General features: G+C 62.3%; 103 protein-coding genes, 7 tRNA genes and 3 pseudogenes (1 of these 113 running past the window's edge). 74 read left to right on the plus strand and 39 right to left on the minus strand.

The features are described from left to right. The first annotated feature begins 299 nt into the window (after positions 1–299). A tRNA-Asn gene (locus tag DF196_RS00725) sits at positions 300–375 on the plus strand. A gap of 38 nt (positions 376–413) precedes the next feature. On the opposite strand, the gene DF196_RS00730 is transcribed toward DF196_RS00725, so the two are convergent. Then, on the minus strand, positions 414–1,292 hold the full coding sequence (locus DF196_RS00730) for a hypothetical protein (RefSeq protein ID WP_146194641.1): 879 nt from the start codon (positions 1,290–1,292) through the stop codon (positions 414–416). Between the two features lie 152 nt (positions 1,293–1,444). Here DF196_RS00730 and DF196_RS00735 point away from each other — a divergent pair, with 152 nt between their 5' ends. After that, positions 1,445–2,140, plus strand: a complete 696-nt coding sequence (locus tag DF196_RS00735) for a M23 family metallopeptidase (protein WP_241519524.1) — start codon at positions 1,445–1,447, stop codon at positions 2,138–2,140. Positions 2,141–2,235: 95 nt separating this feature from the next. On the opposite strand, the gene DF196_RS00740 is transcribed toward DF196_RS00735, so the two are convergent. Both DF196_RS00740 and DF196_RS00745 read right to left on the minus strand, forming a co-directional pair. Then, positions 2,236–3,903, minus strand: coding sequence for a substrate-binding domain-containing protein (locus DF196_RS00740; RefSeq protein ID WP_109056034.1), 1,668 nt, complete (start codon positions 3,901–3,903; stop codon positions 2,236–2,238). Between the two features lie 261 nt (positions 3,904–4,164). Further along, the gene (locus tag DF196_RS00745) at positions 4,165–5,385 is read right to left on the minus strand and encodes an NADP-dependent isocitrate dehydrogenase (protein ID WP_109056035.1); all 1,221 of its coding nucleotides are present in this window, start codon (positions 5,383–5,385) and stop codon (positions 4,165–4,167) included. Positions 5,386–5,513: 128 nt separating this feature from the next. On the opposite strand from DF196_RS00745, the gene DF196_RS00750 reads away from it, so the two are divergent. The 10 genes from DF196_RS00750 (at position 5,514) to rlmN (ending at position 15,952) form a co-directional block, all read left to right on the plus strand. After that, positions 5,514–6,638, plus strand: a complete 1,125-nt coding sequence (locus tag DF196_RS00750) for a GuaB3 family IMP dehydrogenase-related protein (RefSeq protein WP_109056036.1) — start codon at positions 5,514–5,516, stop codon at positions 6,636–6,638. Between the two features lie 163 nt (positions 6,639–6,801). Continuing rightward, positions 6,802–7,293: a hypothetical protein gene (locus DF196_RS00755; RefSeq protein WP_241519525.1), complete on the plus strand. Its 492-nt coding sequence runs from the start codon at positions 6,802–6,804 to the stop codon at positions 7,291–7,293. 113 nt (positions 7,294–7,406) lie between these two features. Then, positions 7,407–9,494 carry an AMP-dependent synthetase/ligase gene (locus DF196_RS00760; RefSeq protein ID WP_109056037.1) on the plus strand — a complete coding sequence of 696 codons (2,088 nt, stop codon included), beginning with the start codon at positions 7,407–7,409 and terminating at the stop codon, positions 9,492–9,494. Between the two features lie 5 nt (positions 9,495–9,499). After that, positions 9,500–9,979 (plus strand): peptide deformylase, encoded by a 480-nt coding sequence (gene def / locus DF196_RS00765; protein ID WP_109056038.1) that lies wholly within the window; start codon positions 9,500–9,502, stop codon positions 9,977–9,979. A 380-nt stretch (positions 9,980–10,359) separates the two neighbouring features. Beyond that, on the plus strand, positions 10,360–11,187 hold the full coding sequence (gene rpsB, locus DF196_RS00770; RefSeq protein WP_109056039.1) for a 30S ribosomal protein S2: 828 nt from the start codon (positions 10,360–10,362) through the stop codon (positions 11,185–11,187). Between the two features lie 77 nt (positions 11,188–11,264). Next, positions 11,265–12,116, plus strand: a complete 852-nt coding sequence (gene tsf, locus DF196_RS00775) for a translation elongation factor Ts (protein WP_109056040.1) — start codon at positions 11,265–11,267, stop codon at positions 12,114–12,116. A 226-nt stretch (positions 12,117–12,342) separates the two neighbouring features. Then, positions 12,343–13,083, plus strand: a complete 741-nt coding sequence (pyrH, locus tag DF196_RS00780) for a UMP kinase (protein WP_109056041.1) — start codon at positions 12,343–12,345, stop codon at positions 13,081–13,083. A gap of 74 nt (positions 13,084–13,157) precedes the next feature. Further along, positions 13,158–13,709, plus strand: coding sequence for a ribosome recycling factor (frr, locus tag DF196_RS00785; protein WP_109056042.1), 552 nt, complete (start codon positions 13,158–13,160; stop codon positions 13,707–13,709). Positions 13,710–13,733: 24 nt separating this feature from the next. Beyond that, positions 13,734–14,720 (plus strand): phosphatidate cytidylyltransferase, encoded by a 987-nt coding sequence (locus DF196_RS00790; RefSeq protein ID WP_109056043.1) that lies wholly within the window; start codon positions 13,734–13,736, stop codon positions 14,718–14,720. A 62-nt stretch (positions 14,721–14,782) separates the two neighbouring features. Then, the gene (gene rlmN, locus DF196_RS00795; protein WP_109056044.1) at positions 14,783–15,952 is read left to right on the plus strand and encodes a dual-specificity RNA methyltransferase RlmN; all 1,170 of its coding nucleotides are present in this window, start codon (positions 14,783–14,785) and stop codon (positions 15,950–15,952) included. 279 nt (positions 15,953–16,231) lie between these two features. Here rlmN and DF196_RS00800 read toward each other — a convergent pair whose 3' ends face one another. Further along, a complete protein-coding gene (locus DF196_RS00800; RefSeq protein WP_109056045.1) occupies positions 16,232–16,780 on the minus strand; it encodes a type 1 glutamine amidotransferase domain-containing protein in 549 nt (182 codons plus the stop codon). Between the two features lie 195 nt (positions 16,781–16,975). Here DF196_RS00800 and hisF point away from each other — a divergent pair, with 195 nt between their 5' ends. From hisF to DF196_RS00830, 6 genes are all read left to right on the plus strand, one after another. Continuing rightward, positions 16,976–17,746, plus strand: coding sequence for an imidazole glycerol phosphate synthase subunit HisF (gene hisF, locus DF196_RS00805; protein ID WP_109056046.1), 771 nt, complete (start codon positions 16,976–16,978; stop codon positions 17,744–17,746). Positions 17,747–17,778: 32 nt separating this feature from the next. Beyond that, complete coding sequence (gene hisI, locus DF196_RS00810) at positions 17,779–18,189, plus strand: phosphoribosyl-AMP cyclohydrolase (protein ID WP_109056047.1); 411 nt, start codon at positions 17,779–17,781, stop codon at positions 18,187–18,189. A gap of 41 nt (positions 18,190–18,230) precedes the next feature. Next, positions 18,231–19,787 (plus strand): anthranilate synthase component I, encoded by a 1,557-nt coding sequence (locus tag DF196_RS00815; protein ID WP_109056048.1) that lies wholly within the window; start codon positions 18,231–18,233, stop codon positions 19,785–19,787. A 376-nt stretch (positions 19,788–20,163) separates the two neighbouring features. Then, positions 20,164–21,021 (plus strand): DUF1287 domain-containing protein, encoded by an 858-nt coding sequence (locus tag DF196_RS00820; protein ID WP_170114953.1) that lies wholly within the window; start codon positions 20,164–20,166, stop codon positions 21,019–21,021. A 198-nt stretch (positions 21,022–21,219) separates the two neighbouring features. After that, positions 21,220–22,578 (plus strand): amino acid permease, encoded by a 1,359-nt coding sequence (locus DF196_RS00825; protein ID WP_109056178.1) that lies wholly within the window; start codon positions 21,220–21,222, stop codon positions 22,576–22,578. A 109-nt stretch (positions 22,579–22,687) separates the two neighbouring features. Then, complete coding sequence (locus tag DF196_RS00830; RefSeq protein ID WP_206603760.1) at positions 22,688–23,914, plus strand: MFS transporter; 1,227 nt, start codon at positions 22,688–22,690, stop codon at positions 23,912–23,914. Positions 23,915–24,056: 142 nt separating this feature from the next. On the opposite strand, the gene DF196_RS00835 is transcribed toward DF196_RS00830, so the two are convergent. The 3 genes from DF196_RS00835 to DF196_RS00845 all read right to left on the minus strand — a co-directional run bounded on the left by DF196_RS00835 (position 24,057) and on the right by DF196_RS00845 (position 26,011). Continuing rightward, the gene (locus DF196_RS00835; protein ID WP_109056050.1) at positions 24,057–24,422 is read right to left on the minus strand and encodes a phage holin family protein; all 366 of its coding nucleotides are present in this window, start codon (positions 24,420–24,422) and stop codon (positions 24,057–24,059) included. A 74-nt stretch (positions 24,423–24,496) separates the two neighbouring features. Then, positions 24,497–24,946, minus strand: a complete 450-nt coding sequence (mscL, locus tag DF196_RS00840) for a large conductance mechanosensitive channel protein MscL (protein ID WP_109056051.1) — start codon at positions 24,944–24,946, stop codon at positions 24,497–24,499. 120 nt (positions 24,947–25,066) lie between these two features. Next, on the minus strand, positions 25,067–26,011 hold the full coding sequence (locus DF196_RS00845) for a virulence RhuM family protein/type II toxin-antitoxin system death-on-curing family toxin (protein ID WP_109056052.1): 945 nt from the start codon (positions 26,009–26,011) through the stop codon (positions 25,067–25,069). A 311-nt stretch (positions 26,012–26,322) separates the two neighbouring features. On the opposite strand from DF196_RS00845, the gene uvrA reads away from it, so the two are divergent. The 13 genes from uvrA (at position 26,323) to DF196_RS00910 (ending at position 43,498) form a co-directional block, all read left to right on the plus strand. Continuing rightward, the gene (uvrA, locus tag DF196_RS00850) at positions 26,323–29,256 is read left to right on the plus strand and encodes an excinuclease ABC subunit UvrA (protein WP_170114956.1); all 2,934 of its coding nucleotides are present in this window, start codon (positions 26,323–26,325) and stop codon (positions 29,254–29,256) included. Positions 29,257–29,406: 150 nt separating this feature from the next. Beyond that, complete coding sequence (gene uvrC, locus DF196_RS00855) at positions 29,407–31,803, plus strand: excinuclease ABC subunit UvrC (protein ID WP_109056053.1); 2,397 nt, start codon at positions 29,407–29,409, stop codon at positions 31,801–31,803. 208 nt (positions 31,804–32,011) lie between these two features. Next, positions 32,012–32,986 carry a shikimate dehydrogenase family protein gene (locus tag DF196_RS00860; RefSeq protein WP_109056054.1) on the plus strand — a complete coding sequence of 325 codons (975 nt, stop codon included), beginning with the start codon at positions 32,012–32,014 and terminating at the stop codon, positions 32,984–32,986. Next, complete coding sequence (gene rapZ, locus DF196_RS00865; protein WP_109056055.1) at positions 32,986–33,981, plus strand: RNase adapter RapZ; 996 nt, start codon at positions 32,986–32,988, stop codon at positions 33,979–33,981. Before DF196_RS00860 ends, rapZ begins: the two co-directional genes overlap by 1 nt. A 189-nt stretch (positions 33,982–34,170) precedes the next feature. Further along, entirely contained in the window at positions 34,171–35,121 is a 951-nt protein-coding gene (gene whiA / locus DF196_RS00870) for a DNA-binding protein WhiA (RefSeq protein WP_109056056.1), read from the plus strand. Between the two features lie 155 nt (positions 35,122–35,276). Beyond that, positions 35,277–36,482 carry a phosphoglycerate kinase gene (locus tag DF196_RS00875; RefSeq protein ID WP_109056057.1) on the plus strand — a complete coding sequence of 402 codons (1,206 nt, stop codon included), beginning with the start codon at positions 35,277–35,279 and terminating at the stop codon, positions 36,480–36,482. 84 nt (positions 36,483–36,566) lie between these two features. Beyond that, positions 36,567–37,370, plus strand: coding sequence for a triose-phosphate isomerase (tpiA, locus tag DF196_RS00880; protein WP_109056058.1), 804 nt, complete (start codon positions 36,567–36,569; stop codon positions 37,368–37,370). 74 nt (positions 37,371–37,444) lie between these two features. Continuing rightward, complete coding sequence (gene secG / locus DF196_RS00885; protein ID WP_109056059.1) at positions 37,445–37,693, plus strand: preprotein translocase subunit SecG; 249 nt, start codon at positions 37,445–37,447, stop codon at positions 37,691–37,693. Positions 37,694–37,835: 142 nt separating this feature from the next. Further along, on the plus strand, positions 37,836–38,786 hold the full coding sequence (locus tag DF196_RS00890; protein WP_109056060.1) for an L-lactate dehydrogenase: 951 nt from the start codon (positions 37,836–37,838) through the stop codon (positions 38,784–38,786). Beyond that, entirely contained in the window at positions 38,783–39,649 is an 867-nt protein-coding gene (locus DF196_RS00895) for an HAD family hydrolase (RefSeq protein ID WP_109056061.1), read from the plus strand. The genes DF196_RS00890 and DF196_RS00895 overlap by 4 nt, the downstream gene beginning before the upstream one ends. 5 nt (positions 39,650–39,654) lie before the next feature. Then, positions 39,655–40,719, plus strand: a complete 1,065-nt coding sequence (locus tag DF196_RS00900; protein ID WP_206603761.1) for an ADP-ribosylglycohydrolase family protein — start codon at positions 39,655–39,657, stop codon at positions 40,717–40,719. Further along, entirely contained in the window at positions 40,716–41,795 is a 1,080-nt protein-coding gene (locus DF196_RS00905) for a PfkB family carbohydrate kinase (protein ID WP_241519526.1), read from the plus strand. The genes DF196_RS00900 and DF196_RS00905 overlap by 4 nt, the downstream gene beginning before the upstream one ends. A gap of 98 nt (positions 41,796–41,893) precedes the next feature. Then, positions 41,894–43,498: an aminotransferase class I/II-fold pyridoxal phosphate-dependent enzyme gene (locus DF196_RS00910; RefSeq protein WP_170114957.1), complete on the plus strand. Its 1,605-nt coding sequence runs from the start codon at positions 41,894–41,896 to the stop codon at positions 43,496–43,498. A 38-nt stretch (positions 43,499–43,536) separates the two neighbouring features. Here the strand turns inward: DF196_RS00910 and DF196_RS00915 are convergent, their stop codons facing one another. Next, a complete protein-coding gene (locus DF196_RS00915; protein WP_109056062.1) occupies positions 43,537–44,649 on the minus strand; it encodes a 5-methyltetrahydropteroyltriglutamate--homocysteine S-methyltransferase in 1,113 nt (370 codons plus the stop codon). Between the two features lie 480 nt (positions 44,650–45,129). On the opposite strand from DF196_RS00915, the gene DF196_RS00920 reads away from it, so the two are divergent. Continuing rightward, positions 45,130–45,891, plus strand: coding sequence for a carboxymuconolactone decarboxylase family protein (locus DF196_RS00920; RefSeq protein WP_109056063.1), 762 nt, complete (start codon positions 45,130–45,132; stop codon positions 45,889–45,891). Positions 45,892–46,041: 150 nt separating this feature from the next. Here the strand turns inward: DF196_RS00920 and brnQ are convergent, their stop codons facing one another. After that, the gene (brnQ, locus tag DF196_RS00925; RefSeq protein WP_109056183.1) at positions 46,042–47,388 is read right to left on the minus strand and encodes a branched-chain amino acid transport system II carrier protein; all 1,347 of its coding nucleotides are present in this window, start codon (positions 47,386–47,388) and stop codon (positions 46,042–46,044) included. A 253-nt stretch (positions 47,389–47,641) separates the two neighbouring features. On the opposite strand from brnQ, the gene DF196_RS00930 reads away from it, so the two are divergent. After that, on the plus strand, positions 47,642–48,805 hold the full coding sequence (locus tag DF196_RS00930; protein WP_158276221.1) for a pyridoxal phosphate-dependent aminotransferase: 1,164 nt from the start codon (positions 47,642–47,644) through the stop codon (positions 48,803–48,805). 119 nt (positions 48,806–48,924) lie between these two features. On the opposite strand, the gene tal is transcribed toward DF196_RS00930, so the two are convergent. Both tal and tkt read right to left on the minus strand, forming a co-directional pair. Continuing rightward, positions 48,925–50,028 (minus strand): transaldolase, encoded by a 1,104-nt coding sequence (gene tal, locus DF196_RS00935; protein ID WP_109056065.1) that lies wholly within the window; start codon positions 50,026–50,028, stop codon positions 48,925–48,927. An 83-nt stretch (positions 50,029–50,111) separates the two neighbouring features. Further along, on the minus strand, positions 50,112–52,214 hold the full coding sequence (gene tkt, locus DF196_RS00940; RefSeq protein WP_109056066.1) for a transketolase: 2,103 nt from the start codon (positions 52,212–52,214) through the stop codon (positions 50,112–50,114). Positions 52,215–52,583: 369 nt separating this feature from the next. Here tkt and hrcA point away from each other — a divergent pair, with 369 nt between their 5' ends. Together hrcA and dnaJ are read left to right on the plus strand one after the other, a co-directional pair. Next, the gene (gene hrcA, locus DF196_RS00945) at positions 52,584–53,675 is read left to right on the plus strand and encodes a heat-inducible transcriptional repressor HrcA (RefSeq protein ID WP_109056067.1); all 1,092 of its coding nucleotides are present in this window, start codon (positions 52,584–52,586) and stop codon (positions 53,673–53,675) included. Positions 53,676–53,729: 54 nt separating this feature from the next. Further along, a complete protein-coding gene (gene dnaJ, locus DF196_RS00950; RefSeq protein WP_109056068.1) occupies positions 53,730–54,875 on the plus strand; it encodes a molecular chaperone DnaJ in 1,146 nt (381 codons plus the stop codon). Between the two features lie 116 nt (positions 54,876–54,991). Here the strand turns inward: dnaJ and DF196_RS00955 are convergent, their stop codons facing one another. Next, positions 54,992–55,783: a fructosamine kinase family protein gene (locus DF196_RS00955; protein WP_109056069.1), complete on the minus strand. Its 792-nt coding sequence runs from the start codon at positions 55,781–55,783 to the stop codon at positions 54,992–54,994. A 162-nt stretch (positions 55,784–55,945) separates the two neighbouring features. Here DF196_RS00955 and DF196_RS00960 point away from each other — a divergent pair, with 162 nt between their 5' ends. Beyond that, complete coding sequence (locus tag DF196_RS00960; protein WP_109056070.1) at positions 55,946–56,863, plus strand: undecaprenyl-diphosphate phosphatase; 918 nt, start codon at positions 55,946–55,948, stop codon at positions 56,861–56,863. A gap of 147 nt (positions 56,864–57,010) precedes the next feature. Here DF196_RS00960 and DF196_RS00965 read toward each other — a convergent pair whose 3' ends face one another. Beyond that, positions 57,011–57,844 carry a PAC2 family protein gene (locus DF196_RS00965; protein ID WP_109056071.1) on the minus strand — a complete coding sequence of 278 codons (834 nt, stop codon included), beginning with the start codon at positions 57,842–57,844 and terminating at the stop codon, positions 57,011–57,013. 191 nt (positions 57,845–58,035) lie between these two features. Here DF196_RS00965 and DF196_RS00970 point away from each other — a divergent pair. The 18 genes from DF196_RS00970 (at position 58,036) to DF196_RS01055 (ending at position 71,623) form a co-directional block, all read left to right on the plus strand. Further along, a tRNA-Gly gene (locus DF196_RS00970) sits at positions 58,036–58,108 on the plus strand. Between the two features lie 28 nt (positions 58,109–58,136). Next, positions 58,137–58,207 (plus strand) — tRNA-Cys (locus tag DF196_RS00975). Positions 58,208–58,248: 41 nt separating this feature from the next. Further along, a tRNA-Val gene (locus DF196_RS00980) sits at positions 58,249–58,320 on the plus strand. Positions 58,321–58,368: 48 nt separating this feature from the next. Continuing rightward, positions 58,369–58,441: transfer RNA gene (locus DF196_RS00985), tRNA-Val, on the plus strand. 31 nt (positions 58,442–58,472) lie between these two features. Then, a tRNA-Gly gene (locus DF196_RS00990) sits at positions 58,473–58,548 on the plus strand. A 147-nt stretch (positions 58,549–58,695) separates the two neighbouring features. Further along, positions 58,696–60,729 (plus strand): threonine--tRNA ligase, encoded by a 2,034-nt coding sequence (gene thrS / locus DF196_RS00995; protein WP_109056072.1) that lies wholly within the window; start codon positions 58,696–58,698, stop codon positions 60,727–60,729. 72 nt (positions 60,730–60,801) lie between these two features. Then, the gene (locus tag DF196_RS01000; RefSeq protein ID WP_109056073.1) at positions 60,802–61,389 is read left to right on the plus strand and encodes an HIT family protein; all 588 of its coding nucleotides are present in this window, start codon (positions 60,802–60,804) and stop codon (positions 61,387–61,389) included. 131 nt (positions 61,390–61,520) lie between these two features. Then, on the plus strand, positions 61,521–62,276 hold the full coding sequence (locus DF196_RS01005) for a YebC/PmpR family DNA-binding transcriptional regulator (protein ID WP_109056074.1): 756 nt from the start codon (positions 61,521–61,523) through the stop codon (positions 62,274–62,276). 6 nt (positions 62,277–62,282) lie between these two features. Next, complete coding sequence (gene ruvC, locus DF196_RS01010) at positions 62,283–62,867, plus strand: crossover junction endodeoxyribonuclease RuvC (protein ID WP_109056075.1); 585 nt, start codon at positions 62,283–62,285, stop codon at positions 62,865–62,867. 91 nt (positions 62,868–62,958) lie between these two features. Then, positions 62,959–63,588: a Holliday junction branch migration protein RuvA gene (gene ruvA, locus DF196_RS01015; RefSeq protein ID WP_109056076.1), complete on the plus strand. Its 630-nt coding sequence runs from the start codon at positions 62,959–62,961 to the stop codon at positions 63,586–63,588. Beyond that, positions 63,588–64,652, plus strand: a complete 1,065-nt coding sequence (gene ruvB / locus DF196_RS01020) for a Holliday junction branch migration DNA helicase RuvB (protein WP_109056077.1) — start codon at positions 63,588–63,590, stop codon at positions 64,650–64,652. The genes ruvA and ruvB overlap by 1 nt, the downstream gene beginning before the upstream one ends. Positions 64,653–64,741: 89 nt before the next feature. Beyond that, positions 64,742–65,158 (plus strand): preprotein translocase subunit YajC, encoded by a 417-nt coding sequence (locus tag DF196_RS01025; protein ID WP_109056078.1) that lies wholly within the window; start codon positions 64,742–64,744, stop codon positions 65,156–65,158. A gap of 85 nt (positions 65,159–65,243) precedes the next feature. Beyond that, positions 65,244–65,825, plus strand: a complete 582-nt coding sequence (locus DF196_RS01030; protein WP_109056079.1) for an adenine phosphoribosyltransferase — start codon at positions 65,244–65,246, stop codon at positions 65,823–65,825. 91 nt (positions 65,826–65,916) lie between these two features. Further along, positions 65,917–67,119 (plus strand): ADP-forming succinate--CoA ligase subunit beta, encoded by a 1,203-nt coding sequence (gene sucC, locus DF196_RS01035; RefSeq protein WP_109056080.1) that lies wholly within the window; start codon positions 65,917–65,919, stop codon positions 67,117–67,119. Next, positions 67,119–68,030, plus strand: coding sequence for a succinate--CoA ligase subunit alpha (gene sucD, locus DF196_RS01040; RefSeq protein WP_109056081.1), 912 nt, complete (start codon positions 67,119–67,121; stop codon positions 68,028–68,030). Before sucC ends, sucD begins: the two co-directional genes overlap by 1 nt. An 18-nt stretch (positions 68,031–68,048) precedes the next feature. Beyond that, positions 68,049–69,524 (plus strand): cell division protein PerM, encoded by a 1,476-nt coding sequence (locus DF196_RS01045; protein WP_109056082.1) that lies wholly within the window; start codon positions 68,049–68,051, stop codon positions 69,522–69,524. Then, the gene (gene purH, locus DF196_RS01050; protein WP_109056083.1) at positions 69,472–71,109 is read left to right on the plus strand and encodes a bifunctional phosphoribosylaminoimidazolecarboxamide formyltransferase/IMP cyclohydrolase; all 1,638 of its coding nucleotides are present in this window, start codon (positions 69,472–69,474) and stop codon (positions 71,107–71,109) included. The genes DF196_RS01045 and purH overlap by 53 nt, the downstream gene beginning before the upstream one ends. A 211-nt stretch (positions 71,110–71,320) precedes the next feature. After that, complete coding sequence (locus DF196_RS01055) at positions 71,321–71,623, plus strand: DUF3017 domain-containing protein (RefSeq protein ID WP_109056084.1); 303 nt, start codon at positions 71,321–71,323, stop codon at positions 71,621–71,623. Here DF196_RS01055 and DF196_RS01060 read toward each other — a convergent pair. Beyond that, entirely contained in the window at positions 71,522–72,478 is a 957-nt protein-coding gene (locus tag DF196_RS01060; protein WP_109056085.1) for an MIP/aquaporin family protein, read from the minus strand. The genes DF196_RS01055 and DF196_RS01060 overlap by 102 nt on opposite strands. Positions 72,479–72,690: 212 nt before the next feature. Between DF196_RS01060 and DF196_RS01065 the strand changes: the two genes are divergently transcribed. After that, positions 72,691–73,461: a pseudouridine synthase gene (locus tag DF196_RS01065; RefSeq protein WP_109056086.1), complete on the plus strand. Its 771-nt coding sequence runs from the start codon at positions 72,691–72,693 to the stop codon at positions 73,459–73,461. Next, entirely contained in the window at positions 73,458–75,593 is a 2,136-nt protein-coding gene (der, locus tag DF196_RS01070) for a bifunctional cytidylate kinase/GTPase Der (protein ID WP_109056087.1), read from the plus strand. The genes DF196_RS01065 and der overlap by 4 nt, the downstream gene beginning before the upstream one ends. A 348-nt stretch (positions 75,594–75,941) precedes the next feature. On the opposite strand, the gene DF196_RS01075 is transcribed toward der, so the two are convergent. Beyond that, on the minus strand, positions 75,942–76,409 hold the full coding sequence (locus tag DF196_RS01075) for an aminoacyl-tRNA deacylase (protein WP_158276222.1): 468 nt from the start codon (positions 76,407–76,409) through the stop codon (positions 75,942–75,944). A 317-nt stretch (positions 76,410–76,726) separates the two neighbouring features. On the opposite strand from DF196_RS01075, the gene DF196_RS01080 reads away from it, so the two are divergent. Further along, positions 76,727–77,476, plus strand: a complete 750-nt coding sequence (locus tag DF196_RS01080) for a class I SAM-dependent methyltransferase (protein ID WP_158276223.1) — start codon at positions 76,727–76,729, stop codon at positions 77,474–77,476. Between the two features lie 367 nt (positions 77,477–77,843). On the opposite strand, the gene DF196_RS01085 is transcribed toward DF196_RS01080, so the two are convergent. From DF196_RS01085 to DF196_RS01095, 4 genes are all read right to left on the minus strand, one after another. Further along, the gene (locus DF196_RS01085) at positions 77,844–78,581 is read right to left on the minus strand and encodes an ATP-binding cassette domain-containing protein (RefSeq protein WP_109056090.1); all 738 of its coding nucleotides are present in this window, start codon (positions 78,579–78,581) and stop codon (positions 77,844–77,846) included. Positions 78,582–78,617: 36 nt separating this feature from the next. Continuing rightward, complete coding sequence (locus DF196_RS01090) at positions 78,618–78,998, minus strand: MFS transporter (protein ID WP_109056091.1); 381 nt, start codon at positions 78,996–78,998, stop codon at positions 78,618–78,620. A 15-nt stretch (positions 78,999–79,013) separates the two neighbouring features. Then, a complete protein-coding gene (locus tag DF196_RS13360) occupies positions 79,014–79,187 on the minus strand; it encodes a hypothetical protein (RefSeq protein ID WP_158276224.1) in 174 nt (57 codons plus the stop codon). A gap of 67 nt (positions 79,188–79,254) precedes the next feature. Then, positions 79,255–79,800, minus strand: coding sequence for a TetR/AcrR family transcriptional regulator (locus tag DF196_RS01095; protein ID WP_109056092.1), 546 nt, complete (start codon positions 79,798–79,800; stop codon positions 79,255–79,257). Positions 79,801–79,985: 185 nt separating this feature from the next. Here DF196_RS01095 and DF196_RS01100 point away from each other — a divergent pair, with 185 nt between their 5' ends. The 4 genes from DF196_RS01100 (at position 79,986) to DF196_RS01115 (ending at position 84,566) form a co-directional block, all read left to right on the plus strand. Next, positions 79,986–81,398 carry a DHA2 family efflux MFS transporter permease subunit gene (locus tag DF196_RS01100; RefSeq protein WP_146194643.1) on the plus strand — a complete coding sequence of 471 codons (1,413 nt, stop codon included), beginning with the start codon at positions 79,986–79,988 and terminating at the stop codon, positions 81,396–81,398. 54 nt (positions 81,399–81,452) lie between these two features. Next, positions 81,453–82,469, plus strand: coding sequence for a lipocalin family protein (locus DF196_RS01105; protein WP_109056094.1), 1,017 nt, complete (start codon positions 81,453–81,455; stop codon positions 82,467–82,469). A 378-nt stretch (positions 82,470–82,847) separates the two neighbouring features. Then, positions 82,848–83,738, plus strand: coding sequence for a carotenoid biosynthesis protein (locus DF196_RS01110; protein ID WP_158276225.1), 891 nt, complete (start codon positions 82,848–82,850; stop codon positions 83,736–83,738). Between the two features lie 141 nt (positions 83,739–83,879). Then, entirely contained in the window at positions 83,880–84,566 is a 687-nt protein-coding gene (locus tag DF196_RS01115) for a helix-turn-helix domain-containing protein (RefSeq protein WP_109056096.1), read from the plus strand. Here DF196_RS01115 and DF196_RS01120 read toward each other — a convergent pair. Next, positions 84,511–85,596, minus strand: a complete 1,086-nt coding sequence (locus DF196_RS01120; RefSeq protein WP_109056097.1) for a GH25 family lysozyme — start codon at positions 85,594–85,596, stop codon at positions 84,511–84,513. The genes DF196_RS01115 and DF196_RS01120 overlap by 56 nt on opposite strands. A 108-nt stretch (positions 85,597–85,704) precedes the next feature. Here DF196_RS01120 and DF196_RS01125 point away from each other — a divergent pair, with 108 nt between their 5' ends. From DF196_RS01125 to DF196_RS01135, 4 genes are all read left to right on the plus strand, one after another. Then, positions 85,705–86,055 (plus strand): hypothetical protein, encoded by a 351-nt coding sequence (locus tag DF196_RS01125; RefSeq protein ID WP_170114955.1) that lies wholly within the window; start codon positions 85,705–85,707, stop codon positions 86,053–86,055. Beyond that, a complete protein-coding gene (locus DF196_RS14015) occupies positions 86,048–86,179 on the plus strand; it encodes a hypothetical protein (RefSeq protein WP_277745206.1) in 132 nt (43 codons plus the stop codon). The genes DF196_RS01125 and DF196_RS14015 overlap by 8 nt, the downstream gene beginning before the upstream one ends. Positions 86,180–86,593: 414 nt before the next feature. Next, positions 86,594–86,932 carry a hypothetical protein gene (locus DF196_RS13730; RefSeq protein ID WP_241519527.1) on the plus strand — a complete coding sequence of 113 codons (339 nt, stop codon included), beginning with the start codon at positions 86,594–86,596 and terminating at the stop codon, positions 86,930–86,932. 81 nt (positions 86,933–87,013) lie between these two features. Further along, positions 87,014–87,637 carry a helix-turn-helix domain-containing protein gene (locus DF196_RS01135; RefSeq protein WP_109056098.1) on the plus strand — a complete coding sequence of 208 codons (624 nt, stop codon included), beginning with the start codon at positions 87,014–87,016 and terminating at the stop codon, positions 87,635–87,637. 259 nt (positions 87,638–87,896) lie between these two features. Here DF196_RS01135 and DF196_RS01140 read toward each other — a convergent pair. Next, a tRNA-Pro gene (locus DF196_RS01140) sits at positions 87,897–87,973 on the minus strand. Between the two features lie 415 nt (positions 87,974–88,388). Between DF196_RS01140 and DF196_RS01145 the strand changes: the two genes are divergently transcribed. From DF196_RS01145 to DF196_RS01180, 8 genes are all read left to right on the plus strand, one after another. After that, positions 88,389–88,778: a DUF1304 domain-containing protein gene (locus DF196_RS01145; RefSeq protein WP_109056099.1), complete on the plus strand. Its 390-nt coding sequence runs from the start codon at positions 88,389–88,391 to the stop codon at positions 88,776–88,778. Positions 88,779–88,903: 125 nt separating this feature from the next. Further along, positions 88,904–89,413 (plus strand): GNAT family N-acetyltransferase, encoded by a 510-nt coding sequence (locus tag DF196_RS01150; RefSeq protein ID WP_158276226.1) that lies wholly within the window; start codon positions 88,904–88,906, stop codon positions 89,411–89,413. Between the two features lie 330 nt (positions 89,414–89,743). Continuing rightward, complete coding sequence (locus DF196_RS01155; RefSeq protein WP_109056185.1) at positions 89,744–91,138, plus strand: UTP--glucose-1-phosphate uridylyltransferase; 1,395 nt, start codon at positions 89,744–89,746, stop codon at positions 91,136–91,138. Between the two features lie 165 nt (positions 91,139–91,303). Further along, the gene (locus DF196_RS01160; protein WP_109056101.1) at positions 91,304–93,226 is read left to right on the plus strand and encodes a helix-turn-helix transcriptional regulator; all 1,923 of its coding nucleotides are present in this window, start codon (positions 91,304–91,306) and stop codon (positions 93,224–93,226) included. Between the two features lie 137 nt (positions 93,227–93,363). Next, positions 93,364–93,681: a hypothetical protein gene (locus DF196_RS01165; RefSeq protein ID WP_109056102.1), complete on the plus strand. Its 318-nt coding sequence runs from the start codon at positions 93,364–93,366 to the stop codon at positions 93,679–93,681. 21 nt (positions 93,682–93,702) lie between these two features. Beyond that, a complete protein-coding gene (locus tag DF196_RS01170) occupies positions 93,703–96,285 on the plus strand; it encodes a DEAD/DEAH box helicase (RefSeq protein ID WP_109056103.1) in 2,583 nt (860 codons plus the stop codon). A 117-nt stretch (positions 96,286–96,402) separates the two neighbouring features. Then, positions 96,403–96,750 carry an RNA polymerase-binding protein RbpA gene (locus tag DF196_RS01175; RefSeq protein WP_109056104.1) on the plus strand — a complete coding sequence of 116 codons (348 nt, stop codon included), beginning with the start codon at positions 96,403–96,405 and terminating at the stop codon, positions 96,748–96,750. A 187-nt stretch (positions 96,751–96,937) separates the two neighbouring features. Continuing rightward, a complete protein-coding gene (locus DF196_RS01180) occupies positions 96,938–97,657 on the plus strand; it encodes an HAD hydrolase-like protein (RefSeq protein WP_109056105.1) in 720 nt (239 codons plus the stop codon). Positions 97,658–98,216: 559 nt separating this feature from the next. Here the strand turns inward: DF196_RS01180 and DF196_RS01185 are convergent. From DF196_RS01185 to DF196_RS01250, 14 genes are all read right to left on the minus strand, one after another. Beyond that, positions 98,217–98,624, minus strand: coding sequence for a hypothetical protein (locus DF196_RS01185; protein WP_109056106.1), 408 nt, complete (start codon positions 98,622–98,624; stop codon positions 98,217–98,219). A gap of 112 nt (positions 98,625–98,736) precedes the next feature. Continuing rightward, positions 98,737–99,375 carry a MerR family transcriptional regulator gene (locus DF196_RS01190; protein WP_109056107.1) on the minus strand — a complete coding sequence of 213 codons (639 nt, stop codon included), beginning with the start codon at positions 99,373–99,375 and terminating at the stop codon, positions 98,737–98,739. 137 nt (positions 99,376–99,512) lie between these two features. Then, a complete protein-coding gene (locus DF196_RS01195; RefSeq protein WP_109056108.1) occupies positions 99,513–99,956 on the minus strand; it encodes an FHA domain-containing protein in 444 nt (147 codons plus the stop codon). Between the two features lie 18 nt (positions 99,957–99,974). Next, positions 99,975–100,793 (minus strand): DUF881 domain-containing protein, encoded by an 819-nt coding sequence (locus DF196_RS01200; protein ID WP_109056109.1) that lies wholly within the window; start codon positions 100,791–100,793, stop codon positions 99,975–99,977. Between the two features lie 18 nt (positions 100,794–100,811). After that, positions 100,812–101,144 carry a small basic family protein gene (locus DF196_RS01205; RefSeq protein ID WP_109056110.1) on the minus strand — a complete coding sequence of 111 codons (333 nt, stop codon included), beginning with the start codon at positions 101,142–101,144 and terminating at the stop codon, positions 100,812–100,814. Continuing rightward, positions 101,144–102,121: a DUF881 domain-containing protein gene (locus tag DF196_RS01210; protein ID WP_109056111.1), complete on the minus strand. Its 978-nt coding sequence runs from the start codon at positions 102,119–102,121 to the stop codon at positions 101,144–101,146. The genes DF196_RS01205 and DF196_RS01210 overlap by 1 nt, the downstream gene beginning before the upstream one ends. Beyond that, positions 102,111–102,728 carry a CDP-alcohol phosphatidyltransferase family protein gene (locus DF196_RS01215; protein WP_109056112.1) on the minus strand — a complete coding sequence of 206 codons (618 nt, stop codon included), beginning with the start codon at positions 102,726–102,728 and terminating at the stop codon, positions 102,111–102,113. The genes DF196_RS01210 and DF196_RS01215 overlap by 11 nt, the downstream gene beginning before the upstream one ends. Before the next feature lie 13 nt (positions 102,729–102,741). Next, positions 102,742–103,593: an ATP phosphoribosyltransferase gene (gene hisG / locus DF196_RS01220; protein WP_109056113.1), complete on the minus strand. Its 852-nt coding sequence runs from the start codon at positions 103,591–103,593 to the stop codon at positions 102,742–102,744. Between the two features lie 121 nt (positions 103,594–103,714). Next, the gene (locus DF196_RS01225; RefSeq protein ID WP_100495722.1) at positions 103,715–103,978 is read right to left on the minus strand and encodes a phosphoribosyl-ATP diphosphatase; all 264 of its coding nucleotides are present in this window, start codon (positions 103,976–103,978) and stop codon (positions 103,715–103,717) included. Positions 103,979–104,079: 101 nt separating this feature from the next. After that, entirely contained in the window at positions 104,080–104,745 is a 666-nt protein-coding gene (gene rpe, locus DF196_RS01230) for a ribulose-phosphate 3-epimerase (protein ID WP_109056114.1), read from the minus strand. A gap of 64 nt (positions 104,746–104,809) precedes the next feature. After that, a complete protein-coding gene (lgt, locus tag DF196_RS01235; RefSeq protein ID WP_109056115.1) occupies positions 104,810–105,742 on the minus strand; it encodes a prolipoprotein diacylglyceryl transferase in 933 nt (310 codons plus the stop codon). A 97-nt stretch (positions 105,743–105,839) separates the two neighbouring features. After that, positions 105,840–106,709 (minus strand): tryptophan synthase subunit alpha, encoded by an 870-nt coding sequence (gene trpA, locus DF196_RS01240; protein WP_109056116.1) that lies wholly within the window; start codon positions 106,707–106,709, stop codon positions 105,840–105,842. Between the two features lie 105 nt (positions 106,710–106,814). Beyond that, positions 106,815–108,902, minus strand: a complete 2,088-nt coding sequence (locus DF196_RS01245) for a bifunctional indole-3-glycerol phosphate synthase/tryptophan synthase subunit beta (protein WP_109056117.1) — start codon at positions 108,900–108,902, stop codon at positions 106,815–106,817. A 70-nt stretch (positions 108,903–108,972) separates the two neighbouring features. After that, entirely contained in the window at positions 108,973–109,584 is a 612-nt protein-coding gene (locus tag DF196_RS01250; protein WP_109056118.1) for a hypothetical protein, read from the minus strand. 763 nt (positions 109,585–110,347) lie between these two features. Here DF196_RS01250 and DF196_RS01255 point away from each other — a divergent pair. Further along, complete coding sequence (locus DF196_RS01255; RefSeq protein ID WP_109056119.1) at positions 110,348–111,739, plus strand: MATE family efflux transporter; 1,392 nt, start codon at positions 110,348–110,350, stop codon at positions 111,737–111,739. Positions 111,740–111,849: 110 nt separating this feature from the next. Here DF196_RS01255 and DF196_RS13735 read toward each other — a convergent pair. The 4 genes and pseudogenes from DF196_RS13735 to DF196_RS13745 form a co-directional block, all read right to left on the minus strand. Continuing rightward, positions 111,850–111,987: pseudogene (locus tag DF196_RS13735) on the minus strand (deoxyribonuclease IV); the annotation flags it as partial. Between the two features lie 16 nt (positions 111,988–112,003). Beyond that, positions 112,004–113,968, minus strand: a pseudogene (locus DF196_RS13740) (DEAD/DEAH box helicase family protein). Between the two features lie 86 nt (positions 113,969–114,054). After that, on the minus strand, positions 114,055–115,047 hold the full coding sequence (locus DF196_RS14155) for a TOTE conflict system archaeo-eukaryotic primase domain-containing protein (protein ID WP_421728440.1): 993 nt from the start codon (positions 115,045–115,047) through the stop codon (positions 114,055–114,057). 120 nt (positions 115,048–115,167) lie between these two features. Beyond that, positions 115,168–115,343 (minus strand): annotated as a pseudogene (locus tag DF196_RS13745) (VOC family protein) (its annotated part continues 256 nt past the right edge of the window); the annotation flags it as partial.

Below are 115,343 nucleotides of genomic sequence, written 5' to 3' on the forward strand. Positions count from 1 at the left end.
GCAGCGTCAGAGGGGTATAAGAGACAGGGGGAGAAGAGGACTGGGTGGGGGGCGTGCTGTCCATTGTGGTCTCCAATCGACTACAGCGATTATCTTTACTTGCGCACAAGTAAAGTCTAACACTTTACTGTCAGTAAAGTCAATAGCGAAGGCGGAGTGTCTTCGCCGGGGAATGCATGCAAGCCGATTTCCGTATGATTCCGCGCGACATGCTATGCATGCGTGCGATTTGCATTTCTACGGGAGACATGTAGTATATATGACTCGTGCACAGGAGAAATCTTGGGTGCAATAATTATTCCTGCGTAGCTCAGTTGGCAGAGCATCCGACTGTTAATCGGACGGTCACTGGTTCAAGCCCAGTCGCAGGAGCCATATGAAGCCCCTTGAATATTCAAGGGGCTTCGTCGCGTCTAGGCATGTTCCTCTGGCTGGTATACAGGGCCGTTGGGATCCGACCGGGAGCGGCGCCTTCGCGAAGCCAGCCATTTGACCAGCACAAATGGGCCGGCAAACGCCGCGATATCCTCGAGCAGCAGCGCCAGCGTGACTGGGATGATCCAACGGGCGTCGACCACCGGAATGCTGATACCGGTCATGAGAACGATGATGAACACGCAGAGCCACGTGACGAACGCCATGGTGGGCTCATCCTCAATCGGTTTCCTGGCCATCACGATCGTAAACGCCACGAACAGCATCAGGAACATGATCAGGGCCATGAAGAAGAGATGCAGGAACACCGTTTCGCCGGCGTCATGCACATTCACCGTGATGTTGCTGTCGTAATCGCCCTCATACAAGGTCGCCGTATCGCCTTGCAGCGTGATGCCTCCGGCGACGGCCTTCCCTCCATCCGTGAACCACAGCGGGCCGTAGCGGGTTTCTCCGCCCAGATATGGGTATCCGGGATCTTCGAGCCAGGCGAATGTCCTGCCGCCGTTCACGTGCAAATCCGATACGCCGCAAGCCCGCTCCACAGCGCGTCGAGACACTCCATGATGCCATGAACCCATGGTCATGCCGACGGCTATCGCAATGAACGCCTGAATCGCCGCAATGGCCACATACCATGCCACCGATTGGGGATGCGCACGCCACATACCAGGCTTGCGGAAGAACATGAATGCCAGAATCAACGTGGCCATCACCCCGCCCGCGCCGACGCCAATCATGATCATCGGCTCGATGTTGCCCTGGCTGAACGGATTCACGCTGAGCGGCACTTCGCAGATCTTCACTGGCTTTCCCTCTCGCGTCATTGCGGTGATCCCGCCGATACCGGTCCTCATTATGCCATGCGATGAGGGTAGGAGGCCGGAGATGACCGTTGGACAACGTGCAAGAGCCGTTGATGTGGATAACTTTGCAAGCTCGAACCACATACCCCGTTCCGGCTGGACATGCACGCCGCGGTCCCTCAGGGTGGAATCGGCCGGCACCGATGCCGGCGTGGAGCGGCTCGATGTTGCTCCGGATTGCAATGGACTCATCGATGGGAGATGACATGAACAATTGGCTTGACTGGCGGCGCGACGAGATGATTCGGGCGGCGAAACGACGTGAATGGGAACGGCTGCAGGACGAATGCAAACGCCGGCGCATCGATGCCGCGATCGCGTGCATGTCCGTCATCGGATTGGTCCTAGCATTGGGAATCGGGATCGTCGCCGATGCGGATGCCGGCGAGATACCGGCGTATCCGTCCGGCGCCGCGGTCTCGCAATGCGAGGCCCTGTATGGCTGGCCGGTCGAAACGGTGATAATCGAACAGAAGTTCGAGCGTCCGTTGAATACTTGGTCACCGGGACATCGCGGCATCGACCTTGCGGCCGAAACAGGCACGGCCATACTCGCGCCGAAGGCCGGAACGGTGAGCTTCGCCGGCAAAGTCGCCGGCAAGGACGTAGTCAGCGTGCGGCACTCCAACGGCGTGGTCTCGACCTTCGAACCGGCAAGCACCGACTTCGCGGTCGGCACGAAGGTGACGCGCGGCCAGACCATCGGTACGGTCGAAGGGGAGTCGGACCATTGCAAGGACCAATGCCTGCATTGGGGGCTCAAACGTGGCGCCGCGGATTATCTGGATCCGGAGCATGTCAGCGGAAACAAAAGAATCGCATTGAAACCGCTGGAATAGTCGTATTGCTGGATGCCGGCACAACCGACCTCAATCGGTTCCGCTGACAGGGGAGCCGCGATGGCGGAGCAGAGGCGAGAGGGACCGTCCGCCTCTCACAGGCCGGCGTCGGCGAGGGTGATGTAGCCGGGATCGATGAGCGTGGCCTTGAGGTTGCTGGCGCTGACGGCCAGAAGCGGCTCGTTGATGGTCGGCACCTTCTTGACACCGCCCACCTGGGTGTTGCGCACGGAAACCATGGATTCCAGCTCCTGGCCCTTGTTGAGCCTCGTGCAGGCCTCGGCGATGTCCGAGGCGAAGGCCTTGCGGTTCTCCATGCCGGTCATCCACTGCTTGCCGTTGACCACGGACGGGATGTTCGAGACGTACGCTCCGTATCCGGTCACCAGCGGCCATTGTGCATCCTTGGCCTTGTCCGTGGCGGTGGAGTCCTTGCCGCTGCCGGAGCCGTCCGACGTGTTGGCGTCGTCGTTTTCGGGCGACTTGATGGGATCCGGCACGGCCTGGCGGCTCAGATCCTTCTTGCCGGTGATGTTGCCCACGATGCCGGAAATGGTGATCTGCGGGTTGATGTCCGCCGCCGAACCGGTGTATCCGAGGTCGTCCAGTTCGGTGACCACTTCGGAGGCCACGTAGTCGTTGAGCGCGAGGACGGCGTCGATGCGCGTGGGGGAGTCGGCCCCGTCATCCGTGGCCAGGCGCGTGGAAAGCGTCTTGGCGCTGGACCCTTCCTTGGAGGCGTCGTACGCCACGAGCTGCCAGTCGTTCTCGGTGGTTTTGGCGTCCAGCGTGCCCGAGGGTGATTTCACCACGCCCTTCTGGTAATACGCGCCGAGCACCTGCCAGATGCCGCGGAACGCCTCGCGGGCGAACGTGGAATCACCGGCCGTGCCCTTGGCGTCCGCCGGGGTGTACGGCAACAGCACCTCGATGTACTTGGGGTTGTCCTTGCTGGCCTTGGTGAGCTGCAGCTTGGCGACGATTTTCTCCGCCTGCAGCCGACCGATGGACTGCGCGTCCGAGAACTTCGCGAAGGCGTCCGGCTTATAGCCCTCGATGCTGTTGCCCAGCAGCACCACGTGCATGCCGGACTCCTTGGCCAGCTTCAGCGAGGAGACCAGACGGTCCACGGCCTCGGCCTGCGCGTTGTCCGCCGTAGTATCGGTGGCGGTGTCGGACGAATCGGCGGAAGCCTCGTCCTTCGATGACCCGGACGAATCGGATGATGAAGAGTCCGAGGACTCGTCGGCGTCGGCGGAGCCTTCGGCGGTCACCTCATCGCCGCTGGTGCTCAGCTCCTGGCTCACGTAATCGCCGTACTGCCGTGTGGAGGCGTCGGCCTCGACCACCGGAGCGACCAGCAGCGTCGTGTTCTCGGGGGTGATGGTGATGCCCGAATCGCTCGTCTCGCCCTTGCTGGACAGATGATCGACCACGTAGTCCTGGATCGCCCGGCTCTGTTTGTCCAACGAATCGGAAGTGGTGTGCGAGACGTCGCCCTTCCTGAATCCGGCGTCGACCAGTGCGTCGGTGATGTCCGGCGTGAGTTTGGCCCACTTGTTCAACGGGGTCTGCTGGCTGAGCGTGATGCCGTCGGACGGGGTGAACAGGGCCACCGCGCCAAGGGAGGTGCTGGTGATCGTGGTGTCGCCGTTGGTGTCGTTCCGGTCGGAGTCCGAGGCGCAGGATGTCAACGAAAGCGCCATCGCGCAGGCGGCGGCGAAGGCGGTGAGGACGGTGGCTGGACGGCGTGCGGACACCATAGGCGTACGGAACCTCCTTGGGATCCTGAAAACGGATGTCGGAAACGAACTGAATAACGATACTAGTCGCCGGTATATGAAAAGTCCCGGACACATGACGGGAAATCGTCACATATCCGGGAACGATCAGGGTGGGAACGTGGAATGAAATCAGCCGGAATCGCTGCGGACTACCCCTCAGCCCGCAGCGCGGTCAGCTCCCCTGACAAGGGGAGCCCAGGGAGAACCCGTGAGCGATCGTGGTGGGAACGGAGGTCGGGATCAGTCGGCCAGGGCCTTCTGCAGGTTCTCGTCCAGCGCGTTCATGAAGCCCTCGGTATCGAGCCACGGTTCGTCCGGACCGATCAGCATGGCGAGATCCTTGGTCATCTGGCCGCCTTCCACGGTGTCCACGATGACCTTCTCCAGCGTCTCGGCGAAGTGACGCACCTCGGGGGTGTTGTCCAGGTCGGCGCGGTGCTTCAGGCCGCCGGTCCACGCGAAGATGGAGGCGATCGGGTTGGTGGAGGTCTTCTCACCCTTGAGCCAACGGCGGTAGTGGCGGGTCACGGTGCCATGCGCCGCCTCGGCCTCGACGGTCTGGCCGTCCGGGGTCATGAGTACGGAAGTCATGAGGCCCAGCGAGCCGAAGCCCTGCGCCACGGAATCGGACTGCACGTCGCCGTCGTAGTTCTTGCAGGCCCAGATGTAGCCGCCATGCCACTTGAGGGAGCTGGCGACCATGTCGTCGATGAGGCGGTGCTCGTAGGTGAGGCCCTCGGCCTCGAACCTGTCCTTGTATTCGGTCTCGAAGACCTCGGCGAAGATGTCCTTGAACTGGCCGTCATAGGCCTTGAGAATGGTGTTCTTGGTGGACAGGTACACCGGGTAGTGGCGCATGAGGCCGTAGTTGAAGCAGGCGCGCGCGAAACCGCGGATCGAGTCGTTCACGTTGTACTGCACCTGGGCCACGCCGCCGTCCGGGCCGTAGTTGTAGACCACGTGCTGGATCGGCTCGGAGCCGTCGTCCGGGGTGAAGGTCACGGTCAGCTGGCCGGCACCCGGCACCTTGAAGTCCGTCGCCTTGTACTGGTCGCCGAAGGCGTGGCGGGCCACCACGATCGGCTTGGTCCAACCCGGCACCAGACGCGGCACGTTGCTCATCACGATGGGCTCGCGGAAGATGGTGCCGCCCAGGATGTTGCGGATCGTGCCGTTGGGGGACTTCCACATCTTCTTCAACCCGAATTCCTTGACTCGGGCCTCGTCGGGGGTGATGGTGGCGCACTTGACGCCCACGTGATGCTTCTGGATGGCATGGGCGGCGTCGATGGTCACCTGGTCGTCGGTCTCGTCGCGGTGCTGGATGCCCAGATCGTAGTAGTCAAGGTTCACGTCGAGATACGGCAGGATAAGACGGTCCTTGATGTCCTTCCAGATCACACGGGTCATCTCGTCGCCGTCGAGTTCGACAACGGTGCCTTCGACCTTGATTTTGGCCATGTTCCCTCCCTGTAGATGGTGTGAAGATGGTTCAATTCATATCTCATGTTTGTAACGCCGGACCGTGCGTGACGAGAATATGGACATGCCTTGCCTCCGAGTCCGTCCCCGGCAATAGTCTTGAAGCCATGTCTCAGGAAATTGAAATCGGTTTGGGTAAAAAGGGCCGTCTCGGCTATGCGCTTGACGATGTGGCCATCGTTCCGTCCCGTCGCACGCGCGATCCCGAGGACGTCTCCACGTCCTGGCAGATCGACGCCTACGAGTTCGACGTGCCGGTGCTCGGCGCCCCCATGGATTCGGTGACCAGCCCGGCCACCGCCATCGCCATGGGCAAGATGGGCGCGCTCGGCGTGCTCGACCTGGAGGGCCTGTGGACCCGTTACGAGGATCCGGCCCCGCTGCTGGAGGAGATCGCCGGCCTGCCCGCCGACGAGGCCACCAAGCGCATCCAGCAGATTTACGCCGAGCCGGTCAAGCCCGAGCTCATCACGCAGCGTCTGCATGAGATCCGCGCCGCCGGCGTCACCGTGGCCGGTGCGCTTTCGCCGCAGCGCACCCAGCAGTTCTACTCCACCGTGGTGGACGCGGGCGTGGACCTGTTCGTGATCCGCGGCACCGTGGTCTCCGCCGAGCACGTCTCGGCCGGCCACACCCCGCTCAACCTCAAGAAGTTCATCTACGACCTCGACGTGCCGGTCATTGTGGGCGGCGCCACCAACTACACCGCGGCCCTGCACCTCATGCGCACCGGCGCGGCCGGCGTGCTCGTGGGCTTCGGCGGCGGCGCGGTATCCGCCACCCGCCAGACCATCGGCGTGCAGGCCCCCATGGCCACCGCCATCGCGGACGTTGCCGAGGCCCGTCGCGACTACATGGACGAGTCCGGCGGCCGCTACGTGCAGGTCATCGCCGACGGCGGCATGGGCGACTCCGGCAGCTTCGTCAAGGCCTTGGCCCTTGGTGCCGACGCCGTGATGCTCGGTGCTCCGCTGGCCCGCGCCACTGAGGCTCCGGGCAAGGGCACCCACTGGGGTGCCGAGGCCCGTCACCAGACTCTGCCGCGTGGTTTCCGCACCACCGTGGGCACGGTCGGCTCCCTGGAGCAGATCCTGTTCGGACCGAGCCACCAGGCGGACGGCAAGACCAACTTCATCGGAGCGCTCAAGCGTGCCATGGCCTCCACCGGTTACGTGGACGTGAAGAACTTCCAGCGTTGCGGCATGGTGGTCAACCCCTATTCCGCACGCTAAAGGCTGCCGTATGTGAGCGCTAACCCTTGATTTCCAAGGAATGACGCCGATTCGAGGCGCGCTGGGTCGTTTGACTTGGCGCGCCTTTCGTGTTGTTGTTAGGGGGTATGGCCGGCGCATTGGGGGATGGGGCCATGCAACCTATCAGAAGGGGATAACCACCATGGATCATTATTTCTTCTTTACCCATGGGCGTAGGTACGATCCGTTGCCGGGCTTCAACGGTTTTATCGTCGTGGAGCTGTCCGACAGACCGGTCAGATATCACATCCAGCCCACATTCATCGGCGGCATGAACGCCGATGAATGCCACACCATGGCCCTGGCCGCATGCCGGATCGCCTGCACGTCGGCGGACGCCGTACGCGGCAAGCTCAGCGTGGACCGGCTGCACCGGGCCATGACCCAGCCCTGTCTCGAACGGTTGCGCACTATGCAGTACCTGCTGGACGCGCACATGCTCACCCATCCGTCGGACAAGGCCAAGTTCTGCTATCTGCCCACGGTCCCCACGCTGATCGACGGTGTAATCGTCAGCCAGGAGACGCTGGAGATGGCGGTGTTCATGACCATCGGCCAGGAAGATGTCAGGGTAACTCTTCGCTTCAGATTCATCGGGAGCCGATGGATGTGCCAGTACGCTGATCTCGGCTGACACGTCCCTTGCGGATGTCCGATAAGCGATGACGGCTCGGCCCAAAGCCGAAGTCCGTCCGATTCGGCCCGCCGTGCCCGACTCTCGGCGCGGCGGGTCTTATAGTGTAAAGCATGCGTGAACATGTTGAAGCACCCAGGTATGTGACCACCGACGAGGACACCGTCTTCTCGCTGCTGGTCAAGCGTGCCGCCCGCACCCCGGACGACACCATCGCCGAATGGCAGGACGACGAAACCCACCAATGGCACAGCGCCACCGCCTCCGAAATGCTCGCCCGTGTGCGCGAGATCGCCAAGGGCCTCATGGGCCTCGGCGTCAAAGCCGGCACGATGGTCCTCATCTACTCGCCCACCTGCTATGAGTGGGGTCTGGCGGACTTCGCCTGCGCGGCCATCGGCGCCGTGGTGGTGCCCGTCTACGAGACCGACTCGGCCAAGCAGACCGCCGCCATCGTGGAGGAGGTCAACCCCGTCATCGCCTTCGCCGGCGACTCCCAGCGCGCACAGACGCTGGAACAGATCCGCGCGAACCACCCGGGCATGAAGTACGTCTTCAACTTCAAGGCCGACGGGCTCGACGGCGTGGCCGACTTCGGCACCGGCGTGAGCGACGAGGCGCTCGACCAGGCCATCGCCCGCATCAAGGCGGACGACCTGCTCACCGTGGTGTACACCTCCGGTTCCACCGGCAAGCCCAAGGGCGCCATGCTCTCCAACCGCAACTACACGCACATCGTGCTCAACGGCTACGAGATCCTCAACGGCATGCTCTACCGGGACAACCGCCTACTGCTGTTCCTGCCGCTGGCCCATTGCTTCGCCCGCTACATCCAGTACGTGGCCATCGGCGGCTGCGGCGTGGTGGGATACATCCCCAACGCCAAGCACCTGCTGGCGGACATCCGCAGCTTCAAGCCTACCTACCTGCTGGGCGTGCCGCGTGTGTTCGAGAAGGTCTACAACGCCGCCTCCCAGAAGGCCGGCGCCGGCATCCAGGGCTACATCTTCGCCCAGTCCGTCAAGCACTTCGTCAAGTGGAGCAAGGACGAGCAGGGCGGCAAGGGACACTCGCCGATCGAACGCATGAAGCATTCGTTCTACATGGCCACGGTGGGCAAGTCCATCCGCTCCGCCCTCGGCCCGAACCTGAGGTGGCTGGCCTGCGGCGGCGCGCCCCTCAACGTGGACCTGGCCCACTTCTTCAACGGCATGGACGACATCACCTTCATCCAGGGCTACGGCATGACCGAAACCGCCGCCCCGATGCTCGTCAACTGGGAGGACGACAACGAGGTCGGTTCGGTCGGCAAGCCCGGCCCCGGCATGGGCGTGCGCCTCGGCGAGGACGACGAGATCGAACTCACCGGCCCGAACGTGTTCCTCGGCTACTACAAGCAGCCCGAACTGACCGCCCAGGCCATGACCGCCGACGGCTGGATCAAGACCGGCGACCTGGGCCGCATCGACGACAAGGGCTTCACGTTCATCACCGGCCGCAAGAAGGACATCATCATCACCGCGGGCGGCAAGAACATCAGCCCGGCGCCGATGGAGGACATCATCGACACCTGCCCCATCGTGGCGCACGCCGTGGTGGTGGGCGATGGCAAGCCCTTCGTCTCCGCACTCATCGAACTCGACCCGGAGATGCTGCGCTCTTGGCTCGAAGGCCAGGGACTGGACGCGAACATGACCCTGGGCGAGGCCAAGGAGAACGACGCGGTGCGCGCCTTCATCCAGCAGTACGTGGACCAGGCCAACGCGAACGTGTCCCGCGCCGAATCCGTGCGCAAGTTCGAGATCCTCGATGAGGAGTTCAGCCAGGCCAACGGCACGCTCACCCCGAGCATGAAGGTGGTGCGCCCCAAGGTACTGCAGCGCTACGCCGCAGTCATCGAGGACGAACTGTACGCCCCTAAGCCCTCCAACAAGCCGCTGCCGGCCACCGCCAAGATCATCGACAGCACCTCGGAAACCGTCAAGAAGGCCTCCGTGCAGGTCAAGCAGGCGTCGGAACAGATGAAGCAGGCCTCCGAACAGATGCGCACCAGCGTGTCGGATTCACTTGCTAGCGTATCGGAGAAAATCAAGAAGGCCAAGGCCGAAGCCGAGGACGACGAGGATGACGGCGAGAGCGCATCCGCAGCCGGCGAGGACGGCGAGACCGGCCAGAACCGTGACGAGAAGAACGAGGAGTAATACCAGTGGCCATCCGTGAGATCAGGGTCGTGCCCGATCCGGTGCTGCGCACCCCCTGCGACGAGATCAAGGAAATCACCCCGGCCGTGCGCCGTCTGGTCGACGACCTGCTGGAGACCGTGGACGATCCGGGCCGCGCCGGCCTGTCCGCCAACCAGATCGGCGTGAGCCTCAGGGCGTTCTCCTACAACATCGACGGCAAGATCGGCTACATCCTCAACCCGGTCATCGAGGAGACCTCCGGCGAACAGTACGGCGACGAGGGCTGCCTGTCCGTGCCCGGCCTGTGGTACAAGACCCGCCGCGCGGACTACGCCCGCGTGCGCGGCATCGACCTGGACGGCAAGGAAGTGGTGCTGGAGGGCCACGGCCTCATGGGCCGCATGCTCCAGCACGAATGCGACCATCTGGACGGCCACGTCTACCTTGACCGTCTCGAAAAGGAGGAGCGTCGCGCGGCGCTCCGCTATATGCGGAACCGTTAGGCGGACAGTCCGGTGGACTGTCCGTAGGCGACGCCTGAGTGAGGCGATAGCCGAACGAAGGTGATATTGGGTCCGCCGAAGGCGGTCCGCTATTGCAAATCGTGGCAGGTGAGTCACGAGATTCGGCGAAAGGCCAGTGCGTTGCGGGAAGCCGCAATAGTACCGGCCTTCTGTTATTCTGAAAACTTGTGTGCCACCCGGCAACGGACGCAGTCGCTGGCGTTCGGGGCCAACCCATTATTGTCAACCGGCACACGAAAAATTCGCGTCATGCTCGCGACGGCCTGTGTCGGTCGGTTGCAAGCCCGCATCATGCGGGGGAGCGGCTGCACGCAGGTGCGCATGGCCAGGCAAGAACCGACAAGAAAGGTAGTAATACCATGGCTCAGATCACTATGAGCGACATGCTGAAGGCCGGCCTGCACTTCGGCCACCAGACCCGCCGCTGGAACCCGAAGATGAAGCAGTTCATCCTCACCCAGCGCAATGGCATCCACATCATCAACCTGTTCAAGTCGCTCGACATGATCGACAAGGCGTACGACTTCATCAAGACCACTGTGGCCCACAACGGCACCGTGCTCTTCGTCGGCACCAAGAAGCAGGCCCAGGAAGCCGTCGCCAACCAGGCCACCCGCGTGAACATGCCGTACGTGTCCGAGCGTTGGCTCGGCGGTATGCTGACCAACTTCCAGACCGTTTCCAAGCGCGTGAACCGCCTCAAGGAGCTTGAGGAGATGGACTTCACCGACGTGCACGGCTCCGGCCTGACCAAGAAGGAACTCCTCCTGCTTGAGCGCGAGAAGGACAAGCTCAACAAGCAGCTGGGCGGTATCCGCAACATGAACCGTACCCCGTCCGCCATGTTCGTGGTCGACATCACCAAGGAGGCCCTGGCCGTCGAGGAAGCCCACAAGCTGGGCATCCCGGTCGTCGCCATCGTCGACACCAACGCCGATCCGGACATCGTTGACTACCCGATCCCGGCCAACGACGACGCCATCCGCGGCATCGAGCTGCTCACCAGCCTGATGGCCGACGCCGTCGCCGAGGGTCTGCTGGAGCGCTCCGGCGCCAACAAGGCCGCCGGCGAGTCCGCCGAGCAGCCGATGGCCGCTTGGGAGAAGGAACTCCTGACCAACGACGCTCCGGCTGAGGCCGCTCCGGCCGCCGCCGAGGGCGAAACCGAGGCTCCGAAGGCCGAGTGATGCTCTACGATGGGAAGTGCCTGAATACAGCGCTTCCCATCGTTTTTGGGTAAGCAATATTCTCAAGGAGAAAATCAATGGCAGCAATTACCGCCGCACTGATCAAGCAGGTTCGTGAAGACACTGGCGCCGGCATGCTCGACGTCAAGAAGGCCCTGACCGAGGCCGAGGGTGACGTCGCCCGCGCCAAGGAAATCATCCGCGCCAAGGGCATCGCCGCGGCCGGCAAGCGTGAAGGCCGCAAGGCCCAGGAAGGCACCATCGCCTCCAAGGTCGTCGAGGGCGCCAACGGCGAGACCGGTTACGCCGTCGAGCTGAACTCCGAGACCGACTTCGTGGCCAAGACCCCGAAGTTCGTGGAGTTCTCCGAGGAGATCCTCGGCTACGCCGTGGAAGCCGACGCCAACTCCGCCGAGGAGCTGCTGGAGGCCAAGGCCGGCGATTCCACCGTCAAGGTGGCCATCGAGGAAGCCGCCGCCCTGTTCGGCGAGCACGTCAAGGTCGGCCAGTACGCCAAGGTCTCCGGCGAGCATGTCGAGATCTACGCTCACAAGAAGTCCGCCGAGATGCCGCCGAGCATCGTGGCCATGATCGCCACCGACAAGGCCGGTGCCGCCGTGGCCCACGAGGCCGCCCTGCAGATCTCCGCCATGGGCGCCGAGTGGCTGACCCGCGAGGACGTCCCGGCCGAGGTCGTCGAGTCCGAGCGCCGCGTGGCCACCGAGAAGTCCCTGGCCGAGGGCAAGCCGGAGAAGATCGTCCCGAAGATCGTCGAGGGTCGTCTCAACGCTTTCTTCAAGGAAGTCGTGCTCCTCGAGCAGCCGTTCGTCAAGGATCCGTCCAAGACCGTGGGCGACCTGTTCAAGGAAGTCGGCGGCTCCGCCACCGCTTTCGTGCGCATCGAGGTCGGCAAGGGCGAGGAGGAGTGAGTCTGTAAGGACCCGCTCGCTTCCGCACCGGTCTGACCCAGTGCGACCAGCGTGATCGTCCAGCACGCAACGCTGTACGGACGAGGGGAAGCGCCATCCAACATAAGGTTGGGTGGCGCTTTTCGTATGGGCAGGGTGTCGCTGCATCGGTGTGTCGTCGTAAACCGATACGCTTGTCTACTGGATATTTTCAGGCACTTGTCGTTTTTGTAAGGAAAGGCACAACATGACTGAACAGGACAAGCCACGCAGGGTGCTGCTCAAGCTCTCCGGCGAGGCGTTCGGCGGAGGTAAGGTGGGCATCGACACCCAGGTGATTCGCCGCATCGCCGAGGAGATCGTCCCCGCCGTCAAGCAGGGCGTCCAGGTGGCCATCGTGGTGGGCGGCGGCAACTTCTTCCGCGGCGCCGAACTGCAGCAGGCCGGCATCGACCGATCCCGCGGCGATTACATGGGCATGCTCGGCACCGTCATGAACTGCCTTGCGCTGCAGGACTTCCTGGAGCAGGAGGGCCAGGCCACGCGCGTGCAGACCGCCATCACGATGGGCCAGGTCGCCGAACCGTACATTCCGCTCAAGGCCATCCGTCATCTCGAGAAGGGCCGCGTGGTCATCTTCGGCGCCGGCGCCGGCATGCCGTACTTCTCCACGGACACCGTCTCCATCCAGCGCTCCCTCGAGATCCACTGCGACGAAGTGCTCATGGGCAAGAACGGCGTGGACGGCGTATACACGGCCGACCCGCGCAAGGACCCGAACGCCAAGCGTTTCGAGACGCTGAGCTACAACCGCGCCCTCGTGGACAACCTGGCCGTCATGGACGCCTCCGCGCTGTCCATGGCCCGCGACAACAAGAAGCGCATCCGTGTCTTCGGCCTCGAAGGCCAGGGCAACGTCACCCGTGCGCTGCTGGGCGACGAGATCGGCACGCTGGTCTCCACCGCCGAATCCCGCGTGGCCGACTGAGCCGCCTCCGGCAATCGCCTACAATCAGATACCAAGCGTTCACAGACGAACACCACCAATCAAAAGGAGTGAATATGTCCCTCATCGATCAGGCCAAGGAACAGATGGCCAAGACCGTGGAAAACACCAAGGAGAACTTCGCGGGCATCCGCACCGGCCGCGCCAACCCGGCCCTGCTCAACGGCATCATGGTCGATTACTACGGCGCCCCGACCCCGATCAAGGCCGTGGCCTCCATCGGCGTCCCCGAGCCGCGCACCCTGGCCGTCACCCCGTTCGACGCCTCCCAGGCCGCCGCCGTGGAGAAGGCCATTCGCAACTCCGATCTCGGCATCAGCCCGAACCGTGACGGCAACGTCATCCGCCTGACCATGCCGGAGCTCACCGAGGACCGCCGCAAGGAGTACGTCAAGCTCGCCAAGGGCAAGGCCGAGGACGGCAAGGTGGCCGTGCGCAACATCCGCCGTAAGACCAAGGAGACCATCGACAAGTCCGTCAAGGACGGCGACATGGGCGAGGACGAGGGCGATCGTCTGCTCAAGGACCTCGACAAGGTCACCAAGTCCGTCACCGACGAAATCGACGCCCTGCTGGAGACCAAGCAGAAGGAGATCATGGAGGTCTGATTCCCGGACCCGGTACGGAGCATTATGGAACGCAACGAACAACTACACGCAGAGGCCGAGGAGACCCTCGACCAGATCAACAAGAAAACCGGTCGCAACATGCCACAGGCCATCGGCACGGCCGTGGTGCTCATCGCGATCATTCTCGGCTGCCTGCTGTTCAGCATCGACTTGTTCGTGCTGTTGGTCGTGGTGTTCATGATTCTGGCGCTGTGGGAGCTGAGGGTCGATTTCGCCACCGTGGGACTGCACATTCCGGTGCTCATGCTCTGGATCTGCTCGGCCCTCACGCTCTTCGCCACCTATTATTCCCCGTACCATCTCATCACGATGTCGCTGAGCATCATCGTCTCGATCATCCTCGTGGCGATCTCCGCCAGCGCCAAACTCAGCTTCGGCAACCGCCTCTCCCTGGCGGTCGCCGGCAAGCTTTCCAGCACGGACGCCAGCGCCCGTCTGGAATCGTCCTTCAACCATGAGGGCGGCGAACAGCACCATTCGCGACTAAGCCATGTGGCCGTCTCCGTGCTCACCGTGCTGTACATCCCGCTGCTGGCGAGCTGCATCATCATCCCGCTCACGTTCAACGACCACCCCGTGGCGCACGCCATCATGCTGGTGTTCATGCCCGCCCTGTCCGATACGGGCGGCCTGTTTGCCGGCGCATGGCTCGGCAAGCACAAGCTCAGCCCGCGCATCTCCCCGAAGAAATCCGTGGAGGGCCTCATCGGATCCATGCTGTTCGCCATGGCCGGCGCATTCGCCGTGTTCGCCTGCACGTACGATGCCGCCACCTGGTCCACCCGCTGGTGGGTGCCGATCGTGGCCGGCATCCTCATCGGTGCGGTGGGCACCTTCGGCGACCTGTGCGCCTCCATGCTCAAGAGGGACATCGGCATCAAGGACATGGGCCACCTGCTCAAGGGCCACGGCGGCGTGATGGATCGCGTCGATTCCATCCTCATGAGCGCGCCGTTCACTTGCGCGCTGCTGTGGGTCACCGGACTGTGACGCGGCGGACGGTCGCAGGACAGTCACTAATCAATGCAAGATTCGAGAACGAAGCGAACGTCATGACCAATCAGGAAACCGACACCCCGGAAACCGGCATCACCCCGGGCGGCACTGCGGGAGCCTTCCGCGATGTATTGTCCAAGGACCACGCCCGCCGAGGCAAGCCGCCGCTGCATTTCGTGGACATGACTCCCGAGGAGCGCATCGAGCGCGCCAGCGAACTTGGCCTGCCCAAGTTCCGCGTCAAGCAGCTGGCCAACCACTACTACGGCCACTTCGATGTGAACGCCGCCGCGTTCACCGACTTCCCGGCCGCCAAGCGCGATGACGCCGCGGCAGCGTTCTTCCCGCAGCTCATCACCGAGGTCACCCGTCAGGTGGCCGACCAGGGCACCACCATCAAGACGCTGTGGAAGCTGTTCGACGGTTCACTCATCGAATCCGTGCTCATGCGCTATCCGACGCGCACCACGCTGTGCATCTCCTCCCAGGTGGGCTGCGGTATGGGATGCCCGTTCTGCGCCACCGGCAAGCTCGGACTGACCCGCAACATGTCCGCAGGCGAGATCGTGGAACAGGTGCGCGTGGCCGCCAAAATGATGCGCGACGGCGAGGTGGCCGGCGGCCCCGGACGCCTGAGCAACATCGTGTTCATGGGTATGGGCGAGCCGATGGGCAATTACAAGTCCGTGCTGTCTGCCGTACGCCAGATCTCCGCCATGCCGCCCGAGGGATTCGGCATCTCCGCCCGCAACATCACCGTATCCACCGTGGGCGTGGTGCCCGGCATCAAGAAGCTCACGGCCGAAGGCATCCCGGTGCGACTGGCCGTTTCGCTGCACGCGCCAAGCGACGAGCTGCGCGATGAACTCGTGCCGATGAACAAGCGCTTCAACACCGAGCAGGTGTTGGACGCCGCGCACGACTACTGGCTGGCGTCCAAACGCCGCGTGAGCATCGAATACGCGCTCATGCGCGGCATCAACGACCAGGCCGAGCATGCGCGCCTCTTGGCCAAGCGCCTCAACCATTATGGCGACAATTGGGCGCACGTGAACCCGATTCCGCTCAACCCCATCGAGGGATCCAAGTGGACGGCCTCCAAGCCTGAGGACGAAGCGCGATTCCTGGAGATCCTGCACGCCGCCGGCATCACCGCGACATTGCGTGACACCCGCGGTCAGGACATCGACGGCGCCTGCGGACAGCTCGCCGCCAAGGAACGCTGAGCGCCGCTGCTGAAAAAGGAATCGGCCTTTGGCCGATGCTGTGTTTTCCGCAGCTTTCGCTGCCCGCTTCTCTCCCTCACCCGGCTTACGCCGGGAGCTCCCTCGTCAGAGGGAGCCAAGGACTATGACATATAGTCTAGCCTCCCTCTGACGAGGGAGGTGTCATCGGCGTAGCCGATGACGGAGGGAGAGAAGCACGCAGCGAAAGCTGCGGGATCAATAGCATCGGCCAAAGGCCGATTCCATACCCGGTGAGGCACAAGCTCACCGGAAAACCGTCTACTTCAGTGCATCCTTAATCGCGGACACGAAGTAGTCCAGATCGTCGGGCTTGCGGGAGGTGATGAGACGGAAGCCGTTGGCGTCGTCCACGTGCACCTGCTCATCCACGTAGTGGCCGCCCGCGTTCTCGATGTCGGCCGCGATGTAGCGGCAGGGGGCCGCCGTCTTGCCGGCGATCAGTCCGGCGTTCACCAGCAGCCAGGCGCCATGGCAGATGGCCGCGATCGGCTTGCCCTCGTGCGCGAACTCCTGAGCTAGGTCGATGGCGTCCTCGTTCACGCGGATGCGGTCCACGTTGCAGGTGCCGCCGGGCACCACGAGCAGGTCATAATCGGCGGCCTGCACATCCGACAGACGGGTATCCGGGGTCAGCGTCTCGCCCTCGTAACGGTCATGCTGCACGGTCTCGCACGGATCCAACGTGGTGGCGGCGAGCGTCACCTGCGCGCCGGCGGCCTTGAGATCACGCAGCGGGCGCGTCAGCTCGGTCTCCTCGATGCCCCAGTTGTTCACGATGATCAGTACCTTGCTGTTCTCCACAGCCATGACAGCCTCCTTTGGATTGGCGGATGATTCCACCGCATATTCTCCCACAGTCCGCGTCCGCGCGCGTCCGTTTCCCGACCATTCGCGGCCCGCGCAATCATGTCGGTTCTCATATTCCAGAAACGCCCGCGGCCATGTAACGGGAGATAGGTAGGCTGAGGAGCGTTACTGCAAAGCCGAACAGGGGAGTGAAGCATGTCGTTGGCGGTACGAGTCATCCCGTGCCTGGACGTTGACGCCGGTCGTGTGGTGAAGGGTGTGCATTTCGAGAACCTCAAGGACGCCGGCGACCCCGTGGAGCTGGCCGCCGAATACTACCGGCAGGGAGCCGACGAGATCACCTTCCTCGACGTGACCGCCTCCAGCTCCCACCGCGGCACCATGATCGATGTGGTTTCGCGCACCGCGGAGCAGGTCTTCATCCCGATGACCGTGGGCGGCGGCGTGCGCACGCCCGAGGACGTGGACTCCCTGCTGCGTTGTGGCGCGGACAAGGTCGGCGTCAACACCGCGGCGATCAACGACCCCTCGCTCATCAGCCGCGTGGCTGACCGCTTCGGCAACCAGGTGCTGGTGCTCTCCGTGGACGCACGTCGCGAGAAGGGCGAGCAGCACACGCAGTCCGGTTTCGAGGTCACCACCATGGGTGGCCGTAAATCCACCGGCATCGACGCCATCTGGTGGGTCAAGCGCGCCGAGGAACTGGGTGCGGGCGAAATCCTGCTCAACTCCATGGATGCCGACGGCACCCAGGAGGGCTTCGACCTTGAAATGATTCGCGCCGTGCGCAAGGAGGTCAAGATCCCGATCATCGCATCCGGCGGCGCCGGCAAGGTCGAGGACTTCCCGCCCGCCATCGAGGCCGGTGCGGACGCCGTGCTGGCCGCATCCGTGTTCCACTACGGCATCATGACCATCGCCGACGTCAAGGCAGAACTCAAGAAGCACGGCTACACCGTGCGCTGAAACGAAAAACCATACGGAAAAAGCAAGAGGACATGACGAACACAACCACCGAACCCATCGCATACGACAACTCCGAAACCCTGGATCCGCGCATCGCCGAACGGCTGAAGCGCGACGCCAAGGGCTTGGTCGCGGCCGTGATTCAGCAGTACGACACCCGTGAGGTGCTGATGGTCGGATACATGAACGATGAGGCCCTGCGCCGCACCCTGACCACCGGTCGCGTGACCTTCTGGTCCCGGTCCCGTCAGGAATACTGGCGCAAGGGCGACACGTCCGGCCATGTGCAGTACGTCAAGGGCGTCTCGCTCGACTGCGACGGCGACGCGCTTCTGGTGGAGGTCGACCAGGTGGGTGCCGCGTGCCATACCGGCAAGCGCAGCTGCTTCCTCGAAGGCGGTCCGCTGCCCGTGGTCGAAGGCCACCGTCCCGCCGACCAGTGAGCCGGTTTCCCATCCGAACAGCTTTTCCAAAGGAGGATCGTATGAGCGAATGCAGCGTCAAGCACCTGAAGTGGGGTGCCACCTGGCCCAGCCGCGAACAGTTCCACGAGCTGGCCGATGAGGGATACCGTGTGATTCCGATCGTGCGCCGGCTGCTTGCCGACTCGCTCACGCCGGTCGGCTTTTACGAGCGACTCGCCGGAGGCCGCAGCGGCACGTTCATTCTCGAATCGGCGGAATTCGGCGGCACATGGAGCCGCTACAGTTTCATTGGCGTCAACTCGATGGCGCAGCTGCGCTCCAACGGTGGTCAGGCCGACTGGCTCGGCAAGGTGCCGGCGGGCGTGCCCCGCACCGGTGACGTGATCGAAGTGGCCCATGCCACGTTGAAGGCGCTGAAGGCCCCGCATGTGGAAGGCCTGCCGAACCTGACCAGCGGTCTGGTCGGCACGGTGGGTTGGGATGCGATCCGCCATTGGGAGCCCACGCTGCGCGCCGAGGCACCGAACGAGACCGGCCAGCCGGAAACTGTGCTCGCCCTGGCCACGGACATCGCCGTGGTGGACCACGTGTCCGGATCCGTATGGCTCATCGCCAATGCGGTGAACGTGGACGACAAGCCCACGCGAGCGGACGCCGCCTACAACGAGGCCGTGGCCCGACTCGACCAGATGCAGCGCGACGCTGCCACCCCCACGCAGGGAGAGGCGCGCGTCAACGTGCTGGACGAGACGGTCGAACAGCCCGAACTGCGCTTCCGCACCGAGAAAAGCCATTACGAGCACGCGGTGGAGGAGGCCAAGCGCCATATCATCGACGGCGACGTGTTCCAGGTGGTCATCTCCCAGCGACTCGACATCGACTCGCCCGCCGACCCGTTCGACGTGTACCGTGTGCTGCGCACCCTGAACCCGAGCCCGTACATGTACTTCATGGCGCTCACCGACGCGCAGGGACGTGACTTCAACGTGATCGGCTCCAGTCCGGAGACCCTCATCAAGGTGGACAACGGTCACGCCATGACCTTCCCGATCGCCGGTTCCCGCCCTCGCGGCGCCACCCCGGAGGAAGACGAGAAGCTTGCCAAGGAGCTGCTGGCCGATCCGAAGGAACGCAGCGAACACATCATGCTCGTGGATTTGGCCCGCAACGACCTGAGCCGTGTGTGCGACCCGACCACGGTCGAGGTCGTCTCCCTCATGGACATCAAGCGGTTCAGCCACATCATGCATATCTGCTCCACCGTGACCGGTCGCGTGAACCCGTCCATGACCGCGTTTGATGTGTTCACCTCCGCGTTCCCGGCCGGTACGCTCTCCGGAGCCCCCAAGCCGCGCGCCATCGAGATCATCGACGAGCTGGAACCCGCCGACCGCGGCATCTATGGCGGCACCGTGGGCTACTTTGACTTCTCCGGCAATCTGGACATGGCCATCGCCATCCGCACCGCGTTCCTGCGCGACCATGAGGCAAGCGTCCAGGCCGGCGCCGGCATCGTGCTCGATTCCGTGCCCGCCACCGAATGGCAGGAGACCCGCAACAAGGCCGAGGCCAGCGTGGAGGCCGTGCAGATCGCCGCCCAGTTGCGCGAGCTGTAGGCAGTAAATTATCTGGCTGAGGACCGAGCCGTGAAGCGAACAGTCCGGTGGACTGGGGTATAGGTGAAGTGAGCGGCTGTGATGTGAAGGCTCCCCTCTCTGAGGGGAGCTGTCGAACGAAGTGAGACTGAGGGGAGTGGTCGGTTGGTGCTGATACTCCCCTCAGTCAGCTTCGCTGACAGCTCCCCTCAGAGAGGGGAGCCTTTTGTTCTCGACAACGTGATGTTCAATTTAGCTACTATTCATTTAAAACAACACGTTGTTCATGGTATGGATGGTCGAATTCATACAGAAAACCTGTATGCGACGATGCGCGGCGGGTTGAATATCATACAGTGAGGCTGATGGCCGTGACCGGCACGAACGGAGGCGAACCATGGCACAGTATGTAAGCGAATCGGATGGGGATATGCTCCGGCAGGATCATCGACGGACCAACCGGTGGGCCGGAACATGCATCGCCGTCCTGCTGGTCATGGTGCTGGCCGCCGGGGGAGCCCTGGCCATACGCCACATGACCGGTCTGCCATGGCGCTCGATGGGCGGCGCATTCAGCGAAGCCATCACCACATCAATCGCCTCCGTCACCGGAGGAAAACAGGCCAACGATACGTCGGTCATGCCCCGACAGGAGGCGCAACGGCAATACCCCAGACAAGCCAGTCCGGTCGATTTCAACGGCAACGGCACGGACGATTACGCGGACATCCTCGCCGGCGCACTGCAGGACGCCGCAGACAAACCCAAGTACGACAGCGGCTACTATCAGGGCGGCTACCCGCCGGACGACCGCGGTGCCTGCACCGACGTCATCTGGCGCGCCTTCCGCCAGGCCGGCTACGATCTCAAAGCCATGGTCGACGCCGACATCGCGGCCGACCCCGCATCCTACGCCGCCGTGGCGCCGAATCCCGACCCGAACATCGACTTCCGCCGCACCGGCGTGCTCGACGTGTTCCTCGCCAAATACGCGCAAAGCCTGACCACGGACACCAATGACAAAGCCCAATGGCAGGCCGGCGACATCGTGGTGTTCGCGCACACCAAGCACATCGGCGTCATCTCCGACAAACGCGATGCAAGCGGACTGACCTACGTCATCCACAACATGGGCCAGGAGCAGCGCGAAAACGACTATTTCTCCTTCAAAAAGCACATGACGGTCACCGGACACTACCGTTTCGACGCCTCCCGGGTACCGGCAGACGTACTGAAGGCCTGGCGCCAGTCCTGACCCGGTCGCGGCCGTCCGCCCGCCGATTCACCGTCTAGGCCGACGTCCGGCTATCATGGGGAGGTCCATCCGCGGAACCCACCCATGACCAAAGGAGTTTAAGGCATGTCGGACGACGGAAAAGCCACAGCCACCACCGGCGCATCGAATGCAGACGTCGCGACCGGGGCGGCCAACGGCACCGGCCTCGAACGGAAAATGGAATCCCGTCATCTGACCATGATCTCCCTCGGCGGCGTGATCGGCACCGGCCTGTTCGTCTCCTCGGGCTACACGATCCACCAGGCGGGCCCACTCGGCGCGATTCTGGCGTATGCGGTCGGCTCGCTGCTGGTCTATTGCGTGATGGTCTCGCTCGGCGAACTGTCCGTGGCCATGCCGTACGCGGGCAGCTTCCACCTGTATGCGAAACGATTCATCGGCCCCGGCAGCGCGTTCGTCATCGCCATCCTCTACTGGCTCAACTGGGCTGTGGCGTTGGCCAGCGAATTCACGGCCGCCGGCCTGCTTATGCAACGCTGGTTCCCGGATTCGCCCTCATGGGTGTGGTCGGCCGTGTTCATCGCCGTGGTGTTCGCGCTCAACATCCTGTCCGTCCGCCTGTACGGCGAGGCCGAATTCTGGTTCGCGTCCATCAAGGTGTTCGCCATCGTGGCGTTCATCATCATCGGCCTGCTCGCGATTTTCGGCGCGATTCCGATTTCCGGATACGATCATGCGCCACTGTTCGGCAACTTCGTATCGGACGGCTGGTTCCCCAACGGGTTCGCGCCCGTGTTCTCCACGCTGCTGACCGTCGTGTTCGCCTTCTCCGGCACCGAAGTGGTGGGTGTGGCCGCCGGCGAGACGAAGGATCCCGGCCGGGCCATCCCGAAGGCCGTGCATACCACGGTGTTCCGTCTGGCCATGTTCTTCATCGGGTCCATCGCGGTGATGGCGGCGTTGATTCCCTGGCATCAGGCGGGCGTGGAGACCAGCCCGTTCGTGCTCGTGTTCCAGTCGATTGGTATGCCGTTCGCCGGCGACGTGATGAACTTCGTGGTGTTGACGGCCGTGCTTTCCGCCGCGAACTCCGGCCTGTATGTGTGCTCGCGCATGGTCTGGTCGCTCGCCAAGGAGAGGCTCATCCCCGCCCGGTTCGCCAAGACGAACTTCCACGGCGTGCCCGTGTGGGCCGTGCTGTTCTCCATGGCCGGATCGCTGCTCGCGCTGCTCTCCTCGGTGATCGCCGCATCCACCGTATACCTGGTGCTGGTGGCCGTCTCCGGCCTGGCCACGCTCGTGGTGTGGTTCTCCGTGTGCGTGTGCCACATTTGCTTCCGCCGTGAATGGGCGAAGACGGGGCATAGCGTATCCGAGCTTGGATACCGGGCACCCGGTTTCCCGGTGCTGCCGTGGCTGGCCATCGTCATGTGCATCGGCGCGCTCGTGCTTGTGGTGCTCGACGAGACGCAGCGTTCCACGCTCTACTGCATGGTTCCCTTCGTCGCCTGCTGCTATGCCGGCTACTACGCATTGGAACGTCGCCGCAGGCGCAGGGAGACGGAAGAGGACTGAACCGGGCGCGCTTGTCCCGCCCGACATGCCCTGTTTCCCGTCTGTTCACCTTATCCACTACAGTCTTCCGCCGAACCGTAACGAGAAGAGCGGAGGGATAGCCATGTTCATGGCAGAGAAAGAGACTGTGGATAAGGCCAGCGGCATGAAGCACTATGCCGGTCTGGCGGTATTCTCCTCGGCGGTCGGGCACGCGCTCGACGGCCTCGACCTGATGATCCTGGGCTTCGCGATGTCCGGCATCATGGCCAGCTTCAACATCGACAAGACCACGGCGAGCACGCTGACCACCATCACGCTGGCCGGCGCCTTCCTGGGTGGCCTGGTATTCGGACGTCTGGCGGACAAGTACGGACGCATCCGCGTGCTGACCTATTCGGTGATCTTCTTCGGTGTGTTCACGCTGTTCTCGGCGTTCGCCCCGAACTTCTTCCTCATGGCGCTGTTCCGCTTCCTCGCCGGCGTGGGCATCGGAGCCGAATTCGGCATCGGCATGGCCATCGCCGCCGAGGCATCCAGCCCGGCCAACCGTGCCAAGGCGACCTCCGGCGTGGGACTCGGCTTCCAGGTGGGCGTGCTGCTCGCCTCGCTGCTGAGCGCCCCGATCCTCACCGCCTTCGGCTGGCGTGGCCTGTTCGCCATCGGCATCGTCCCGGCCATCGTGGCCATCCTCATCCGAGTGTTCGTGCCCGAACCCCCGCTGTACCTCAAGCACCGCCAGACCGCCAAGGAACACGGCTCGATCCGCCAGCTGTTCTCCACGCCCGAACGTGTGCGCTTCTCCATCGCCATCATCATCCTGTGCACCGTGCAGAACTGCGGCTACTTCGGCATCATGACCTGGCTGCCCAGCTACCTCAACACCGAACTCAACCTGTCCCTGACCTCCACCGGCATCTGGACCGCTGTCACCGTGCTTGGCATGATGCTCGGCATCTCCGTGTTCGGATTCCTCGCCGACCACCTCGGACGTCGTCCGGCATTCTGGATCTTCCAGATCGGCGCGGCCATCATGGTGGTGGTGTACAGCCAGCTCAAGGATCCGAACGCGCTGCTCATCGGCGGCTTCTTCATGGGCATGTTCGCCAACGGCATGATCGGCGGCTACGGCGCACTCATCTCCGAACTGTTCCCGACCGAGCTGCGTGCCACCGCACAGACCGCCCTGTACAACACCGGCCGCTTCATCGGCGGCGGCCTCGGTCCGGTCGTCATCGCGGCGATTGCCACCGGTCACGGCTTCGGCTTCGCCCTGGCCACCATCGCGTCCATCTACATCATCGCGTTCATCACGATGTTCTTCATCCCCGAGAAGAAGGGCGCGGCGCTCGAGTAACGGGCGATCCCCGGCATTATGAGCGCTGCGTAAGCAACCGATATGCCGTCTATATGACTGTGCGCATGCCTCGATGCGAATCGGGACATGCGCACAGTCATATTCGGTTGTATTCGGCGGTCCGGCAGCGGTTCGTGATTCGCTATTCGCCGATGATGCTTTCGACGATGCCGGAGACGATCGACATGATGACCGAGCCGAACACCGACCACCAGAAGCCGTCGATGACCACGCCCACGCCGAACAGGGAGAACGCCAGGTACGAGGCGAGCTCCATGAACAGCCAGTTGATGATCAGCGCGAACAGGCCAAGGCTCAGAATGGAGATCGGCAATGCGAGCAAATGCACGACCGGTTTGATCGAGGCGTTGATCAACGCCATGAACAAGGAGAATGCGGCCACGCCAAGAATCGGCGGCTCGCCCACCGCTTCCATGCCGGGCAATACGGCGACCATGACGGCCGCGGCGATCGTCAATACCAGCCAACGGGAAATGAATTGTCTCATACCTCCCGATTTTCCCAGCCCAAATGTCACCGGAATGTGATTACACGGATTACACGCAATCGGCGAAATGAACATTAATCATGCTGAAGCGGCAACTCAGATCGTTTGGCAAGCTGATCGCGGATTTCGGTGAGCAGGGTCACGGTTTGCTCTTCAGGCGTGATCTCTGGCGCCTGAGCTTTCTCTTCGGACTCCTGCTTGATCTTGGTCTTGATCAGTAGCGCCTCGGACATATCGCGGAACTTATTGATTGGCACCAGAATGAAGCAGTACACAGCCACAGCAATCACCAGGAAATTGAGTAATGCCCCTAGTACCGCGCCCAACGACACCGTAGCGCCGTTAAACGTGAATGATAACAGCCCGCTCATATCCGGTTTGCCGAACACCATGGCGATCAGCGGGTTGATGAGACTGTTCACAATCGCGTTCACCACCGACGTGACCGCGCTGCCCATCACCACGCCGACCGCCATATCGATCATGTTTCCCCGTGAAATAAACTTCTTGAATCCATCGATCATTATTGCTCCTTTGTCATGAATGTGGCGTTGCGATTCCTAGATGGATCGTGGGCTTCCGCAACCGATGAAAAATGCATGACGCAAGATCGTCGGATCGGAAGCCAACCCAGGTTTTGCTGATCAGTGGGCGAGGAAGTTCTCGACCAGCGCGATCATCGTATCTTTCTCCGCGGGTGAGGATAAAGCGATCATCAGCGTCATGGCGGCGAGCGCGTTGCCCTCCACCAGAAGCTTTGCGTCATCCTTCAGAACACCGTTCCGGTCCAGAAAATAGACGAACAAAGCCGCGGCGCATCGCTTGTTGCCGTCCGAAAAGGGATGGTCCTTGACGATTTGGTATAACAGATTCGCGGCTTTGGATTGCACTGAGCGGTACAATTCCTCCCCGGAAAATGTCTGGTATAGACCGTTGACAATACCCTGGAATGAGCCATTGCGTTCGCGTCCGAACAGGTCGGACTGCCTATAGAACGGCATTGACCTGACGAACGATGCGGCATCTTCATAAGTGAGCCGCCAACAGGATTCATCACCTTTCGGGGGAGTAACCTTGCCCATATCGTAGTCGCTGAGCAATGTAAGACTTGGCAGATACTGGTTCAGAATCTCGGCAGCCCCCGCGATTTCCGGTTCGTTGGCCCGCTGCAATACTTTGACTACGGTGTGAAGTGCATCAAGACGCTGCTGATTGATGGTGTAACCTTCAAGCAGATGTTGCTTGAGCACAGAGTTGGCCCAACGGCGGAAATATACGCCTTCTTTGGATCTCACGCGGTACCCGATGGAAAGGATCATGTCGAGGTTGTAATGGACGACTCGTCTTTCCACGGTTCGCTCGCCCTCATGCTGAACTAGTGCAAAATATGCACTAGTTGAAATTCCTTGGAGCTCCTCGGTTTGCGCGACTTTGATATGTTTACGGATGGTTGTCACATCACGGCCGAACAGCAGCGCCATCTGCTGCTGCGTCAGCCATACGGTGTCCTGATTGACTTTCACATTGAGATGGACGGTGTGGTCTGCGCTCTCATAGAGCTCAATCTGCCGATTCGTTTCCGAGGCCATGTTCTGTTCCTTTGCATAATGCGTATACATGCATTGCCATCGTTCGGCATATTCGCATGCGCTCCCGGAAGACACCCGATGACATGTATGAGTATAACACACAAATGGAACATATGTTCGAATTTTGTCGTGGAATCAGGTATCCTATGGAGGTACATGACATAGTGTGCGTTCGGGAGATAACTTCTGTCTCGGGTCCGCACAGGGGAGATGCCGACAAGACGGAAGGCGGGAAGACTGTGGCGACAACGCGGAATGACGCTGCGAGACGAACCAAAGGCAAAAGCGGTGAGGTCATCGTCGAAAAGGTGATGACCAGCGATTCGTTCCTGTCACGGGAGATCAGGAAGGCGCCGCTCGTGGAGCATGACGGCTCACTCGTGGCGGACATCTCCCATATCCCCAACGATCTCAAGATCACCATCCAGGGCGCTCGCGAACACAACCTCAAGAACGTGGACCTGGCGATTCCGCGCAACCGCATGGTGGTGTTCACCGGTTTGTCCGGCTCGGGCAAATCCTCGCTGGCATTCGACACCCTGTTCGCCGAAGGCCAGCGCAGGTACGTCGAATCGCTGTCCGCGTACGCCCGCCAGTTCCTCGGGCAGATGGACAAGCCCGACGTCGATTTCATCGAGGGTCTGAGCCCGGCCGTCTCCATCGACCAGAAGACCACGAACCGCAACCCGCGTTCGACGGTTGGCACCATCACCGAAATCTACGATTACCTGCGACTCCTGTTCGCCCGCACCGGCGTGCCGCACTGCCCCGAATGTGGCGAGCCGGTGGCCTCGCAGACCCCGCAGCAGATTGTGGATACACTGCTTGGCTACCCGGAGCGCACGCGGTTCCAGATCCTCGCCCCCGTGGTCAAGGGACGCAAGGGCGAGTTCGTGGACATGCTCGAACTTCTGCGCTCCGACGGCTACGCCCGTGCGCTCATTGACGGCGAAATGAGGCAGCTGTCCGACGATATCAAACTCACCAAGCAGAAGAAGCACACCATCGAGGTGGTGGTGGACCGTCTTGTGGTCAAGGACGGCATCCGGCAGCGTCTCACCGATTCGGTGGAGACCGCGCTCAAGCTCGCCAACGGTAGCATCGTCATCGACTTCGTGGACGAGGAGGAAGGCAGCCCGGCCCGCCGCCAGCCGTTCTCCGAACACCGCAGCTGTCCCAACGGGCATACGCTCGAACTGGACGAGATCGAGCCGCGCACCTTCTCCTTCAACGCGCCCTACGGCGCATGCCCGGCCTGCACCGGCCTGGGCTTCAAGCTGGAGATTGATCCTGACCTCATCATCTCCGACCCGGACAAGTCCATCGCGGAGGGCGTCATCGAGCCGTGGAGCGGCACCAAGATGACCTCCCAGTACTACGGCCACATCCTCGAAGGACTGGCCCGTGAGATGGGCTTCTCCATGAAGACCCCGTGGAAGGATCTGCCCGAGGATGTCAGGCACGACATCCTCTACGGTCACGACTTCAAGGTGGACGTCTCCTACCGCAACCGCTGGGGTCGTCTACGCGAATACTCCACCGGATTCGAAGGCGTGGTGCGCACGCTCATGCGCCGCCATGGCGAGACCGATTCGCAGTCCATGCGCGAATACTACGAGTCCTACATGCGCGAGGTGCCCTGCCAGGTCTGCCATGGCCGCAGGCTCAAGCCCGAAGTCCTGGCGGTCACCGTGGACGGCAAGTCCATCTTCGACGTGTGCGACATGCCCGTGGTCCGTGAACTGGAATGGGTCAACGGCCTGAAACTCGAAGGCGCCGCGCAGATGATCGCCGGCGAGGTCCTCAAGGAGATCAAGGCCCGCCTCGGCTTCCTCAACGACGTCGGCCTCGACTACCTGACGCTGTCGCGCGCCGCCGCCACGCTGTCCGGCGGCGAAGCACAGCGCATCCGACTCGCCACGCAGATCGGTTCCGGTCTGGTCGGTGTCATGTACGTGCTGGACGAGCCGTCCATCGGCCTGCACCAGCGCGACAACGAACGCCTCATCGAGACCCTGCATCATCTGCGTGACCTCGGCAACACGCTCATCGTGGTCGAGCACGACGAGGATACGATACGTCAGGCCGACTGGGTGGTGGACATCGGCCCCGGCGCCGGCGAACATGGCGGCGAGGTCATCTACTCCGGTCCCGCCAAGCATCTCATCGAGGCGAAACGCTCCATCACCGGCGACTACATCGCCCACCGGCGTGAGATCGCCATGCCCGCCCATCGGCGCAAGGTCCATAAGACCAAGGTGCTCAAGGTGGTCGGCGCGCGCGAGAACAACCTCAAGAACATCGACGTGAGCTTCCCGCTCGGCGTCTTCACCGTGGTCACCGGCGTTTCCGGATCCGGCAAATCCTCGTTGGTGAACACCATCCTCTACCCGGTGCTCGCGGACAAGCTCAACGGCGCACGCATCGTGCCCGGCAAGCACACGCGCGTGGAGGGCGTGGACCAGGTGCGTAAGGTGATCCATGTGGATCAGAACCCCATCGGCCGTACGCCGCGATCCAACCCCGCCACCTACACCGGCGTCTGGGACAAGATCCGCACGCTATTCGCTAAAACCCCCGAAGCACAGGTACGCGGCTATGGTCCGGGCCGCTTCAGCTTCAACGTCAAGGGCGGCCGCTGCGAGGCATGCCACGGCGACGGCACGCTGAAGATCGAGATGAACTTCCTGCCGGACGTGTACGTGGACTGCGAGGTGTGCCACGGCAAGCGGTACAACCGCGAGACGCTAGAGGTCACCTACAACGGCAAGACCGTGGCCGACATCCTCGATATGCCCATCGAGGAGGCCGCGGACTTCTTCAAGGCGTACACCGGCATCTCCCGCTATCTCAAGACCCTGGTGGATGTGGGACTTGGCTACATCCGGCTCGGCCAGCCAGCGCCGACGCTGTCGGGCGGCGAATCGCAGCGCGTCAAACTCGCCACCGAACTGCAGCGCCGGTCGGACGGCAAGACTGTGTACATCCTCGACGAGCCGACCACCGGCCTGCACTTCGAGGACGTGAACAAGCTGCTCAAGGTGCTGCAATCCTTGGTGGACAAGGGCAACACTGTGATCGTCATCGAGCACAACCTTGATGTGATCAAGGAGGCGGATTGGATCATCGACCTGGGACCGGAAGGCGGAGACGGCGGCGGTACCATCGTCACCCAGGGCACCCCGGAACAGGTCGCCGAATGCGAGGACTCCTGGACCGGAAAATTCCTGAAGCCGATGCTCTAGACGCTTCCCTTATTGAGCCCGGTGTCCGCGTGGGGTCGGCATATACGATGTCCGACACGCTCCGGGCCGCTCAGGCCGAGTCTTTACGGTCTGACATCGTATATGCCGACCCCACGCTCGTTCTGTGCATACGTTGCGGATGGTTGATAGATGACGAACGATATTGAACGGCATAGTCCGGATGAGTGGCGCAAGACCGCCGCGGCCCTGATGGATGAGGGCGGGGCTGGTGATGCCGCCGCCGGGGGAGCGGGAGCGCGGGTTAACGTGAACGGGGCGCCGTTGCTGGGCGACTCGCGCGATTTGTTCCGGCCGAAGACCTCCGACATTCCCGCCAAGCCGGGCGTCTACAAGTGGCGTGACGGCGAAGGGCGCGTCATCTACGTGGGCAAGGCCAAGAACCTACGCAACAGGCTCACCAATTACTTCCAGCCGCTGTACCTGTTGCACCCGCGCACGCAGACCATGGTGCTCACGGCACGCAGTCTGGAATGGACCGTCGTGGCCACCGAACTGGAATCCCTGACGTTGGAATACACGTGGATCAAGGAGTTCGACCCACGGTTCAACGTGCAGTTCCGCGACGACAAAACCTATCCGTACCTGGCGGTGAGCACGGGGGAGCGCGTTCCCCGCGTCTGGGTCACCCGTTCGCGCAAACGCCGCGACACCAGGTACTTCGGCCCCTACGCCAAGGTATGGGAGCTCCGTCACAGTCTCGACCGGCTGCTGCGTACCTTCCCAGTGCGCACCTGCACCACCAACGTGTTCCACAAGGCCCAGCTCACCGGCCGCCCGTGTCTGCTGGCGTCGATCGGCAAATGCTCCGCGCCATGCATCGGCCGTATCGAGGCGAGCGACCACCGCAGGCTTGCCGCACAGCTTGTGGGCGTGATGACCGGCCGGCTCGGCCGTCCGTACATCGCCCAACTGACCCGGGAGATGAAGGAGGCCAGCGCCGAACTCGAGTTCGAGAAAGCCGCGCGTCTGCGCGACCAGATCCAGATGCTCGAAACCGTGGTCCAGCAGAACGCCGTCGTCTTCGACCAGGACGTGGACGCGGACGTGTTCGGATTCGCCAGCGACGAGCTCGAAGCCTCCGTCCACGCCTTCTACGTGCGTGCCGGATCGATTCGCGGCGAACGCAATTGGAGCGTCGAGCGCGTCGAGGACATCGCGGACGGCGACCTCATGGCCGACCTCATCGTCCAGGTGTATTCGGACGCGGCCGGCACCGACGGCGTTGCAGAAGGCGAGGGCGCCGCCACCATTTCCACCAGACGCGAGGCCATCGGCTCCACGCAGAGCGTCACGGCGACCGATGCGTTGGCCCGCGCCAAAGCGACCCGCGAACGCAACACCCGACAGGAAGTGACGGGCCGCGCCGACCTGCTCGCCCCCATCGCACCCGTGCCACGCGAGATCATCGTGCCCATCGAACCGGCGCGCAGCCAGGAACTCGAGAACTGGCTGACCGGGCTGCGCGGGGGATCGATGACCATCCGCGTGGCCTCCCGGGGCGACAAGAAACAGCTCATGGACCGTGCGAACGAGAACGCGAACCAGGCGTTGGCCCGCGCCAAGATGAGCCGCATCTCGGACATGGGAGCCCGCACCCAGGCCATGAACGACGTGGCCGAGGCATTGGGCCTGTCCGAAGCCCCGCTGCGTATCGAATGCTACGACATCTCGAACACCGTGGGCGGGGCATTCCAGGTCGCCTCGATGGTGGTGTTCGAGGACGCCATCGCCAAGAAATCCGAATACCGCCGTTTCGCCATTCGCGGCAACGACGGCAAAGGCGCGGTGGACGATCTGTCGGCGCTCTACGAGACCCTGACCCGCCGGTTCCGTCACGGCAATATCGCCGGCGATTCGGGCGAGAGCATGGACGCCGAGGAACGGGCCGCGCGGGCCGCCGTGGGACGCGGGCACGAGGCGCAGGCCGGGGCCGACGGGCTCGATGGAACCACTGCGGATCGGGACACGGTGCAGACGCCGCCACGGGATGCGGCCGTGCCGTCGCAGACAGGGACCGCGAACCCGCCGGCGTCCACGGTCGACACGGGCATGCTCGTCCAGCAGAACACCGATCGACGCCACTTCGCCTACAAGCCGAATCTCGTGGTGGTCGACGGCGGACAGCCGCAGGTCATGGCCGCCGCCAAGGCGCTGCGCGACTGCGGCGTGGACGACGTGGCGGTCTGCGGTCTGGCCAAGCGACTCGAAGAGGTCTGGGTGCCGGACGACGACTATCCGATCATCCTCAAACGCCAATCCGAAGGCATGTACCTGCTGCAGCGCGTGCGTGACGAATCCCACCGGTTCGCCATCACCTACCATCGCCAGCAACGGCGCAAAGGCGCCCTGCGCAGCGCGCTGGACGACATCCCCGGCATCGGTGAAAGCTACCAGAAGCGGCTGCTCGCGCACTTCGGCTCCGTCAAGGCCATGCGCGAGGCCAGCGTGGAGGATTTCGAAGCGGTCAAGGGCATCGGCCACGCCAAGGCCGAAACGCTGTACAACGCATTGCACAAGGAATCCTGACGGTCGCATCACCGTTTTCTCACAGGTCTCCTGACAGACGGATGCCGCTGGCGGTATCTGGGAGATCCGGGAAAACGGGCGGCTCGGGAACGACTGGTCGTCGACCGCATACAGCATCCATCCAGACGATATTCGGCGATCGTCCATGAATGTAACGGCATCCATCCCGCAAGTCGGCTAGCATGGGGAGAGTCAACAAGGAGGGGATATGGTCAACCATCGCTGCGCGGTACTCGGCAAGCCCATCGCGCATTCGCTTTCGCCGGTACTCCACAACGCCGCCTACGAGTCGCTCGGACTGCACGATTGGTTCTACGACAAGCACGAGGTAGGGCAGGAAGACCTGGACGCCTTCCTCAAGGGTCTCGATCCCACTTGGGCCGGTCTGAGCCTGACCATGCCGCTGAAGAAGACCATCCAGCCGTACGGCACGCCCTCCAATCTGTGGGCCGAGGAACTCAAAGTAGCCAACACCGCCGTGTTCGACTGGAGCGATCCGGACCGCGACGACCCCGCGTGGCCCAACGGCAAGCCGTCCATCAAGCTGTACAACACCGACGTCATCGGCATCCAGCTCGCCTTCGACCACGCCAACCGCGAGCTCGGCATCCACCACACCGACCGCCGCGCCGGGGAAGCACTCGTCATCGGCAACGGCAACACCGCCACCTCGGCCACGGCCGCCCTGAGCATGATGCCCGAAATCGGCCGCATCACCGTGGCCGCCCGCCATCCCGGCAAGAACCCCGCACTGAAGACGGTGGCGGAGAAATTCATCAAATCCGACCGCCCTTACCGTGAGATCGATCTGGCGGACGAGGACGCGGTGCTCAAGGCCGCCGGCGAGGCCACCTATGTGATCAACACCATCCCCGGCCATGCGGCCGACGGTCTCGCCCGCCTGTTCGCAGACGCCGAGGGCACGACCTTCGACGGTCTGCTGCTGGACGTGGTCTACGATCCGCGACCCACCTCGCTCATGCAGGCATGGCGTTCCCGTTCCGGCCACGCCATCGGCGGCGAGGAAATGCTGCTGTACCAAGCCTTGGTGCAGGTGCTGCTCATGACCGGCATCTGGGACGACGACCCGCCCAGCGACGCCGACCAGCGGCTGCAGAACACCACCACCGAGGACGACCATCTGGAAATCGACATGCGCAGGGCACTTGAGGAGGCACTGTGATGGACCAACAGACCCCCAACCGCAACATCGCGCCGACCGGCGATGACGGTCGCTGGAACCAGCAGAGCAACACGACGGCACAAACGCGGACGGACGGCGACGCCACACCCAACCCGCTCGACTCCTTCGAGGTGCTGCTCATCACCGGCATGTCCGGCGCGGGCCGCTCCCACGCCGCCGACTGCGTGGAAGACATGGGCTGGTACGTGGTGGACAATCTGCCGCCCAAACTGCTTGTGCCCCTCGTGGACATGATGACCACCTCCGGCAAGGGCGGCGGCGTGCACAAGCTCGCGGCCGTCATCGACGTGCGTTCCCGCAGCTACTTCGACGACCTCGCCGCCGTGCTGGGCCATCTCGACGACCTCGGCGTCAAGACCCGCATCCTCTTCCTCGACGCCAGCAACGAGGTGCTCATCAAGCGCTACGAATCCGTACGACGCCCGCATCCGCTGCAGCACGGCAACCGCCTCATCGACGGCATCAAGGAGGAACGCCAGCTGCTCGTGGGGCTCAAGGAGCGCGCCGACTGGGTGATCGACACCAGCAAGCTCTCCATCCACCAGCTCTCCACCCGCCTGTACGAGGCGATGCTCGGCTCGGGCCCCACCACAGTGGCCGTGCACATCTTCAGCTTCGGCTTCAAATACGGCATGCCCATCGACGCCGATTTCGTGGCGGACGTGCGCTTCCTGCCCAACCCGTTCTGGGTGCCCAGCCTGCGTGAACTCACCGGTCGAGACAAGCCAGTGGCCGACTACGTACTCTCCAGCAAGGGAGCCAAGGAATTCCTGGACTCCTATGAGAAAGCCATCGAAATCGCCTTGGAAGGGTACGCCCAGGAGGACAAGCACTACGTGACCATCGCCATCGGCTGCACCGGCGGCCAGCACCGTTCGGTGGCCATGAGCGAGGAACTGGCCCGACGGCTACGCGCGCACGGTCTCAATGTGACCGTTTCCGCGCGCGAACAGCACAAGACCCGCTCCTCCTGACGGTCGAGCGAAGGTCATCAGGATGACCACACTGCGAGAAGAAGAGGGCCGAAATACGTATCGAACGGGTTTAGTTGTCCACTAGATTAGGTATCACAGTAAGCCGATGGCTGCCGGCGCGTCACTTTCGTGTTGACGATTCGAAACGCCTGAAGCATTGGGAAGAACGGGACTGTAGGAGGTTGGATCTTGGCTCTTCTGGATGACGTTAAAAGCGAGTTGGCAGCCTTTGAGGGTGACTCCCCAGCCGCTATCAAGGCCCAGGCCGCGGCCATGATCCGTTTCGGCGGCGGTCTCCGCCCCGTGCAGAACACCTACGTGATCCAGGCGGTGTTCACCTCGCTGGATTCCGCCGAATGGCTCAGGAACACGCTGAGGGACGTGTTCGGCCATGAAGCCGAGGTCAACCATCTCACCCGCCAGACGCCGAACGGTCCGGTCGAGACCTACGTGGTGCTCGTTACCCGCAACGTGGTGGCACTGGCGCTGCAGACCGGACTGGTGGACCGCCGCAAGCAGCAGGTGCGCGGTCTTCCCGCGGAGGTGGTCAACGGCTCGATCGCCCAGATCAAGGCCGCCTGGCGTGGTGCGTTCATGGCCCGCGGCTTCCTGTCCGACCCGGGCAAGGCCAGCTTCCTGGAAATCGCCTGCCCCACCGAAGAGGCAGCCATGGCCCTGTGCGGCGTGGCCCGCCGACTCGGCATCCAGGCCAAGCACCGCACGCTGCGCAGCTCCGAGCGCGTGACGCTCAAGGACCCGGACGCCATCGAGCGCATGCTCAAGCTCATGGGCGCCTCGCGCTCCGCCCGCGAATGGACCGGCAAGCGCTCCGACGGCGAGGCCCGCGGCAAGGCCAACCGCCTGGCCAACTTCGACGATGCCAACATGCGCCGTTCGGCCAAGGCCGCAGCCGAGGCCAGCGAGAAGGTGCAGCACGCCTTCGAGGTGCTGGGGGACAATATCCCGGACAACCTGCGCCAGGCCGGCCAGCTGCGCATCGACCACGTGGACAAGAGCCTCGAGGAGCTAGGCAAGCTCGCCGAGCCGCAGATCACCAAGGACGCCATCGCCGGCCGTATCCGCCGACTGCTTCAGCTCGCCGAGAAGACCGAGAAGGCCCGCGCCGCCGAAGGCAAGTGAGCGTTCACAACGCATCGCGTCCATAGCGACCACACTGTGTACGACACCGCATTCGTCTACTGGATGGAATGCGGTGTTTTTCTATAAATGCCTGTAATATGCGAAGTGGCAAAACTGGCCACTTTGACGTTTCCATTCGTCAAGGAAAGGAAATTATGAAGACACTCAAGGACCTTGGAGATCTCAAGGGCAAGCGCGTCCTGGTTCGCGCTGATTTCAATGTTCCGCTGGACGGCACCACCATCACCGATGACGGTCGTATCAAGGCTGCTCTGCCGACCATCAAGACCTTGCGCGAGGAAGGCGCCAAGGTCATCCTCATGGCCCACCTCGGCCGCCCGAAGGGCAAAGTCGTCCCCGAGCTGAGCTTGGCCCCGGTCGCCAAGCGTCTGGGCGAGCTGCTCGGCGTCGAGGTCCCGCTGGCCAAGGACACCTACGGCGAGGACGCCCAGGCCAAGGTCGCCGCGATGAACGACGGCGACGTGGTCCTGCTCGAGAACGTGCGCTTCAACCCGGAGGAAACCTCCAAGGATGCCGCCGAGCGCGCCGCCTACGCCAAGAAGATCGCCGCCCTCGGCGAGGCCTTCGTCTCCGACGGCTTCGGTGTGGTCCACCGTGCCCAGGGCTCCAACTACGACGTGGCCGCCGATCTGCCGGCCGCCGCCGGCCTGCTGGTCGAGAAGGAAGTCAAGGCCCTGTCCAAGGCCACCAAGAACCCGGAGCGCCCGTTCACCGTGGTGCTCGGCGGTTCCAAGGTCTCCGACAAGCTCGGCGTGATCGAGAACCTGCTCGACAAGGCCAACCGCCTCGTCATCGGCGGCGGCATGGTCTTCACCTTCCTCAAGGCCAAGGGCTACGAGGTCGGCACCTCCCTGCTCGAGGAGGACCAGCTCGACAAGGTCAAGGGCTACATCGAGACCGCCGAGAAGAACGGCGTCGAGCTCGTGCTGCCGACCGACATCGTCGTGAACCCCGGCTTCCCGGCCGGCGACACCCCGGTCGCTCCGGAGGTCGTCCCGGCTGACGCCATCCCGGCCGACAAGATGGGTCTGGACATCGGTCCGGAGTCCCAGAAGCTGTTCCACGACAAGATCGTGGACTCCAAGACCGTGGTGTGGAACGGCCCGATGGGCGTGTTCGAGATCCCCGAGTTCGCCGCCGGCACCAAGGCCGTGGCCCAGGGCCTTGTGGACGCCACCGCGGCTGGTGCGTTCACCATCGTCGGTGGCGGCGACTCCGCCTCCGCCGTGCGTAACCTCGGCTTCCCGGAGGATGGCTTCTCCCACATCTCCACCGGTGGTGGCGCCTCCCTCGAGTTCCTTGAGGGCAAGGAGCTCCCGGGTCTGAAGGTTCTGGAGTAGTCCAGACAGACACCGTCGATCACGGTTGTACCAGGGCTCCCCTCCTCACGAGGGGAGCCATCTACGTTCAGGGAGGATTCGTTCATGGCGTCCAAGCGCATTCCGCTGGTGGCCGGCAACTGGAAGATGAACTTCGATCATCTGGAGGCCACCTACTTCGTGCAGAAGCTGGCTTGGCTGCTCAGAGACGCCCACTTCGACTTCAAACGGTGCGAGGTAGCACTGTTCCCCTCCTTCACCTCCCTGCGTAGCGTGCAGGTGCTCGTCGAGGCCGACCGCCTGCATCTCACCTATGGCGCGCAATCCGTGTCCGTGACCACGCAAGGCGCCTTCACCGGCGATGTCTCCGCGGACATGATTGCCCACCTCGGTTGCTCGTACGTCATCGTCGGCCATTCCGAACGCCGCAAATACCATCCCGAGGACGACGCCAACATCGTCGATCAGGTGCGCGCCGTGCTCGCGGCCGGCATGCAGCCGATCCTGTGCGTGGGCGAAAGCTACGAGGAGCGCCGCCAGGGCATCGAACTCGACTTCGCCGTGGGCCAGGTCCGCGACGTCACCCGCGACCTGAGCGACGAGGAGACCGCCAAACTCATCGTGGCCTACGAACCGGTCTGGGCCATCGGCACCGGCATGGTGGCCACCCCGCAATCCGCGCAGGACGCATCCGAGGCCATCCGCGCGGACCTCAAATCCACTTTCGGGGCGGAGGTCAGCGAATCCGTGCGCATCCTCTACGGCGGATCGGTCACCTCCAAGAACGCCGCCGAACTCATCCGTCAGCCCGACGTGGACGGATTCCTCATCGGAGGCGCCGCGCTGGACGCCGATGAGCTGGCCAGAATCGCACGTCTCGCCCTGAAATCGACCCAATTACGGAAATAATGCGAGAACGTACGGCGTTTTTCCGACGCCTGCGCTATGCTAGTCAACAGTTTGTTACACATCGGAGGTTACCTGTGACCGCTCTTAAGATCACGCTGCAAATCGTAGTCGTTCTGCTCAGCGCCCTGCTGACGCTGCTCATCCTCATGCACAAGGGCAAGGGCGGCGGTCTGTCGGATATGTTCGGCGGCGGCCTGACCCAGAACGCCGGTACCTCCGGCGTGGCCGAGAAGAACCTGAACCGTTGGACCGTGATCATCGCCCTGCTGTGGGTTGTCCTGATCATCGGCCTCGACATGATGACCAAGTTCAACCTCGGCTGATTATATCAATCGTGAGTTCTGCGACCCATGACCCATCACCGGTCATGGGTCGCATTCGTTTGCGCGTGCCTTCGCATATCGATTGGCGGGCACGCAGGTAATCCGACGAGCAAGTAAGGGCAAGTAAGGAGACAACAGACCCATGGTCACCATGAACCGCAACAAAGTCGTCATCGTCGGCACCGGCCAGGTGGGAGCCACCGCCGCGTTCGGCATCGTCACGCACGGTCTGTGCAACGAGCTGGTGCTCATCGACCATTTCGCGGCCAAGGCGCTGGGGGAGGCCCACGACCTTGACGACGGCAGCGAATTCCAGGACCGTCACGTCAAGGTGCGCGCCGGCGATTACGCCGACTGCAAGGACGCGGACATCGTGGTCATCACCGTGGGCCGCAAGCCGCCGGCCAACTCCACGCGACTCGCCGAACTCGGCTTCACGGTCGGACTCGTGGGCGAAGTGGTGGATAACGTCATGGCTTCCGGCTTCGATGGCGTGATCGTCATGGTCTCCAATCCGGTGGACGTGATGGCCTGGTACGCCTGGAAACGTTCCGGCCTGCCCCGCACGCAGGTGCTCGGCACCGGCACCGCGCTCGACACCTCCCGCCTCAAGACCATCATCGGCGAGGAGACCGGCCTCGACCCGCGCAACGTGGGCGGCTTCGTGATGGGCGAGCACGGCGACTCCCAGTTCACCGCATGGTCCACCGTCTCCCTCGGTGGCAAGCCGTTCGCCAGGTTCCTTGCGGACAACCAGGACCGCTTCGCCTCCGTCTCCACCGCCGAAATCGAGGAGAAGACCCGCATGCGCGGCAACGAGATCGTGGCGGCCAAGGGCGGCACGAACTTCGGCATCGCCTCCACCGTGGCCGGCATCGTGCAGACCATCCTGTGGGACGAACGCCGCATCGTGCCCGTCTCCACGCTGCTCGACGGCGAATACGGCGAACATGACGTGTTCCTGGGAGTGCCCACCGAACTGCGCGCCAACGGCGCCAACGAAATCGTCGAACTCGAACTCAACGCCGAGGAACAGGCCAAGCTCCACCACTCCGCCGAGCTGGTCCGCTCCTACTGTGAGGGACTGCTGTGACGGGCGGCACCGGCACCGACCGCACCGTCGGCACCGCACGCCCGCGACTGCTGGTCGCCGACCTCGACGGCACTCTGCTGCACGACGCCGAAGTGTTCGAAGACCGTGACATCACCCGACGCAGCATCGAAACCATCGAACGCGCCCATGATGCCGGCTACCTGTTCGCCATCGCCACCGCCCGCCCGGTCAGCACCGGCCTGCGGTTCGCGAAACAGCTGCTGGTCGACGCCGTGATCTACCTCAACGGCGCGCTCATCGACTTCGATCCCGCGGCCAACTCCGATTTCGACCTGCTCACCTCTGCCAATCTGCCGGCGGACGGCAGCCTGGTCAAGATCGGATTTCCCGCAAGCCGCGCCTGCGAAGTCTGCCTGATGCTGCTGGAACACATGCCGGACCTGAAACTCGGCATCGTGATGAACGACGTGCGATACACCAACTTCGACATCAGCGTGTACTGGAAGACCCAGACCTTCCGCTACACCGACTTCCACGACGTGCCCGACGGTGTGGCCGACAAGATCACGATCTTTCCCGAAGCCGACCAGTGGGACGCATTGCGTCCGCTGATCCCCGGGGACTTCGAGATCTCGATCAGCGAAGGCGTCATGTGGATGCTCATGAATCCCGAGGCCAACAAGGAACATGCGTTGCGCCTGCTGTGCGAACGCATGGGCGTGTCCCCGGAGGAGACCGTGGCCTTCGGCGACGACCTCATCGACATCGACATGATGCGCGCGGCCGGCCGAGGAGTGGCAGTGGCCAACGCCAATCCGAAGGTGCTCGCCATCGCCGATGAGGTCTGCCCGTCCAACAACGAGGACGGCGTGGCCCAATGGATTGAGGCCCAACTACAGTAGGAGGCATGGTGAACAGTTCCATGCACGATCATGCCGTGGGTGCCCTGCTCGGGCTCGCCATCGGCGACGCACTGGGCATGCCCACGCAAAGCATGTCACCCGCACAGATCAGGGCCGCATACGGTGTCAGGCCGGTAGGCGCGTTCGTGGACGCATGCCCGAACCAACCCATCGCCCCGGATATGCGGGCCGGCTCGGTCACGGACGACACCGAACAGGCGTTGCTGCTGGCCGAACAGCTCATCGACGGCGACGGCGAGCTTGACATCCGTCAATACGCCTACGCGCTGCTCAATTGGGAGGACGACATGCGGGCCAAAGGCTCGCTCGACCTGCTCGGCCCTTCCACCAAACGCGCGCTCGAACAGTTCAAGGCCGGCGTGGATGTGGAAAGGACCGGCATCCTCGGCACCACCAACGGCGGGGCCATGCGCGCCTGCCCCATCGGCATCGCCAACCGCCCCGACCCGCACCTGGCCGAAATCGCCCGCCGCTCCACCATCGTGACGCACAACACCGAACAGGGTCTCGAATCCACGATGCTCGTGGCCGCCGCCGTCAGTTACGGCATCGAAGGCTCCGAACCGGTGGAAGCCATGCTCATGGCCTGCAACTACGTGACCGCCTACCTGGCCATGCGAAAGTTCGAAGGGCACGGCGTGGGGCACTGGTCGCCCAAGGCCTCCGTACTGGCACGCACCCGCTGGGCCATCAACTGGGCCCGTGCCCATACCGGCGACGCCTCGCCCGACCTCTACGACCATGACATGTTCGCCGAGCAGTTGCGTGCCATCATCGGCACCAGCGTGGAGGCCAATGAATCCGTGCCGGCCGCGTTCGCCATCGCCACCCGGTACGCCGATCGTCCCTATGACGCGCTCGTCGTGGCCGCCAACCTCGGCGGCGACACCGACACGATTGCCGCGATGACCGGTGCCATCCTCGGCGCGGTGCACGGAGCGGATGCCTTCCCCGAAACGATGGCCCGCACGGTCCAGGAAATCAACGTACTGGACCTCGCGTCCACGGCCGACCGGCTGCTGGCGCTCTCCGATAGGAGGAATATATGAGCGTGGGCGAGTCGGATGAGCGGCCGGCCAAGATGTCGTCGGGGGAGAGCGGCCCGCAAGGCGATGCCTGTGCCAATGGCCGGGTGATCAGCCTAGGCCAGATGCTCGTGGACCTGACCATGCGCATCGACCGCGTGCCCGAACCAGGCGGCGACGCCTTCGCGGACGAGGCCGTGGCCCGTGTGGGTTCCAGCTTCAACATCCTGCACGCCGTACGCCAGATGGGCGTCGGCGCCGCACACGGCGGCATCATCGGCACCGGCCCGTGGGCCACACAGATTCGTGACGCACTGTCCGGCGACGGCATCGAACACATCGGCCTGACCGACCTGGCCCGCGATTCGGGCATCTGCATCGCCATGACCGACGCCCGCGCCGAACGCACGTTCGTGACGGTGCGCGGCGCCGAAACCCAAGGTGACGGACATTGCTTCGACGGCATCGCGCCCGCTGACGGCGACATCGTGCATATCAACGGATACACGTTCGCCCACCCCACCTCACGCGGATTGCTGTCGTTCTTGGAACGCTACCGTTCGCACCGGTTCACCACGGTGTTCGACCCGTCATCCGTGGCTGCCGGTGCCGAGGACCGTCTGCTCGGCGCGATCATCGAACATCGGCCGATCTGGTCATGCAACTACGAGGAATCGCTGGCGTTGGCCCGTCGACTCGGGCTGGGCAACGACTTCCATCGGTATGTCGAACGCTCCGGCGTCGAGGTCGCCGGGGACAACGCCGACAAGCCATCGCCGCTGGGTGACGCCGGACTGATGTGCGCCGCGCTGAGCGAACGGCTGCATGCCCCGGTGATCGTGCGATCCGGTGCGGCCGGCGCATGGGTGTGCCCCGAAGCGGGGGAGCGGGCCGAACTCGTACCGTCCACCCACGTGCACGCCGTGGACACCAATGGCGCAGGCGACTGCCATGTGGGCGTGATGAGCGCGGAACTCATCCACGGTGCATCCCTACTGGATGCGGTGCGCGTGGCCAACGTGGCCGCCGCCATCTCCGTGACCCGCCGCGGTCCCGCCACCTGCCCGGCCCGGAGTGAAATCGAACCGCTGCTGAAATAGCGTCCAAAAATCACACGCCGTAATTGAACTGTGTTTGAACTGGGCGTATGCTTTGAACCGTTGTTCAAAAAGGAAATTGAACTTCGGTTGGAGGCATGATGAGCGTATCGGTGTTCGCGGAACGTCTGCGCAATGCGATGAACAGCAGGGGACTGAAGCAGATCGACTTGGTGCATGCGGCCGAACGCCGTGGCGTCAAAATGGGCAAGAGCCATATCAGTCAGTACGTGTCCGGCAAGACCATGCCGAGGGAAGACGTGCTGTCATTCCTCGCCGATGAGCTTGACGTGGATGCGAACTGGCTGCGCGGCGAGGAATCCACCCCGCAATTGAACCAGGATGCTCCCCGACCAGCGCATGACAACGATGTCACCGGTAATCGTGACAACGATATCATCACCATATCCGGAAATGAGGCGTTGAAATTGAACCACAATGAACCAGCGGGAACCCATCCCGTCGACAACGAAATCCCCGCCGGCCGCCGCCGTACCTTCGGCAAGTCCCACAAGTTGGATAACGTGCTCTACGACGTACGCGGCCCGGTGGTGGATGAGGCGGCCCGCATGGAGGCGGACGGCACACACATCCTGAAATTGAACATCGGCAATCCGGCCCCGTTCGGATTCCGCACGCCGGACGAGGTCGTCTATGACATGGCGCACCAGCTGACCGACACCGAAGGCTACTCACCGTCCAAGGGATTGTTCTCCGCACGCAAGGCCATCATGCAGTACGCGCAGCTCAAGAACCTGCCGAACGTCACCATCGACGACATTTACACCGGCAACGGCGTCAGCGAGCTCATCAACCTGTGCATGTCCGCACTGCTGGACGACGGCGACGAAGTGCTCATCCCCAGCCCCGACTACCCGCTGTGGACCGCATGCGTGAACCTGGCCGGCGGTACCGCCGTGCACTACGTGTGCGACGAGCAGTCCGAATGGTATCCGGACCTCGACGACATCCGCGCCAAGATCACCGACCGCACGGTGGCCATCGTGCTCATCAATCCGAACAACCCCACCGGCGCGCTCTACCCGAAGGAAGTGCTGCAGGAGATCGTGGAGATCGCTCGCGAGCACCAGCTCATGATCTTCTCCGACGAGATCTACGACCGCCTCGTCATGGACGGGCTCACGCACACGTCCATCGCCTCGCTCGCGCCCGACCTGTTCTGCGTGACGTTCTCCGGCCTGTCCAAGTCGCATATGATCGCCGGCTACCGCGTCGGCTGGATGGTGCTGTCCGGCAACAAGCGCATCGCCAAGGACTACATCGAAGGCCTGAACATGCTGGCGAACATGCGCATCTGCTCGAACGTGCCCGCACAGTCGATCGTGCAGACCGCACTCGGCGGCCATCAGAGCGTCAACGACTACATCGTGCCCGGCGGACGTTTGTACGAGCAGCGCGAGTACATCTACAACGCCATCAATTCGATTCCGGGCCTGACCGCCGTAAAACCGAAGGCCGCGTTCTACATCTTCCCGAAGATCGACGTGAAGAAGTTCAATATCCGCGACGACGAGCAGTTCGCCCTTGACCTGCTCCATGACGAGCGCATCCTCATCACCCGTGGTGGCGGCTTCAACTGGAGTGAGCCGGACCACTTCCGCATCGTCTACCTGCCGCGCATCGAAGTGCTTAAGGACGCCACTGCCAAGATCGCGAACTTCTTCAGCTACTACTGGCAGGCGTGATAGTTTTGGCTCCCCTCAGCGAGGGGAGCCAAAAAATACTAGTCTTGCCATACCTCTTCCGAAATGGAACGGACCAGGGCGATCTTGGCCCACTGCTGGGCTTCGGTCAGGTGGTTGCCTTCCTCGGTGGAGGCGAAACCGCACTGCGTGGACAGGCACAGGCGATCCAACGGCACGTACTGCGCAGCTTCGGCGATACGCGCCTTGATGGCCTCGGGATCCTCAAGCTCCGGCTTCTTCGAGGTGATGAGGCCCAGCACCACCTTCTTGTCCCCGGACACCTTGGCCAGCGGCTCGAAATCGCCGGAGCGGTCGTCGTCGAACTCCAGGTAGTAGGCGGCCACGTTCTCCTCGCCGAAGAGCACATCCGCCACCTGGCCGTAACCGCCGGCGGAGAACCACTGCGACTGGTAGTTGCCGCGGCAGATGTGGGTGGTGACCACCATATCCTCCGGTACGGCGGCGATCACCGCGTTGTTCACGGCCGCGTACTGACGCTGCACGGTCTTGGCGTCCACGCCGAACACCGTGTCCTTGAAATCTTCGGACACGAATGCGCCCCACGTGCAGTCGTCGAACTGCAGCGTGCGACAGCCGGCCTCATACAGATCGTGCGCCACCTGGATGTAGGCGTCGGCGATGGCCTGGGCCAGCGCATCATTGTCCTTATACGGATTCACGGCCTCCTCGGCGATGCCCTGCTGAAGCACGAACAGCGTCTGGGCAGGGGAGGGCACGGTCTGTTTGGCGATGGTGTTCTCATCCTCCAGGGCCTTGACGAAACGGTAGTGCTCCACGAACGGGTGGTTCTCACCACTGATCTCGCCATCCACGCCGGCGGCCTCGACCACGGCGGTGCCGTCCGAACCCTTGAACTGGATGGGGGCGGTGCCACGGCGGACGCCCTGCAGTCCCCACATGAAATCGAGATGCCAGTAAGCGCGACGGAACTCGCCATCCGTGATCACGTGCAGGCCGGCGGACTTCTGCTTGGCCACCAGCTCGGTGATCGCCTTGTCCTCGACGGCCTTGAGCTCCGCCGCGTCGATGTGGCCGGCCTCGAAGTCGGCGCGTGCGGCCTTGAGCTCGGCCGGGCGCAGATAGCTGCCCACCACATCCGCGCGGAACGGGGCGTTGTGCTGATAGGTCATGTGACTTGCTCCTTTGTCTGAGCGCGGCATGCCGTGGCGCGCGATAAGCGACGTGCGATGCGGCATTGCCTGCGATTGCGGTACCGGCGTCGGTCGCGGTCGCGCAATCCTTGCGCGGGGCGAACAGACGCATACGTTGCGTACCTTAGCAGCGCGACGGCCACACTGTCCGCAACCGTCTCACTGGATGTGACGGGCCGATTTCGTCTGATGAACATATTCCCCTGATGATGGTCCCGCGAACCATGCCCTGCGATTATGCCTGGCGGTGCGGTCCAGGCATTTGACCCGAAACCGGCATGACCATACGCTGAAGGCGATCATGAAGCTCGACGGATGGGTGCGTCGGGCCGAGCGCGACGGTCTTCTCGTTCTGTGTCTTTCCGGTGGTAGGACTGCCGGACCGGGAGACCGAGCGGGATATGGTCCGGCAAACCTGTAGACACGACCGCGCATGCGGCAGAAATGAGGGAGATCACAATGTCCGTCAATCAGGAGTATGAATCCGAATCGTTGTTCTCCGACAATACGCTCAAGACCACCGATCCCGAATTCGCTGAATTCTTCGGCAACTTCGTCGATGATGAAGTACGGCACGAACCGGGTGCAAACCATCCGGAGCTGGACGAGCCGACACGTTGGATGGCGATTCTCGCCGCATTGCTGGGTTGCCAAGGCCATGAGGCGTTCGCCTTGATGGCACCCAAGGCGTTGGATGCCGGTCTGACGCCGATCCAGCTCAAGGAAATCGTCTACCAGGCCACCGCCTACCTTGGATTCGGCCGTGTGCTGCCGTTCCTTGGCATCGCCAACCATGTCCTTGCCGACCTCGGCGTAAGTCTGCCGTTGGAGGGCCAGTCCACCACTACGCCGGAAACGCGAGCCGCCGCCGGCGAGCAATCGCAGATCGACATCTTCGGCGAGCACATGCGCGGATTCGCGCAATCCGGCCCGGAAGAGACCCGACACATCAACAAGTGGCTGGCCGACAACTGTTTTGGCGACTACTACACGCGCGGTGGTCTTGACACCCGTCAGAGGGAGATGATCACTCTGTGCTTCCTCGCCGCGCAGGGCGGCTGCGAACCGCAGCTGACCGCCCATGCAGCCGCCAATCTTCGGGTGGGCAACGAGAAGGCGTTCCTTATCGCCGTTGTGTCCCAATGCATGCCCTACCTCGGTTATCCGCGCACGCTCAACGCCATCCGCTGCATCAACGAGGCCGCCGCCCAGGCCGCGTGAGATACACGCAGGTGGATATAGTTCTTGGCTCCCCTCGCTGAGGGGAGCTGTCAGCGAAGCTGACTGAGGGGAGCACCGGCTTATCCGAGAACTCCCCTCAGTCTCGCTGCGTTCGACAGCTCCCTTCAACGAAGGGAGCCCAAAGGTGCGCTAGCGCCGCGCACGAACCAGCGAATCGACGACGCCAATCACCATGCCGATGACCGCGGGCGTCAGCCATCCAAGCTCCTTGGTTTGCAACGGCAACAGGTTCAACGCGGACTCCAGCCACGGCAGCGAGCCGCCGAACACGGAGACCAGCGAAGCCACGCACCCGGCGAACGCCACCAGACCGACCAACAGTACGGTCCAGAAATACACGCGCGGGAATCGTGCGGCGAATACATGATGGGTCAGGGCAAGCAGCACCAGTACGATTGCCATCGGATACAGCGCCGACAACACCGGCACGGACACCTTGATGATGAGGCTCAATCCGGCGTTCGACACCACGAAGCTGAACACGGTGAACATCACCTGCCAGGCACGGTAGCTCACCGCGCGTCCCGCAACGCTGGGGAACTTGGTATGGAAATATGTGGCGCACGTGCAGATCAGGCCAGTGCACACGTTGAGGCAGGCGATGACGAACACCACGCCCAGGAACACCGTGCCTTCCGCGCCGAACACCGACGACGTGAGATTGGTCAGCACGGTGGCACCCGTGTCATGTTCCGGATCGATGGCCGCGATCGAACCGGACACCACGCCCACGTAGCTCAGCGCGCCGTAGATGAGGATGAGCAGCACGCCCGTGCCTAGTCCCGCGAACGCGGTTTCACGCTGCACCTGCGGTTCGTCCTCGACCCGCAGCGCGCGAACGTTCGCGGAAATCACGATGCCGAAGTACAGCGCCGCCAGAAGATCCATGGTCTGGTACCCGTCCAGGAATCCACGCGCCATCTGATTTGACCGATAATTGCCCGACGGGGCGGCCGCCGTGCCGATGCCATGTACCAGACAGGCCACGAACAGCACCGCGATAAGCGCCAGCAGCAGCGGTCCCATGAACCGGCCCAGCACCTTGGACAGTTTCTCGGGATGCTGGGCGAACAGGAATGCCAGCGTGAAGAACACCAGCGAATAGATGAGTTGCGCAAGCCATGCGGAACCGTTCGGCACGAACGGAGCCACCATCATTTCGAACGAGGTGGTGGCCGTACGCGGAATGGCGAAACACGGTCCAATCGTCAGGATGATGGCGAGCCCGAGCAGCAACGCGAACTTGGGGGAGACGCGCCCGGCAAGCTTGTCGAAGCCACCGGCGAATGTGACCGCCAGCACGCCCAGAATCGGCAGACCCACCGCGGAGACGATGAACCCGATGGCGGCCGGAAGCGTGGCGGCCCCCGCCTGGGCGCCCACGAACGGTGGGAAGATGAGATTGCCCGCGCCGAAGAACATCGAGAAGAACGTGAACGTCATCAGCAGACGTTGGCGTGCGGTCAGTTGTGCGATCGGATTGGGCATGATGTGGGTCGTCCCTTCAAACGTCATATATAACCAGTCGTGAACCTACCAGCCCGAGGAAACCACGGTCAAGGCGCTCCGGTCTCTACGGCATATCCGCATTCACGTTGTGGTCATCGTGACATTATGCGGGACATGAATGGGCATGGGTACTGGTTTGGACATCAGCCGCATCCGAAACACGGTATGGCTAGAATGCAGGACTACTTGCCGTATCCATGCAATATCAGGGGGTTTGGGGATGCCTGCTATTTCACGCCGCGCACAGGAAGCGCTGTATCCGAGCGTCCGTGAGATGTTCGAATTGGCGGCCGGGGTGCCGGATACGATTTCGTTCGCCGTGGGGGAGCCCGGCTTCGACACGCCGAAGCCGATGATCGACGCCGCGTATCAGGCGGCGATCCATGGCGACACGCATTACACGCCCAATCGCGGTACGGCGGCGCTCCGCGAGGCCTGGTGCCGGTATCGTGCGAAGCAGGACGGTGTCGATTATGATCCGGCCGGCGAGATCATCGTGACCACCGGCGGCATGGAGGCCGTGTATCTGGCGATGATCGCCACGCTGGACGCCGGCGACGACATCCTCATCCCGGATCCGGGCTACGCGAACTATTTTGGTCAGGCGCAGATGGCGCAGGTGAACGTGGTGCCGGTGCCGTTGTACGAGGACAATGGATTTCGCATGCGGGCCGTGGACGTCGAGGCGGCGATCACGCCACGGACGCGGGCGCTGCTGCTGAACTCGCCGTCGAATCCCACCGGAGCCATCATCGGTCCCGATGCGCTTGCCGCCATTGCCGAAGTGGCTTGCCGCCATGATTTGTGGGTGATCAGTGATGAGGTGTACCGGGCGTTCGTGTACGACGACCATGTGCGGTGCCTGTCCATCGCGGCGATGCCGGGCATGAAGGAGCGCACGGTCGTCGTCGACTCGTTCTCCAAGACCTTCGCCATGACCGGCTGGCGCATCGGCTGCGCGTTCGGGCCGAAACCCATCATCGACCAGATGACGGTGATGCAGGAGAATGTGGTCTCCTGTGTGCCGGGAGCGCTGCAGGTGGGCGCGGTGGCCGCTCTGGAGGGAGCCGCGGACATTCTGTCCACGATGAAGGCGGCATATCGGGCGAACCGCGACATGGTGGCGCGGGCGGTGGCTGATATGCCGTTGGTGAGCTGCAACGTGCCGGATGGTGCGTTCTATATCCTCATCAATGTGACCGCCACCGGCATGAACGATCACGATTTCGCCGTGCGATTGCTCAACGAAGCGCACGTGGTGGTGACGCCCGCCTCCGGCTTCGGCTCACGCGGGCGTGGTTATGTTCGGCTTTCCTATGTCGGCACCGCGGAGGACACGGCCGAAGGGCTGCGTCGTATGAAGGCGTGGCTGGAAAGGCTGTGACTTTTCCCGTCTCCATGTTGCAGGGAAGCAGGCCGGATATACGAAAAGGGTCCAACCAAAATGGTCGGACCCTTTCAGGACTCACCGATGTGCCATAAGGCACATCAGGTCAATCAGTCTCAGGCGTTCACGCGATCGATGCCGGACTGCACGTCAGCCAGCACGGAATCCCAGGACTTGATGAAGGCGGCGACACCGTCGGCCTCCAGCTTGTCGGTGACATCCTTGAGGTTGATGCCCAGCTCAGCCAGCTTGTTGATGATGGCGTGGGACTCCTCGTAGGTGCCCTCGATGGACGGAGCGCCGTTGCCGTGGTCGGCCAGAGCGTTCAGGGTCTTCTCCGGCATGGTGTTGACGATGTGCGGAGCAACCAGCTCGTCAACGTACTTGCAGTCGGAGTAGGCCGGGTTCTTGGTGCCGGTGGAGGCCCACAGCGGACGCTGAACCTTGGCGCCCTTGGCAGCCAGCTCGGCCCAACGCGGATCAGAAGCGAACTTCTTCTCGAACAGCTCGTAAGCCAGGCGAGCGTTGGCCACGGCGGCCTTGCCCTCCAGAGCCTTGGCCTCGTCGGAGCCGTTGGCTTCCAGCAGCTTGTCCACGGCGGTGTCCACGCGGGAGACGAAGAAGGAAGCGACGGAGCCGATGTGCTTCAGGTCGTGGCCGTTGGCGGCAGCCTGGGCGATGCCCTCGATGTAGGCGTCGATGACCTGCTCGTAGCGCTCAAGAGAGAAGATCAGGGTGACGTTCACGGAGATGCCCTTGGCCAGGGTGGCGGTGATGGCCGGCAGGCCTTCGAGGGTCGCCGGGATCTTGATCATGGCGTTCGGACGGTTGACCTTCTCCCACAGCTCGACGGCCTGCTTCTCGGTGGCCTCGGTCTCGTGGGCCAGACGCGGGTCGACCTCGATGGAGACACGGCCGTCGACGAAGTCGGTCTTCTCAGCGATCTCGCGGAAGATGTCGGTGGCGTTGCGCACATCGGTGGTGGTGAGCTCACGCACGGCGGTCTCGACGTCGACCTTGCCGAGCTCCTTGAGCTGCTCGTCGTACGGGCCGACCTGGCTCAGGGCCTTCTGGAAGATGGACGGGTTGGTGGTGACGCCGACCACGTTCTTGTTGGCGATGAGGTCCTGCAGGGAGCCGGACTCGATGCGGGAGCGGGACAGGTCGTCCAGCCAGATGGAAACGCCGGAATCGGACGTACGCTGAGTTGCTTCAGTCATATTTGTTTTCTCCTTGTTTAGTGGGTCCCCTCATCGTGGAGGGGACCCAACAGATTGCTATTGAATTATGAATCGATTCGCGATCAGGCGTTGGCCTCGGCGATGGACGCCTCGGCGGCCTCGACCACGTGCTCGGCGGTGATGCCGAGGTCGATCATGTTCTGAGCGCCGTCACCCTGCAGACCGAACTGCTCGATGGACACCGGCTTGCCGTAGGTGCCGAGGTACTTGTACCACGGCATGGCCACACCGGCCTCGACGGAGACGCGGGCCTTGACGGAAGCCGGAAGCACGGCCTCCTTGTACTCGGCGTCCTGCTCCTCGAACCACTCCATGGACGGGAAGGAGACCACGCGGGCCTTGACGCCCTTCTCGGCCAGGGTCTTGGCGGCGGCCACGGCCCACTGGACCTCGGAACCGGAGGCCATGATGATGACGTCCGGGGTGCCCTCGGTGTCAACCAGGATGTAAGCGCCCTTCTTGACGCCTTCCTTGGCCTTGGCGGCGGTCTCGGCGAGCACCGGCACGCCCTGACGGGTCAGCACCATGGCGCCCGGCAGTGTGTTCTTCTTCTCGAAGAAGTAACGGTAGGCCTCGGCGGTCTCGAAGGCATCGGCCGGACGGATGACCTCGAGCTGCGGGATGGCGCGGAAGGAAGCCAGGTGCTCGACCGGCTGGTGGGTCGGGCCGTCCTCGCCCACGGCGACGGAGTCGTGGGACCAGATGTACAGGTTCGGGATCTCCATGAGGGCGGCCAGACGGACGGCGGAGCGCTCGTAGTCGGAGAACATGAAGAAGGTGCCGCCGAACGGACGGGTGTGGGAGCCCAGCAGGATGCCGTTGGTGATGCAGCCCATGGTGAACTCGCGCACGCCGAAGTGCAGCTGGCGACCGAACTCGTTGCAGTTCGGCCACTGCTTGGTGGCGCACTCGGCCGGGGCGAAGGTGGCGGCGCCCTTGAGGTCGGTCTTGTTGGAACCGCCGAGGTCGGCGGAGCCGCCCCACAGTTCCGGCATGACGGCCGCGATGGCGTTGAGGACGGAGCCGGAGGCGCCACGGGTGGCGACCTTCTTGCCCACCTCGAAGGTGGCCTCGAGGTCGTCCAGGGCCTTGTCGAAGCCTTCCGGCAGCTCGCCGGCCTTCAGACGGTCGTACAGGGCGGCCTTGTCCGGGTTGGCCTTACGCCAAGCGTCGAACTTCTCGTCCCATTCCTTGTGGGCCTCCAGGCCGCGCTCGGCGACCTTGCGGGCGTGGGCGAGGGCCTCCTCGTCGACGTGGAAGGACTCGGCCGGATCGTAGCCGAGGGCTTCCTTGAGGCCGGCGACGGCCTCGGCGCCCAGCTTGGAGCCGTGGGAGGACGGGTCATTGGTCTTGCCTGGGGTCGGCCAGGCGATCAGGGAGTGGACCTTGATGAGCTTCGGCTGATCCGGAGCTTCCTTCTCGGCCTTGGCGATGACCTCGGCCAGGCCCTCGATGTCCTCCTTGTAGGAGCCGTCGGGCTGGATGAAGCTGAACTCGTCGGTGTACCAGCCGTAGGCCTGGAAGCGCTTGAGCACGTCTTCGGCCAGCACCAGGTTGGTGTCGCCTTCGATCTGGATGCGGTTGGCGTCGAAGATCACGGTCAGGTTGCCGAGCTTCTGGTTGGCGGCCAAGGAAGCGGCCTCGCCGGAGATGCCCTCCTCGATGTCGCCTTCACCGCAGATGGCCCAGATCTTGTGGTAGAACGGGGACTCTTCCTTCGGGGTGTTCGGGTCGAGCAGGCCGCGCTGGAAACGCTCGCCGTAGGCGAAGCCGATGGCGGAGGCGAAGCCCTGGCCCAGCGGGCCGGTGGTCATTTCGATGCCCGGGGTCAGGCCGTACTCCGGGTGGCCCGGGGTGCGGGTGTCGGCGCCGCCGCGGAAGTGCTTGAGGTCGTCCAGGGTCAGGCCGTAACCGGAGAAGTACAGCTGAACGTACTGGGTGAGGGATGCGTGGCCGCCCGAAAGGATGAAGCGATCGCGGCCTTCCCAGTTGGGATCGTTCGGATCATGCTTGATGAAATGCTGGTACAGGGTGTAGGCGACGGGCGCCAGGGAGATGGGGGAACCGGGGTGGCCGGAACCGGCCTTCTCAACCGCGTCGGCCGACAGGACCTTGGCCATCTTGATGGCGCGTTCGTCCAGTTCGGTCTCCTTGAATTCGGTCATGGATTACTTTCCTTCCAATTGGTCGGGCCGCGTATCCGGCTTGTGCCGAGCGCAAGACGCCCTCACATTGCGTATTCCATGCTAGCGTCGGTTTGCGACGTAGTGATGCAATTTTGGCGTGTTTTGGTAACTTGTGTTCTGTTAGCGTTCACAATTAACGTTTCTTCGCTACGAATGAACGGATTAGCACTCGAAATGGGGGAGTGCTAATACAATAAATTACGGCGTGTCTTGTTCGCATGACGTAGTCGCGCGGCCGAATGGGCGGTTTTCGCCTGTTTGAACGTGTACCTGCGTGGCGCGGACGAATGCACGCCGGACACGCCATGAACTGTTCGTGAATTCTTGCCTATATATAAGGAGGCGCGCATGACGCAATCAAGACGCATGCTGGTGCTGCGCGCCGTGGTGGAGGACTACATCCGCTCCCAGGAGCCGGTTGGATCCACATCGCTGACCAAAGAGCACAATCTGGGAGTGAGCTCCGCCACTGTGCGCAACGACATGGCCGCCCTTGAGGACGAGGGCTACCTGATTCAGCCGCACACCTCGGCCGGTCGTGTGCCCACGGAAAAGGGATACCGCTATTTCGTGGACCGATTGGCCACGGTGGTCCCGTTGAGCGAGGCGCAGCGACGCGGAATCAACAGCTTCCTTGCCGGGTCGGTGAGCCTGCAGGACGCCCTGCAGCGTTCGGCCCGGTTGCTTTCGGAGATCACCGGGCAGGTGGCCGTGGTGGCCTCCCCGTCGCTGGCCAAGGCCACGCTGCGGCATGTGGAGATGGTGCCCGTGGCGATGGGCACGTTGCTGGCCGTGGTGATCACGGATACCGGGCGCGTGGCTCAGCACGGACTGGCGGTCTCGTCCATGCCCGCGGCCGACAGCATCGCGCGGCTTTCCGGCGCCGTCAACGAGCAGTGCGCCGGACTGTCGCTGTCGAAATCCGCCGAAACGGTGCGTGCGATCGGCGCGTCCGCCGGATATGAGGATGTTCGCGGGGTCGCCGAATCGTTGGCGGACGCCTTCGCCTCGATGGCCTTGGACGAACGCGCCAACGAACTGTACATGTCCGGCGCCTCGCGTCTGGCCCACTCCCATTCGCTGGCCGATCTGGCGCCCCTGTTCGACGCGCTGGAGGAGCAGGTGGTGCTCATGAAGCTCATGAGCAACCTGAGCGAGGAGACGAACGCGGCCGGTGTGGGCGTGTCCATCGGTTCCGAAAGCCATACTCCCGAACTGCTGCACGCCTCGGTGGTCAGCAGCGGGTACGGCCGGACGGCCTCGGACCCCGATCCGGGCGAGGGGAATCCGGCGCAGTCCGCGCGGGATGCCGGCGAGCCGATCGCCTTCGTGGGATCCATCGGGCCTACGCATATGGACTATGCCACCACCATGGCCGCGGTCAAGGCGGTGGCCCGTTATCTCACCGCGTTCGTCAGCGAGCGGCGCACCCAGGACTGACCGCGGGATATGGCACAATAACCCGCGGACCAAACGAACAAAAGGAACAAGTAAGTGGCAGATTATTACGAGACGCTCGGCATCGACCGCAATGCCAGCGACGACGAGATCAAGAAGGCCTACCGCAAGCTCAGCCGTAAGTACCACCCGGACATCGCGGGCCCGGAGTTCGAGGACAAGTTCAAGGAAGTGAACAACGCCTACGACGTGCTGTCCAACCCGGACAAGCGCCGCATGTACGACTCCGGCGTGGATCCCAACAACCCGAACAGCGGCGCCGGCGGGTTCTCCGGCGGTTTCGGCGACATGGGCGACGTCTTCTCCACGTTCTTCGGCTCGGCGTTCGGCGGCGGCTCCCAGGGTCCCGTCCCGCGCACCCAGCCCGGCCGCGACGCGCTGGCCTCAGCCTCCATCGACCTGAAGACCGCGGTGTTCGGCGGCACCGCACATGTGAAGATCAACACGTTCTCGCTGTGCCAGGAGTGCGGCGGCTCCGGCGCGCAGGGCGGCGCCCAGCCGGTCACCTGCCCGGACTGCCACGGACAGGGATTCATGCAGAAGGTGGTCCGCACCATGCTGGGCCAGATGATGACTTCCGCGCCCTGTGAACGCTGCGAGGGCCATGGCACCATCATCACCAACCCGTGCCCCAGCTGCATGGGCCACGGCCGCGTGCGCAGCACGCGCAACGTCGGCGTGACCGTGCCGGCCGGCATCAACGACAACGCACGCCTGCGCCTGGCGAACCAGGGCGAAGTGGGCGAAGGCGGCGGTGCGGCCGGCGACCTGTACATCGACATCCGCATCCGTGCGGACAAGCAATTTACGCGCGACGGCGACGATCTGCACTGCTGGATCCAGGTGCCGATGAGCTGGGCCGTGCTCGGCCACACGCTCACCATCGACACGTTCGACGGACCGAAGGACGTCACTATCCCGGCCGGATGCCAGCCGGAGGACACCGTGACCCTCAAGGGTCTTGGCGTGACCAACATCCGCAACAACGACGAACGCGGCAACCTCGTAGCCCATGTGAACGTGCTCATCCCCACCAAGCTCAACGATTCCGAACGCGAGCTCATCGAGCAATTCGCCGCCTCCCACGACGCGGACGCCGCGCACGTCTCGCAGGCCTCCAGGCCTCAGACCGGTCAGAAGAAGAGCGGATTCTTCAGCAAACTGAAGGACGCTTTGAGCTGAGTCCTCTTTCTTTCCTTGGCTCCCCTCGCTGAGGGGAGCTGCCAGCGAAGCTGACTGAGGGGAGTGCCAATATGGACCGTGCAACTCCCCTCAGCGAGGGGAGCCAGACAAAGCCCTTACTTCAGTAGCGAGCGGCACATGGAACGGTATTCGCTCACGTAGCCGCCGCCGAAGAACACGCAATGGCCGGCGATGGGGTAGAGCTGCCACAGCGTGATGCGTTCTTGCCAGCCGGCCTTCAACGGGTGCACGGACTGATAGCCCTCCGTGATCTGGCTCAGATAGCTCATGCCGAACAGGTGCAGCATGGCCAGATCCTCCTCGCGATGGCCGCCATGGGCCGCCGGATCGATGAGCACGGCCTCCGAATGACCGGAATCGGCCGTCCACATCACATTGCCGCTCCACAGGTCGCCGTGGATGCGCGCGGGCTTGTCGTCGGCGGCACGGCCCATGATGTCCGGCAGCGCGTCGATCACCTTCTCCGTGAGCTCCACATCGCGCTTGTCCAATTCTCCGCGGCGCACGCCGAGATCGACCATCGGACGCAGGCGACCGTCGGCGAAGTAGCTGATCGGGTCAGTCCACTCGCCGGTGTCCATCTTCACCGGGTCCTGCAGCGGTCCGAAGTAGCATGTGCCGTCATATCCGGCAGGGGCGGAACCGAAATAGGGCGCGCCGGCGTCGTGCATGCGGGCCAGCGCCGCGCCGAAGTCGAACGCCGCCTTGGCGGTGGGGGAGGAGCTGGACACCCGCTCGATGTCCAGATAGTCCTTGCCCCAGTCGTACACCTCCACCACGCGGGGGCCGCCCTGCGCATGCGCCTCGCCGAGCCACTTGAGGCCACGGCCCTCGCACTCGAAGAATCCCTGCGGCGCGAACGCCCTGCTCTTGCGGTACACGGCCATAACCGATCCCTTCCTCCCGAATATGTTCGTCATTGTTCGGTTTCATTGTAAAGCCGTGCAGTTGTTGCGCCCGTTTCCCGTTTGCTTAGTGTTGTTCTACGCACCCTTGGGTAGGGTGTTCATGGTCATAACGAATTTGCATGTCAAGAAACCAGAGGGGTTATGAATTTCTTCCAAGCGCTATTCATGGGTTTGGTCCAAGCGCTCACCGAATACCTACCGGTGTCATCCAGCGCGCACATCCGCATCATCGGTGATCTGATGATCGGCAAGGATCCGGGCGCGGCCTTCACCGCCATCATCCAGCTCGGCACCGAGCTGGCCGTCATCCTGTATTACCGTAGGGACATCATCCGCATTCTGGGCGCGTGGTTCGGCTCGCTGTTCGGCAAGGAGGGCAAGGACCTCAAGAGCCGTCTCGGTGCCCACAACCCGGATACGCAGATGGGTTGGTTCATCATCATCGGCACCATGCCGATCCTCATCGCCGGCCTGCTGTTCAAGGACGCCATCGAAACCACGCTGAGGAACCTGTGGATCACCGTGACCGTGCTCGCCGTCTTCGGTGTGCTGCTGTGGGTGTTCGACGCCCGCTCCAAGCAGGTCAAGACCATGAAGCAGATGACGTGGAAGGACGCGCTGCTGTTCGGCGTGGGCCAGATGCTCGCGCTGATCCCGGGCGTCTCCCGTTCCGGCGGCACCATCACCTTCGGCCGTGCGATGGGATACACCCGTGAGGCCGCCGTGCGCGTGAGCTTCCTCATGGCCATCCCCGCCGTGTTCGGCGCCGGCATCCTGGAGGCCGTCTCCGCCATCAAGGACGTGAGCGCCTGCTCCGCGGGTGATGCGGCCTCCTGCACGGCAATCGGCGCGTTCCCCGGCTGGGGTGCCACGCTCGCGGCCACCGTGGTGGCCTTCTTCGTGGGATACGTGGTGATCATCGGCTTCCTGAAGTTCGTCTCCACATTCTCCTACAAGGCCTTCGCCGTCTACCGCATCGGCCTGGCCGTGGTGGTGGCCCTGCTGCTCATCACCGGCGTGCTGCCGGCCATCGACCCGTCCGTGGCCGCCGCCGCGTAACGTCGGGGCGAGTCGGGCGCAGGCATATAAGCGCATACGATTAAGGGGCGTCTTCCTGATTGGGGAGATGCCCCTTGCGTTTTGCCTCCGGCGATCATTGATCGCGATCGCGATACGCCGCCTCCGAAAGACATGTGAGTCGGCGATTCACTCGCCCATCTGCCGCAGGAACGCCTCGGCCTCGCGCACCAGCTGCTCACACTGCGGTGTGCCCAGACCGGCCTCCTCGTCCGCCTTGCACTTGAGGTCGTAGTCGCGTTCCAGATGCTCCACATATTCGCCCAGTTGGTCATTGCAACGCACCAGCACGGAGGCCTGTGCCTTCCATTGCTCGGCCTTGCGCTTGAGCTCCGTCGTGTCGAACGTGAAGCCGATCCGCTTGCCCAGCGCGTCCAACAGACGCATGGTGCCGGCCGCGCAATCGTCGCTGCCGAGATACTGGGGGATGGAGACCCACATGGAGGCGTGAGAGAAGCCACGATCGGCCGCCGCCATATCCAGCACGGTGGGAATGCCGACCGGGCCGTTGTACTCACGGTCGCACTCGCACTGGTGCGTGCCGTCGCTCAAGGCGACGGGCAACGGACGGGTATGCGGACAATCGGAGAACATGGCACCCATCGTGACCACCTGCGCCGCGTCGAGTTCCTCGGCGATATGCAGGCTCTGGCTGCAGTATTCCATCCAACGGTAGTTCGGTTCCGGGGCGATCTGCGCGTAGAGATGACGTCGGGCGTCCAACGTGATGTCGTAGAACGTGGTCTGCGGCCACACCAGATTCGCGCGGCCGGAAACATGGCACAGCATCGGACGGGCCACCTGATAGTCGTAAAACCCATCGCAGTCGATGTGCCGAATCTCGCGGGACTCATACCGCTTGACCAGATAGCGGACCACGTTCGTGGCGGCCTGACAGGCGTCGTTCCAACCCTCGAACGCGGCGATCATCACCGGTCCCTGGACGTTCGCTTCTTCACTCATACCTTCAAGGGTAACGTGGAAAAACTCCCTAGCGCGCCGGCTTCAGCCATCAGCGAGCGGAGCCATGACCCGTCAGAAACCCAGCTACCACAAGGCGACACGCCGTGACTGGACGGACCAGTGGCATGTGTGTATAGTAATCACTCGTGCTTCGGCGAGACACCTTCCCGGTGAGTGCTGAACAGACACACGCGGACATAGCTTAGTTGGTAAAGCGCAACCTTGCCAAGGTTGAGACCGCGGGTTCGAGTCCCGTTGTCCGCTCTAGGTCCGACGAGTTGACAGACCTTACGGTGGGTTAGCCAAGCGGTTAGGCAGCGGCCTGCAAAGCCGTATAGACGAGTTCGACTCTCGTACCCACCTCTCAGGACCGCGGAGCAATCCTCGGATTGAGAAGCGGACCCGGGCGGTTGGCGCAGAGGTAGCGCACTTCCCTGACACGGAAGGGGTCACAAGTTCGAATCTTGTATCGCCCACCCAGACAGATTCATTCTGTTGAACATAACTGAATACCGATTGATTTCGGGCGATTGGCGCAGCGGCTAGCGCACTTCGTTCACACCGAAGGGGTCGTAGGTTCGATTCCTACATCGCCCACTGGAATCCGATTCTCACGTCGGAATCCTCTGCGGACATAGCTTAGTTGGTAAAGCGCAACCTTGCCAAGGTTGAGACCGCGGGTTCGAGTCCCGTTGTCCGCTCCACTTCGAAAACCTCGCTTCGTGCGAGGTTTTTTCGTATCTGCCTCACGATTTGCTTTTGTCTGACCGCATGCCTATGGTGGCCACTGTTGATTAACCAGTCCAGGCCTGCACATTAGTAACGCGGACCCCGATAGCAAAGGACAAATCATGGCGCAAGCTACCATCTCCATTACAGTCAACGGCGAAGCGAAGGAGGTGGAAGCAACCACCACCGGTACCGAGCTGTTCGCGGACGACAAGAACATCATCGCGGTGCGTCTCAATGGCGAACTGCGTGACCTCTACACGCCGCTTGCCGACGGCGACACGGTCGAATCCGTCGCGCTCGACAGCGAGGACGGCCTCGGTATCATGCGTCATTCCGCGACGCACGTCATGGCCCAGGCCGTGCAGGAACTGTTCCCGAACGCCAAGCTCGGCGTCGGACCGATCATCAAGGACGGTTTCTACTACGACTTCCAGGTGGACCAGCCGTTCACTCCGGACGACCTGAAGAACATCGAGAAGCACATGCAGCGGATCGTCAAGTCCGCGCAGTCCTTCCGCCGTCGCGTCGTCACCGAGGAGGAGGCGCTCAAGGAGGAAGCCGACCAGCCGTTCAAGATCGAGCTGATCGAGGACAAGGAAGCGCATCTCGACCCGTCCACCGCCACCGAGATCTCCGGCAAGGAGCTGAGCTTCTACGACAACGTCGACCGTGACGGCAACGTTGTGTGGAAGGACCTGTGCCGCGGACCGCACCTGCCGAACACGCACTTCATCAAGGCGTTCAAGATCGAGCGTTCCGCCGCCGCCTACTGGCGTGGCAACGAGAAGAACCCGACCATGCAGCGCATCTACGGCACCGCCTGGGCCACCAAGGAGGACCTCAAGGCCTACCAGACCCGTCTCGAGGAGGCCGCCAAGCGCGACCACCGCAAGCTCGGCGCCGAAATGGACCTGTTCTCCTTCCCGGAGGAGATCGGACCGGGCCTGGCGGTGTTCCACCCGAAGGGCGCCGCGGTCATCAACGCGATGGAGGACTACTCCCGTGAGATGCACCGCAAGTACCACTACAGCTTCGTGCAGACCCCGCACATCACCAAGGGCGGCCTGTACGAGACCTCCGGCCACCTGCACTGGTACAAGGACTCCATGTACCCGGCCATGCGCCTGGACGAGGAGCGCGACGCGGACGGCAACATCACCAAGCAGGGCTTCGACTACTACCTCAAGCCGATGAACTGCCCGATGCACAACCTCATTTTCAAGTCCCGCCAGCGTTCCTACAAGGAACTGCCGCTGCGTCTGTTCGAGTTCGGCACCGTGTACCGCTACGAGAAGTCCGGCGAGGTCCACGGCCTGACCCGCGTGCGCGGCCTTACGCAGGATGATTCCCACATCTACTGCACGCGCGAGCAGATGAAGGGCGAGTTGACCAACCTGCTCACCTTCGTGCTCAAGGTGCTGCGCGACTTCGGCCTGGACGACTTCTACCTCGAGCTGTCCACCAAGGACGAGCACAAGTACGTCGGTTCCGATGAGATCTGGGAGGAGGCGACCAACACGCTCGCCGAGGTGGCCAAGGACTCCGGTCTGAGCCTCGTGGCCGATCCGGGCGGCGCCGCGTTCTACGGCCCGAAGATCTCCGTGCAGGCCCGCGACGCCATCGGCCGCACCTGGCAGGTCTCGACCATCCAGCTTGACTTCAACCTGCCCGAGCGCTTCCAGCTCGAGTACATCGCGGCCGACGGCACCCACCAGCGTCCGGTGATGATTCACCGCGCCCTGTTCGGCTCCATCGAGCGCTTCTTCGCCGTGCTGCTCGAGCACTACGCCGGCGCTTTCCCGGTGTGGCTCGCCCCGGTGCAGGTGCTCGGCATCCCGGTGGCCGACGAGTTCGCCCCGCATCTGGCTGGCTTCGTCAAGTCCCTCGAGGACGAGATGGTCCGCTGCGAGATCGACTACTCCGACGACCGCTTCGGCAAGAAGATCCGCAACGCCTCCAAGTCCAAGACGCCGTTCATCCTCATCGTCGGCGAGGAGGACATGAACAACAACGCGGTGAGCTTCCGCTTCCGCGACGGCAGCCAGCTCAACGGCGTGCCGGTGGACGAGGCCCGCGCCAAGATCCTCACCGTGATCAAGAAGCGCGTCCAGGTCAACTCCGCCGACGACTTCAAGGCCGCTACCGAGGACTGAGTCCTCTTTCCTCCGCCAGGCTCCCCTCAGACGAGGGGAGCCACCGAATCCCCAAAGGTTGAGTGCATTCCGATGACCGAACACGTGCGTATCGACGATCCGGCTGATTTCCCTCCCCAGGAGGACACGGTCGAGCGTCTGTGGACCCCGCAGCGCATGACCTACGTGCTGCGCAACAGCGAGGACAGGCCCACCAAGCCGAAGACCAAGGAGTGCCCGTTCTGCGCTGGCCCGAAGAAGTCCGATGAGGACGGTCTGATCGCCTGGCGCGGCACGCACGTGTTCGCCATCATGAACCTGTATCCCTACAACGTGGGCCATCTCATGATCTGCCCATACCGTCATGTGGGATTCATCACCGAGCTGGATGACGCCGAACTGTTCGAGTTCGAGAAGGCCACCACCCTCGCCATGAAGGTGATGGAAGCCGTCTCGCATCCGGACGGCTACAACATCGGCATCAACCAGGGCGAGGTGGCGGGCGCCGGCGTGGCCGCGCACCTGCACCAGCATGTCGTACCCCGTTGGAACGGCGACGCGAACTTCATGCCCATCGTGGCCCAGACTCGCACCATGCCGATCCTGCTCGAAGACCAGCGCGCCGCATACGCCGCCGCCTTCGAACGTCTCGCGCCCGGACTCAACCTTCCACTGGCCTGATCGGCCGGGCGGTGCCGGCCCCGTTCGTCTCCCGTTTTTGCGGAACCGGACGGCGTCGTTGCCGCCTATGTCTGATTACCGGCCTACAATCATTCCGTTTGACATCATTCGTTTAATCGCTAGGAGCATTAATGTCAGGTCATTCCAAGTGGGCGACCACCAAGCACAAGAAGGCCGCCATCGACGCCAAGCGCGGCAAGCTCTTCGCCAAGCTCATCAAGAACATCGAGATCGCGGCCCGTCTGGGCGGCGGTGACCCGGACGGCAACCCGTCCCTGTACGACGCCATCTACAAGGCCAAGAAGGCCTCCATGCCGGCCGACAACATCGCCCGCGCCGTCAAGCGCGGTGCCGGTGACGAGGATGGCGCCGCCAACTACGAGGACATCGTCTACGAGGGCTACGCCCCCGCCGGCGTGGGTCTCATCATCGAGTGCCTGACCGATAACCGCAACCGCGCCGCCGCCGAAGTGCGTTCCACGCTGACCAAGGGCAACGGCTCCCTGGCCACTTCCGGTTCCGTGTCCTTCAACTTCGAGCGCAAGGGCCAGATCGTGGTCCCGTCCGAGGGCGTGGACTTCGACAAGCTATTCGAGACCGCCGCCGAGGCCGGTGCCGAGGATGTGACCGACGATGGTGAGGTCTTCACCGTCATCACCGGTCCGTCCGACCTGTTCACCGTGCGCAAGGCCCTGCAGGACGCTGGTTTCGACTACGATTCCGCCGATCAGGTCATGCAGCCGAAGAACGAGGTGGAGCTCAGCCTCGAGGACGCCCGCAAGGTGTCCAACCTCATCGACAAGCTCGATGACCTGGACGATGTGCAGAACATCTACTCCAACTGGACCGCCTCCGACGAGGTCATGGCCCAGCTCGACGAGGAGTAATCCCCAGTGATCATCCTTGGCGTCGACCCCGGGCTCACGCGCTGCGGGGTCGGCGTGATCGAAGCCGGCGAACATCGCCGGCTTTCGTTTATTCACGTGGATGTGGTGCGTTCCTCGCCCGATATCTCACAGGATCTGCGCCTGCTGGCCATCTACAACGGCCTGGCGGAGAAGATGGACCGGTTCGCGCCGGACAGCGTGTCCATCGAACGTGTGTTCGCACAATCCAACCGCAATACAGTGCTAGGCACCGCGCAGGCCGCGGGACTGGCCATGCTGGCCGCCGCGCAACGCAACATCCCGGTGGCATTGCATACACCGACCGAGGCCAAGCTCGCCATCACCGGCAATGGGCAGGCCCAGAAGATCCAGGTCGAACGCATGGTCACGCGCATCCTGAACCTCACCAAAATGCCGACGCCCGCCGACGCGGCCGATGCGTTGGCCTTGGCCATCTGCCATGCCCTGCGTCCCGCCGGAGCGTTGCAGGGCGGCGAACGGGAACAGCATCTGACGCCCGCGCAGCGTCAATGGGCCGAGGCGGCGCAGCACACGACACGTCGCCGCATCAACCACGACCGCGGCATGTAGTATACTTCGAACAGTTGTTCGATTATAGATGTGCGGGCGCCACCGCTGTGGGATCGCCCGGCATCGAGGGGATTTGCGCAAGGAGTGGGCGATGATCGGCATGCTGTCCGGGCGGGTCGAATCGGTCGAGGCCGATACCGCATTGATCGACGTCGGGGGAGTGGGATACGAGGTACGTATGTCCTCCACCGATCTGGGACGGCTGCACGCCGGTCAGGAAACCCGCGTCTACACGTACATGAACATCTCCCAGGACGCCGTCACCCTGCACGGATTCCTGGACAGGGACGCCAAGAAAACCTTCCTGCAGCTCATCAAGGTGTCCGGCATCGGACCCAAGGTGGCCCAGTCGCTGCTCTCCACTCTTACCCCCATCCAACTGGCCCATGCCATCGCGGACAACGACGCTACGGCGCTGGCCAAGGCACCCGGACTGGGCAAGAAGGGAGCCCAGAAGATCATCCTCGAGCTCAAGGGCTCCATCGATTTGAGCCAGATCGAAGGCGCTTCGGCCGCCTCCCGGTCCGAGGCCAAGCCGCTGGTCGACACCGGCATGGAACAGGTCATCGAAGGCCTGATTTCGCTCGGCTGGCGTCAACAGGACGCCCAACAGGCCGTCACCGAGGCGATCAACGACAACGACATCACCACGCCGCTGGCGGCGGACGACGTGCCGCGTGTGCTTCGCTTCGCCCTGGCGCTCATGGATAGGGGCCGCTGATGAGCGACGACATGACCTACGGCACTTCCAATACCGGAGCCAACGAGGAATCGCTGCGCATGGTCTCCTCGCAGCCGATCGGCAACGAGCCGGTCAGCGACGAGGAGCTCCGTCCGCACGTACTGGATGGCTTCATCGGCCAGCCCCGGCTCAAGGCGCAGCTCCAGCTCTTCCTCGATGCCGCCCGCAAGCGCGACGTGCCACCGGACCACATCCTGCTCGCCGGTCCTCCGGGCCTGGGCAAGACCACGTTGGCCATGATCGTGGCCAACGAGCTTGAGGTGCCGATTCGCGTCACTTCCGGTCCGGCCGTGCAGCATGCCGGCGATCTCGCCTCGATCCTGAGCTCGCTGGACACCGGCGAGGTGCTGTTCATCGATGAGATCCATCGTCTGCCCCGTGCCGCCGAGGAGCTGCTCTACATCGCCATGGAGGATTTCCGCGTGGACGTCATGGTGGGTAAGGGCCCGGGCGCGAGTTCCATTCCGCTGACCCTGCCGCGATTCACCGTGATCGGCGCCACCACGCGCGAGGGCATGCTGCCGAGCCCGTTGCGCGCACGTTTCGGCTTCACCGCGCATCTGGATTTCTACCCGCATGAGGAATTGGAGAAGCTCATCGAGCGTTCGGCCAACGTGCTGGGTGTGAACCTGGACGAAGGCTCGGCGCATGAGCTTGCCCTGCGCTCCCGTGGCACGCCGCGTATCGCCAACCGCCTGCTGCGCCGCGTGCGTGACTGGGCCATCGTCCACGACCTCATCGTGGTGCGGCCTGAGGATGTCAAGGAAGCGCTGGCGTTGTACCAAATCGACTCCGAAGGCCTCGACCGGCTCGACATCGCCGTGCTCAATGCCATCGTGCGTAATTTCAACGGCGGTCCGGTGGGTCTCAACAACCTTGCCGCCATGGTGGGCGAGGAGTCCGAGACCGTGGAGACCGTTTGCGAGCCGTATCTGGTGCGTGAAGGTTTCCTGGTCCGCACGCCGAAGGGTCGTGTGGCCACGGAGAAGGCATGGCAGCATTTGGGTCTTACGCCCAACGATGATGTCAGCAAGCTCTTCTAGACTTTTCCTGTTTGCACAATCCGGTCATGTGTCAACAACCGGCCGTGGCCGTTGATCTGAAGGAGTTTTCCGTGGATTCTTCGTATATTATGCTCATCGTCATGGTCGTGGTCATCGGCGGCATGATGTGGTGGCAGTCCAAGAAGGCCAAGCAGCAGCAGGCCGAGAAGCAGGATTTCCGTCGCAACCTGCAGCCCGGTACCGAGGTCATCACCATCGGCCAGGTGATCGGCAAGGTCGTGGAAGTCGATGAGCAGTACGAGGAGATCGTCATCGACTCCGAGGGTTCCAAGCTGCGTTTCGCCTTCAACGCCATCGCCCGTGAGTACACCCGTCCGGCTTACGTCTCTGATGATGAGGTGGACGAGAACGGCAACCCGCTGTCCGAGGATCAGGAAGCCCCGGCCGCGGACGAGGCCGGCCAGGTGCCGGTCGATGCCGCCGTCGAGACCACCGAGGCGGACGACGCCGAGACCAAGCAGAACGGCGAAACCGAAACGAAGTAAGCTATCGTCTCGCGGTCTCAAGGCGCGCGAGACGCTCCCACCACCGTCAATACCGTTAACCAACAAGTCATCAAGGGGCGAGCATATGGCACAGTCGGACATCACCATCGAGGCATTGGACAAGGTCGGGCAGGAGGACGCCGAATACATGGTGTCCCTGATCCGATCCGTGCCCGGATTCCCCAAGGAGGGCATCATCTTCCGCGACTTCATGCCGGTGCTCGCCGATCCGAAGGGCCTCAGGATTCTGCTCAAGGCGCTTGAGGAGGCGCTGCCGGTCGCTCCGGACGAATTCGATGCCATCGCCGGCCTGGAATCCCGCGGATTCCTGTTCGGCCCCACGCTGGCCGAACGCCTGGGCAAGGGGTTCATCGCCATCCGCAAGGCGGGCAAGCTGCCGCCCGAGACCATCGGTGAATCCTATGACCTCGAATACGGCACCGCCAGCGTGGAGATCGAGACCGAAGCCGTGGCTCACGGCGAGCGTGTGCTCATCGTGGACGACCTCATCGCCACCGGCGGCACCGCCAAGGCCGGTGCCGACCTCATCGAGAAGGCCGGCGGCAAGGTGGCCGGCTTCAGCTTCGTGATGCGTCTCGAAGGACTGGACGGCATCGACAAGCTCGGTGGCGTGCCCACCAGCTCGTTGGTCTCCATGCCCGCGTGAGCCGTCTCACGAACACGCGGTTTGTTGTCATGGTCCGGCATGTACTGTGTACAGTTACATGCCGGACCATTATTTAGTCAGGGAAGGATCCATGGACCTTTACGAATACCAGGCACGTGAGCTGCTTGAGGAACAGGACATCCCCACCCCGGGTGCCATCTTCGCTCAGAACTCCCATGAAGTGGCCGAGGCGGCGGACAAGATCGGCTACCCCTGTGTGATCAAGGCGCAGGTGAAGATCGGCCATCGCGGCCAGGCGGGCGGCGTGAAGATCGCCCACAACCGCGACGAGGCCATCCTCGAATCCGAGGCCATCCTGCCGATGACCATCCACGGACACAAGGTCTCGGGTGTGCTCGTGGCCGAAGCCAAGAACATCCTGCACGAGTATTACGTGTCCATCTCCGTGGACCGTACCTCCCGCGACTTCGACGTTCTTGCCACCGCCAACGGCGGCACCGAGGTCGAGGAGATCGCCAAGGAGCACCCCGAATCCGTCAAGCGCCTGCACATCGAGGCTCTCGGCGACTTCGACCTTGAAGCCGCCACCAAGATGGCCGAAAGCATCGGCTTCTACCACGCGGACGTGGACCAGGCTGCCCAGATCCTGCTCAAGATGTGGCGTTGCTTCAAGGAGAACGACGCCACGCTGGTGGAGATTAACCCGCTCGCCAAGATCGGCGACCCGGACGACGAATCCACCAAGCAGCTGTGCGCGCTGGACGCCAAGATCTCCCTCGATGACAACGCCGCGTTCCGTCATGACGGCTGGACGCGCTTCGTGGATCCGATCGTGCCTGACCCGTTCGAGCAGAAGGCCCGCGAACATGGCCTGCACTACGTGCACCTGCACGGCGAGGTCGGCGTGATCGGCAACGGCGCGGGTCTGGTTATGAGCTCGCTGGACGCCGTCTCCGGTGCCGGCGAGGAGCAGGGTACCGGCATCAAGCCGGCCAACTTCCTGGACATCGGCGGCGGCGCATCCGCGGCCGTCATGGCCAGCAGCCTGGAAATCGTGCTGTCCGACCCGCAGGTCGCAGCCGTGTTCATCAACGTCTACGGCGGCATCACCTCCTGCGTGGAGGTGGCCAACGGCATTCTCGAGGCCGTCAAGGTGCTTGGCAGCTCCAAGCCCATCGTCGTTCGCTTCGACGGCAACGCCGCGGCGGAAGGCCTGCACATCCTGGCCGAAGCCAACAACCCGATCATCCACGTGTCCGAGACCATGGAAGGCGCCGCGCAGAAGGCGGCACAGCTGGCCGCTGAAGCCACCAAGTCCAAGGAGGTTCGCTGATGCTGTTCATCGAAGACGGCGCACCGGTAATCGTTCAGGGTATGACCGGCCATCAGGGCATGACGCACACGGCGCGCATGCTCAAGGCCGGCACCAACATCGTCGGTGGCGTGAACCCGCGCAAGGCGGGCACCACCGTCACCTTCCCGGCCGCCAGGAACGGCGAGGACACGGACATCCCCGTGTTCGCCACCTGCTCCGAGGCCCGCGAGGCCACCGGTGCCAAGGCCAGCGTGGTGTTCGTGCCGCCGCGCTTCGCCAAGAACGCCGTGGTGGAGGCCGTGGAGGCTGGCATCGAACTCGTGGTGGTCATCACCGAAGGCATCCCGGTGGCCGATTCCGCCTACTTCGTGGAGCTTGCGCTGCGCAAGGGCGTGCGCATCATCGGACCGAACTGCCCGGGCCTCATCACGCTGGGCAACCCCGGCGTCAACCTCGGCATCATCCCGGACGGCATCGTGGGACGTGGCCCGCTGGGCCTGGTCTCCAAGTCCGGCACGCTGACCTACCAGCTCATGGGCGAACTCTCCGACATCGGCTTCACCGCATGCCTGGGCGCCGGCGGCGACCCGATTGTGGGCACCACGTTGCTCGAGGCCCTTGAGGCCTTCGAAGCCGACCCGAACACCAAGGCCGTCATGATGATCGGCGAGATCGGCGGATTCGCCGAACAGGAAGCCGCCGCATGGGCCAAGGAACACATGACCAAGCCGGTCGTGGCTTACATCGCCGGCTTCACCGCCCCCGAAGGCAAGCAGATGGGCCATGCCGGCGCCATCGTCTCCGGCGGCAAGGGCACCGCTCAGGACAAGAAGGACGCGCTGGAGGCCGCGGGCATCCCCGTCGGCCGTACCCCGGGCCAGGCGGCCCAGATCATGCGCGACGTGCTCGCCAAGGCCAACATCGACTGAGTGCGGCCCGCCGAACACATGAAAGCAGTGATTCGCCAATGGGTGCGGGGAGCCCTCGCGGCCCTCGCATCCATGGCCATCTATGCCATCGCACTGGGCTGCTATGTGGCCCTGATGCTTCTCGTCATCTCCATGGAGGAGGGCGGCGAAAACCTGACCACCGGTACCACGGGACTCACCAAAGCCGTGGTGCTGCTGAGTGAGGGTTCGGGATTCGCGACCGATTCCGTCACGCTGACCATCACCCCGTTGCTACTGACCGTATTGCTTGTCTGGCTCATCGCCACGCTCGTGGCACGCCTCAAAGCCACCGGTCCGCACGCCTTCGTCATCGGGCTGCTCGTATGGCTCGCGCTGAACGAATGGTTCCGCTCGTCGGTGCACTTGAGCCTGGTGGACGACCAATGGCTCACCCTGCTCAAGGCCGGTACCGTGTTCGTACTCGGATTCCTGTGCGCGGCGGTGCCCGGCTCGGACAAGCTCAAGGATCTGATGGTCTGGATCCGCAAACAATCCTCCGTCAAAGTCAGGCACTGTCTCAAGACGGGTGCAGCCGTCGCGGCCATCATTCTGGGACTGTACCTGCTCATCGGACTGATCACCGTCATCGTCTGGACCGTACGCAACCAGACGGCCGTGGTCTCCGTGTTCAAGATGTCCGGCATGGAAACCGGCTCGCGCATTCTCACCACGCTGGCCATGCTCATCTGGCTGCCCAATCTCATGTTGTGGGCCGTCTCCTGGCTGTTCGGCTCCGGATTCGCCATCGGCGACGTGGCCAGTTTCACGCTCTGGGTCGGCCAGTCCAAGGACTTGCCGGCGGTACCCGCGTTCGGCATCCTGCCCGAAGCGGTCTCCAGTGAACTGTGGCGCACGATAGCGCTCAACACGCCGTTCGCCGTGGCCACGCTCGTGGGTCTGCTGGCGCTCTTCCTGCCCGCCGGATTCCGATACCGTCCCACCAACGTGCGCGGCGACTCCGATCGCCGGGCCATGGTGCTTGACCTCGCATACCCGGCCGGCGCGTTCTGTCTGAGTGCGGGACTGGTTTCCCTTGGCTCCACGATGCTGTTCGCACTGTCCAACGGGTCGCTCGGCCAGCACAGGCTCGCCCACGTGGGCGTAAGCGTCATGGCCTCCACCCGCGCCGTGGGCCATCCCACCGCACTGGGACTCGCCACGGCATGGCTCGTCGCGCTGATTGGCACCGCACTCGTTTTTTCTGTAGGCTGGATAGCTGAACGTCTGCGTCCCTCCCGCACCTCGGATGCCAAGACCGTCGGCCGTGCCGGAGACGGGGAAACGGCTGCGAAATCCGCAACGGACGAGAAGCGGAAGCGGACAAAGCAGGACGGGGCGCCCAGGAAGCCGCGGCGATCCATACACGTACAATCCCAACCGAAACCATCGAAATCCCAATCCACAACCAAGGAGGAACAGGATGACAAACACGAACCGGCCGATACGTCGAGCACTGGTTTCCGTCTTTCATAAGGAAGGCATCGAGGTTCTGGCCGAAGCGTTCGTGAAGGCCGGCACCGAAGTGGTCTCCACCGGCTCCACCGCCAAGAAGCTCGCCGAGCTGGGCGTCAAGGTCACTGAGGTCTCGGACGTCACCGGCTTCCCGGAGTGCCTGGATGGCCGCGTGAAGACCCTGCACCCGTACATCCACGCCGGCATCCTGGCGGACATGACCAACCCCGAGCACGCCAAGCAGCTTGAGGAATTCGGCATCAAGCCGTTCGACCTCGTGGTCGTCAACCTGTACCCCTTCGCCGACACCGTGCGCTCCGGCGCCTCGGAGGCGGACGTCATCGAGAAGATCGACATCGGCGGCCCCTCCATGGTGCGCGGCGCGGCCAAGAACCACGCCACCGTGGCCATCGTCACCGATCCGAACGATTACGCCCTCGTGGCCTCCCGCGTGGCCGACGGCACCGGTTTCTCCCTGGAGGAGCGTGAATGGCTCGCCGCCAAGGCCTTCGCCCACACCGCCGCCTACGACGCCACCATCAACGAGTGGACCGCCAAGCACTGGCCCAAGCCGGCCTCGCTCGAGTCCAGCGAAATCGACCGTGACGACCAGGGCACCGAAGTGGACTCCGCCAAGTTCCCGGCCCAGTTCACCCGTACCTGGGACCGCGCGCACACCCTGCGCTACGGCGAGAACTCCCACCAGCAGGCCGCCCTGTACGTCGATCCGCTCAACCAGACCGGCTTCGCGCACGCCGAACAGCTCGGCGGCAAGCCGATGAGCTACAACAACTACGTGGACGCCGACGCCGCATGGCGTACCGTATGGGATATGGCCCCCGCCATCGCCGTGGCCGTGGTCAAACACAACAACCCGTGCGGCCTGGCCATCGGAGCCACCGCGGCCGAGGCCCACAAGAAGGCCCACGCCTGCGATCCGATGAGCGCGTACGGCGGCGTGATCGCCTGCAACTCCACGGTGACGTTGGAGATGGCCGAGAGCGTGCGCCCGATCTTCACCGAGGTCATCGTGGCCCTGGACTACGAGCCCGCCGCGCTGGAACTGCTGCAGACCAAGAAGAAGAACCTGCGCATCCTCAAGGTGGCCGAGCCACCGAAGGGCCACGAAGCCATCCGCCAGATCGACGGCGGTCTGCTGGTGCAGGACACCGATCTGATCAACGCCGTGGGCGACGATCCGGATGCCTGGAAGCTGGTGGCCGGCGAGGCCGCTGATGCCGAAACCCTCAAGGATCTGGTGTTCGCGTGGCGCGCGATTCGCTGCGTGAAGTCCAACGCCATCCTGCTGGCTCACGATCAGGCCACCGTGGGCATCGGCATGGGCCAGGTCAACCGCGTGGATTCCTGCCATCTGGCCGTCGAGCGCGCCAATACGCTGGCTGACGGCGCCGACCGTGCCACCGGTTCCGTGGCCGCTTCCGATGCGTTCTTCCCGTTCGCCGATGGCGCCCAGGTGCTCATCGACGCCGGCGTGAAGGCCATCGTGCAGCCCGGCGGTTCCATCCGCGACGAGGAGGTCATCGAGGCCGCGAAGAAGGCCGGCGTGACCATGTACCTGACCGGCACCCGCCACTTCTTCCACTGATCGGCATATCCCGGCGTTGAGCCGAGACGGTCACCTTATGCTGGCTCCCCTCTTTGAGGGGAGCTGTCGAACGGAGTGGGACTGAGGGGAGCAACCCGACTGCGGTGATGAGCTTCCTTTGGCCGGCTTCGCGGGCAGCTCCCTGTAGAGAGGGGAGCCGAGTTTTATGTTTATCCGTAATCGTTGATTTCGTGTTCACAAGGAAGTCGTCATGCACAACCATCCGTACGTATCCGAAGCCCACGAGGGCAAACCCTGGTTCGAATGGATCGTATTCGGCGTCGTCGTTGCCGCCGTGCTGCTGGCGCTCCTCGGATACACGATGGCCGCCACGGTTGTGCTTTCCGTGGCGGCCATCGTTACCGGGCTCATCCGTCTGATCATGCAGGATAAAAGCCCTTGGAAGGTTCGCTCAGTGGCGTTCGATTCCTTCATCGGCATTGCCCTGGGCATCGGCCTGCTGATCACGTACTTCAGCTTCTTCGGCCTGTTCGGCAACACCATCTTCGGCTAGCGTCTCGGTCGCATCACCTTCGGAGGTGGCATCCATGGCACCATCAGCGCCGTTGAGGCCTTCCAGCGACTCCTGATCGGCGACCTTCACCTTCGGCGTGGTGGCCATTTGGGCGACGATCATCACCAACGCCACCACGGCGGCGGCCAGTACCGGGCTGATCCAGAACACCCACAGCTGCTGGACCGGGTTCTGCGTCAGGCCCTGGTTCATCGTGGCCAGCGCGATGCCGGTGGAACGGGCCGGGTTGAGGCCAACGCCGGTCACCGGGTAGCTGAAGGCGGCAGCCAGGCCGTAGGCTCCGGCCATCGTCAGCACGTAACGATCGGAAGCCTCGCCGTGCTCGCCGAGCGAGGACATGGCGGCGGCGACCACGATGAGCGAGCCGATGACCTCGACTACGATGGCCAGCGTGATGGAGAACGTGATGCCGTACTGCGTGAGCAGCGAGTAGGACACGGAGCCCTGCTCGAAGCCGTTCACGGCCGGGGTAAGCCACACCTTGGCCGTCACCTGCTCGGAGGTGGGCAGCAGCTTGACCACGGCGAAGCCGGCGGCGACGGCGCCGATCACCTGGGCCAGCACGTACAGCACGCCGTCCACCAGCTTGGTCTTGGAGGCGAGCACCGCGGCCACGGTCACGGCCGGGTTGAGCTGACCGCCAGAAACACGAGAGAAGATGGCGGTGACCACGCCATAGGCCAGGGCGGTGGCCAGCGCGGAGAAGACCACATTGACGCCATATACGGCCGAGCCCCAGGTGGAGAAGGCGTAGATGGCGAAGCAAAGCAGGAAGCTGCCGGCCAGTTCGGCGCACACGCGAAGGCCCAGCGGCTGTTGCTTGGTTTCTTCCATGATTTTCATTTCCTTTTCATCAATTTCTTGGAAGACGGGCGAACCCGCCCAACCGGACAGTCTAGCAGCAGTCCTTGGCACTCGCTATTATGGATAGGTTGGAATTGGCTGGAAATCCAGTCCGCCAGCTATCGAATTCATGTACATTGACGGCCGACCGCATCGCTGAGAAGAGGCGTGCGGATCCGCCGCCCGGCCACGTTGGGAGAACGATGCCAAACGCATATTCCCGCGCCAGAAGCGCACAAGACGATTCCAATTCCATTCGACTCCAGAAGCTGCTCGCCCAGGCGGGCTTCGGTTCCCGCCGCAAGTGCGAGATCATGATCACCGAAGGCCGCGTCGAGGTGGACGGCGAACTGGTCACCGAGCTCGGCACGCGCGTCGACCCGCACAAGCAGCAGGTCCGCGTGGACGGCTCCCGCGTCCGTATCAATCCGAACCACGTCACGCTGGCGCTGAACAAGCCCAAGAAGGTGCTCTCCGCCATGGAGGACCCGAAGGGCCGCTACACCCTGCGCGACATCGTGGGGGACAAGTACGAGCGTATCTTCCACATGGGCCGTCTGGACTATGATTCCGAGGGCCTCATCCTCATGACGAACGACGGCGAGCTCAGCCAGCACGTCATGCACCCGAAGTACGAGGTCGAGAAGACCTACGTGGCCACGCTGGAGGGCAAGATCTCCGGCACCGTGTGCCGCAGGCTCGTGACCACCGGCGTACAGCTGGACGACGGCTGGATCAAGCTCGACCACTGCGCCATCATCGACTCCTCTCGCGACGCCACCATCGTCAAGGTGGTGCTGCACTCCGGCAAGAACCGTATCGTGCGCCGCATTTTCGGCTCGATCGGCTTCCCGGTCAAGCGCCTGGTCCGCACGCAGATCGGCCCGATCAAGCTCGGTGACCTCAAGCCCGGCTCCTACCGCGTGCTGTCCCAGACCGAGATCCGTTCGCTGTCCAAGGAGGTTGGCCTGTGATCCGCGTTGCCATCGACGGCCCCGCCGGCGTGGGCAAATCGTCCACGTCCAAGGCGCTGGCCAAGTACTTCGGATACGCCTATCTGGACACCGGCGCCATGTACCGCGCCTGCGCATGGTGGTGCCTCAAGCAGGGCATCGACCTTGACGCCGAGCAGGTGGACGAGCGCGTGGTGACCGAGGCGGTCGGCGAGTTCTTCACCGGCGGTCATTTCGATATCTCCGTGGATCCGGACGACCCGCGCGTCTTCGCCGACGATGAGGACATCTCCGAGGCCATCCGTTCCTCCGAGGTCTCCACCCACGTTTCCAAGGTCTCGAACGTCATCCCCGTGCGCAACGTGCTCATCGCCGCGCAGCGCGCGTACATCGCCCACGAGGCTTCGGCCGACTCCTTCTCCGAAGGGCTGGGCGTCGTGGCCGAGGGCCGTGACATCACCACCGTGGTGGCCCCGGACGCCGAGGTGCGTGTGCTGCTGACCGCCCGTGAGGAGGTACGTCAGGCCCGCCGCACCGGCCAGGCCGCCAAGGGTGTGGGAGCCGAGGACGTGGCCGCACGCGACAAGGCCGATTCCAAGGTGACCAACTTCCAGACCGCGGCCGACGGCGTGACCACCATCGACAACTCGGACATGGACTTCGCGCACACGCTGGACATCCTCATCGGCTTGGTCGAGGACGCCATCGAAAACCAGGAGTACGAGCAGTACGCCGCCAACCTGGAGGGCTACGACTTGGATGAGGCGGACGAGGCCTTGGTCTCCGGTCGCGCCTTCGAGGTCGGTGCGCGCCAGGCCGGCCCCAAGCCGGTGGGCGTGCTCGCCGTGGTGGGTCGCCCGAACGTGGGCAAGTCCTCGCTGGTGAACCGTATCCTGGGCCGTCGTGCCGCTGTGGTGGAGGATACGCCCGGCGTGACGCGCGATCGCGTGAGCTACGATGCCGAATGGGCCGGCACCGACTTCAAGCTGGTGGACACGGGCGGCTGGGAGGCCGACGTGGAGGGCATCGATTCGGCCATCGCCTCGCAGGCGCAGGTCGCCGTGCAACTGTCCGACGCCGTGGTGTTCGTGGTGGACGGCCAGGTGGGCATGACCGACACGGACGAGCGCATCGTGAAGATGCTGCGCGCCTCCGGCAAGCCGGTCACCCTGGCCGTGAACAAGATCGACGATCAGGCCAGCGAATACATGGCCGCCGAGTTCTGGAAGCTCGGTCTGGGCGAGCCGTACCCGGTCTCCGCCATGCATGGCAGGGGAGTGGGCGATCTGCTCGATGTCGCGCTGGACAAGCTCAAGAAGGCCGAGAAGACCTCTGGATTCCTCACGCCCTCCGGCCTGCGCCGCGTGGCGCTGGTGGGCCGTCCGAACGTGGGCAAGTCCTCCCTGCTCAACCAGCTGGCGCGCGAGGAGCGTTCCGTGGTCAACGACCTGGCCGGCACCACGCGCGACCCGGTCGACGAGGTGATTGACATCGACGGCGAGGACTGGCTGTTCATCGACACGGCCGGCATCAAACGCCGTCAGCACAAGCTCACCGGTGCTGAGTACTATTCCTCCCTGCGCACCCAGGCCGCCATCGAGCGTTCCGAACTGGCCCTGATCCTGTTCGACGCCTCGCAGCCGATCTCCGATCAGGACCTGAAGGTGATGTCCACCGCCGTGGACGCCGGTCGTGCGATCGTGCTGGTGTTCAACAAGTGGGACGCCATGGACGAGTTCGACAAGCAGCGTCTCGAGCGTCTGTGGATCACCGAATTCGATCGCGTGACCTGGGCCCAGCGCGTGAACCTGTCCGCCAAGACCGGCTGGCACACGAACCGTCTGGCCAATGCGATGCGTTCCGCCTTGGAATCCTGGGACCAGCGCATCCCCACCGGCAAGCTCAACGCCTTCCTCGGCAAGATTCAGGCCGCCCACCCGCATCCGCTGCGTGGTGGCAAGCAGCCGCGTATCCTGTTCGCCACGCAGGCGTCCACGCGCCCGCCGCGCTTCGTGATCTTCGCGACCGGCTTCCTGGAGCACGGCTACCGCCGCTACATCGAGCGCTCCCTGCGCGAGGAGTTCGGCTTCGAAGGTACGCCGATTCAGATTTCGGTGAATATTCGCGAGAAGAAGCAGAACAAGAAGAAGTGATGTTTCTTGCGCGGTGGCGCTAGCGGCTTTTGATGACAATGGGCCTTGCATGATGCTGTACGGACATCATGCAAGGCCCATTGTCGTTCGCTTTGAAACAGCCCCTCCTGACTCCTTGTCAGGACATTGCCGTGAATCAAACAGCAGGGCTGTTCGTAGGCAATGTGCGAGACGACAGCCGGGCCAACAAATTGCGAACGATGTTCGTCCGCAATTGCGGTTGAGCTGTCGACGAAGCCGGCTAAGGGGAGTCGGCGGAATCTACGTCGATTCTGTTGAGCAGGGCCTCCATGACATTCCATAGCATGGCTGTTATGACCACGGCGCGAAGCATAGCGTTGTCTGCCGCTACTTCAGGAATTCCGCGCTGTCGAAATACCCTGCGATGTCATTGGAGTCGATGATGAGCCGCGGCTCGATGGCCAGCGTGTGGTGCTCATCCTCGGTGCCGCAATAGACGAAGTCGTGCTCGAGAAGCCGTCGGTCGAAGAACATACGTACGTCGCCCAGGAACAGCGGCCCGACCGTGCCGACGTCGTAACCGGTGCGTTCCTTGACCACTTCAGGCGAGGCCAGGTGGATCTGGTGCAATCCTAGAGCGCGTCCGAGTGGTCGCCATTTCAGGTGTCCAGCAGCAGATGCGACGACGGCGAACACGCCTTCCTTGGCTTCGACGATATACGTGGCCGCAGCCTTGGTCACATCGAACACCTTCGCGCCGGATTCCAAATCGACGATCGCCGTCTCATGCTCGATGATTCGCGCTTGGTCGGCATGTTCGTCGGCGAACTTTCTGATCTGCTCGTAATTGGCCATGCCTGCCATATTTCCGCGACGACATGACATCGATGGCAGCGGATCAGCGATGTCTTGCTTCCTTGTTCCCCTTGTCGTTCGATGTCTTCCCTGTTCTGGGCATATACCCACCATGAAGACACCCATGACCTCGTGTTCTGTGCATATATGTATCACGAAGACCCCGTTTTACCGGTTTTCGTGGTGGGTATATGCACAGGAACCTGCTTATGACACGGACATGCACAGAATAACTGGTGCGTATATGCACAGAACACCCAACGCCGGTCGACTTGTTGCCACCCATGTGCTTGCATGCAAGTCCTACACTGGGCAGCATGGAGCAGACGAAATTCCATGGCAAGGCTCAGGCCTATGAAGCGGCACGTCCGGGCTATCCAGCTGCGGTGATCCGGTACATTGGCGGTCTCATCGGCGGTTGCTTCAGCGGTCCTTCGGACGCGGTGACGATTGCGGACGTTGGCGCAGGCACCGGCAAATTCACGGTCCCTTTGGCAGGTCTTGGACTGCCGGTGTATGCCGTGGAGCCGGATGCCGACATGCGCGGCGTGCTGACAGGAAACGTGCGCAACCTGCCGAATGTGACGGTCTGCGATGGTTCGGCGGAGGCGACCTCGTTGCCTTCGGATTGTGTGGACGTGATTACCGTAGCGCAGGCGCTGCACTGGTTCTCGCCGGTGACATTTCCTCTTGAATGCCGGCACATCGCGCGAGGCGGCCGCTATCTGCTGATTTCCCTGTACAACGTCACGTCCTTTGATTCGGCAATGCGCCCGGGCGACGAATGCGGCGAACGCCTTGCCGGCAGCATCAAACATTTCGACGATACAAAGGCCGAGTTCTTCCAAAACCCCACGGTACGTTCGTTCCCGAATCCGATTCGCTACACGCGCGATTCCTGGCACACCTACATGGACTCCCACTCGCACAGCCCATTGCCTGGAGACACCGACTATGCCGATTATCATATGTGGGTTGACGAGATTTTCGACGCCCGCGCCATCGACGGCATACTGACCGACGACACCACATGCATGGTCGCCAACGAGCTCGTTCGGTTCAAGTGAGCCTTACGGGTTCGCGCAGGCTGGTGATGACTAATTATTATTTGCTTCGTGTCCGAACAGGCAAAGAGACCGAGGTGATTCCGTCATTGTGTTCAATCATGTCTGAAACGATGTTGCTGTGAAACGGAAAAGCCCGGAATCGTTGAGATTCCAGGCTTTCTGGTCGGCTCAGCGGGATTTGAACCCGCGACCCCTTGCTGGTTTGAAGGGTTGATTCGTTGATTTCTGCAAGCTTCGTCAGTTGTGTTTTCGTTGCAATGAAGCCGTTCTGGTGACGCTCACGAGATTCGTTAATTGCCGTCGATTTCGCTGTTCTCCGCGGCCATTGTGTCCCGGTTGTGTCCACAACGGCACCAGTGTTCCCCAGTCAAATGAGACGGAACGACTGAGGAGCACTGGAACCGGCGACGAGGCATTCATTCGGACCGCTCATGCGAAACGCAGCCGGTGCGAGGCCCTTCATCGCTGCCCGGTTCGCTCTACGTGTAGCGGGGACGCCGAACATCGATTCGAGACGTTCGTCGGTAAGTCCTTCGTCAAGTGGTCCGGTGAACGTGATGGTTCCCGGTGTCGTGTTGCCGTCAAGTGTGGCGTAGATGCGCGGATGCGTGTCGAGGTATGTCATGCACTCGTGTTCCATCATTCGGCCCATCATCGCGATATGGTCGAATCCGGCGGGGATGTCCTCCACCCGATGCGTGACGAGTAGCATCGTGCGCTCGTCCCCTCGCGAGGCCAGCGCCGACAGTTCTCGCAACACCGTTTCACGGCCACCCAGATCAAGGCCGGTGGTCGGTTCATCGAAGATCAGGAGATCCGCCGGCGAGACGAGCGCGCGGGAGATCATCACCCTCGTGCGCTCGCCTTCGGACAGGTTGCGCCACTGTTTGCCGGCCAGATATGCGACGCCGAACCAGCGCATCATCGCATACGCTTTCCCGTACGCCTTGTCGGCAGAATCCTCCGATCCCCGTGAAATCCCCGAGGCGACGACCGTGAGCGGATTCATCTCCGGTCCGACACTGCGACCGAACGCCGCCGAGACGGTGGCCACACGGGCGCGACGGCGTTCCGGGTCCAAGCCTGCGACGGTTCCCGCGCCCACGGCCGTCCTTCGCGCATTCGCCCGTGAACGCCACAGCTACAGCAGCGTGACGATTCCGGCGGGAATGGCCCAGATGCCGAGCGTGCCCCGCCACCCGATTGCATCGGACAGGGGTAATGTCACGGCCGAGGCGAACGCGGCCATGCCGGTCATGTATGCGGAGTACATGCCGGTGGCAAGTGATGCGTGACCGGGGTAATCGCGTTTGACTATGGCCGGCACCAGAACGTTGCCCACCGCGATCGAGCAACCGATGACGAACGTGCCGTCCCACAGTCCGATGGTGCCGCATGCCGAACGGATCACAATGCCGAGCGTCAGGAACACCATCGCGGCCAGCACGGTGCGTTCGATGCCGATGCGTCCGGCGGCCCGGTGCGCCATCGGGGAGACGGCGGCGAACGCGAGGATAGGCAACGAGCCGAGCAGACCCTACATCGTCGCGTTGAGATGTTCGGACGCCCCTATCCGTGGCAGCAGCGGGCCGACGGATGTGAGCGGGGCTCGCAGATTCAGCGCGACGACGAAGACCAGCGCGGTCAGTATCGATGCGGCGAATCGCGATGCCGACAAGGGGATGGGATGACGTTCTGTTATCTGTTCCATGATGATCGACTAGATGATTAAAGAGTATCCGTGTGATGATGCCGTTGATTCGTATAGGGGGTGTTCGTTATCGTCCGTCGGGGATCCGAGTGGCGATGGCGTTGAGGTTTTCGACGACCGCCGCGATGATCTCGTCGTCGCTTTGTCCGCCTTCCAGCTTGAGCAGGCCAAGCGAGTGGAGGGCCCCGGCGATGGAGAAGACGGCGGCGATGCGCTCGCGCTCGTTCGCCGCTCGGGCGGAGTAACGATCGACGAGCGTCGATTCGATTTTGCGGAACATGGCTTCGGGGCGGCCGGCGAACAGGACGCGCAGATCGTCGATCTGGCTGTCGATGGCCGGCCTCCAGCCATTGAGGAATGCGGGCGGATCGGACAGGATCTTGTCCTTGTCGGGGTAATGCTCCAGCATCGCGTCGATGGTCTCGTCCTCAAGCTTGTCGTTGAGATCGTATACGTCGAGGTAATGCTTGTAGAACGTGCTCGGGTTGACGAGCGCAAGGTCGCAGATGTCCTTGACCTTGACCTTCGAGACCGGAATTCCTGATGCCCGTAGGCGCAGGAACGCCTCGCGGATTGCCTTGCGGGTTTTGACGATGCGCAGATCGGTCACCATGCTCCTTTCGTTCTGCCGGTAGCGTCATTCCCGCTCCGTCCCATAAGCCGTGGGTTGTTCGACGATTCAGGCGAATCGTCGAATAAGCGAGAAATGTCGCATATCGGTGGTTGTCATCCGTTGCGTTTCGATAATAATTGATGCTCGTTGAATAATCAATAACTATTGTTTATCGGAGTGTTATTGTGAAACTTGGCATCAACAGAAAACAATGGATCATGGTCATCGTGCTGCTCATGGGCACATTGCTGGCCGTGCTCAACATGTCGGTGGTCACGCCGGCGTTGCCGTCCATCATGAAGGACCTCGGGGTGGACTCCACCACCGTGCAGTGGCTGTCCAGCGGCTATTCGCTGGTCGAGGCGATGGTCATCCCGCTCGCCGCGTTCCTCATGGGACGCTTCTCCACCCGCAGGCTGTTCATCGGCTGCATCTCATTGTTCGCGGCCGGCAGTCTCGTCGCCGCATTCGCGTCGACCTTCCCCCTGCTCATGGTCGGCCGGGTGCTGCAGGCCCTGTGCACCGGCGCGATCATGCCGATGGTCACCGCGGTGATCCTGCTCGTGTTCCCCAAGGAAAGCCGCGGTACGGCAATGGGCATCACAGGACTCGTCGTCGGTTTCGCCCCGGCGCTCGGCCCGTCCGTCTCCGGCGTGATCATCGACTCGTTCGGCTGGCGCACGCTGTTCGTCATCATGGCGGCAGTCTCGCTGATCGTCATCGCGTTGGCCGCCGTCTACCTGCGTAACTTCGACGGCTTCCAACCGGGTGCGTTCGACCTTGTCTCCGTGCTGCTCTCCTCGGTCGGTCTGGCATGCCTGTTGTACGGGCTGTCCACGTTCACGTCCGCCGGCAACATGATGCTCACCGTCTCGCTAATCGTCGTCGGCGTGCTGCTCGTGGCCGTGTTCGTGCGCCGACAGCTCAAGGCGAAGGAACCGATGCTGCGCGTCGGAATCCTCGCCAACCGCACCTACGCGCATTCGGTGATCATCGTGGCATGCATGCAGGCGGCCCTCATGGGTTGCAACGTCATGGTGCCGATGTTCATCCAGACCGTGCTCGGCGCATCCGCCACCGCCAGCGGGCTCACCATGCTTCCCGGCGCCCTCATCGGCGCATGCTGCGGCATCGTCTCAGGCCGCATGTTCGACAAATACGGCATCCGCAAGGTCGCCCTGCCCGGCCTGACGATCATGACCATCGGCGGCGTGCTCATGGCTCTGCTCGGCGCGGACGCCTCGGTCATCCTCACGGCATGCGCCTACACCGTGCTCTACGCGGGACTCATGTTCGCCATGACCCCGGTGAACACCTGGGGCATCAACGCGCTCGACAACGAAAACATCGGACACGCGCAAAGCGTGACCAACACCGTCGGACAGATCGCCTCCTCGATGGGCACAGCCCTCATCGTATCCATCTCCGCGCTGTCCACCACCCTCGCGCCCACCGCCACCGGACACGCGCAATCCATACTCGGCTCGACGCTGGCATTCGCCGCCATCGCGGTCATCCTCGCGGCCGCCCTCGTCACGGCGCTTCTGGCGACTCGAACGCACCGAGGCACGACGAAACGGACCCTCGCCGGACAGTGACCGAAACGACAACGCATCAACAGACAACACGGAACCAAAACGAAACGAGACAAAATGAACACCACGAACAACTCGCTGACCCACAACATCCGCACCTTCCACCACGGCACCGAACCGCTGGTGGACCCCATCCGGGACACCTTCATCCGCACCGACAAAGCCGGCAACTCATGGTTCTGGGTCGGCCATTTCGAGGCGGACGGACACACCCTCGACTTCATGTACCACGTCAGCGTCCTGCAGCTCTCCAAATACCTGCCGGTACGCATGATCAACAGCGTGCTGTCCATCACCGACGAGACCGGGCACGTCTACCGCCACGAGGACCGCTTTTACAAGGTCAGACGAGGACAGGTCGCAGGCCAGGGACTGCACATCCACACCGACAAGGACGTCATCGAAGGCGACCTCGACAACATGCGCATCGCATCGGCCATGCCGGACGGATCCATCTACCTCAACCTGCACGGCACCGGATACCCACTCTACAGTCTCGGTACCGGCTACTTCCAGATCGCCGGAGTGGCCAACTACCAATACTCGTTTCCGCACATGGCCGCCAAAGGCGTCATCACTCTCGACGGCCAGCGCCACGAGGTGGAGGGAATGGTATGGATGGACCGTCAGTTCGCCGGCATGCCCAAAGGCAGAAGCCTCAAGGACGGCTACAACTGCAAATGGCTGTGGATGAACCTCTGCTTCGACAACGATCCCGACGTGATCAGCCTATGGGGTGTAACCGAACTGGCCACCGGCAGCGAACATTGCTGGGCCAGCGTCCTGCACGAGGACGGCACCCAATCTTCCGCCGGCGTGGATCCGATGGTCGGCGACTCCTTCAACGTGTGGGAAAGTCCTGTGACCGGCATGAAATACCCGACCGGATGGACTATCTCCATCCCCGAATGGGAAGCGAAACTCACCGTCACATCCATCATGGACGAACAGGAAATCGCTTCGCCGAACCCCTCAGGACGCAAATACGAAGGCGCAAGCCAAGTGGCCGGCACCTACCGTGGACACTCGGTGACGGGCCACTGCTGCCTCGAACTCGTCGGAGGATGGAACTGACAACACTGGCCCATTTTCCGAAAAACACCGGCGTCGGGCTGATTCCGCCAACCCGCCGAAGAAAGCCACAACCCGACGAACCGGTGAACAAGGGATTCGGAATGGGCATCGAATAGCCTTTCGGGGCTCTCGCACAAGTTAAGCCCGTCTCGCGCGCAACACGAGATGGGCTTAACTCCTTGTTTTTATTTAATCCATAAAAAACTCCATAAATTAGCAACCATTCAGCGAAAAGATAGTTTAAACTACTGTGCATTTAAATTGCCGACTGAGATTAAACAACTATAGCTGTATTATTATTGTAAATTAATTACTATGGGAAGTCAAGATAGTTTTAAATATCAACTGACTTTCCAGGAACAGGAGAGGACTTTTAATATGGATAACAAGCAAATGCAAATCAGGAAAGCAATTCTTGACAAATCATGGATTATCTGTGTGGTCGCAGTGATTGGTGCACTGATTTCAGCGATTTTGATGCCGGATAAGGGACCGATACCGGCGTTTGTCATTATGTTTTTCTTTGCTATTGTTCACGGAAATGCCCGTTATGGATGGAAAAATATGCTTATTTTCTTTGCCATATACTTTGTGTTGAGTATGTGCCTGGAGACCTGCAGTACGATCACAGGATTTCCATTCGGCGCTTATTCTTATACGGCAGTGGAAAACAGTGGCAATGTATCGTTTGGTGTCGGGATATTCTATTTTGACTTAGGCTATCTTTCCTGGACGATTGCTTCCATTCTTCTTGATGGAGCAGACTGGAGACTGGATAAAAAAATAAATCTGTTTGCTATGCCTATTGTTGCATCGACAGTTATGACGGTAGTTGACCTTGCTACTGATTTTACATCGTCCACTGTACAGCATATCTGGAACTGGGGAGAAGGCGGTGGTTTCTACGGTGTTCCGTACACAAATTTTCTTGGCTGGAGTTTTGTCACCTGGCTGTGCGCACAAGTATTTGCTTTTGTATTACGCAGACAGCAGGAAAATATTCTTCCGACACATAACAAGAGGAACTTTTTATGGCCTGTTCTGGCATATGGTTCTATGGGACTTAACCTAATCATCGTTTATTTTGTTCCCGGAGAAACGGGCACTGTGATGGATGAAAGGGGAGTTGCATGGCAGATTTCTGATATGCGGGAGGCGGCACTACTGATAGCATTTTATACTGTGGTATTTATTGCGGTCCTTGCTCTTTTCAAAATGGGGCGAGGTGATTTGAAAGAAAAACCGGATCAGGAGATTGCAAATCAGTAATACATATTTGAAGAAATTTTAGGCGCTGTTGTTGTTTTCGTGGGTGTGGGTTCGTCGTTGAGTCGTTGAGGGAGTAAGAGAAGAGCGCTTCCTGGGTAGGATGTTTCCGACCAAGATAAACAAGCAACCAGCAAGCGCCTGATGAACAGGATATTCAACCAGCTCCTCAACGTCAAAGACACGGTCGTCGAGACCGCGCGGATCGCCGACTCGCCGCAGCGTCCCACGCCCGTGCTTGAGATCCGCGTGCGCCCGCGCAATGGGATGCTCCGATGCTCGAGGTGCGGCAGACGTCGTCGTGGTTGCGACCAGGGCGGTGGTGTGCGTCGTTGGCGGCACCAGGACTTCGGCTGCCGGCGGGTGGAGCTGGTCGCTGTGATGCCGCGCGTGGACTGCCCGGAATGCGGGGTCGTGGTCGCCCAAGTGCCGTGGGCCGAGCCCGGCAGCCGGTTCACCAGGGATTTCGAGACGGAATGCGCGTGGCTGATGACCGTCGCCGACCAGAAGACTGTTAGCGGGTTCCTGCACGTCGCGTGGGGGGCCGCGGGCGACATCGCCCATAGGGTCGCCGAACGGTTGCGGGCGGGGATGCCGTCGCCGTTCGACGGTCTGACGGCGATTGGCGTGGACGGGACCAGCTGCCGGAAGGGCCGCACGTATCTGACCGTGGTCGTCGATCATGAGCGCCACCGCGTGATCCGGGCGCACGACGGGTACGGCAAGGACGTGTTCGGCCTGTTCTTCAAGGCGTTGACCCCACGACAGCGCGCGTCTAGTAGCGCAGCTGCTGTCCGGGGAAGATCAGGTTCGGGTTTCTCAACCCGTTAAGCTGGGCGACTCGCTGCCAGCCGGACGCGCCGAAGATGCCGCTTAGTGTCTCGCCGCGCTTGACCACATGGATCCTCGTGCCGATGTTTGTGCCAGCGCTCGCAGTCGGAGAGCCGTTGCCGCGGTAGGTGACGGTTTGGCCGGGCCAGATGCGGTGGATGTTGCCGGATGGCACGGTCCATGCGGTCACGGGCCAGAGTCCGGTTCGTTTGGCTATACCGCTGATGGTGTCGCCGGAACGCACCACCACCCTGTAGCCGTTACTGCCGGTGCTCGGTTTGGGCGCGGGCTGTGGCTGAGGCTTCGGTGTGGGCATCGGAGCGGGGGATGGGGCGGTGATATGGCCGGATGGGTTGGCGTACTTGTTCCACTGGCCGGCGTCGCCGCGGAAGTAGTTGAGGTCGAGCGGCCCGTGGTACCCGTTGATCCAGCCGTTGCTGGTGTACTGACGCATGGCCTCGCCGTAGCGCCCGTAATTCCACGGGCGCGTCTGGTAGCCGGTGGCGTTGTTGTTGGCATACTGTGCGACCCACAGTCCGCAGTGGCTGCGCACGTCGGCCGGGATCTGGTACAGGTAGGCTGCGCTGGTGTAGATGAGCGGCCATACGCCGGTTCTCGCGTGCACCCTGTTGACGAAGACGCGCACCCAGTTGGAATTGCCCCATGCGGCGTTCTGGTAGCCTTCCCAGTCGAGCACGAGGATCGCGCGGCCGATGTAGGGGCGCACGGTGTTCACGAAGTAGTCGGCTTCCGCGGTGGCGTTGCCGCCGCCGGCGTAGTGGTAGAAGCCGAGACTCTTGCCCCGCTGCTGCACGCACGTGGCCTGGCTGGTCATGTATCCGTTGGTGAAGCCGGTGCCCTGCGTGGCCTTCACGACGGCGAAGTCGTAGTCGGCTGTGCACGTGACGGTCGGAGACTGCCAGCTGCTTACGTCGATGCCGCGCATGTCGGCCATCGCGCTGGGCGTGACGGTGAGCATGGCGAGCAGCAGCGCCACGGTCGCGAGTAGTCGGTGTCTGGTCTTGGACATGCCTTTGTCCTCTCTTATGAGGAAAGCCCCGGTGCGATTGGCGTCGCATGGGGCTTTCCGGTTTGACTGATCGGTCTGTTCTGTTGTTCTTCAGTTATGCGGTGTGTGGTGTGGTCGGTAGTTCCAGTCGTCGGTGTCTACCCGGCGGCCGTTCAGTTCCTTCGTCAGCCCGCCGTGACGAGCGGGTTCGGTACCGCGGCCGGCGAGACGCGCGAATGTACGTGCGGCTACAAGACCCGCAGCCCCCAACAGTTCCTCAACCATCTCGAAGAGAAAGCCATCCTCATGCCCGTAGCATCCTTCCAAGCGCCCCGCCCGTTGATGACCCATCGTCTCATGGACACCGCAAGACAAGGCAAGGTGTTCATCTGCTCGTGCGGCCACGACTTCACCAGCCTGAGCCTCATGCAGGAGCACATCCGCTACGCCGACAGGATCGAGGTGGACGACCATGAGTGAGCAGCATCTCATCGTCACCGAATACGACGGCCGGTTCCACTGGTGGTGCTCATGCGGCTGGGACACCGGCAGCCGCGTCCAGCTCCACCAGCACCTCGGCAACGTGAAAGGGGTGCGGCCATGACCCGATACTGCGCGAACCACGACGGCAACCATGCGGGTCGGCTCAACATATGCGCCTCGTGCACCCGGAAGTTCCGCGAGGCGTTGAAGTCGATAGCCGTGGATACGCCCGCCCTGCTGCTGATCGCCACACGTCAGGCCGGCACCGGCGACAACGACCACACGGGCGTACGCAGCAGGTCGGCGCACGCGCCGCTGCTGATACGCGAACAGGCGTGGGAACTCTACTGCCAAGTGGAGGAACTGGTACGGCTCGCGGCACTCCAGTGTGGCTACCCGCCGGCCGCGAGACGAACGGCCAGCGTGCCCGAACTCGTGCGAGGCATCCTCAAGGGCGACGAGCCACTGCTCGCGGCATCGGACGCACGCGAATGGTGGCGTGACGTCGTGGATATGGCCGGCAGGGGTGAACCGCATGGTGGATCCGCCGGCCACTCGGGTGGCGTTCGGCGCGTGCCCGTTCTGCAAGCACGGCGTCGTCTGGGGAGCTCCACGGGACCACATGGGCGAATGCCGTTCCTGCGGCGCGCAGGTGAACCGCACCTACGTGGCAGACCGGCTGCTCGACAAGCTCTCCAAATCCGAGAAGAAGGGCACCCCGAAACAGCTGAGCCGCGAATGCGCCAAGGCCGGCATCCGCTTGCCCGCCGCGACCATCCGCACATGGATCCACCAGAAACGCCTCACAACCGACCAACACGGCCACGTGACCCTCAGCGGCATCGTGCCGCTGCTACGGCGTCGCGCCCACTAGAATGTCAAACGTCCCGTCCCGGTGTGACGGGACGTTCTGCTGAACACATATGAGGAGTTCGATTATGGGAAGGTGATAACCATGAAGCAAGTATTCCGATTTGAAGGCGAGGAGCATCCACTCGGGGAGTTCCGCGGATGGCTTGCAGCCGATCCGGCGCGTGCACAGAGGATACTGGAAGGATTGCGTCTCATGGATGCGGCCGAGGCTGAGAGACGTTCGCAGGATCCCAACATGCCCGGATACTACACGCGAGGCCGGCACCTCGACGTGCTTGTCGAGGCCACAGAGCGGGGTGTCATTCCGAACGACTGGACGATATGCCACACGCGTGAGGAAATAGATGAGCATATGCGCGACATCATCGACACCCCGGAAGACTACCAGCCTGCGGAGAGCGTCGAGAGCGTGCTGAGTGACATGCTCGGCTGGAAGGAACTGGAACGGTACGACGCGGACGCCGAGGCATTGGGCATGAGAAACCGCAGTATCTACTGGGATGTCTGCGAGAAGCTGAAGGCGATGCGCAAGGAAGCGGGAGTGAGCCTTGACGATATGGCCCGGCGCACCGGTCTGAGCGCCACGGCCCTCTGGCGTGCCGAAAACGATCTGCACCGTGTGGGGCTGCTGGATCTGCTGCCCGATTATTGCGCGGCGCTTGGCAAGACCTTCGAGATCACCATCAGGGACGCCGATCAGAAGTAGTCCCGAATCGATGAAACGGCCCCGTTCTCCACGATGGGAGAGCGGGGCCGCATTGTGTAGAAGTTGTAACGAGCCGGTGGAATCGGGTAAAAGGAAGTCGCCGGGTGAATCAGCGACACGCCGGCAATATGAGGCGTGTCATGGGGGCATCGTGTCTGGTCGTGTCTGAAAATCGTGTCTGAATCGTGTCTGAGGCGGATAGAAAGAGGGGAGAAGAGAGAAACGAAAAAGCCCGGAATCGTTGAAATTCCGGGCTTTCTGGTCGGACCAGCGGGATTTGAACCCGCGACCCCTTGACCCCCAGTCAAGTGCGCTACCAAACTGCGCTATGGTCCGAATGACTGATTATTCACGTCGTGTCTGAGCGGGTAAAACACCGGAGGTGTTTCCGTCATCGTGTCTAATCGTGTCTGTCTTCAATTATATGGCTTTCGCCGTCGGTCCTTAGCCCAGTCAGCACAAGCCCTCAGGTCAGGTGCCACTCAGTTGGACTGAGTAACCCCTTGACCCCCAGTCAAGTGCGCTACCAAACTGCGCTATGGTCCGATGTCGCTTTTTGCAACGAATGAATAATTTACCAGAGGATTCAAAAAACGCAAATCGGCGTGTTCCGCATTAAGCATAGGGTAATGCTGTTTTGATATTCCGCGAAATCGTGAAGGAACATACAGGTCATACTGAGCGCTTTTCTACACGTGCATTTGCTACCCTATATGCGCTTATCCCATCCCATAGAGAAAGGAAGCGTCGCATGCTTGTCGCATCGTGTGTATTCGCAATTCTTGCTGGTCTGCTTCATGTTCTGATTTTCGTCCTTGAATCGTTCCGATGGACCGATCCGAAGACGATGCGGGCCTTCTCCATTCCCTCGGTCCAGGAGGCCGAGGCGACCAAGGAGATGGCCTATAACCAGGGCTTCTACAATCTGTTCCTCGGTCTCATGGCCCTGGCGGGGGCGGTGCTTGTCCTCGCCGGACAGCATGTCGTCGGTGCGACGCTGATGGTCGCCGGTGCGGTGTCCATGGTTCTCGCCGCACTGGTGCTGTTCGCCGGCAGCCCGGACAAGCGTGGTGCGGCGGCCAAGCAGTTCGCATTCCCGGCAGCCGCCCTTGTACTCCTGTTGCTTTCCGCAGTCCTCTGACGATGTGTTCGTCGTTCTGGACGATTCGCTCTAGAACGAACTCGGGTGCGCGGTTTACGCAAAACCGGTACGCGCCGATGGTCTCAGGGCAGCACGGTCCATCAGCCTGCCGTACAGTGGCCATCATGCGTTTGCTCATTCAGGAATACCGGTCCGACGATGCCTTGCAGACCCTCGAACTGTTCCGCCGGTCGGTCGTCGGACTGGCCTCCCACGATTATGACGAGAGGCAGATTCAGGCATGGGCCGGGCATACGGGAACCGTCCGGCAATGGGACCGGCGACGTTTGGCCGCGAACACATGGGTGGCCGCAGCCGAGACCGGAACGGATGGGGCGGATAGGGCGGACGGGACCGGTGTAGGGGCCGCAATCGCAGGGTTCATCGACCTCGATGAGACCGGATACATCGACATGCTCTTCGTGGACCCATCCCACGCGAGGCAAGGCGTGGCTTCGACGCTGCTTGCCGAAGCCGATTGGCATGCCGCGGCGCATGGCATATCGGGACTGAGCGTGCATGCGAGCATCACCGCAAGGCCTTTCTTCGAACATCACGGATTTCATGTCGAAGGAATCCGGCATCCAGCGATCGGGGACGTGTCGTTCACCAACTATCTGATGGTGCGTCCCTGATCGTCGAACACGCGCCCAGCCAACGTCATGTGCCCTCTCAGGGTTCTGGCGCTAGACTGAAGTGCTATCGCAGTACGAAAGGGACCAACATTGACCGAACCGAACGATGAAGTCCAGCAGCACGCCGTCGCCAACGCCAGTGGCGGCGAGACCGCCGCACCGGTGGCCGGCACCACCGGTACCCTCAACCCGACAGACGCCGCCAAGCCTGCCACTTCCGGTGCCAAATCCGGCATCGCGCCTTCCGCCGCCTCGCCCATCGGCCCCGTCAGCCCCGCCGACGAAGCCGCCGACAGCACCGATGAGGTCTTCCAGCACTCCGCCACCAAGATGCGCGAGCATGGCATGAGCGAGACCGCCATAGCCCAGTTCGAGCGTCTCTACGATGTCTGGCGCCGCGAGGAGGCCTCCAGCTGGATCCGCGAGGAGGACATCGAGCCGCTCGGCCATATCCCCAGCTTCCATGACGTCTACGAGACCATCAACCACGACAAGGCCGTGGACGCCTTCGCCAAGACCGCCTTCATCAAGCTCAACGGCGGCCTCGGCACCTCGATGGGCCTGGAGAAGGCCAAGTCGCTGCTGCCGGTGCGCCGCCACAAGGCCAAGCAGATGCGTTTCATCGACATCATCATCGGTCAGGTGCTCACCGCCCGCACCCGATTGGACGTGGAGCTGCCGCTGACCTTCATGAACTCGTTCCACACCTCCGCGGACACCATGAAGGTGCTCAAGCACCACCGCAAGTTCAAGCAGAGCGAAGTGCCCATGGAGATCATCCAGCATCAGGAGCCCAAGCTTTCCGCCGCCACCGGCGAGCCGGTCAGATTCCCGGAGAACCCGGACCTGGAATGGTGCCCTCCGGGCCATGGCGACCTGTTCTCCACGATTTGGGAGTCCGGTCTGCTTGACGTGCTGGAGGAGCGTGGCTTCAAGTACCTGTTCATCTCCAACTCGGACAACCTCGGCGCGCGTCCCTCGCGCACGTTGGCCCAGCATTTCGAGAACACCGGCGCGCCCTTCATGGCCGAGGTGGCCGTCCGCACCAAGGCCGACCGCAAGGGCGGCCACATCGTGCGAGACAAGGTGACCGGCCGACTCATGCTGCGTGAGATGAGCCAGGTGCATCCGGACGACAAGGCCGCCGCCGAGGACATCAAGAAGCATCCGTACTTCAACACCAACTCCATCTGGATTCGCATCGACGCCCTCAAGGCCAAGCTCGCCGAATGCAACGGCGTGCTGCCGCTGCCGGTGATCCGCAACAAGAAGACCGTGGACCCCACCAATCCGGACACCGAGCCGGTGATTCAGCTGGAGACCGCCATGGGCGCGGCCATCGGCCTGTTCAACGGCTCCATCTGCGTGCAGGTGGACCGCATGCGATTCCTGCCCGTGAAGACCACCAACGACCTGTTCATCATGCGCTCGGACCGCTTCCATCTCACGGACACCTATGAGATGGAGGACGGCAACTACATCTTCCCGAACGTGGAGCTCGACCAGCGCTACTACAAGTACATCCACGACTTCGACGAGCGCTTCCCGTACGACGTGCCCTCGCTGGCCGCCGCCAACTCCGTGACCATCAACGGCGACTGGACGTTCGGCCGCGACGTGTCGTTCTACGCCGACGTGTTGCTGAAGGATCAGGGCAAGCCCAGCTACGTGCCCAACGGTGAATACGTCGGACCGCTCGGCATCGAACCGGATGATTGGGTGTGAGTGGCGCGAAAAGCCGCGAAGAACACGGCAGGGACACGGGAAAACAACAAAATAGCGTTATTTTTCGGGAAATGTCGCTGAACAGCGGAAAAACCCTCTAAGATAGAGGGAGTGCAGGTTATGCTGCACACTTATAAACAAAACATTAACTTTACGTGAGGACTAATGGCAGAAGGCACGAGCGGACGTCGGCGTTTTTCCGATAAGTGGGGCAAACACGAGCTGGATGTACTGGCCGTGTTGTCTTCGGCGTTCCCGCAATGGCTCACTTCGCGCCAGATTGCGCAGCGTGTGAAGGCCTATGCGGATTCCTATGGTGAACTGGCTGATCAGGCCGCCAAGGCCGCGTTCGCCAAGCAGTTCCAGCGTGACCGTGCCAAGCTCGCCGCCATGGGCATCGCCATCGAGTCCCGCCAGCCCGAATACTCGTCCAAGTCTGAGGGCCAGGATTTCGCGTCCTACCGTCTGCAGCTTGGTGACGAACCTCGCATCCGCCTCATGTTCGAGCCGGAGGACATGCCCGTGCTCGCAGCGGCCAACTACCTGGCCCGCTCCATGTCCATCTCCTCCGAGCCCGACCAGTCGCAGCTCACCCAGCACGCCTCGCGCACCACGCCGCGCGTGCCGCAGACGCCGATTCCCGGTCTCGGCCTCGATTCCATCGCCCCTGGTCTCGGCACCCAGCCGATTCCCGACTCGCTGGTCAAGGTCATCGACTCCCGCCGTTTCGCCGCCACCGTGGAAGTGGATGGCGAACACCTCAACGTGGCGTACACCGATTCCGACGATCTGGCCATGTATGTGCTGGAGCATCCCGGCGCCACCATCGTGAGCCCGCAGGAGGCCGTGGATGCCTATCATCGCCGTCTGCACGCTGCCAGCCAGTTCACGCTGGCGGACGAGTCGGCGAGCCCGGTGAGTGCCTCCGTGGTTTCCCCGTCCATCAGCCGCGATGTGAGTGAGCCCGGCGATCCGGAGTCCATCAAGGCCCAGAACAAGAAGAGCGGTGCCGCGTTCCAGACCGGCAGCGAAGTGGATCGTCGTCTGCGCCTGATGCTGTTCCTCTCCGCCCATCTGGGCGAGGAGTTCTCCATGGGCGAACTCGCGGTGCGCTTCATCGGCAAGCCCAAGAATGATGACGAGCTTAAGAAGTTCGTGAACATCATCCACAAGGACATCAATACGCTCACCACCGTGTCCGACGACGGCGAGATGGCCGGTAGCCAGTTCTTCGACATCGACTGGCCGTTGCTGGATGCCGAGGGCATCGTTTCCGCCACCAATTCGCTGGGACTGGAGCGTCTGGCCGGCATTTCGCCGCAGTACCTGAGCATGCTCACGGCTTCGGTCAGCTACCTGGCCCATTCGCCGTTGCTGCCGGACAAGCAGCGTAACCAGGCGGAATCGCTGTACCTGCGCCTGCGCCGGCACGTCACGCCCGGTCAGACCCCGTGGCTGAGCCTGACCGGCTACGAACTCGAACCGCGAAGCTTCTCCGTGGTCAAGCGCGCCATCAACACCGATTCGTTGCTGGACATGGAATACACGGACGGCACGGGACGCCTGCGCCGCAAGCTGGTGGCGCCCTTCAAGATCTTCATTGACGAGGGCGTGTATTATGCGGCCGTCTATACGGATGTCGGTTCCGCGGCCCCCAAGGACAAGAAGTCGTACGTCGCCAAGGACATGAGCATCGACAAGGCCACGGGCAAGCCGCGCGTATGGCAGGTGTTGCGTTTGGCCCGCATCGAGAAGGCGGAGCTGGTCAAGCCCACCAAGGAACTCGATGTGCCGAACGTGCCGGTCGCCGAGCTGCGCAAGTGGAGTTTCGACAATGGCACCGAAGCGGTGTTCATCACCGATCAGCGTGACCTGCCGTTCATCAAGACTCTGCCCGGCGCCACCGTGGAGCATTGCGGGGCGGGGGAGAAGGTGCACCTGACCGTGTCCTCCGACTCCTGGTTCGTGGCGTTCTGCATCTCCCACGCCCGTCACATCACGGCCGTGGCCCCGGACACGCTGCGTACGATGATTGTGGCCCGCGCCGAACGCGAGCTCAGCATCAGCGACGGCAAGGACAACAAATAATCAGACGATACACAGACCACGCGGTACAGTTGCGGTAGAACGATAACGGATCGTCGTCCGTTCATTCCGTACGCGACCGCATCGGCCGCGCGGATTAGTAACGACGGTTTAAGTACACCGTAAGAGAAGGAGACGTCATGCCTTGGTGGATATGGCTGGTATTGGCCCTGTTCATGCTGGGCATGATCGTCGCCGGGCTGGTCTACGCCGGTATTCACGGACTGCGTGCGCTTAGAGACATGTCCGGTGTGGCCGAGCAGGTCGGCGAACGCATGTCCGCAATGGGCGAACCCGGCGAATCCACTGACTTTTCCGAACCGCCGCTGTTCACCCAACCCCTGAGCGTGGCACAGGAACGCTATGCCGATACCTACGCGACCGTGCTCAGGCGCAAGGCTGTCAAGCGTGAACGCCACGCGCAGGCATGGAGCCGTTGGAAACGCTTCAATAACTAACACTCCCATACGGAAGGCATCATGGCACGTCACCATCACAGCAAGGATGACTCGCAATCCCGGAACCTGAGCCCCTCGCAACGGTATGCCGCCTTCCAGAAGGTCAAGCGTCAGCGTGCCTCCGTGGCATCCAAGTTCGCCGCCACGCTCCCGTTCGATCTCGATGATTTCCAGATCGAGGCCAATGAGGCCCTGGAGAATGGCAGCAACGTGCTGGTCGCGGCACCCACTGGCGCCGGTAAGACCGTGGTGGCCGATTTCGCCATCTACCTCGCTCAGGAACGCAACGTCAAGGCCTTCTACACGACCCCCATCAAGGCACTGAGCAACCAGAAATACCATGATCTGGTGAACGTGTACGGGCCGGACCGTGTGGGATTGCTGACCGGCGACACTTCCATCAACTCCGAGGCGGACATCGTGGTGATGACCACCGAAGTGCTGCGCAATATGCTCTACGAGCGTTCGTCCACGCTCTCCGCCCTGCGATACGTGATTCTGGACGAGGTCCACTATCTGGCCGACAAGTTCCGTGGGCCCGTGTGGGAGGAAGTCATCATCCACCTGCCCAAATCGGTGAAGATCGTGGGCCTGTCCGCCACCGTGTCCAACGTGGAGGACTTCTCCAACTGGATCGCCTCGGTCAGGGGCGAGACCAAACTGGTCATCAGCGAACACCGACCGGTCCCGCTCGAGCAGCACGTGCTGGTGCAGGCCGACGAACACACCGAACCGGAGGTGTTGGATCTCTATCGTCGAGACGCCAACGGCGAGCAGACCGTGAAGATCAACGCCGAACTCATCAACCGGCTCGATCAGCTGGACCGCAAGGCCGCACGCCGCCGCGGCGAACAGCGGCCGGACAAACGCAAGGGCTTCAAGGGCGGCAAGCCCCGCCACGGCGGACAGCTCAAGCCCGAACGGTACACGCCCCGCCGATGGGCCGTGGTGGACGAGCTGCACTTCCTGGACATGTTGCCCGGCATCTACTTCATCTTCTCGCGCAACGGCTGCGATCAGGCCGTCGAGCAGTGCATCAACGCCGGTCTCGAACTCACCACGGACGAGGAGGCCGTGCGCATCCGCCGCATCGTGGACGAGATGGTGGACGGTCAGCTTACCCAGGAGGACCTGAAAGCGCTGCACTTCTCCAAGTTCCGCTTCGCGCTGGAAGAGGGATTCGCCTCGCATCATGCCGGCATGATCGCCCTGTTCCGTCAGATCGTCGAACGACTGTTCGAGGAGGGACTGGTCAAGATGGTGTTCGCCACCGAGACGCTGGCCCTCGGCATCAACATGCCGGCCCGCTGCGTGGTGGTCGAGAAATTGGAGAAGTTCGATGGCACCGGACATGTGGGTCTGACGCCCGGCGAATTCACGCAGCTGACGGGCCGTGCAGGTCGCCGCGGCATCGATACCATCGGCCATGCCATCGTGGTGGATCATCACGGTTTCGTGCCCGCCACGGCCGCAGCCCTGTCCTCCAAGCGCGTCTATCCGCTGCATTCAAGCTTCCGTCCCACGTTCAACATGGCGGTCAACCTGCTCAATTCCAGCGATTACGAGACCGCCCGCGTGACGCTCGACCAGTCGTTCGCCCAATGGGAGGCCAATGAATCCGCCTGGCAGCTGGAATCGCAGATGACCACGCTCAAGACCGCACTTGCCGGCTACGAACAGGCGTTCCAGTGCAGCCACGGCGATTTCAAGGAGTTCATGACGCTGCGCATGGAACTGAGCTCTCTGGAAAAGGACGGCCGGCGCAAACTCAAGCATGAGGTGTTCCTCACCGACCAGGAACGCAGCAAGGCGTTCCGTGACCTTGAGACACGCATCCAGGAACTGCGCAAGGCCGAGCGCCAACATCCTTGCCGCAACTGCCCGGATTTGCAACAGCACCTCAAGTGGGGACATCGCTGGGCCCGTGAGACGCGCGAACTGGAGCGTGTGACCAACCGGTACGATTCCCGCACCGGCTCCGTGGCCCGCCAGTTCGACCGCATCTGCGACATCCTGACCGAACTCGGCTATCTGGAACGCCATGAGGATGCGGATGGGCGCATCGACATGACGCTGACGGACAAGGGCCGTCTGCTGCGCCGCATCTACAGCGAGCATGATCTGGAACTGTGCGAGGCGCTGCTGGCCGGCACCTTCGACAAGCTTGACGCCAATGGTCTGGCCGCGGTGCTCTCCGCCCTGGTGTATGAGGCCAGGCGTGGGGGAGAGGGCGAGCCACGTCACTACCCCGGCGGTGTCTCCGGGCGCATCGCCATTGCTTCCTCCAAGCTTAAGGGCGTCTGCGCGCACATCGATGCGCTGTGCGAGGATTACGGCCTCACCGAACTCGCCCAGCCTGACTTCGGCATCGTGGACATCATGTACGAATGGGCTGACGGGGCCTCGCTCGCGGCCTGCCTGTACGGCACGGACATGACCGGCGGCGACTTCGTGCGCACGGCCAAGCGTCTGGCGGACGTGCTCCAGCAGATCGCCGTTGCCGGCCCGTTGCCGTTCGACGGGGGAGAAGCGCTGGCCGATACCGCCCGTGAGGCCGCGGATCGCGTCAATCGCGGCGTGGTGGCCTACTCGGGTGTGGACTGACGAGGATATCCGGCGGCGAATCGGTAGCGGTTCGACAGCAAGCCGCCGGAATAGAGTCCAAGTCCGAACTGTTGCGTAAATTGGTACGGTTACGAATTATTCAAGGAGGATGCCGATATGGCAGAACGCAGCTTGAGGGGTATGAGCATCGGCGCGAAGTCGCTGGAGTCCGATGACAACGTGGACTTCGCCGCCAGGAACGATGTGGCATACGTGTGCCCGAAGGGCCACCGCACCATCCTGCCGTTCGCCGAGGGTGCCGAAGTGCCGGACGAATGGGAGTGCCGTTGCGGTGCCGTGGCGCATCGTGAGGGCGACGAGGACCGTGAGGGCGACGAGATCGCCAAGCCCACCCGTACGCACTGGGACATGCTGCTTGAACGCCGCAGCGAGGAAGAGCTCGCCACGCTGCTCGAAAAGCGCCTGCAGATGCACCGTGACGGTTGGATCCCCGACTACGAGTGATTCGCCGCGAGCGGTCGTAAGCGATTCCGGTGTTGCCGGCCCGCACGACCACATGAACAACACGTGAACTTTATGCCCAGTCAAACCGACTGGGCATAATCATTGCTGGTACGTAGCGCGTGTGGCCCGAACCACACGTCTGGCGCGTAGGTTTTTCAAGAACAACGACAGGGGAGTAGACCTCACAATGGCACAGCACCCGAGGAATGTGGTCCTGCTGGACCTCGACGGCACACTGACCAAATCCGATGGCGGCATCATCGCATCCGTCGTCAAGACCTTCGAGGCCCTGGGCCGCCCGGTGCCGGATGACGCCGAACTGCATCGTTTCATCGGACCGGCCATCATCGAATCCCTGCAGCGCAACCATGTGCCGGAGGACGAACTGGACCACGCTGTGGACATCTACCGCAGCTACTATGCCGACAAGGCCGTGTTCGACGACCCGAACGAGCCTGGTAACAAGGTGCCCGGTCGTCTGGTGAACGTGGTGTTCCCGGGCATTCGCGAGCAGCTTACGAAGCTGCGTGAGGACGGTTATTACCTGGCGCTGGCCAGCTGCAAGCCGGAATACCAGTGCGTGCCGATTTGCGAGCACTTCCACCTGACCGAACTGCTGGACGGCATCTACGGCGCGTCCAAGGACAACAGCCGTCTCGACAAGGACCAGGTGATCCGGTACTGCTTCGACAAGATCGGTTTCGACGCCGCGGCCGGCGATAAGGCCGTGATGATCGGCGATCGTTACACGGACATCGATGGCGCCCGTGCCTGCGGTCTGGACACCATCGGCTGCCGCTGGGGCTACGCTCCGGCCGGCGAGATGGAGGAACACGGCGTCTACGAAATCATCGAGACCACGGACCAGCTTGAGGACGCGGTCAACCGGTATTTCGCGACGCACTGATTGCATTGTTTTTGGCTCTGTTAAACCAGGCATTGACATGCCCCTTATTCTTGGCTCCCCTTGTCAGGACATTGCCGTGAAGCAAACAGCGGAGCTGTTTGTAGGCGATGTGCGAGACGACAGTCGAGCCCAACAGAACGCGAACGAAGTTCGTCCATGATTGCAGGACGAGCTGGCGGCGAAGCCGACTGAGGGGTAGTCCGGTGGGATTCATGTCAATCTTGGTTTAACAGAGCCTTGTTTTTTGATTGCCGCTTCCTTCGACCGACGAATGATGATGCGTATCATCGTGAGGTTGGCTGAGGGGCGCGGTTTTTCTTATGGTAATAATTTGGGTCAGCGTTATTTGGAGAGCGTCGTTGACATATCAGAATCATCAATCTGACATAACGTACGTTATCGGATATAAGAAACATACATAAGATAAAGCCCTTGAAACCAATTGATTCCAAGGGCTAAATCATCTCTCTGCTAATTATCGTTCATTACCGAAACCTGTTTATTTACGACTTATTTTCTACTGTGCATGGAACACGTTTTATGTCCTGGCAAAGAATCGTTACGCCGACTTGCTATTGTTCCTATCACGCCCGGCAGCGCTGCCGATACGCCGGTCCATTTCGGTTTCCATCGCATGCCGTGCCTGCACGTACATCACGGCGATTTCAGCCATCACCAGCACGATGACGATGATCGCGCCGGCCAGCGCGTTCTGTTCGTAGAACGCACGCACATCCACATCCATGGCGTCGGCGGTCAACGCATATACAGGAAACGGCACAATCGCCATGATAAACGACGCCACATGCGCCATGACCACGGTCCAGCTCACCGGGTTGACGGCTCCGCGCCTAGACCTCGGCGTGAACACCTGGCCGCGCAGCACCGTGAGCCCGATGATGTTCGCCGCCATGACCACGGCGATGATCCACAGTGCCGCGGGCAGCAGTTCGACGAGTAACGTCATGGTTCAGGAACCTCCGGAATCAAGCAATTTCAAGGTACGCGCAGTATGCTGCTCCCCTATATTGCAAACGTTGTCAATCAGCTAATATGCAATACGCAAAATCCGACCATAGCTATTGCATGGCCTGTTCACGCTGTCGTCGCTGCGTCTCCAGCTTCTTGCGCATGCGCATGGCCGTGAGCTCGTCGATAGGCCGCGACGTGGTTATGGAAGCCGGATTGGCGGCCAGATCCACGTAATCCTCGTGCTCCAATGCGGCTTCGATCTGATGCCAGAGCGAGCCGACCGACACGGCGAACACCGCCTTGCCGCTTTGCAGCAGTTCGAGCATCTGTTCGCTGGTGGTGCATTCGTGCACTTCCTGACCGTCGCACATGATGGTCACGTTGGCGAGCTGGTCGGTGCTGCGCTGGGTAAGGAAGCCGATGGCCGCGGTGACGTTCTGCAGGTTCACGCCGGCGTCCAGCAGTCTTTTGGATACGGCGAGAATCACCACATCCTTGAAGGAATACAAGCGGCGTGAACCGGAGCCATGTGAAGGGGTGATTGACGGCTCCACGATCTGCTTACGCGCCCAATAATCGAGCTGTCGGTAGGTGATGCCGGCCACCTTGGATGCCACGGTGCCGCGATATCCGCGCTTAGGTTCCTCGGAGTCGCCGCTGGAGAACAGTTCCCCCTGAATCGCCGGCGCGTTCAGATTCGTCTGCTCGCGCAGCGGAACATGGAGATGCAGCTCGGTCTGTTCCATCGCACTCCCCCTTCATTGGGCACGGCCATCGGGTGCGGCATCATGGCGTTTCCGTCGCATCGCGGCCGACGATGGACGTTCTCCCGTGTTCGCGACGGCGTTGGCCCTGATGGCGAACACGGGAAACAAGTCGGCTGCTACTGCGAGATGACGGCCGACTTGGTGAAGAACATGAGGCGGAACTTGCCGATCATGATCTCGTCGCCGTTCTTCAGGACGGCCTGATCGACGCGCTGGCGGTTCACGTACGTGCCGTTGAGGCTACCGGCGTCGATGACGGAGAACTGGCCGTTGACGCGGCGGAACACGGCGTGCTGGCGGGACACGGTGGAGTCGTCCAGCAGGATGTCCGCGCGCGGGTCACGGCCCACGGTGATTTCATCCTCGTCCAGCAGATAACGGGAGCCGGATACCGCGCCTCGGGTGGAGATCAGCAGCGCCGTGCCGTCGGACAGGCGGGTGATGGTGTCCAGATCGTCCTGGGTGAGCGGACGGTCGCCGGTGGAGGTGATGGGCAGTACGTTAATGGCGGGCAGACCGATGATGGTGGTTTCGCCTGCGCTAGGAATCGGATCAGTCATAATATTTCAGTTTACTCCCTACTCTACGGTTTTCGCATAATTGCTTTGCGTAGCCTCGTGTATCTCATCGATGACGATGTTGTCCGAGGAGCGCACGTCCACGGTGGCGCCGTATTTGACCTGCAGCTGGGCGCCGACGCCACCCGCGATGTCCACGGCGTTGGACAGTTCCTGCGGGTTGCCGATGGCCTTGACCACGTAGGTGGGCGAGATGGCGGTGCCGTCCGCGATGAGGCCTTCGTCGGCGTCCTGGATGTATGTGGATGCCACGACGCGCACGTCGTTGATGGCGATGACCTCGGCGCCGGCGTTGCGCAGCTCCTCGATGAGGGTGAACATGATGGAGGCGTCCACCTTGGTGGAGCCGCGGCTTACGCGCACGGTGATGCCGGGACCCTTGGCCGGCAGACGGCCGGAGATCAGGCCGCTGGTCTCCTCGTTCTGCTTGGCGATCTTGCGGGCCTGATCCCGTTCGTTGGCCGCGGATTTCAGTGAGTTGAGCTGTTCGGTGAGTTGACTTTTGCGCTGTTCGAGGTTGGTAATCTGCGTGTTCGACTCGTTGAGCAGGCGGACGAGCTCGCTTTCGTCCAGCGTCTCGTACGTGGATTTGCTGTTGTTGATCTGGGTCATGTAGGCGAAGCCCAGCAGCGCGCACATGAGGGTGACGAGCACGGAGGACAGCAACCGGGAGCGCAGTCCCCCGCGGTTCGTGTTGCGACGCGGCTTCTTGCGGACGGTGGGAAACGAACCGGTTTCCATCCGGTCGTTGACGGTGTCCTGGGCATGCTGGTCCCGCATCTTCTCCAGCATGTTGTTCGATTTCGCGCGTCTGGCCATACCTCTGGGCTCCCCTCGTCAGCTGCGGAAGATGAAGCGCCTGATGGCGGACACGTTCGAGAAGATGCGGATGCCGAGGACCACGATGACGGCGGTCTGCAGCTGGGAACCCACGCCGAGCTGGTTGCCGAGGAACACGAGCAGCGTGGCGGTGATCACGTTGGCGAAGAAGGAGATTACGAAGACGCGGTCGGAGAAGCTGCGTTCGAAGTAGGCGCGAGCGGCGCCGAGCAGGGCGTCAAGCGCGGCGACCACCATGATCGGCAGATACGGCTGGACGATGACCGGGATGTCCGGCTTCACAAACACGCCGACGACCACGCCGATGATCAGTCCGAGAACGGCTGCCATTACTCGTTCCTTTCCGCGTACTGGACCTCTCCAGCCACCGCTGCCTCAAGTGTAATCGAATTGGATTTGCTCACCTGCGGGTAAATGCCTGCTTCTTTGAAGGATTCGTAAAGGCTTGCGAGTTTCCGTTCCCCCATGGCCTCGGCCAGCGCGTTCTTGTCGCCGATGGCCTCGATGGTGTACGGGCTTTGGATTGCGGTCATGCCGATGAGGATGTGTCCACCGGCCTTGCGGATCGAGGTCTGTGCGCCGAGCCGGTTGCCGTTGATGGCGATGGCTTCCGCGCCGTTCTGGAACATCAGGGACACGAGCTGCTGCAGGTCGAGATCGGTGACCACGCGGATGGAGGTGGAGGTGCCGACCCTGGACGAGGAGGTTTGGTCCGACTGGCTGGCGGCGATGGGGTCGGCCAGGGTCATCGTGATGCCTTCGCCTTCGACCGCCACGGTGCCGTTGAGCATCTCGTCCGGCAGAAGGGGGGCGCTTTTGACCGATCCGGAGATCTTCTTGGATTGGGCATCCACCTTGCTGCGCAGATCGTTGACCTGCTGGGTGATTTCGTCGATCTGCGTGTTGCGATCCTCCAGCTGGCTGCTGAGCGTCTGCCGCACCTGTTTGCGCGGGTCGGACTGGAGCTGCTGGACGAACAGGCTGCCGGCGAATCCCACGGCCACGCAGATGAGGAACACGACGATGCGGTTCACCCAGATGGAGAACGTGGAGCGGTGCTCATGGACAAGCCGGGCGTCATGGAACATCGGGTCCATGGGACGGTTGACGAGGTCGTCGATGAGGCGCAGGGAGTCGTCGTTGGTCTTGCGGCGTCGACGGGTGCGGATGGCCGCGGCGTCATCCGGGGAAAGCGCATGGTGTGATTCCACCCCGCGTACGGAGGCGGAGAACACCGAGCGACGGCGCACCGGCTCGTTCTCCTTGGATACGGGGAACGAGACCGGGGCCGTGGAATCAAGAGGCATGCCGCTCCCCCAGCTCCTTGCGCAGCAACGAGACGCCCTGCCTGGTGTAGATGTATCCGGCGAGCCAATACATGGCCAAGCCCCAGATACCAGCCGCCAGCGCGGCGAGGTAGAGCAGGTGGAAGAAGGTGGACGTGCCCAGATCCGCGAAGATCAGGCCCACGATGGAGATCATGAGCAACGCGGTGCCGGCCTTGCCCACGAAGTGCACGGGCAGCGGGCCGTAATCGTACTGGGCGAGCCAAAGCACCTGAATGGCCATCCACAGGTCGCGCAGTCCCACGATGATCAGCATCCACCATGGGATGATGCCCGCGATGCCGAGGGCCAGAATCGAGCAGAAGATCAGCAGACGATCGGCGATGGGGTCGAGGATTTGGCCGATCTTGCTGACCTGGTTGAACTTGCGTGCGATGATGCCGTCCAGCCCATCAGACGCCGAGGAGATGGCGATCAGCACCAGTGCGGCGATCATCTCGTGCCGTGACACCAGAACGGTGATGAACGGGATGGAGATGATGCGCAGCGCACTGATGAGATTCGGCACGGTGAAATAGATGTCCCGCGCCTCCGGGCTGTATCTGGTGTTGGCTTTCTGGTTGGTCATACTGCCTAATAGCCTACATGCGCGAAGCCTGCAGGGCGGTAACGATGATGCCTCGCGCGCCGACTTCATACAAATCATCCATCAGCTGGTTCACGGTGGCCTTGGGCACCATCACGCGCACGGCGTTCCACTGCTTGTCGTGCAGCGGGGAGATGGTGGGGCTTTCGAAACCAGGGGTCACGGACACGGCCGCGGCCACCTTGCTCACCGGGATGTCGTAATCCATGAGCACGTACTGGTGGGCGGTGAGTACGCCCTGAAGACGACGGGAAAGCACAGCGAGACGAGGATCCTTCTCGTCCAGGCGCGGGGAGCGGATCAGGCATGCCTCGGAGTGCATGAGCGGGTCGGCAAACACGCGCAGGCCGGCGTTGCGCAGGGTGGTGCCGGTGGAGACCACGTCGGCGATGAGGTCGGCCACGCCGAGCTGCACGGAGGATTCGACCGCACCGTCCAGGTGGATGGTCTCGGCCTCGACGCCGTGCTCCACGAGGTAGTCGTGGACGAGCTTGTCGAACGTGGTGGCCACGCGCTTGCCCTGGATGTCCTCGAGCTTGCTGATCGGGGAATCGTTCGGGGCGGCGAAGCGGAAGGTGGAGGCACCGAAGCCCAGCGGCAGGTGCTCGATGGCTTCCGTGCCGGAGTTCTTGAGCAGGTCCTCGCCGGTGATGCCGACGTCGATGGCGCCACGGCCCACGTACACGGCAATGTCCAGCGGACGCAGGTAGAACAGCTCGATGTCGTTGTCCGGATCCTGGACGACGAGCTGACGCGGGTTGGTGCGCAGACGGTAGCCGGCTTCGGCCAGCATGTTCCATGCGGGCTCGGAAAGCATGCCCTTGTTCGGTACGGCGATTCTCAGCATGAGTGCTCCTCTCCCCTGACGGGAGTCTGGTTCGGCGCGAAATTGGTTGATGTGTTGATGATGGCGGGGTGAAGCCGGACCGCGTCGGTCCTGTTTGTCGGTTTCACCCCGCCGGGTGCACTCACAGGTGCTTGTAGACGTCCTCAAGGGTCAGGCCGTGCTTGATCATCATGACCTGCACGTGGTAGATGAGCTGGCTCATCTCCTCGGCGGTGCGGTCGGCGCCCTCGTATTCGGCGGCCATCCAGGTTTCGGAGGCTTCCTCGACGATCTTCTTGCCGATGAAGTGGGTGCCCTTGTCCAGTTCGTCGACGGTCAGGGAGCCTTCGGGGCGGGTCTGGGCCTTTTCGCTCAGTTCGGCGAACAGGGATTCAAACGTCTTCATGTTTTCGTGTTTCCTTGGGTTGTATATGGTTTGCTCGTCGGTACGGGCATCGTCAGACGCAGTTGATGCGATGCGGACGACGATGCCCATGCCAAAACGGCTCAGTCCTTGTATGCGGCCTCGGCCTTGGCACGAATGTCGTCGATGGCCTGGGCGGGGCTCTCGGCGCCGTAGACGGCGGAGCCGGCCACGAGCACGTCGGCGCCGGCCTCGGCCACGATGTGCGCGGTCTTGGGGCTCACGCCGCCATCGACCTGGATGCGGGTCTTGAGGCCGCGGCGGGTAATCTCGTCGCGCAGGCGGCGCACCTTGGCCATCTGGTTGTCGAGGAACTTCTGGCCGCCGAAGCCGGGCTCGACGGTCATGACGAGAATCATGTCGAACTCGTCGAGGATGTCGAAAATCGGCTCGACCGGTTCGGCCGGGCGCACCGCGAAGCAGGCCTTGCAACCCATGTCGCGCAGCTGGCGGGCCAGACGCACCGGGGCGTGGGTGGCGCCCATGTGGAAGGACACGGAGGCGGCGCCGAGCTTGGCGTACTCGGGGGCCCAGCGGTCCGGATCCTCGATCATGAGGTGGACGTCCACGGGCAGGTCGGTGACCTGGCAGATGCGACCCACGATCGGCTCGCCGAGGGTGAGGTTCGGCACGAAATGATGGTCCATCACATCGACGTGGACCAGATCGGCGTTGGAGATGGCCTTGAGATCGCGCTCAAGGTTGCAGAAGTCGGCGGACAGGATGCTGGGGGCGATTGCAATACTCATGGTTCCTTACCTTATCTTTCAAATCGGACTTGCATCGGGCTGGTGCCCGTGTTGCGAGTCGCCGTTAACGCTTCTTTTGCTTGTTCTTCTCTTCCTCGACGCTTTGACGTTCGAGTTCGTCCGCGGTGACCTCCTGCAGCCTACGCGCCTGGGCGTTCACGTCCGGTCCGTACTGGTAGAGCACCACGAAGAGGATGCAGCCAAGCACGAACACGATGATGGCGGTCCATACGTTGGTCCTCAGGCCCAGGATCACCGTGGAGTAGTTGATACGCACGTTCTCGATCCAGGTGCGGCCCAGTCCGTACCACATCATGTACATGGCGAACTGCTGGCCGGCCTTGAGACGGTCCGCAAGCTTACGGCCGAGGATGACGATCAGCGCGGCACCGATGAGGTTCCAGATCATCTCGTACAGGAAGGTGGGGTGGAACAGCGTGGTGGTGTAGTCCGGGCACTGGGAGCCGTTATAGCAGATCTCGGATTTGCCGATGGCATCCGCGTCGTTGAGCTTCAGGCCCCATGGCAGGTTGGTGGGCCAGCCGTAGAGCTCCTGGTTGAACCAGTTGCCGAGACGGCCGATGGCCTGGGCGACCAGCAGCGCGGGGGCGATGGAGTCGGCGAAGATGCCGAACGGGTAGTGACGATGACGGCACCACAGGAAGGCGGTGAGCGCACCCACGGAGATGCCTCCGAAGATGGCCATGCCGCCTTCCCACACCTTGAGGATGTTCACCAGGTCGCCGGTGGGCGGGAAGTAGGCGCTCGGCGTGGTGATGCAGTGGTAGAGACGCGCGCCGACCAGAGCGCAGGGCACGGTGACCAGCGTGGTGTCGAGGATCTGGTCGAAATTACCCCCGTACCGCTTCCACCGCGTGGTGAGGATCCAAACGGCCACGCAGATGCCGATCAGGATGCAGATGGCGTACATGTGGATGGTGAACGGGCCGACCTGGAATTTGGAGAAGGTCGGTGAGGGAATATAAGCCAGATTCATAATGCCTCGTGTCTGCTGGTGGTCATGCTCGTTGTGGTACGCCCACTACCCTACCGTGCAACGCGCGGAATGGGGACAGGCGCACCGAGCTTTCCGGTCAGCGGGCGTTGTGGATGCCTTCGGCGAGTTCCTCACTCTTGGCGGCCAGCAGCTTCAGGCCTTCGGCGGTGTCACGGGCGGTCTTGTTGTCGTCGGCGAGCAGGGTGTGCACGAGGGCTGAGCCCACGATCACGCCGTCCGCGTAGGAGCCGACCTTGGCACCCTGCTCCGCGGTGGACACGCCGATGCCGACGCACACGTTCTTGGCTCCGGCCTTGCGGGTGCGTTCCACGAGCACTTCCGGGGATGCGTCGATGGTCGCACGCTCGCCGGTCACGCCCATGCGGGCGGCGGCGTAGACGAAGCCGCGGGCGTTGCGGGCCACGGTCTCAAGGCGTTCGTCGGCGGAGTCCGGGGAGACCAGGAAGATGCGGTCCAGGCCGTGGCGGTCGGAGGCTTCGATCCATTCACCGGCCTCGTCCGGGATGAGGTCCGGGGTGATGAGGCCCGCGCCGCCGGCGTTCTCGAAATCGGTGGCGAACCGCTCGACGCCGTAATGGTAGATGAGGTTCCAGTAGCTCATGACCAGTGGCACGCCTCCGGCGTTGGCCACGGTCTCGACGGCCTCGAACACGCGCTTGATGGTCTCGCCGTTCTTCAGGGCGATGGACGAGGCCGCCTGGATCACCGGGCCGTCCATGACCGGGTCGGAGTACGGCAGGCCGATCTCCACGGCGTCGACGCCGTGCTCAACCATGGTGCGCAGCGCGTCGAGGCTGACTTCGGGGTTCGGGAAGCCGTAGGGCAGGTAGCCGATGAAGGCCGGCTTGTTCTGGGCCTTGAACTTGGCGAACATCGCCTCGGTCTGGCTGGGCTTGTGGCTGATGCCCAGCGGCTGGCCGGAGGGCGTGGTTGCAGTGTTGGTCATATCAAAATCTCCTTTGGTCCCCTGGCTCCCCTCGCTGAGGGGAGCTGGCAGCGAAGCTGACTGAGGGGAGGTTCCCCAATGGTTATTGCGGTCTCTTGCAGCAGGTCACGCCACGGTGTTGCCGTGGGCTCCGGTCACGTCAAGCGCCTTGGCCTGATCGTCGGTGAGGTAGCCGAACCACTTGCCGGCGGTGGCCATGTCCTTGTCTCCTCGGCCGGAGATGTTGATGATCATCACGGCCTTGTCATAGCCCTTGGCCTTGAGGTCGGCGGCGGCCTTGTAGGCGCCGGCCACGGCGTGCGAGCTTTCGATGGCGGGAATGATACCCTCGGTCTGGCTCAGGTCGCGGAAGGCGTTCATGGCCTCCTCGTCGGTGGCCCAGGAGTAGTTCACACGGCCGATGTCCTTGAGCCATGCGTGCTCGGGACCCACGGAGGCGTAGTCCAGGCCGGCGGAGATGGAGTAGGTGTCGAGCGTCTGGCCCTCGTCAGTCTCCAGCAGGTAGCTCTTGGCGCCCTGGAACATGCCGAGCTGGCCGGTGCCGGGAGCGAAACGGATGGCGTGCTTGCCGGATTCGGGGCCGTTGCCGCCGGCTTCGTAGCCGTAGAGGTTCACGCGGTCGTCATCCAGGAAGGCGTTCATCACGCCGATGGCGTTGGAACCGCCGCCCACGCACGCGCACACCGCGTCCGGATGGTCGATGCCGTACCAGTCCTGGAGCTGCTCCTTGGCCTCCTCGCCGATGATCTTCTGGAAGTCGCGGACCATGGCGGGGAACGGGTGCGGGCCGGCCACCGTGCCGAGCAGGTAGTGAGTGTCCTTGACGTTGGTCACCCAGTCGCGCAGCGCCTCGTTGATGGCGTCCTTGAGGATCTTGTCGCCGAGGGTTACCTCGACTACCTCGGCGCCGAGCATGCGCATACGGGCCACATTGAGGGCCTGGCGGCGGGCGTCGATCTGGCCCATGTAGATGCGGCACTTGAGGCCCAGCATGGCGCACACGGTGGCGGTGGCCACGCCGTGCTGGCCGGCGCCGGTCTCGGCGATCACGCGGGTCTTGCCCATGCGCTTGACGAGCAGGGCCTGGCCGAGGGCGTTGTTGATCTTGTGGGCGCCGGTGTGGTTGAGGTCTTCGCGCTTGAGGAAGATGCGGGCGTCAAGGCCGGTCTTGTCCTTAACGAGTTGGGCGAAGCGCGGTGCCTCGGTCAGCGGGCTCGGACGGCCGACGTAACGCTGCTGCAGGGTCATGAACTCCTTGTGGAATTCGGGATCGGCCTTGGCCTCGTTGTAGACGCGCTCCAGCTCATCCAGTGCGGTGATCAGCGCCTCGGGCACGTAGCGGCCGCCGAACTGGCCCCAGTACGGTCCCTGATGTTCGCTCAACGGGGTGGATTCGGATGCTTTCACTTGTGCTCCTGCCTTTACTAGTCGTTCCACTGCAAGTTCATGATCGTCGGCGGTAGCCACGCCCTCGCCGACCAGGACCGCGTCCGCTCCCGCGCGGGCATAGTCCTCCACTTCGACCGCGCCGAACACACCGGATTCCGCCACCTTGATGACGTCCTCGGGCAGATCCGCGGCCAGTTCGTTGTATTTGTTGACGTCCACGCGCAGGTTCTTCAGGTTGCGCGCGTTGATGCCGATCACGCGGGCTCCGGCCTTGCGGGCGCGTTCGATCTCCTCGCGGGTGTGGGTCTCCACAAGCACGGTCATGCCGAGCTCGTGCGCGAGATCGAGCAGGTGCTTGAGCCGTTCGTCGTCTAGTGCGGCCACGATGAGCAGCACCAGGTCGGCGCCGTGGGCGCGGGCTTCGAAGATCTGGTAATCGGTGACGATGAAGTCCTTGCGCAGCACCGGGATATGCACGGCGGCGCGGACCTTGTCCAGATCGTCCAGGGAGCCCAGGAAGCGGCGGCCTTCGGTGAGCACGGAAATCGCGCTTGCGCCGCCCTTTTCGTACTCGCGGGCCAATGCGGCCGGGTCGGGGATATCGCTCAGATGGCCCTTGGACGGGGAGGCGCGCTTGATTTCGGCGATCACCGGGATGCCGTCCGCGCGCTTAAGCCATCGCGTCGCGTCGATGGGAGCCGGGGCCGCCAGCGCGGCCTTCTTCACTTCCTCCAGCGACACGGTACGCTCACGGGTCTGCTGGTCCTCCAGCGCGCCCGCCACCAGTTCGTCCAAAACCGACATGATCCTCCCTTTGTTGGTGGTCGATCATGCGACACTCTAGCCACAGCGAGCCGCGAGCGGCCCGCCCGTTCTACATTCTGAGCGCAACGATCCGCGATTCCACGGTGGTAGACGATTGCCCATCCTCGGCATGGTCTTCCTCGGCATGGTCGCCGCGCATGATGGCACTGGCCTTGTATTCGTTGCGCTCGTAATCCGTATAGTAGAGTTCCCAGTCAATGCCGGCGCTGGTTTCGACCACGCAGAACACTGATGCGTCATTGATGATCAACGCCGCATATCCCGGACCTATGTTGACGCCCGAATCCAGTCGGACCTGTTCGATGGGCACGTCCAAGCCGTCGGCGCCCTCGACGAACGAATCACGCAGATTCCGCTCTCGTTCGGGCGAGTCCCACGTGTACGCCAGCACGGCCACCGGGGCGAGCGTCTGACATATTTGTTCGCTGATCATGCCGTAGGTGAATACGTTCGCCCCGCTATCGCCGCCTAAGCCGCCGGAATCCTCTGGCTCGCTGGAATCACCGAAAAACTCATCCAGCGAGCCATCCGGCATCGGGATGCGGTATGGCTCCTCGCCACTGCCTTGCCAATACCATTCCTGATCATCCAGCCAGGCATCCCGTTCAGACGGCATGCCATACAATGCGCCGTTCGACTGCGGCAGATGCACGATGGGCATGTATATAGGAAGCACCGACGCGCTGACCCGTATGCCCAATATACTGAGGACGATAGTAAGCACGGCGATGATTGCGCCTATTCCGGAGATGATCGCCCGGTTCTTCCTGCGACTGTTCACGACTCCCCCATCTGTCGCCATAAGGCGGGGCCGTCGCGTGCGACCGGTGATGCTGCGCCTTTGCTCGATGCATCACCGGTCAGTACGTGACAGTGTCCACCTTACGATTGACAACGTTTGCCATCATCATGGTTCATTCATGCAAATATGCAAGCCAGTGGTGATGCTTCGCGTTGCTTATTTCCCCACAATCCAATGTACGGTAAGGAAGTCCGCGACTTGCCGAAGCCTAGAAAACTCTAGTCCGGGATTGACATAATTCGTTTGCGATGCGGCGAAGTATTCTGGTATGGCTCCCTGGGCTTATGGTGCGGAATCATTAATGTCATCGTTTGCATCATATGTGCAGGCAATAGGTCGAAAAGAAAGAAACATCACCAACACAGCCAGACGAAACGTTCGCAAAAACAGGGCTCCGCAAATCGGGATGCATGTGGACTCGATGGGACCATTCTTCGATTGGTCTCACCTTACTGTGCCGTAAGCAAGCGAACAGGCTAATCGGCAGTCCACCGACAAGCCACACGGCGTGTTGTTGTCCGCACTGTGGTTGGTAGCATGCCCGAGGTGATTCACGTAATGGGCGCTCATATACGTGCCCTCACCCACGATTCCGGATCGACGACAGATGGCAAGGAGCGGCATGGATAACGAACTGTTCGAGAAAGCCCCTATTCCGAAGGCGTATTTCTCGCTGGCCATGCCGGTGGTGCTCAGCATGCTGGTCACGTTGGTTTACAACATGATTGATACCTTTTTCATCGCGCACACCGGGGACACGAACATGGTGGCCGGCGTCTCCCTGACCGCGCCCGTGTTCACCGTGATGATCGCGCTCGGCGACATCTTCGGCCTCGGCGGCGCTTCCGTCATCTCACGACTGTTCGGACAGCACAAATACGCGGACGGCAAACGACTGAGTGTGTTCTGCTTCTACGCGGCCATCGTCACGGGCCTGCTCATCGTGGCCTTCGGCCTGCTGTTCCGGCCGCAGATGCTCACGTTACTCGGCGCGGACGGCAACACATGGCGGCATGCGTCCGATTTCTACACGCTGATCATCATCGGTTCGCCGTTCATCATCGTCTCCATGACGCCGACCAATCTGCTGCGCACGGAAGGCCACGCAGTGCAGTCCATGATCGGCTCAATCGCCGGCACGGCGGTCAACATCGTGCTCAATCCACTGTTCATCCACGTGTTCGGCTGGGGTGCCGCCGGATCGGCCGGCGCGACCGTAATCGCGAACATCTGCACCGACGTGTACTACATCTGGTTCCTCGTCTCATGCAGCCAAAACCTGTCTATCAATCCCAAGCTCATCCTCTCCCGCATCGGCCGCGCAATCAACATTGCCGGCCATGAGATCCGCGAAATCCTCGCCATCGGCATACCCGCAGCCATCACGAACTTGACGCAAAGCGTCGGCATCGTCATGGTCAACCTGTTCCTGCTCCCTTACGGCACCGACACGGTGGCCGCAATGGGCATCGCGCTCAAGATCATCATGATCGCCGTGCTCATCTTCGCGGGGTTCGCGTTCGGCGCGCAACCGCTCATCGGCTACAACTACGGTGCCCGCAACATGCCAAGGTTGCGCGCGATCATGCGGTTCTCGTATGCGTTCCTGTGCCTGTTCGCACTTGGCATGACCGTGGTGCTGAGCCTTGCCGATCGTATGCTGATGCGCTTCTTCATCGCCGACGAGACGATTGTGACGCTGGGCGCCGGCATGCTGCGCGTGCAGCTGCTGAGCCTGGTGTGCGTGGCGGTGGTGATGGTCGCGACATGCACGTTCCAGTCGGCAGGCAAGGCGCTCGGCGCGTTCGTGTTGTCCGTCAGCCGTCAGGGCGTGATGCTCGCCGTCACGTTGTTCGTCGGTTCGCGTCTGTTCGGCTATACAGGTGTGATTGCCGCGCAGACCATGGCCGATTTGCTCACCGCCGTGCTTGCGATCATCCTGTTCGTCGTCACACTGCTGCCGGAGCTGACGCCGGGATCTCCAGCGCGCAATGGGGCTCAACGCTCGCGGTAGACCTTTGTGTACGAACCTTCGGCGCGCGGACGTACGACGATGGAGTCGATGTCGATCATGTCCGTCTGGCTCAATGCCCAACGCACACATTCGGCGATGTCGCCGGCTGTGAGTGACTTGGACCGCTTGCTGTATGGCGAGCGCGGGAAGAACGCAAACGTGGTGCCGCCTTCATCGTGCGATCATTCGATGAGTTTGTTCCAGCCGCCACTGGTCGACAGGCGTAATCCGATGGAGAGTTTCGTCATGGTTGTTTTTCTTGGTTTATTCGTCCGTATCATTGAGCGTTTGTATCAGTTGCCGTGCCAGCGTCGGGTCGTGAAAGCGTAGCGAGCAGTCGTCGGGTTTCGTGTTGCCGAGTGGTTCGATGGTTCCGAACCAGATGAGTATGTCGTCAAATATGGCGAACACGTTGCATGATTCGACTGTATGCACTTGACAGCCTAATGCCTGTAGCCGTGTGACGTTTCGTTGTGTTCTTGCCCGTGACGTTTCGGTTGCCGTATTCGATTGTCGTACAGTGATAGTTATGGTCACTCCTCGATTAACCGCTTGCATGATCGCCTCATCAAACTGATTGATGCCGCGTTGCGAAAGGTAGTTTGCGTTAATGGTTATCGACCGGTTGCAGCGCATGATGTCGTTCCGGAACACGGTGAGGAAATCAACTGCGGTGACAATGGCGTTCTTTGCATCGGATTGGATGCTGTCGGCGGAGGTGAGCGCATGCGTACGGTTTAGCGAGGCGGCGGTTTTGGCTTGACGAAGCATGTTGTTGGAAAGTTTGTCTGCCAGCAGCGGTTCGTATCCTTGGCTGAGATAGGTTTTCAATCGTTTTCGGTACATGGTTGAGGACATTGGCACGGTCACGTCGATGTAGTCGTAGATGCGTACTTCTCGCTTGCCATCGTTGTCGCGATGGAGCCTGCCGATATATTGGGTGACCGCCGTTTCTACGGAGACCGGCGCGGCGAGCATGAGCGTGTCGAATCGCTTCTGGTCGAATCCTTCGCCGATGTAGCTGCCTGTCGCTACGACGGCAAGGCTTTCACTCGGGGGAATTTGGGTGACTTGTTGGAGTTTTTCTTGTCGTATGGTCTTTTGATCTGCGCCGTAGAGAAGAATCACGTGCCGGCAGCCACGACGTTGAAGGCCGTCGGAGAGCGCTCGCGCGTGTTCGATGCGTTTGGTGAGTACGAGCGGCGTTCTTCCTGCTTGGATGACGGTCATGGTGTCGTCGAGGATCATGTCGTTGCGTGGTTTGCTGTCGCATGCGGCTTGAAGATAGTCGTGGTAGGTGAATGGTTCGATGAGATCGAGGTTGTCTGTCGTGAAGCGGGGTATGAATCGTCGGGTGAACCGTTGCGCGGCCATCTGGTCTTTGACGTCGACGGTGTATCGGATTGGCCCGCATTGCATGATGGTGATGGGTTGCATGCCGTCATCTCGTTTGATTGTGCCGGTGAGTCCGTATACGTATGTTGCGGTGGTTGTGCGTGCGATGGCTTCGGTGTCCGCGGAGGCGACGTGGTGGCATTCGTCGAAGATCACCATGCCGTAGTTGTTGACCAAGTCTTTGACGTGTTTCTCGCCCGGTATGTCGCTTCGTTCGAACAGGGATTGTGCAAGTGCGATGTCGATGATGCCGTTTGCTTCGTTTCGTCCGGCTCCGATTTAACCGATGATGCTGGGTTGTTTGCGGCTGATGCGACCGGTTTTGGTCAGTTTCGGAGGCAGCGTCATATCGATGTCGAGGAATTGTTCGAGTCGTTCTTTCCACTGGTTCAGCAATGCTGATGAGCGCAGTACGATCAGCGTGCTGGTTTTGCGTTCGGCTATGAGGTTGGCGGCGATGACGGTTTTGCCGAAGCCGGTCGGCGCCAAGAGTATGCCGTTGTCGTGCGCAAGCAGGGATTGGGCCGCGGTGGACTGCTGTGGTTGAAGCGTACCGGTGAATTTCACACGAATGGGGTTTCCGACGTTGCGTTTGTCCGAATAGGTAACGTATGCTCCTGCGGAAGAAAGCAAGGACGCTAATTGGTCCTTGCATCCTCGTGGCAGGAGTATCGTGTCTTCGGTTTCTTCCCCGCGGTAGATGATGCGCGGTTTGTTGTATACGGGTTGGCGCATGGCTTGCGCCCGATAGAAGTCGGGGTTGGCAAATGCGGCAAGACGGCGTATCGCGTTGAGTGCCGCCGTCGTCATGCCGGTTTTGGGAATGGCAAGCATGTTACGTTCGATGATGTCGATGGTGTTCGGCACGTCGGACGATGTTATCGTATTCCGGGGCCGAGGATGTCCTGTTCGGGAATCGTCTAACTTGCTGTGGCCCTCATGCTTGTCCACACGCGCGGTCGTCGTGCTATGGTCGAAGTAGCGTTGGAAGTGTCAGCTGTTTTCTCAACGGTTGGGTTAATGAGTTTGCCCAACGGCCCGTTGAGTTTTGATGCCAGTGCGGAGATTGAACTGATTTGCTCTGAAGTTACCCGTTGGATTGATGACAGGAACGACCATTGGTCCTCGTACGGTTTGAATTGGTCATCCACGAATACGCTGTTGCCATTATCGCGCGCCTTGCGCTGCAAGGGCAAGGCAATCAGGTTGCCGAAACCTCCGGCGGGCATTGTGTCCTGATTGGGAAACATGCGATCATATGATCGGAACGCAATACGAGTCAGATCTGATGCTTGCGTCAAGAGTACGGAACCCATGTGCCTCGCCTGCGCCGCATCTACTTGTTCGGCAAAGAACAGCCACAGGTGTCCACCGTCTCCGGATCGGGAACGTTCCACGGCCGGCTGCAGGCCGTGCTGCTCACAGACTCGTCGGACTGCCGAGATCTCACGCATCCAGCCGTCATCATCGAAGTCAATGGCCAGAAACCAGACCTTCGAGTCTCTGGACATAGGATACAAGCCGACGACGTTGGTGAATCTGTCGTCGCGTTTGGTGAAATGGTCAAGGAGAACCTGATCGGTCAGAGGTTTGCATTGTCGCCGTTCCGGCGGAGTGGGGATGCGCTTGCCATCGGTCAGTTGAGTCCATTCGTTCGATGCAGCCGGGGCATATCCGATTTTGCCCGTCTTCTTGGAAACAAACCCATGCGCGTATACGTCATCACGGCCGCGGAACAATGATCGAAACAATCGTACTTTGCAGGCAGACGAACTATGCGCGGTGACATGTCCATTCCCGATATCGCTTTGTTTCGAAGAATCGGAAATCGTTTCCTGAACGTCCTGCATAGAACGATTCGACAATGGATCTTGCATCGTCGCAAGTGTTTGAAACTCCAACTCGCCTTGCATGTCGGAGACATGCCGCTTCGTGCCATTCGCCTTATCGTCCGATGCTGCATCTCTTGTTGAAGACGCCTCATCCGGAACGGCGTCATGCGATTGCGTTTGCCGTAAGGCGTCGGGCCAGCCGCTCCAGTCGGTGACGGCTTCGATGTTGTTGCCGTCCGGGTCGAGGACGAAGGCCGCATAGTATCCGGGATGATAGGCGCGTGGTCCGGGAGCGCCGTTGTCGCGTCCTCCAGCGGCGAGCGCCGCGGTGTAGAAGGCACAGACGGCGGCTGGACTGTCGGCGAGGAATGCGATGT

The organism is Bifidobacterium callitrichidarum, from assembly GCF_003129905.1.
In the GTDB taxonomy this organism is placed as follows: Bacteria; Actinomycetota; Actinomycetes; order Actinomycetales; family Bifidobacteriaceae; genus Bifidobacterium; species Bifidobacterium callitrichidarum.

What these genes read in the sequence shown, in the direction of transcription:
- DF196_RS00730 (WP_146194641.1), bottom strand. Translation starts at nt 1,292, where the DNA reads ATGAGGACCGGTATCGGCGGGATCACCGCAATGACGCGAGAGGGAAAG.
- DF196_RS00735 (WP_241519524.1), top strand. Translation starts at nt 1,445, where the DNA reads ATGCCGGCGTGGAGCGGCTCGATGTTGCTCCGGATTGCAATGGACTCA.
- DF196_RS00740 (WP_109056034.1), bottom strand. Translation starts at nt 3,903, where the DNA reads ATGGTGTCCGCACGCCGTCCAGCCACCGTCCTCACCGCCTTCGCCGCC.
- DF196_RS00745 (WP_109056035.1), bottom strand. Translation starts at nt 5,385, where the DNA reads ATGGCCAAAATCAAGGTCGAAGGCACCGTTGTCGAACTCGACGGCGAC.
- DF196_RS00750 (WP_109056036.1), top strand. Translation starts at nt 5,514, where the DNA reads ATGTCTCAGGAAATTGAAATCGGTTTGGGTAAAAAGGGCCGTCTCGGC.
- DF196_RS00755 (WP_241519525.1), top strand. Translation starts at nt 6,802, where the DNA reads ATGGATCATTATTTCTTCTTTACCCATGGGCGTAGGTACGATCCGTTG.
- DF196_RS00760 (WP_109056037.1), top strand. Translation starts at nt 7,407, where the DNA reads ATGCGTGAACATGTTGAAGCACCCAGGTATGTGACCACCGACGAGGAC.
- rpsB (WP_109056039.1), top strand. Translation starts at nt 10,360, where the DNA reads ATGGCTCAGATCACTATGAGCGACATGCTGAAGGCCGGCCTGCACTTC.
- tsf (WP_109056040.1), top strand. Translation starts at nt 11,265, where the DNA reads ATGGCAGCAATTACCGCCGCACTGATCAAGCAGGTTCGTGAAGACACT.
- pyrH (WP_109056041.1), top strand. Translation starts at nt 12,343, where the DNA reads ATGACTGAACAGGACAAGCCACGCAGGGTGCTGCTCAAGCTCTCCGGC.
- frr (WP_109056042.1), top strand. Translation starts at nt 13,158, where the DNA reads ATGTCCCTCATCGATCAGGCCAAGGAACAGATGGCCAAGACCGTGGAA.
- DF196_RS00790 (WP_109056043.1), top strand. Translation starts at nt 13,734, where the DNA reads ATGGAACGCAACGAACAACTACACGCAGAGGCCGAGGAGACCCTCGAC.
- rlmN (WP_109056044.1), top strand. Translation starts at nt 14,783, where the DNA reads ATGACCAATCAGGAAACCGACACCCCGGAAACCGGCATCACCCCGGGC.
- DF196_RS00800 (WP_109056045.1), bottom strand. Translation starts at nt 16,780, where the DNA reads ATGGCTGTGGAGAACAGCAAGGTACTGATCATCGTGAACAACTGGGGC.
- hisF (WP_109056046.1), top strand. Translation starts at nt 16,976, where the DNA reads ATGTCGTTGGCGGTACGAGTCATCCCGTGCCTGGACGTTGACGCCGGT.
- hisI (WP_109056047.1), top strand. Translation starts at nt 17,779, where the DNA reads ATGACGAACACAACCACCGAACCCATCGCATACGACAACTCCGAAACC.
- DF196_RS00815 (WP_109056048.1), top strand. Translation starts at nt 18,231, where the DNA reads ATGAGCGAATGCAGCGTCAAGCACCTGAAGTGGGGTGCCACCTGGCCC.
- DF196_RS00820 (WP_170114953.1), top strand. Translation starts at nt 20,164, where the DNA reads ATGGCACAGTATGTAAGCGAATCGGATGGGGATATGCTCCGGCAGGAT.
- DF196_RS00825 (WP_109056178.1), top strand. Translation starts at nt 21,220, where the DNA reads ATGGAATCCCGTCATCTGACCATGATCTCCCTCGGCGGCGTGATCGGC.
- DF196_RS00830 (WP_206603760.1), top strand. Translation starts at nt 22,688, where the DNA reads ATGGCAGAGAAAGAGACTGTGGATAAGGCCAGCGGCATGAAGCACTAT.
- DF196_RS00835 (WP_109056050.1), bottom strand. Translation starts at nt 24,422, where the DNA reads ATGAGACAATTCATTTCCCGTTGGCTGGTATTGACGATCGCCGCGGCC.
- mscL (WP_109056051.1), bottom strand. Translation starts at nt 24,946, where the DNA reads ATGATCGATGGATTCAAGAAGTTTATTTCACGGGGAAACATGATCGAT.
- DF196_RS00845 (WP_109056052.1), bottom strand. Translation starts at nt 26,011, where the DNA reads ATGGCCTCGGAAACGAATCGGCAGATTGAGCTCTATGAGAGCGCAGAC.
- uvrA (WP_170114956.1), top strand. Translation starts at nt 26,323, where the DNA reads ATGACCAGCGATTCGTTCCTGTCACGGGAGATCAGGAAGGCGCCGCTC.
- uvrC (WP_109056053.1), top strand. Translation starts at nt 29,407, where the DNA reads ATGACGAACGATATTGAACGGCATAGTCCGGATGAGTGGCGCAAGACC.
- DF196_RS00860 (WP_109056054.1), top strand. Translation starts at nt 32,012, where the DNA reads ATGGTCAACCATCGCTGCGCGGTACTCGGCAAGCCCATCGCGCATTCG.
- rapZ (WP_109056055.1), top strand. Translation starts at nt 32,986, where the DNA reads ATGGACCAACAGACCCCCAACCGCAACATCGCGCCGACCGGCGATGAC.
- DF196_RS00875 (WP_109056057.1), top strand. Translation starts at nt 35,277, where the DNA reads ATGAAGACACTCAAGGACCTTGGAGATCTCAAGGGCAAGCGCGTCCTG.
- tpiA (WP_109056058.1), top strand. Translation starts at nt 36,567, where the DNA reads ATGGCGTCCAAGCGCATTCCGCTGGTGGCCGGCAACTGGAAGATGAAC.
- DF196_RS00890 (WP_109056060.1), top strand. Translation starts at nt 37,836, where the DNA reads ATGGTCACCATGAACCGCAACAAAGTCGTCATCGTCGGCACCGGCCAG.
- DF196_RS00900 (WP_206603761.1), top strand. Translation starts at nt 39,655, where the DNA reads ATGGTGAACAGTTCCATGCACGATCATGCCGTGGGTGCCCTGCTCGGG.
- DF196_RS00905 (WP_241519526.1), top strand. Translation starts at nt 40,716, where the DNA reads ATGAGCGTGGGCGAGTCGGATGAGCGGCCGGCCAAGATGTCGTCGGGG.
- DF196_RS00910 (WP_170114957.1), top strand. Translation starts at nt 41,894, where the DNA reads ATGAGCGTATCGGTGTTCGCGGAACGTCTGCGCAATGCGATGAACAGC.
- DF196_RS00915 (WP_109056062.1), bottom strand. Translation starts at nt 44,649, where the DNA reads ATGACCTATCAGCACAACGCCCCGTTCCGCGCGGATGTGGTGGGCAGC.
- DF196_RS00920 (WP_109056063.1), top strand. Translation starts at nt 45,130, where the DNA reads ATGTCCGTCAATCAGGAGTATGAATCCGAATCGTTGTTCTCCGACAAT.
- DF196_RS00930 (WP_158276221.1), top strand. Translation starts at nt 47,642, where the DNA reads ATGCCTGCTATTTCACGCCGCGCACAGGAAGCGCTGTATCCGAGCGTC.
- tal (WP_109056065.1), bottom strand. Translation starts at nt 50,028, where the DNA reads ATGACTGAAGCAACTCAGCGTACGTCCGATTCCGGCGTTTCCATCTGG.
- tkt (WP_109056066.1), bottom strand. Translation starts at nt 52,214, where the DNA reads ATGACCGAATTCAAGGAGACCGAACTGGACGAACGCGCCATCAAGATG.
- hrcA (WP_109056067.1), top strand. Translation starts at nt 52,584, where the DNA reads ATGACGCAATCAAGACGCATGCTGGTGCTGCGCGCCGTGGTGGAGGAC.
- DF196_RS00955 (WP_109056069.1), bottom strand. Translation starts at nt 55,783, where the DNA reads ATGGCCGTGTACCGCAAGAGCAGGGCGTTCGCGCCGCAGGGATTCTTC.
- DF196_RS00960 (WP_109056070.1), top strand. Translation starts at nt 55,946, where the DNA reads ATGAATTTCTTCCAAGCGCTATTCATGGGTTTGGTCCAAGCGCTCACC.
- DF196_RS00965 (WP_109056071.1), bottom strand. Translation starts at nt 57,844, where the DNA reads ATGAGTGAAGAAGCGAACGTCCAGGGACCGGTGATGATCGCCGCGTTC.
- thrS (WP_109056072.1), top strand. Translation starts at nt 58,696, where the DNA reads ATGGCGCAAGCTACCATCTCCATTACAGTCAACGGCGAAGCGAAGGAG.
- DF196_RS01000 (WP_109056073.1), top strand. Translation starts at nt 60,802, where the DNA reads ATGACCGAACACGTGCGTATCGACGATCCGGCTGATTTCCCTCCCCAG.
- DF196_RS01005 (WP_109056074.1), top strand. Translation starts at nt 61,521, where the DNA reads ATGTCAGGTCATTCCAAGTGGGCGACCACCAAGCACAAGAAGGCCGCC.
- ruvA (WP_109056076.1), top strand. Translation starts at nt 62,959, where the DNA reads ATGATCGGCATGCTGTCCGGGCGGGTCGAATCGGTCGAGGCCGATACC.
- ruvB (WP_109056077.1), top strand. Translation starts at nt 63,588, where the DNA reads ATGAGCGACGACATGACCTACGGCACTTCCAATACCGGAGCCAACGAG.
- DF196_RS01025 (WP_109056078.1), top strand. Translation starts at nt 64,742, where the DNA reads ATGCTCATCGTCATGGTCGTGGTCATCGGCGGCATGATGTGGTGGCAG.
- DF196_RS01030 (WP_109056079.1), top strand. Translation starts at nt 65,244, where the DNA reads ATGGCACAGTCGGACATCACCATCGAGGCATTGGACAAGGTCGGGCAG.
- sucC (WP_109056080.1), top strand. Translation starts at nt 65,917, where the DNA reads ATGGACCTTTACGAATACCAGGCACGTGAGCTGCTTGAGGAACAGGAC.
- sucD (WP_109056081.1), top strand. Translation starts at nt 67,119, where the DNA reads ATGCTGTTCATCGAAGACGGCGCACCGGTAATCGTTCAGGGTATGACC.
- DF196_RS01045 (WP_109056082.1), top strand. Translation starts at nt 68,049, where the DNA reads ATGAAAGCAGTGATTCGCCAATGGGTGCGGGGAGCCCTCGCGGCCCTC.
- purH (WP_109056083.1), top strand. Translation starts at nt 69,472, where the DNA reads ATGACAAACACGAACCGGCCGATACGTCGAGCACTGGTTTCCGTCTTT.
- DF196_RS01055 (WP_109056084.1), top strand. Translation starts at nt 71,321, where the DNA reads ATGCACAACCATCCGTACGTATCCGAAGCCCACGAGGGCAAACCCTGG.
- DF196_RS01060 (WP_109056085.1), bottom strand. Translation starts at nt 72,478, where the DNA reads ATGGAAGAAACCAAGCAACAGCCGCTGGGCCTTCGCGTGTGCGCCGAA.
- DF196_RS01065 (WP_109056086.1), top strand. Translation starts at nt 72,691, where the DNA reads ATGCCAAACGCATATTCCCGCGCCAGAAGCGCACAAGACGATTCCAAT.
- DF196_RS01075 (WP_158276222.1), bottom strand. Translation starts at nt 76,409, where the DNA reads ATGGCCAATTACGAGCAGATCAGAAAGTTCGCCGACGAACATGCCGAC.
- DF196_RS01080 (WP_158276223.1), top strand. Translation starts at nt 76,727, where the DNA reads ATGGAGCAGACGAAATTCCATGGCAAGGCTCAGGCCTATGAAGCGGCA.
- DF196_RS13360 (WP_158276224.1), bottom strand. Translation starts at nt 79,187, where the DNA reads ATGGAACAGATAACAGAACGTCATCCCATCCCCTTGTCGGCATCGCGA.
- DF196_RS01095 (WP_109056092.1), bottom strand. Translation starts at nt 79,800, where the DNA reads ATGGTGACCGATCTGCGCATCGTCAAAACCCGCAAGGCAATCCGCGAG.
- DF196_RS01105 (WP_109056094.1), top strand. Translation starts at nt 81,453, where the DNA reads ATGAACACCACGAACAACTCGCTGACCCACAACATCCGCACCTTCCAC.
- DF196_RS01110 (WP_158276225.1), top strand. Translation starts at nt 82,848, where the DNA reads ATGGATAACAAGCAAATGCAAATCAGGAAAGCAATTCTTGACAAATCA.
- DF196_RS01115 (WP_109056096.1), top strand. Translation starts at nt 83,880, where the DNA reads ATGAACAGGATATTCAACCAGCTCCTCAACGTCAAAGACACGGTCGTC.
- DF196_RS01120 (WP_109056097.1), bottom strand. Translation starts at nt 85,596, where the DNA reads ATGTCCAAGACCAGACACCGACTACTCGCGACCGTGGCGCTGCTGCTC.
- DF196_RS14015 (WP_277745206.1), top strand. Translation starts at nt 86,048, where the DNA reads ATGAGTGAGCAGCATCTCATCGTCACCGAATACGACGGCCGGTTCCAC.
- DF196_RS13730 (WP_241519527.1), top strand. Translation starts at nt 86,594, where the DNA reads ATGGTGGATCCGCCGGCCACTCGGGTGGCGTTCGGCGCGTGCCCGTTC.
- DF196_RS01135 (WP_109056098.1), top strand. Translation starts at nt 87,014, where the DNA reads ATGAAGCAAGTATTCCGATTTGAAGGCGAGGAGCATCCACTCGGGGAG.
- DF196_RS01145 (WP_109056099.1), top strand. Translation starts at nt 88,389, where the DNA reads ATGCTTGTCGCATCGTGTGTATTCGCAATTCTTGCTGGTCTGCTTCAT.
- DF196_RS01150 (WP_158276226.1), top strand. Translation starts at nt 88,904, where the DNA reads ATGCGTTTGCTCATTCAGGAATACCGGTCCGACGATGCCTTGCAGACC.
- DF196_RS01155 (WP_109056185.1), top strand. Translation starts at nt 89,744, where the DNA reads ATGCGCGAGCATGGCATGAGCGAGACCGCCATAGCCCAGTTCGAGCGT.
- DF196_RS01160 (WP_109056101.1), top strand. Translation starts at nt 91,304, where the DNA reads ATGGCAGAAGGCACGAGCGGACGTCGGCGTTTTTCCGATAAGTGGGGC.
- DF196_RS01165 (WP_109056102.1), top strand. Translation starts at nt 93,364, where the DNA reads ATGCCTTGGTGGATATGGCTGGTATTGGCCCTGTTCATGCTGGGCATG.
- DF196_RS01170 (WP_109056103.1), top strand. Translation starts at nt 93,703, where the DNA reads ATGGCACGTCACCATCACAGCAAGGATGACTCGCAATCCCGGAACCTG.
- DF196_RS01175 (WP_109056104.1), top strand. Translation starts at nt 96,403, where the DNA reads ATGGCAGAACGCAGCTTGAGGGGTATGAGCATCGGCGCGAAGTCGCTG.
- DF196_RS01180 (WP_109056105.1), top strand. Translation starts at nt 96,938, where the DNA reads ATGGCACAGCACCCGAGGAATGTGGTCCTGCTGGACCTCGACGGCACA.
- DF196_RS01185 (WP_109056106.1), bottom strand. Translation starts at nt 98,624, where the DNA reads ATGACGTTACTCGTCGAACTGCTGCCCGCGGCACTGTGGATCATCGCC.
- DF196_RS01190 (WP_109056107.1), bottom strand. Translation starts at nt 99,375, where the DNA reads ATGGAACAGACCGAGCTGCATCTCCATGTTCCGCTGCGCGAGCAGACG.
- DF196_RS01195 (WP_109056108.1), bottom strand. Translation starts at nt 99,956, where the DNA reads ATGACTGATCCGATTCCTAGCGCAGGCGAAACCACCATCATCGGTCTG.
- DF196_RS01200 (WP_109056109.1), bottom strand. Translation starts at nt 100,793, where the DNA reads ATGGCCAGACGCGCGAAATCGAACAACATGCTGGAGAAGATGCGGGAC.
- DF196_RS01205 (WP_109056110.1), bottom strand. Translation starts at nt 101,144, where the DNA reads ATGGCAGCCGTTCTCGGACTGATCATCGGCGTGGTCGTCGGCGTGTTT.
- DF196_RS01210 (WP_109056111.1), bottom strand. Translation starts at nt 102,121, where the DNA reads ATGCCTCTTGATTCCACGGCCCCGGTCTCGTTCCCCGTATCCAAGGAG.
- DF196_RS01215 (WP_109056112.1), bottom strand. Translation starts at nt 102,728, where the DNA reads ATGACCAACCAGAAAGCCAACACCAGATACAGCCCGGAGGCGCGGGAC.
- hisG (WP_109056113.1), bottom strand. Translation starts at nt 103,593, where the DNA reads ATGCTGAGAATCGCCGTACCGAACAAGGGCATGCTTTCCGAGCCCGCA.
- DF196_RS01225 (WP_100495722.1), bottom strand. Translation starts at nt 103,978, where the DNA reads ATGAAGACGTTTGAATCCCTGTTCGCCGAACTGAGCGAAAAGGCCCAG.
- rpe (WP_109056114.1), bottom strand. Translation starts at nt 104,745, where the DNA reads ATGAGTATTGCAATCGCCCCCAGCATCCTGTCCGCCGACTTCTGCAAC.
- lgt (WP_109056115.1), bottom strand. Translation starts at nt 105,742, where the DNA reads ATGAATCTGGCTTATATTCCCTCACCGACCTTCTCCAAATTCCAGGTC.
- trpA (WP_109056116.1), bottom strand. Translation starts at nt 106,709, where the DNA reads ATGACCAACACTGCAACCACGCCCTCCGGCCAGCCGCTGGGCATCAGC.
- DF196_RS01245 (WP_109056117.1), bottom strand. Translation starts at nt 108,902, where the DNA reads ATGTCGGTTTTGGACGAACTGGTGGCGGGCGCGCTGGAGGACCAGCAG.
- DF196_RS01250 (WP_109056118.1), bottom strand. Translation starts at nt 109,584, where the DNA reads ATGCCCATCGTGCATCTGCCGCAGTCGAACGGCGCATTGTATGGCATG.
- DF196_RS01255 (WP_109056119.1), top strand. Translation starts at nt 110,348, where the DNA reads ATGGATAACGAACTGTTCGAGAAAGCCCCTATTCCGAAGGCGTATTTC.
- DF196_RS14155 (WP_421728440.1), bottom strand. Translation starts at nt 115,047, where the DNA reads ATGCAAGGCGAGTTGGAGTTTCAAACACTTGCGACGATGCAAGATCCA.